The following is a 115,343-nucleotide window of genomic DNA, read 5'->3' on the forward strand; positions in this document are numbered from 1 at the left end:
CCGATCCGGCCGCCGAACCGCCCCACCAGCAGGCGGGCCCGCCCGCCGATGCGCTGAGCCTGGCGCAGACGATCGCGCTGGCCATGACCGACGTCCTGGTGTCACCGGCCACCCCGGCCGCCGTCACCGACAACCTGTTCGCACTCGGCGCCGACGAGGAGCACGCGGCGAAGCTGCTCCAGCTGATCGAGCAACGCCTGGGCACCCGGATCACGGCCCGGGACCTCTACACGCCCGTCGTCCTCGCCGCAGCGGTGCAGGCGCGACGGGCCGCCGACCAGCAGGCCGACACCTGGTCACCGCTGGTGACCCTGGCCGCCGCACCCAACGACGGCACGTACCCGCCGCTGTTCTGCGTCCCCGGCGCGTCCGGCTCCCCGTCCATCTTCGCCGGAGTCGCCCGCCGGCTGAGCCCGGAACGGACGATCATCGGTCTCGAAGCGCCGGGGCTGGAGCCGGGTCAGCACGCGCTGCCCGACGTGGTGGCGTTGGCCGGCCGTTTCGTAGCGGCGATCCGGGAACGGCAGCCGACGGGCCCCTACCATCTGCTCGGCTGGTCGATGGGTGGGTTGGTCGCGTTCGAGATGGCGCGGCAGCTCACGGAGGCCGGTGCGCCGGTGCCGTTCCTGACCGTCGTCGACACCCCGCTGCCGGACCCGTCCCGGACGCCCGACGACCGGCGCACCGTCGAACAGTTCGTCGCCGACATCGCGGCCGAGGCCGGTCGGGACGCCCCCGAACTTCCCCCGGGCTACCAGGGCCTTCCCGATCAGTTCGACGCGCTGTACGCGTTCCTGCGGGACACGGTGCTACCGGCGGAGATCGGGCCGGATCAACTCGGTTGCCGCCTGTCCGTCTACCGGGCCAGCGTGCGGGCCACCTTCCGCTACCGGCCCACCTGGACCTACCCCGGCCGGCTTTCCGTGCTCAGGACCCCGGGGGCGGTACCGGCCGGGCAGTGGGCCCCGCTGGCGGCCACGGTACGCGAGTACCGCGCCCCCGGCGCGCACCATTCGATGTGGTCCGGCGAGCACCGCCCCGTCCTCGCGGCGGTCATCGACACCCTCCTCGCCGCAGCGGGAGAGTGAGGGTGTTCCAGCGACTGCCAGTGCGTGAGCGGCGGAGCAGAACGGGCCTGTGGTGGCAGAACCGGGACTTCCGCCTGTTCTGGATAGGCGAGACGGTGTCGATGTTCGGGACCCAGGTCACCGCACTCGCGTTGCCGCTGACGGCGATTCTCGTGCTCGACAGCAGCACCGAGCAGGTGGGTCTGCTGCGGATGGCCCAGCTCCTGCCGTACCTGCTGCTCTCGTTGCTCTTCGGTGCCCTCGCCGACCGGATGCCGCGACGGCCGCTCATGGTCGGGGCGAATGCGGTCCGGCTGGTGCTGGTCGGCCTCGTGCCGATCCTCGCCGTCACCGGTCAGTTGAGTCTCGGCTGGCTCTACGTCGTCACCGCAGGGGTGGGTGTCGCCGCGGTGATGTTCGACGTGTGCTGGGTGTCCTACGTGCCCACCATCGTCGCCGACCACACCCGACTCATCGAGGCGAACAGCCGCATCGGCGCGGCGGACGCCGCCGCCCACATCGGTGGGCCCGGCCTTGCCGGTGTACTGGTGAACATCCTCACCGCCCCCATCGCGCTCGTCGTGAACGCCGCGTCGTACGCGGTCTCGATCGCCATGCTGCTGCAGATCAGGGCCCGCGAGGTGAAGCCGGAACGGAGCGACACGCCCCGCAACCTGCGGACCGAACTGGGCGAGGGACTGCGCTGGGTGTTCGGTAACCCGCTGCTGCGCATCCTCGCGATCCTGGGTGCCTGCTACAACTTCTTCCTGATGTTCATCCAGACGGTGTTCCTGGTGTATGCCGTCCGGGAGCTTTCCCTGAGCACCGCCGTCATCGGCGGCATCCTCTCGTCGGGTGCCGTCGGTGGCCTGATCGGCGCCGCGTCGGCGCAGGCCGCAGCGCGGCGGTTCGGCGTCGGTCGGGTGTACGTGGCCTGCGCGAGCGTGTCCTTCTCCAGCTGGATCGTGGTCCCGGCAGCCGGCGGACCGACGGTGGTGCTCACCGCCGTGCTGGTGGCGGTGTTCCTGGCCTCCGCGGTGGCGATGGGGGCGACGAACGTCATCGTCGTCAGCCTTCGGCAGACCTTGACCCCCGACACGCTGATGGCCCGGATGAACGCGGTCATGCGCATGCTGATGCTCGGCGTCGCCGCGCTCGGTGGCCCCGTCGGAGGCGGACTGGCCACCGTCATCGGTCTACGCCCCGCCCTGTGGGTGGCGGCGGGGGCGTCGATCCTGGCGTTCGTCGTGTTCTTCCCGCGCCGGATCCTGCACCTGACGGAACTCCCCGAACCGGCCGCGACCCGGTGACCGGGGCCGGCGGACGACCACCGCTGCGCCGGGCACGTCGGCACCCACCCGGCAACCGGGCGGCCACCCCGAGACCGCAGCGTGGCGGCCTCCGGGCCGACAGGGTCCTCCCAATCCGCTAGACCTCGACCACCGCAAATCCCCCCGATGGTCAAAACACGAGTCCGGCGGCCCGACCGGGTCGGGCCGCCGGATACCGTTCAGAGGGTTGGTGATCCGTAGAGCAGGCGGTTGGGTGAGCCGCTGCCGGGATTGGTCACCACCCCTGGGGTTGCGCTGTTGACCAGGTAGGAGTGCACCTGCGCCGGGGTCCAGGTCGGATTCTTGCCCAGTACCCGGGCGGCCATTCCGGCCACGTGCGCGGAGGCCTGGAGGGTGAGATCGAGGGACGTGACGGCGGGGTCGAGCGATATCGGGTACGGCCCGCCCGCGAAGACCGGACGTCCCGCGCACCGCGCCGATCGACGCCGCGCGACTCGGTCGACGCCGCCCGGTTCGGTCAGCGTCCGCCGCGGATCAGGTCGAGGGGGGCGGTGCGGATGCCGAAGTGCTGCCGCAGGGCGCGGCCGGCGGCGTGCAGCCCGGACATGCCGTGCACGGCCGGGCCGGGTGGGGTGGAGGCCGAGCAGAGGTAGACGCCGGGCAGCGGGGTCCGGTACGGGTCCCAGCGGGCCGCCGGCCGCATCACCAGCTGCCAGGGTGTGACCGCGCCGCCGGAGATGTCCCCGCCGACGTAGTTCGGGTTGTGGCTGCCGGCCTGCGCCGCCGGCACCACGTGGGTGGCCAGGATCAGGTCGCGGAAGCCGGGCGCGAAGCGTTCCACCTGGGCGACGATCTGGTCGCTGACGTCGCGCGGGGAGCCGTTCGGCACGTGCGCGTACGTCCAGAGCACCTGCTTGCCGGCGGGTGCGCGGGTCGGGTCGACCACGCCGGGCTGCACCGCGAGCACGTACGGGCGTTGCGGGTGCCGGCCGCGTACCACCGCGGTTTCGGCGATCCGGGCCTCGGTGGCCGAGCCGACCAGGTGCAGGGTGCCGGCGCGGGCGCATTCCGGATCCGCCCACGGCACCGGCCCGGAGAGCGCGAAGTCGACCTTGCAGGCGGCCCCGCCGTACCGGAAGGAACGCAGACTGCGCACGTAGCCGGCAGGTAGCCGGTCGCCGGCGATGCGCAGCAGGCCGGCGGGGGAGACGTCGAGCAGGACCGTGCGGGCCGGCGGCAGTTGGGCCAGGTCGTCGATCCGGCTGCCGGTGACCACCCGGCCGCCGAGTTGCCGTAGCCGGTTCACCATCGCGTCGGTGATCGCCCGGCTGCCACCTGCGGGGACCGGCCAGCCGACCGCGTGTCCGAGGGTGGCCAGCAGCAGGCCGGCCCCGGCCGGGGCGAGCCGGCGCGGTGGGGCGATCGCGTGCGCCGCGACCCCGGCCAGCAGTGCGGCGGCCTCCCCGGTGCGGAACCGGGCCGCCGCGGCCGGGGTGCCCTGTTCCAGGGTGCGGAGCCCGAGCAGCAGTGCGGCGAGCGGGTCGCGGGGCACCCGGCGCAGGTCGGACATGGCCGTGTCGACCACTCCCGACCAGCGTCGGACCAGCGGCCCGAGCAGGGACCGCCAGGCCGCCCCATCGGGACCCAGCCCCTCGGCGGTGCGGTCCAGGTCCCGCCAGGCCAGCGCCGCCCGCCCCCCGTCGAGCGGGTGGGCGTACGGGATCTCCGGCTGCAACAGCCGTACGCCGTGCGCGGCCAGGTCGAAGGCGCGGAAGAAGGGCGAGGCGAGGGCCATCGGGTGCACCGCGGAGCAGACGTCGTGGTGGAATCCGGGCAGGGTCAGTTCCTCGGTCCGGGTGCCACCGCCGGTGGTCCCGGCGGCCTCGTGCACCTGGACGCTCAGCCCTGCCGAGGCGAGCACCAGTGCGGCGGCCAGCCCGTTCGGGCCGGAGCCGACCACCACCGCGTCGAATCCGCCGGCTGCCTTCTGCGCTCCCATGGTGTGCCCTCCCGCCTCAGACCAACGCCTGTTCCGCAGCCAGACTGGCGTAGAGCGCATCCGTGCGGACCAGCTCCGGATGCGAACCCACGGAACGGGCCGTGCCATTCTCCAGCACGACGATCTTCTCGGCGGCGAGGACCGTGGAGAGCCGGTGCGCGACCACGACCACGGTGGTCCGGCGGGAGATCTCCTGGATCACCTCGCGCAGGGCGGCCTCGTTGGCGGCGTCCAGTTGCGAGGTCACCTCGTCGAGCAGCAGCAGCCGGGGACGGCGCAGCAGCGCGCGGGCCACCGCGATCCGTTGCCGCTCGCCGCCGGACAGGGAGAGCCCCCGGTGCCGGATCGGGGCGTCCAGGTCGCCGCCGAGCCGGTCCAGCAGGGTGCTGAGCCGGGTGGTCCGCAGCACCGCGTGGATCTCCTCGTCGGTCGCGCCGGGGGTGGCGTACGCGACGTTCTCCCGCAGCGTCCCGGCGAGCACCGCGACGTCCTGCTCGACGTACCCGATGGCGGCGCGCAGCTCGGCCAGCGGCCAGTCGGCCAGCGGCCGGCCGTCGACGAGGATCCGGCCCTGTTGTGGTTCGGTGAAGCGTTCGATCAGGGCGAGCACCGTGGTCTTGCCGGAGCCGGAGGGCCCGACCAGTGCGGTCAGCCCGCCCGCCGGCACGGTCAGGGTGAGGTCGCGCAGGGCCGGTTCGTCCCGGTCCGGGTACCGGAAGCAGACCTGTTCGAACACCACCTCCGCCGGTCCGCGGGCCGACCCCGCCCCGGTCGTGGTGGTCGGCCCGCCGGCTCCCGCCGACCCGGCCAGGACACCGGTTGCGGTGGTCGCCGCGGTGGCGGCCCTGACCGGCGGCGCGGGGGGCAGGTCGATCGGCTCGGTGGGCAGTGCGTCGATCTCGGCGATCCGGGTCAGCGCCGCCCGCCCGATCTGCAGGTAGGTGCCGGCGCCGACGAGCTGCATCACCGGGTGGCTCAGGTAGGCCACGTAGAGCAGGAAGGCCACCAGTGCCGAGACCGGCATCGCGCCGCTGGCCACCCGTGCGCCGCCGACCCCGAGCACGACCAGGAACGCGACCTGGATGGCCAGGCCGGCGCTGGTGCCGGCGACCGAGCCCCAACGGGCCAGGCTCACCCCCTGCCGGTACGCGGTCAGCGCCGCCGCGTCGATCCGGGCCGCCTCGGTGGCCTCGGTGCCAGAGGCCTTCATCGTGGTGAACGCGCCCAGCGCCCGTTCCAGGGCGGCGCCCATGTCGCCCACCGACTCCTGGGAGCGCAGCGCGGCGGCGCGGATGCGGGGCATCAACAACCCCATGATGACCACCAGCAGCACCACCACGACCGCGGTCACCCCGAGCAGGGCCAGGTCGACCACCGCCATCAGTGCTACGGCGCCGAGCAGCATGACGCCGCCGGTGAAGATGTCGATCAGGGACTGGCTGGCGATCTGCCGCAGCAGCATGGTGTCCCCGGCGACCCGGGCCAGCAGGTCGCCGGGGGCCTGCCGCTGCAACGCCGGCACGGTGAGCCGCAGCAGGTGCCGGACCAGGCCGCGCCGTCCGTCCAGGGCGACCGCCTCGGCGGTGCGCAGGATCAGGTAGTTGCCGACTCCGAGCAGTACGGCGGCGATGATCACCAGCCCGGTCAGCACGACCAGCGCCCGGCCCACCCCCTGACCGGCGGTGAGGCCGTCGATCAGCGCCTTGGCGGCCAGCGGCTGGGCCAGCCCGAGCAGGCTGGAGGCGAGCAGCAGCACGGCGGCGGCCACGAACGGCCCCCGGTGTGGCCGGACGTATCCGGCGATCATGCGCAGCCAGTGCCGCTCACCGGCGGCCGGGGTGGTCACCGGTCACCCGGGGCGCGGTAGACGGTGACGTACATCGGTTCCGCGCCGGTGAACTCGTTGCCGGCCCAGTCGCTGTGCCGGGCCACCCGGACCAGTCCGGCCTGTTCGGCGTACCCGTCGACCTCGTCGGGGGTGGTGAGCCGGCTCAGCTCCGAGGCGATCCGGGACCGGCCCTCGGAGATCCAGATGTGCGCCAGGTGCCAGATCCCGTTCGCCACGTCGATGGTGGAGTACGACAGCAGCCCGGTGTCCTGGCCGGGGTAGGGCACGAAGAAGGAGTCGCGGGCCCGGCCCTGGTTGAGCACGGCCAGCGCGAACTGCGGGTTGTGGGTCTCCACCACGAGGAGCCCGCCGGGGGCCAGCCGGGCGGCGGCGGCCTTCACGACCCGTTGCTGTTCCTGCGGGTCCAGCAGCATCGACAGGGTGCCGCAGATGCAGTAGACCAGGCCGTACCGGCGGTCGTCGGACCAGTCGCGGATGTCGCCGTGCACCGGCGTGACCGGGCGGGGTCGCTCGGTGAGGGCGGCCCGCAGCGCGTCGAGCATCTCCGGCGACGAGTCCACCCCGACGATCTCGCCGACCCGGTCGGCCAGCGGCAGGGCGATCCGGCCGGTGCCGACGCCAAGCTCCAGGGTGGGTGCTCCGCCGCCCGGGTGCAGGCCGGCGAGGTACGCGACGGCCGGCTCCGCCGCCGTCCCGCCGGGGAAGAGTTGGTCGTAGAAGTCGACGAACTGGCGTCCGTAGCCGCTGTCGGCGATCTCAGTCATCTCGGGGTGCCCTCCGGCAACGGTTCGAACGGGGAGACCAGCAGGTAGTCCGGCTGGTGGGATTCGTCGTAGCCGGCGCTGCGGGCGATCACGAACTGGAATCCCCGGGGTACGTCCGCCCCGGCGTACTGCCGGTGTACGGCGTGCGCGACGAAGTCCCGCAGCACCTCGTACGGCGCGGTGGCGGTGATCTCGACGCCGGGGGTGCCCAGGTGCACGATCAGGTCGGCGCAGATGTCGAAGATCGCCTTGTCCTGCCGGCGTTCCGGGAACCAGACCACCTGCCGCCAGTGCCGGCGTGGGATGTGGGTGGTCTCCACCCAGCGGGTCTGCGCGCCGTCGGCGGTGAGCACCCGGTGCAGGACGTGGAAGTCGTGCTGCGCCGGTTCGGGGGCGAAGAAGCGCCAGTTGCCGATGAGCAACCCGGGTACGTCGTAGCGGCGGAACCGGTCGAAGACCTGTTGCGGGTGCTGGCTGAGCACGGTCACCCCGAACCAGCCGACCAGGCCGGCGGTGATCGCCGTGGTCAGTGGGCGCAGGTCGGAGCCGACCCGGCGGCTCATCGCCGGACCTCCGGGCCCGGCCCGGTGACGTCGTCGACGAACGCGGTGAGGATCGTGACGACCTCCGCGGACCGGTCGGCGTCGGTGAGGATCTCGTCGTGGTCGGCGTCGGCGATCAGGTGCCGCTGCGCCCGGGGGGCCGCGGCGGCGAACTCGTCGTGCAGGTCGGCCTGGACGGCGTCGGCACGTGCGGTCCGCCCGGCCGTCACCACCACCAGCGGTACGTCGATCCGGGGCAGCCCGGTGCTCTCGTCTTCGAAGCGTTCCTGCACCACCCGCCACTCCCGCCGGGCGGCGGCCCACAGTTGCGGGTCGCGGTACTGGGCCAGGGCCAGCGGGCGGACGGGCTCGGGCAGCCGGTCGATCCAGGGGGCCCGGGGCAGCAGTGAACCGAACCCGGCCCGCAGGGAACCGGGCATGATGGCCAGGGTGCTGGTCAGCGCCCGGCCACCCTCGGCCTGCCGTAGGGAACGGCGGAGTTCGGCGGGGTGGCTGGAGTCGACCAGGGCCACCCCGCGTACCTGTCCGCCGAGTTGTGCGGCGGCGAGCAGGGCCAGGTAGCCGCCGAGTGAGTGGCCGACCAGGACCACCGGGCGGTCGCCGGCCACGTGCCGGGTCAACTCGACCAGGTCGTCGACCATCGTCTCGAACCGGTACTCCCCGGTGTCCCGGTAGCGGCTGGCACCGTAGCCGGCCCGCTGGTAGGTGACCGTGGTGAACCGCTCACCGAGCGGACCGGCGATCCGCTCCCAGTGCTCGGCGGTGGCGGCCATCCCGCTCTCCAACACCACCACCGGCCCGTCACCGGCAGCCCCGCCGGACCGTGCCTCGGCCCCGCCGGACCGCGCCCCGGCACCGGTGGACCGGTCGGGTGGCGGGTTGCCGGCGTACCGGTAGGACAGGACATTGCCGGCGGCGGTGGTGACGGTGCGCTCGTCGCCGCGCCCCCGCTCGATCAGCCGACGCCGCCGGACCCGGGCGACCTGGCCGGCGGCGAAGAGCACCAGCCCGGCGGCCGCCGCCACGGCGGGCAGGGTGTCGTCGCGCCGGATGCCGGCCGCGTCGCCGGTGCGTTCCCGGGGCCGGGTGGTGTAGGCGACCGCCGGATAGGTGGAGGTGAACGCCCAGAAAAACCGACCGAGCCCCATCACCCGTGCGTTGACCAGGTGGAACGCCCCGGCGGTGGCGAGCAGGTACGGGGCGGGGCGGCCCTTAGCGGCGTAGGCCAGCGGAAACGCGCACTCCATCGCCAGCACCCCGTGGGCGGCGAGTTTCGTCAGCCGGGGGTAGCGGCGCATCAGCTGCCAGACCTGCGGGTCGCCGTAGGTGAGGGTCCGGGTGATGCCGGGCAGGGCGCGTCCGCTGCGCCAGGTCTCGCTGGGCAGCTTGGCCCAGCCGGAGACCGTGTACGACAGCACCGACTGCAGGGCGACGAACCAGAGGCAGGCGTCGACCACGGCGGGCCGGCGCTGGCCGGCGCGGGCGGCGGTGGTGAGCGCCTGGACCAGGAAGGAGACCTGGTCGGCGCCGTCGCTGCCGTAGAGGTGCTGGGCGTGCAGCGCGGCCTGGCTGCCGGAGAGCACCGCGTTCGCGGCGACCCGTTGCCGGCGGCCCAGCGGCAGCCAGAGCGCGGCCGCCGCGACGGCCCGGCTGACATGCAGCGCGGTGGCCACCCGGTCGTTGGCGGCCAGGTCCAGCGCCCGGGTCAGGCGGGGGGCGTGCTCGTGGAAGGTACGCCGGTTGACCGCCCAGTTGTTCGCCCCGCCCCGCTGCCGGTCCCGGCTGCGGGTGAGGTATTCCAGGCTGGCGAAGAGGTGGGTCACCGAGCTGATCCGCTCGGTCCAGTTCAGCACGGCGGAGCGGTCGAACGTGGCGGGCGGCCGGAGCCGGCGGTGCCAGGGTGCTCTCTTCATGGGTCAGCGCTTCCTGATGGTGCGGGGAGGACCGGGGCGGGACGGGTGGGCCGGTGGACCGCCGCGGCGGTCCACCGGCCCCGGGTGCTGCTACCGCGATCGGGTCATCACTTCGGGACCGGCCTGGTCCCGCCGAGGTTGCGCCCGGCGACGTAGCCGGCGCCGAAGAGCGCCGCCACCGAGCCGACCAGGCCGACTCCGGCCGCCACGGTGACGATGGTCGCCGGAGTGGCAAGCACCGGCATCCCGCCGACGTGGTTGCGCGCCTCGTCGCTGTGGATCGGGATGGTGGCGAGGGCGGGGTCCGCGTTCACCCTGTTGGCGAGAACGGACATGGATCACCTCCTGACTGGGGGTACGGGTTGTCGGGCGACTACTTCGGCTGTGGCCTGGTGCCCTCGGCCATGTTGCGGGCGATGCCCACCATGTAGCCGGCGTGGAACGCCACGGCGCCGACGGCGACGCCGAGCGCCACCGCCGTCGGGGTGGCGAGCACCGGGGTGAGTCCGGCCAGCCCGTGGGCGTTCCGGTCGGCCTCGGTGAGCTCACCGAACATCTCCAGGGAGATGTCGTTGGTGTGGTCGACAAGTGCGGTCATCTGGTTCACCTCCTCCGGAAGCTCTCAGCCAGTGTGAAAGGCGGCGCGCGCGCCGTTCATCTCAGCTAAAAATCGTGAATCGCTAGGATGTCCGAGGGGGTCGCCGCCGTCAACCACGGGAAACGGGGTCCACCCGATCCGACGAGGGGAGGGCACCACATGGACCACCCGACCACGGGCACCCTCGCCGAGAAGATCAACAGACTCTTCGAGGTGGTCCGCCGCCCCGACCGGGAGCAGTACCGCAACGAGGAGGTGGCCACCGCCTGCCGCGCGGCCACCGGGGAGAGCTTCTCCACCACGTACCTCTGGCAGTTGCGCAACGGCCGGCGGACCAACCCCACCAAGCGGCACCTGGAGGCCCTCGCCCAGTTCTTCCAGGTGCCGGCGGCGTACTTCTTCGACGACGAGCAGGGCGCGCGGATCGTCGAGGAGCTGGAGCTGCTCGGCGCGCTGCGCGACAGTGCCGTGCGGCAGATCGCGCTGCGTGCGGTCACCCTCTCCCCGGAGGGGCTGGACACCATCAGCGACATGATCGAAGCCATCGGGCGGCGGGAGGCACGCCGCGCCGGCCCGGCCGGCGTGGAGCTGCCCGGGCCCGGTACGGGCGGGCCGGTGGGGCGCGATGGCGGTTGATCGGGGCATGTGGCGTCGGTGCCAGCGGATCGTCGACGCGCTGTCGATCCCGACGCCGTTCGAGCCGACCCGGTTCGTCGACGCGCTGGCCCACCAGCGGGGCCGACCGGTCGAGCTGGTGCCGATGCCCGGTGGGGCCAGCCAGTGCGGCGCACTGGTCGCCACCGACCAGGCCGACTACCTCTTCTATGCCACCAGCACCACCCGGCTGCACCAGGAGCACATCCTGCTGCACGAGGTTGGGCACCTGCTCTGCGGCCACGTCGACGACCGCTCGCTGGCCGCCCTGCCCGCCCTGCTGCTGCCGAACCTCTCCACCGACCTGGTCCGCCGGGTGCTCGGCCGTTCCGACTACTCGGCCGCCCAGGAGCAGGAGGCCGAACTGGTCGCCTCGATGATCGCCCAACGCGCCCGCCGGGGCCCGACCGGCGGCGTCGGCCCGGTCACCCCCGAGGTCGCCGACGGGCTGGCCCGACTCGGCTCGATCTTCGACACCGGCTGACCAGGGCCGGGCACCATGCTGACCTGGCTCAACTTCACCGCCCTGGCGCTCGCCGTCGTGGTCGCCGCCTACAAACTCATCCCGGTACCCGGCCGTCGGCGAGCCGCCGGCACCCGGTACCTCTCCGCCTTCTTCCTCTGTATCGGCCTCGGTCTGGCGGTGATGGCCCACCCGGTCCTGATCGCGATCAGCCACGTCGAGCCGGTGCCGAACCTCGGCCGGCTGCTCGGCAACGGCCTGGAGATGCTCGCCGCGTATTTCCTCGGCGCGCTCGGCCAGAGCATCGCCTGCCCGGCCGGCACCCGGCGTTGGCTGCGCCGGCACGGTGTCCTGCTGGTCGGCGCGGTCCTGGTGATGGCGGTGCTGCTGGCGAACGCCGACACCACCTTCACCTTGAACTTCGTCAACGCGTACTCGCGGGATCCGGTCGTCGTCGGCTACCTCGTGGTCTTCTTCAGCTACATCGCGGTCTGCCTGGTCACCTTCATCACCAGCGTGGGCGGCTACCTGCGGCACGTGCCGGCTGGCGTACTGCGGACCGGACTCAGCTTCGTGGTCACCGGCACCGCGCTGGGCATCGTCTGGGCGGCCTGGTCCGGGGTCCGGCCGGTGGTCACCCTCCTCACCGGCCGGTCCCTGGCCACCACGCTGCCGATCGGCGCCACCCTGGGCTCGATCTGCATGCTGCTCTGGCTGATCGGGGCGACCCTGACCGCCTGGGGCGACCGGATCACCGCGCCACTGCGGTGGCTACGTGCGCTACACCGGCTGCGCCGCATCGACCCACTCTGGCGGGCGCTGCGGACCGCGCTGCCGCAGATCGCCCTCAACACCAGCGGCGGCTGGCCGTTGCCCGGCGCGGAGTTCGCGCTCTACCGGCGGGTGATCGAAATCCGCGACGCGCAGTTGACGCTGCGCCCCTACGCCCATCCCGACGTGCCCCGCTGGGTCGACCCGGCGGCGGACCCGGCCACCGTGGAAGCGGCGGTGATCGCCGCCGCCCTCGTCGGTCACGCGCACGGCCGGGACTACCGTGCCGAACACCCCTTCCAGGACGTGGACGCCTCGCTGGCCTCGGAGAGCGCCTGGCTGGCCCGGGTGGCCCGACAGTTCGCCAGCTCGGCGGAGGTGGCCCGGGTCCGCCAACGCGCTGCCGCCGAAGCCACCAAACCCCAGAACGCCGACCAGGCGTAGGCCTCTCGCAACTGGGTTTCGGCTGGCCGCTGAAGCTGCGGGTGTCCTTCGCCCGCGTCAACCCCGGTGATCCCCCCGGGCACACCGGCAGAACCGACGGTCCGGTTTGCCGGAATGGCACGCAGGGATGTCAGCGTGGCTTCCTGATCACAAGCTGCATCGCCAACGGTGAATGCCCGTATTGACCGAGCACTGTCCCGGCCTGATCGCCGCGACGGACTCGCTGATCTGCTGCCGTGCTGCCATCGGCCGCCGGGCACGCCCGTGTGGTGAAGCGCGATGGTGGGGTCGCTCGCAGAGACAGCACCGTACTCTCGGAAGCGAACAGCCTGGCAGGAAACGACTTCGCCCGGCTACCACCCTCAATGGCCTTCATGCGGTTGGCGGCTGCGCGCCAGGAGGCAGCCGGCAAAGGCCGGTCAGCGCCACGGCTGCCAACGTCGCGGACGGACCGACGAGTGCGCGGGAGCCCATCACGGCTCCGAAGGACTGGTCAGCCATCAATGACCAGCGAGACCGCCACGACAGGGCCGACCCGATCGAGAGCGCGACTCCGATGGACAGGACCGATCCGGCGGAGCCGATGCTGCCGACGGAGGCAATCGAGCCGACGCTGCCGATGCCTGCTGTGGAGATGTCGTGACCCGGGATGGGCCATGAGTCGTAGGAAGGGTCCGCGCGCGGACGGGCCGCGAAGCCGGCCCGGCACCGGCAGCCGGGATGTCGGAGATGCCTGATCGACAAGCTGTTTCTGGAGGATCGATCTGCGGGATCGGAGTTCGGTTCCCTGACGGTTCACCAGCAAGGTAAAGCCCTGAACTGGTGATTCCACTGGGTCCGAGCTTCTAGACCTACTGTATCGGCCGAGGTTCCTACGTTGCGCACCGATCACGTTCGAGCCGAGATAGGCGGCGGGTCTTGTCAGGACTACCCTCCGTGGGCTGGAATCATCAGCGATGACCACCTTCCTGCAGAAGCGCGACCGTATGCGGCGGATCTTCCGCGGCGAGGACACCTTCGGCGAGGGGACCGCCGCCGAGCAGGCGACCCGGTTCCGGCTCGCGGAGATGTATCCGGAAGTGATCGAGATAGCCCGACGGAATTCGCGGGACGTGGACTGCCCACAAGTAGATCTGCTGGTGAGCCTGGCCGGGTTTTCACCGGAGACGACCGTGCTGGCCTTCGAGCTACTGCGACCAGCCCGGTTGCTGGTGATCTCCTCGGACAACTCCCGGTCCAAGGTGAACGTCATCTCCGAGATGTTGAGCGGACGGATCACCTTCTCCGACTTCCAGCACCAGTACGTCGATCCTGTCGATGTGAGTGAGATCTACGACATCGTGAAGAAGGCGGTCTTTCCTCGTCCCGGGGCGAGGCCGATCTCCGCGATCATCGACATCACCGGCGGGAAGAAGGTGATGAGCGCGGGTGCCGCGCTCGCCGCCGCCCAGTTGGACCTCAGGATGTGCTACATCGACAGTGAGTTCGACCCGGAGATGCGGCAGGCCGTGCCCGGTACCGAGCGGTTGTGTGTGCTGCAGAATCCGACTGTCATCTTTGGCGACAAGGGCATGGACGCGGCCCGGGAAATGTTCCGCTCCGGCGTGTACGCGGGTGCTGCGGCCCGTTTCGGTGAGCTCAGTCTCTCCATGTCGGAGCCGGCGCAGGCCCGGTTCCTGTGCGACCTGTCAGCGCTGTACCAGGCATGGTGTGACCTGGATACGCCGGCACTGCCGGACCTGGTGGCGCGGGTCCGGACCCGGCTGGTCGACCAGCGATCCGGGCTGAAGCCGGAAGTCGGGCAGCGGTTGCTGCAGCAACTCGACTTCGTCCACCGGCTCGTCGAGCGCGACCGCTCTGCCCTGCTGCTCAACTACTTCCTCCTTGGTGAGCACTACCAGCAGTTCCATCGGTACGACTTCGCCGCGCTGCTGTACTACCGGACCATCGAGGAGAGCCTCTCCGAGCGGATGCGCCGGGCATACGGTGGATTCGAAGGTGGGCATCCCGACTACCGACTGCTTGACGCGGACGTCGACGGTTTGACCGCCCGCTACCAGGCGGCCAGCCGGGAGCTCTTCGGCGGCCGGAGGGGGACCGCTGCCCTGCCGTGGAAGGTCGGGCTGATCGACGCCCTGCTGTTACTGCACTGTGTGGATGATGCGCTGCTGCCTGCGGCCAAAGTTGCTGACCTGGGTGGTGTGGGGCACATCCGAAGCCTGGTGGAGGTGCGTAACCGTTCGGTTCTTGCGCACGGTGACATGTCGGTGACGGTAGACCAGTCCCGGATCCTGCGAGCTCGGGCCCTGCAGAACCTGCGTGCCTTCTGGGCCTTGCACCACCCGGAAGAGCGGATCGACCAGTCGATCGGCATCCTCCGCTTCCTCGACGAGGCATGAGGCGTGTCCGACACCCTGTTGGCATGCCCCGGTAGCTGGACGGAGCAGAGGCAGCGCGTCTTGATCGGCGAGATGACGATCAGTCGGCCACCGCATCTGTCACCGCCGCCCGACCGCTCCTGGGACGGCGTGGCCCGAGACCTGCTTGCCGGCTTCTGGTTGGCCCGGCGTCCATCCCGACATGGCAACGAGCTCTTCCAACTCGGCGGCACCGAGTTCGAGCTGCGACTGCGGCGACGGCAGGGCAAGAATTCGGGAGTCTGGCTGGCCGAGGCAGTATCGATCACGACCGCCACTACGGTGCCGCGGACCTTCCGGGCAGTACCCGAGCAGGTGACCTTCGGGATGGTCTGGGACGAGCCGGAATGCGACCTGGTCGAGATCGAAACCGCCCTGCTCGACCGGAAGCGGCAGGTCCGCAGTTCGCGACAACGCCCGTCCAGGCAGGGCAACGGCGACCTCCACGCCCAGGTGCGCCTGCAGTACGGCGAGCTGGGCACGCTGATCGACCTGCTCAAGCAGCGTGCTGAAGAGCCCGAGGAGACGATCGGAGGGCTGGCCCGTCCGACGCACCCGAAGCCGGGCCGACAGGCGGCGATCTTGGTCGACTCGACCGATGACGGTGTGGACGGCTTCCGCGGTAAGCGGGTCCGGCTGACCCGGGCAGATGGCGGGGCGTACAACACCGAGGTTCTGTCGGTGCGGCGCGGCCAGGTCCAGGTGGCCCAGCCGTCCGACTGTGTGTTCGAGCGGGATGAGGCAGTCACCCTGTCGGTCGTCCGCCCCTTCGGCATGCGGCAGAACGCCGAGGCGCTGGCCCGGTTCCGAGATGAGAACGTGGAAGGCGCCTGGGACGACCTGGCCCGGCTGCTCTGTAAGCCACAGGCGTTGTCCCTCCCAGAGCTGGCCCCGCCCCCTGTCTACTTCTGCGACGACGATCCGGATGTGCCGGCACTCAACGACGAACAGCGTCGGGCAGTGGTCGGTGCGATCGGCAGCCCGCACGCCTTCCTCGTCCAGGGGCCACCGGGCACCGGCAAGACCGAGGTGATCGGCGAGGTGATCCGGCAACTGGTAGCCTGCGGTGAACGGGTGCTGTTGCTGGCGCCGACCCACGTCGCGGTCGACGAGGCCCTGCGCCGGATCGGGCGGAAGCCAGGCATCCGGCCGCTCCGGGTTACCTGGAGCGACGACCGGGTGGACGAGGATCTGCACGCTTTTCTGCCGAGCCGGGTCGGTGCCGAGCAGGCTCGGCGGATCATGCGCCCCGGCGACCACGGGCAGCGGGGGCGGTGGGAGCGCGAACTGTCCAGAGTGCGGGAACGGTTGACCGAGGTCGCGACAGCCAGCGCGGCGGTGCACCGGTTGACGGCGGCCCTGGCCAACCTGACGGCGGCCAGCCAACTGGCCAGCGAGGCCGACGAGCGGCTCACCGTCGGGCGGGACCGGCTCCAGCCGGAACTCGACCGCTTGCGGGTGGCACAGGAGCGGCAGGAGGCCACGTTGTCGGCCGCCGCTGACGCGTTCAACCAGGCGGCGGAGTGGGAGGCCAAGGAGCGGGCCGAGATCGAACCGACCCTGAGGATCCTGCGTAAGGCGGCTACCGACCTCGTCGCCGTGAGCGGTGCTCTCCCTCACCTGGCACAGGCGTACCGGTACGCCGACGGGGCGTGGCGAGCGTCGATCTCGCGGCACGAGAATGCAGTGGCCCGGTCGACTGCCGCGATCGTGCAAACGGAGCGTGCCGTCGCCCATGCCGAGGAGGCGCTGTTGTCCGCCCGGGAGGTGGCGATGCAGGCACGGATGCACTTCGACGTGGCGAAGCAGTGGGCGACTCCGTTCGACCGGATGGCGGACCGGCTGGGCCGCGGCCGGATCGCCCGGACACGGCGAGAGGACGCCAGGGCCGAGCGGGACGTCGCCAGATGGCAGGAGGCAGTGGTCCACCAGCAGGCGAAACGGCGATGGCTGGTGGAGACGCACGAACGGCTGCTGCGCGACGGCCGTGCCGAACGGACCCGGCTGGGAGAACAGAACGTGGTCGCTCGGGACAGGCTGCAGACCGCAAACTCCCGGTGCACCGCTGCGGTGGATGCCGTCGAAAGTGTGGTCGCGGCGCTCGGTGGCCAGCTGCCTCGACCCCCTCTCGGCGATGCCGTGGCCGTCCGGCGGATCGGCGATGCGTTGAACGCGCTCCTGGCCGTCGACGGCCGGCTGGCGTACGGGTCGGACCGTCAATCACAGGTCGGTCTGGCACCGGTCGTCGACATGGTGGGGCGACTCCGGCTGGCGGCAGCGCAGCGGCAGGCACACGATGACAGCCTCCACGCGGTCCGTCAGGCGTTCGACGAGTCGGTGACGGCACTGCGTTCGAGGGCGGAGGCGCTGCACGCGGAACTCGTCGACCTGGGTTGGCAGGCGGACATGGCCGTCCAGGGAGTGGCGGCGGCCCGGGCCGTGGTGGAGACGGCCACCCGGGAACGTGATCGGCTGGTGGCGGCCGGCGAGGATCCGGTCGAGCTCGAACGGCAGCTACAGCGCCGCCAGCATGTGCTGGAGCGGCTGCCGGCCCTGGACGCGCGCTGGCGCGAGTTGGTTGCCGAGCGCACCGACGAGCAGTTCGTGGACGATGTCACACAGTCCCTGATCCGAGCCACCAATCTGGTCTGCGCGACCACCAAGGGCATCGTGGGCCGTGGCAGCGACATCGTTCGGCACACCGACTACGACACGCTGATCGTCGACGAGGCCAGCCGGGTGACCGAGAGTGAATTCCTGATCGGCGCCGTTCGCAGCCGCCGCTGGGTGCTGGTCGGCGACGAACACCAACTTCCGCCGTACGTCGAGCAGCGGGACGAGCACTTCCTGCACGCGCTCACCGCGCTGCACCGCCTCGCCCGCACGGCGGCACCGACCCTCGACCGGGCGGTTGAAGACCTCGCCGAGCTGTGGCAGGAGGACGAACGGGAACGCGCCTTCCGGACGGATTCGGTGGGTCGGGAGGCCGCCGCGTTGGAGGCGTCGGGGCAGTGGGCCACCGTCTTCCGGCACCGTTTCGCCGAGGTCCACAAGCGGTTCAGCCGGAACGGGGACGAAACGGAGATCGACCGGCGCCTCCTCCTGTCGATGCGCCGCTACCTGGCGCAGAGCCTGTTCCAACGCGTGGTGGGGGTGTGCAGCCCGCGACTGCGACAGCCTCTGGTACTGCAACGTCGGATGATCGCCCCACTGGCCCGGATCGTGGACGGACCCGTCTACGGTGGCCGTTATCGCTCGCCGTCCGACGCCGAACTCGCCGCCGCCGGGGTCACCCCGCTGGTGCTCCCGCGTCGGTTCGAAAGACCCGCCCTGTTTTTGGACACCAGCCACTACCAGGATGCCGCCGACGAGCAGGTACGCCATGGGTTCGTCAACGTCCGCGAGCAGGAGATGATCGTTCGGGCGTGCCAGATCTACAACGCGGAGCTGCGGGCCCCGATCAGTGTCAGCGTCCTGTCGTTCTACCGCGCGCAGGCCCGGGCACTGGAGAACCGGTTGCTCGGCCTGCGGCTTCCGATGCTCGACTGGGAGGTGATCGACGTCGTCGACCGCATCCAGGGCCAGCAGAGCGACCTGGTGCTGCTGAGCTTCACCCGGGCCAGCCTGTCCCGGGTGGGACCCGGGTACGGCAAGTGGTTGCAGGACATACATCGGCTGAACGTGGCCTGCACCCGGGCCCGCCGCGCGCTGGTGCTGGTCGGCCACGGCCGGACACTGCGGCAGTTGCGTACTGACGACCGCGCCCGTCGGTTCTATGCCCACCTGCTCGACCTGTTCGACACCGACGACAACTTCCAGCGGATCGAGCAGTTGGGATGATCACCTTCAAGTGGACGCCCCCGATCCAGGTGCCCGAGAATGCGACGGTGGTGGTGCGAGAAGCCTTGGTGCCGATGCTGTTCTGGACCTCGGTGCCGGTCGTCCGCCTCGTCTACGAGGAGTTGACGGTCGTCGATCGCCTAGTCGTCGAGTCGGCGATCATGCTGGCACCGATGCGGCCCGAGGACGTCGCGGAGGTGACCGGGATACCGGCCGAGGTGGTCACCCGGATCGCCGAGCGGCTGACCGGACTGGGCCTGCTCGACGTGGACGGCGGCGGGTACCGGGCGGTCGCCGAGGTGGCCGGCGCGGCGCTGGCGCGGCTGACCGTCCCCGAGTACCGGACCGTCACCATGACTTTCCTGTTTCTGCCGCACACCGGTGACCTGGTCGCCTACTCGCCGGGATCGCGCGGCACCACGCCACCGCCGTTGCACCGGGGCGCCCCGGCCGAACATGCACCGATGCCGGGAGGGGTGTCCGACTTCACTGATCTGCTGCGATCACGCATCCGGGCCAGGGACGTCATCGGACTGCCGGACGACATCGTCGACGCTGTCGAGCCGGCCGAGCCCATGAGGATCGAGGCCGACTGCCCGGCGTACCGTTGCTCCGGCTGGATCAGCGGTGCCGGTGTCGCGCGGAAGCTGGTCCTCAAGGTGCGGGAGTCTGGCGGGAAGGCACCCGTGTCGCTGCCGCTGGACGGGGCGACCCGGCAGGCGGCCGAGTGGACGGCGCTCGCGGACCAGGCAGCTCACGCGGGCTCTGCCTGGGTCGACTCCGGGGGTACGGTGACCGTCGAACGGGAAGGCCCGCTCGACTGGGTGTACCGCCTCGACGCCGCCGCAGCCGAGGCCGCGGGGTCGGAGCTGCCGCTCACACCCACCGTTGGGCTTGAGATTCGGACGGAAACCTGCGTTCTGGGGGTCAACGTCCGGCTGATCGCGGCCGAACCGGCCGCCCGGCGGGTCTTCGCGAGACACGACGCCGTCCGCCGGCTTCGCAACCCCGGACCCGGCTCACTCGACCCCGACGCCCTGCGCGGCGCTATCGAGCAGGCTCGCGCCGCATACGAGTTGGCGGCGGACGACGTCACCGAGGACGACGTGGTTGACCTGCTGTGGACAAGCGGACACTGGCCGCAGGTCTACGCGCTGCGCCGTGACCGGGACTTCTGCTATGACTGAGGCGGCTACCGACCGGCAGGTGGTCACGCTCGCAGACCGGGTGGTGACCGGTGGTTTCTTCGTCCACCGATCGTCCGCGCCGCGACGGACCCCGTTCGACGGCGCAGTTGCCGACCCGGCGGAGCCGTACCGCCACTGCTGGACGTACCAAGGTGGGGGTTCGACGATCCGCGGAGAGCTGCTGTCGATGCTCGACGGCGCTCGCGAGAAGATCTTCGTTGGCACCCTGTTCCTCGGCGACCGCGCGGTCGCCGAGGCGCTGGTTCGCGCCGCGACAAGGCTGCGAGGCGGCGTGTACGTGCTGTCCGCCCTCGACGACAAGGGCCTGGACAAGGCGATCAACGAGGTCGACGACGGTATGTCGATCGACGACCAGACCGAGTACCGGAACTTCAAGGAACTGACCCGCCAAGGCATCTACGTGCGCGGCCGGCCCGGTGTGCACGCGAAGTTCGTCGTGGTTGACGACCGTGTCGCGCTGGTCTCCAGCGCCAATCTGGTGACCCGGTCCTTCGACGTTGTGGGCGAAAACGGCGTGGTCGTCACCGACCCCGCCCACGCCGGATACCTGGCCCGACTCTTCGCTCGGTTGTGGGCGGAGAGCCCATGGGAGATGCCCCCCGACCGCGATCACTACCTGGTCCAGTCCCGGGCGGTGGACCGGCACGGCACGATCGCTGAGCCAGCTGGCAACGGCCCTATCTGGACGTACGGCAAGCAGTTCGCGATCCTCCAAGCGATCCGGGAGACCGTCGACAACGCCCGCAGCGACTTGCTGCTGGCCACCTTCAGCGTGGCGAACATGACGTACCCGCTGCCGCGGATGACGGCACGACCGGAGATCCTGTTCGAGCCGATTCGTCGGGCAGTCGAGCGCGGGGTGCGGGTCCGGTTGCTGATGCGCGGTCGAAACCACATCCGCGCGGCGCGTGCGGAGGCCACCGCCTTCGCCGCCGCTGGCGTTGAGATCCATGCCGACCGGCTCACGCACGCCAAAGCGGTGATCGCCGACGGCCGCGACGGTGCTCTGTTCTCGGCGAACTTCCTCACCGACTATGGCCTGCTCGGTGGGGCAGAGGTGGGCATGCGGCTAGACGGCACGGCGGCGTTGGCCGACGCGGACCGCTACTTCCGCCACGTGATCGCCGAGGCAGACCTGGAGTTCGTCCGCGATCCGACCCTCGGTCGACTCGCGGAGTCGATCTACGCCGAGGCGCTCAACACTAAGTGGCGGTCGTCGGTGGTCGAGGTGCAGCGCGGTCCGGGGTTGGCGGTGTTGGCTGCCGGCGACGGGCCGGTGCTGTTCGAGCAGCAGCCGGACAGCGCGGAGATCCTTCTGTACAGCGGTCGTGATCAGCTGATCCTGACGCCCTCACGGGAACCCGGCGGCTATCAGCTCGATCTGCTGCCGGGAGGTGCGCGCTCCTCGGCGGAGCAGCTGGAGTTGTGGCTGACTGCCGCCCGCCCGGCCCGGGGTGCGGGACCCAGCCCTCGTCGAGGCCTCTGCGCCTCCCCGTTCAGGGTGCGAACGCCCTGATCGGTTGACGTCTTGCCCAACCGACTTACCAACTTCGTCATTGCCAGTTCGCAGTTCAGGCAGTCCTGCAGGGGTACGTCGCTCCACGGGGCGAGCCGGGGTGCATTGGTGGATGCTCCACCGGTGCTCGGTTGCAGGCGGACTCCGGCGATCAGCCGGCGCGGCGGTAATGCAGGGCCACTACACCATTGCGCATCGGCTTCGCCGAGAGCAGTTCGAGTCGGCGTGTGCTGGGCAGCCCGCCCTGGTACAGCCTCGGGCCGTGACCGGCGATCCGGGGGTGCAGGAGCATCCTGTACTCGTCGATCAGGTCCAGCCGGTCCAGCTCGGTCGCGAGGTTGCCACTGCCGAGGAGGACCCCGTCCGGGGTCGCGTCCTTGAGCTTCTGCACGCCCTCGCGCAGATCGCCGACGATGTGGTGGCTGTTGGTCCACGGGAAGTCCGTGCGCGTCGACGACACCACGTACTTGGCTTTGGCCTCCAACTTGGCCGCCCACTCCTGCATCGCCGGCGGCGCCTCCTGGTCACCGCGGGCGACGGCCGGCCAGGCGCTCTCCATCATCTCGTAGGTGACCCGACCCCACAGCATCGCCCCGGCCTCGTCCATGAGCCGGGTGAAGAAGGCGTGCGTCTCGTCGTCGACGACCCCCTCCTGATGGTCGGCGCAACCGTCCAGGGTGATGTTGAGGCCAAAGGTGAGCAGTCCCATGGCCGGCGAGTCTAACGCCCCCGGTGTCGCAGTTCGGGCGCGACATGCAGCCGAGAACAGCACTGAAGGACGATGCACATAGTCGTGCGTTGCCGGAGCCCGTGAATCACACATCCGCGAAGGCGGGTACCGCCTTCCGTCGGGCCCGGGCAATGCCCTCATGCGCGTTTTCCTGCTCGTCGTGGTCACCGGTCGCGGTGGCGATCGACAACGCAACGGCGTACCGGGCTACCGCCTCGGTGGTACGCCCCGCGGCCGTCAGGACGTCACCCAGGATGTTGAGTGCGCTCGCCTCCCCGTAACGGTGCCCGATCGAATGCAGAATGCGGATCGCCACGGTCAGGTCACCGATCGCCCGCGCGTGGTCGCCGCGAGTGCCGTGCACCGGCCCAGGTTCGTCAGCGCGACTGCTTCGCCGTAGACGTGGCCGGCCGACCGGAAGATGTCACGTGCCGCCGACAAATGCCCGGCTGCCTCGTCGTGCCGCCGGAGGCTGGTGCACACGTCGCCGAGGTTCGTCAGGGCCGCGGCCGCTCCGACTACGGCGCCAGTCTCGCGGAACAGAGCGGCGGCGCGGAGCAACTGGTCGTACGCCTCGTCGAAGTGGCCCGGGCGGGTGTTGGCGTTGCCGAGGTTCACCAGCGTGGACGCTTCGCCGTATCGGTCGCCGACGCGGCGATAGGCGGGGAGCGTTGTCGAGAAGGATGAGCAGCCTGCGGCCTGCGGTCTCGGCCCGGTACCTGGCGGCCCGGCGGTCGAGGTCGGTCGGGATGCTGGTGGCGGGAACGCCGAGGGACTCCAGGAGGTGTCCGAGCGCGGCCCGCCGACGGCGGCCGGCGTACGCCGATCCCGGGCAAGGGCATCCTCCGACCGCTGTGGGATGTCGGCAGGCGCACGGCCGCGGGCGATCCCGATCTGCTCGTGGCACGCCTCTGGGTGGAGCCGGCAGCGACGCTGCCACCAGGCGCCACCGGGTCGGTCCGCCTTGGCCCGCTGTCCCCGCCCCTCTGGAGACACCTGCAGCCGGGCATGACCATCACCATGCACGAGGGTCGGCCTGCGGTAGGAACGGCCACCGTCATTGGGGCGTCGAATACGTTTTGACCTTGGCCACGACACCGAGGCGGGAACGATCGGGTTCGGCGACACGCGTAGCGGGCGTTGTCCGGCAGGCGTACACGTAGGTGATGAGCTCGCCCCGTGGAGCTGCGGATGAGTGGATGTTTGCCCGGTCCGGACGGGATGCGACGCTGAAGGCATGGTCTCCCGATCGACGTGCACGTGGGTGGCTTCGGGCTGCCCGGCGACTTCCCGGGCCGTGGATGCGTCGATGTCTCTGACGACCGTGACAGCGTGGTGGAGGGCCAGGGGACCGAGTCCACCCTGCGGCAGGTCGATGACACCCACGCCCGAGCGGAGATCGGGCTTCTCGGCTCGTCCGCCCCGAACACTCGCCGGTCACTGGATCAGCGCGACGTCCGCCCGCCGGTGACACCCGGATGAGCCTGGTGTCGGCGTTCGTGCCGATCTGGATTCTCACCGTGGTCGGCTATGCGGCCTGTCGGTGGGGTCTGTTGGGCGAGGCGGGGGCGGCGGTACTCGGCCGGTTCGTGTTCCAGCTGGCGATGCCGGCCGCACTGTTCCTGGCACTGTCCCGGATGCCGCTGTCCGGGTTCGCCGGCCGCCCGCTGCTCGCCTTCGCGGCGAGCACCGCTGTGGTGGTCGGGTTCGGGTGGTTCGGTGCGAGCCGGCTGTTCGGTCGCGAGCCCGGCGAGCGGCCGATCTGGGGTATGGCCGCCGGGTACGTCAACTCGGCGAACCTCGGCATCCCCATCGCCACCCAGGTACTCGGCGACGTGGCGTTCCTGGCGCAGGTGGTGCTGCTACAGGTACTGGTGGTGGCACCCGTGATCCTGGTCGCCCTGGACCGGCACAGCGACCCCGCCGGGCGGATACGGGTCCGGCGGATCGCCTCCCTGCCGGTACGTAACCCGGTGATCCTGGCGTCGCTGCTCGGTGTCGCCTGCTCGGCTGCCGGCCTGCGGCTGCCGTCGGCGGCCGACGCGACACTCACCCTGCTGTCGGGCGCCGCAGCTCCGGCCGCCCTGGTCGCGCTCGGCGCGTCGCTGCACCACACGACGCCGTCGCGCAGCGATCGGGCCGCGCCGGCCGAGCTGGCCGTGATCACCGCGCTGAAGCTCGTCGCGCAGCCGGCCGTCGCGTACGCGGCAGGGCTGGCCCTGCACCTGCCCGCGCCGCAGCTGCTCGCCGTGGTGGTGTGCGCGGGCCTGCCGACAGCGCAGAACACGTTCATCTTCGGCCAGGAGTACGACGTCGGCGAGGCGGTGACCAGCCGCGCGGTGCTGCTGACCACGACACTGTCGCTGGCCACCCTGGCCGCGGCAGCGGCCCTGCTCAGGTAGGTCCGTCGGCGGAGACGTCCGGTAACGATGCTGAGCGATACCGACCGTGGCGCTGGCGGCCAGACCTGCCGATCATCGCCCGGCGAGCTGGTCCGGAGAATCTGGCCGGGGGAGCCTAGCCCAGGATCGCCTCGATCAGGCGCATGGTGCCGTCGCGCTCCCAGGTCGACTGGTAGTTGGCGACGGTCGGGCCGGGTGGATAGTGCGCGGGCATGTTCGCCCAGGTGCACCCGGTGCGTCTGCGGTGGTAGATCGCTTCCACGATCAGCCGGCGGTCGTGCAGCCGGCCCCGATGCGAGTCGCCGCCCGGCAGGATCGCCGCGACCTGCCGCCACTGCTCGTCGGTGATGCCGGCCAGAGTCGACGGCCCGTGCTGCTCGACCCGCTCGGGCCGGCGGGACGGTGGTCGCGGCGCCTCGACGGCTCGCGGCGTCTCGACGGCTCTCGGCGTCTCGACCGGTTCCGGCGGTCCCGCACCACCCTGCCGGCTCTCCCTGGCCGACAGCCGGGCCCGCGCCGCCGCCGCGATCTGTTCCCGGACCGGCAACGGCTGGGCCGGCGGATATCCGGTGAAGCCGGGTTCGAGGGCGGCGGTGAGGAGCCCGCAGGCCTGGCGGAGCTGCTCCCACTGCGGGGCGAGGGCCAGCAGGTGGGCGGTCGCCGGATCGTCGGGCTGCCCCTGCGGCCCGCCGAACGCCTGGAGGCGACCCAGGATCACCGGTTGACGGTGGGCGTACCAGGCCAGGACGCGGGCGATGGCGTCGTGCACCGATGACCGGTACTCCTCCTGGTACGGCCCGGCCAGGCTGAACGCGTACGCCTGCGTGTTGTAGTCGGCCATGTCGGCGGCGAGGTCCGGGCAGTCCGCCAGCACCTGCGGGAACTGGTCGGGGTCCAGGTAGTCCAGCCACCGGGTCGCCGGCTGGTCGCCGCCGTCAGGTGCCGGGTCCCCGGGCTGACCGGGCAGGTCCGGTTGCGCGACGGTGGCGGTCAGGTACCACTGCCGCAGGTGCTCGTCGCAGGTTGCGGCGAAGTACGGCAGGTACGCCCCGGCGATCTCGCCGGCGAGGGCCTCGGCGGCCACCGACCAGAGGGCGAACGTGAACCCGGTGTCCACCTCGAACACCTGCGCCAACCGGGCGACCAGCGCGAACATGTCGTCGATCTGGGCGACCTCCGCGACGAGCGTCGGATCGACCTCCCCGAACGCCACCGCCAGGGGGTGGTCGACCCACGGCGGCCGGACGGTGTCCACCAGCGCGACGATGAGCTGGTCCCGGTCCAGCTGCCCACTGGCGTGCTGCTGGAGCAGCGTGATCGTGGCCAGGCTACGGCGCAGCTGGTCGACGCCGGTGTGGGCGGCCTGCTCGTCGGCCCAGGCATGGAACATCGCCAGGCAGGTGCTGTTCTGCTGGGTGTCGGCCCAGGTGAGGCGCTGGAAGAACGCCGGCTGGTGCTCGGCGATCCAGGCGAAGGTCGTGGCGAACGTGTGTTGCCATGGTGCCGGCTGGACGTCCTGATGCGGATGCACGCCTGTCTCCCGGTCGGTGGGCGGGTCCGCACCAGCGTGCGCCGGATCTACCGGCCCGTTCCCCGGTCGCCGGCCGGTCCTGCGGGCAGTCCGGGTTGCCCCTGCGGGCAGCGCGGCCACGGTCGGTGCGGGCGCGGCGACGTCGAGACACGGTACCCACCGCCGAAGGCCAGCTGGACAGATCCGTCGAGACGAGTAGGTCCGAAGTCGGGCCAGTGGTCGTAGGCGATCCGGACCTGGTCACGGGCTGGCCGTGGCCCGGTTGTGTCAGATCGCGGCGGTCATCGCGAGGAACTGAGGCCGGATGCGTACGCCGAGCGGATGGGCACGCGATGATGGTGGCGTGAAGGCGATCTACCCTGACGACGGCGGTGGCGACCGAAAGGCGGATCCCGGGGCCGTGCCCGGCCTGCGCCCCGCGCCCGAAGTTTCGGCCGACGCCGCGTCCCGCATGCCTGAGGTCGATGGGTAGACGTTTGTGCTCCGCTCGAACGGGCTGGGCGGCACCGACTACGCCTGGGTCAGCGGGATCGTGAAGGATGGGGCAATGAGGGTCGCGATCTCGGGGACGCACGGAATCGGAAAGACCACCCTTGTCGAAGCGTTGTGTGCGTGTCTGCCGGGACATGTCATGCGCGACGAGCCGTACTACCTCCTGGAAGAGCAGGGGTACGAGTTCGATTTCCCGCCGTCGCGGGAGGACTACCGGGCGATGCTGGCCTGCTCGGTGCGGAGCATGCGGTCGCTGTCACCTTCCAAGGTCGTGTTCGACCGCACACCGCTCGACTATCTCGCCTACCTGGCCGCGACCGGAGCGGACCCGGTGGAGGAGGCTGACGCCTCCGCGGTGCGTTCCGCGTTCGCGACGCTCGATCTACTGGTCATCGTGGTGATCACGCTGGAGAGCGAGCGGGTTCTGCCCGCTGCGGAGCTGCCCGGCCTCCGCTCGCGAATGAACGACGCGCTTCGGGAACTCGTCTACGACGACCCCCTCGATGCCTGGAACGACACTCCTGTCCTGGAGTTGGGTGGACCGCTCGACAACCGGCTGAAGGCGGTCCTTGACGTCCTCGAACCACTAGCGGCGGGTCCAGGTCCGGGGACGACCGAAGGCGGGGCAGGAAGGCCCTGGCCAGGGTTTTCACCATCAGCCGCGCCTGTCCCACCCGGTGACCGTCAGCGCGGCGGACCAGCCTAGGGATCATCAGCGACAGCCACGAGTCGTCCCGGAAGCGGTCGGACCTCTCTCGCCGGTGCCCGCAGCCGTTGCCCGGGGTTGGGCATCTTGAGCGGTTGTCATCGAGCTCAAGGGTTCCTGAGCAGGTGCTCAGCGGCGCGTCATTGCTTCAGACAGGACGGAACCCCGGTAGGGCAGCGGTTGGCCAAGACGCGCTGCCGGGCACGGGGGCTTCGGTGCTGACTGTTCCTGCGAGCATTCCGCTGTCCACGTGCAGCCTGACCTGCCTGATCGAGCTCATCCGCGATCGACGTCGCACATTCGGCGGCCGCCGGCGCTAGCTACCGGGGCGGCAGCGCGTACTGATGGTCCTGAGCACCTGCGCGACGGCGACATCCCCACCGCCTCGCGGTCGGCTTCGCAGTCTCGGTGACTACCGGGTGGCGCTACCTGCTCCAGGCCGTCGACGCGTTCCCCGCCTGCGCCGACGACCTCACCGCCACCATGCGCCGGGCCGCACGGTTGGCCTACGCGGTCCTCGACCGCATGCCGATCACGATCGACCGGGTCGCCGACCAGCGGCCCTGCCGGTCAGCGCACGTGCCACGGGGTGCGCCACCCCGACCGCGCAGACCGTCATCGTCCTCCCCGCCGCCGGGGACGGCCGTCGCCCACGATGAACATGGCTCATTCTTCGGTGCGATGGCGGGCGGCAGGAGCGCGGGTGGCCAGCGCGGTGATGAACGCGACGATCTCGTCGGGGTTCTCCTCGGCCATGAAATGCCCGCTGCCGGTGGCCCGGTAGGTAAGGTCCGGGGCCCATGCGCGCCAGAGCGCGGAGGCGTCGAAGCCGAGCTGGGAGCCCCAGTCCTGGGAGATGACACCGACGGGCATCGTGAGTTGCGCGCCGCGTTCACGGTCGGCGATGTCCATGTCGAGGTCGATGCTGGCCGTCGCGCGGTAGTCGGCCACGATCGAGTCGATCGCGGCGACGGAGCTGTCGACGTAGTAGTCGCGCTCTTCGCGGGTGAAGGTGGTGCCGGTGGGGTCCCAGGCGTCGAGGAAGGAGCCGAAGAACTCGGGACCGACGGCGGCGATCATCTTCTCGGGCAGGCCGGCTGGCTGGGCCATGAGGTAGAGGTGCCAGGCGACCTTGGCATTGACACCGTGCAGGACGGCCCAGGTGTCCAGGGTCGGCAGGACGTCGAGGATACCGAGGTAGCGCACTGCTTCGGGGTGGTCGAGCCCGGTGCGGACGGCGACGAGCGCACCGCGGTCATGGCCGATGAGCCCGAAGTGGTCAAAGCCGAGCTGACGGGTGATGGCGATGACGTCGTTGCCCATCGTGCGCTTGGAGTAGGTGCCCGGGTCGTCGGCGGCGGGCTTGCCGCTGGCTCCGTAACCGCGAAGGTCGGGGATGATGACGGTGTGGTCGGTCGCGAGTTTCCCGGCGACGTGGCGCCACATGTAGTGGGTCTGCGGGAAGCCGTGGAGCAGCACGACGGCCGGCCCCTGGCCGCCGACGGCGACGTTGAGGTCCACGCCGGTGTCGCCGGTGATCGTGCGGTAGGTGACGTTGTCGATCACGAATGGTGTGGTCACGAATCCTCCTGGGGTCGGTTGGTGGCGCGGGTTTCGGGATGGCCGGAGAAGAGGCCGGCAGGCAACGTGGTGGCGCTGGTGGAGGAGGCGACGAGCGCAGGGATGATCACGGTGTCCAGGAGCGCGGACAGGTAGGCGTCGTCGACCGCAAGGCCGTTCGCGTGACGGAGCAGCAGCACCGACCCGACGACCTCGTCGAAGGCGAACGGGCTCGCACCGGTGGGCAGCTCGCCACGAGCAACCGCGGCGTCGATGACCGCCTGCGGCAACCTGGCCCCCGTGGGACCCGCGGAACTCTCGATGGCGTCGCACAGCTCAGGGTCTTTCAGCCCCGCTTGAAGCAGCATCAATGCGGTGCCGATGTCGGCGGCAGCCATCGTGCGTTCCAGCCGCCGCACCAGGCTCAGGAGGTCCTCGCGCAGGGTTGCCTCCTGCGGTAGCGGGGACGTCGAGTGCTGGGCGGGCCCTGCCTTCACTGCGGCGATGACCATGTCCCGCTTGGATCCCCATCGCCGGTACAGACTGGCCTTCGACGTCTGGCAGCGTCGAGCTACCGCCTCGAAGGACAGGTCCTCGTACCCGTGCTCAGCGAGGACCTCGAGTACGGCCGCGGTGATCCGACGCTCAAGCTCGGCATCGCGCGGTCGGCCGCGGGCCCCTGACGACTCTTCATTCCGATACGCCACGTGTCGTATCGTATACCAGGATGTGGGGACCGTCGACCGACACCCCCGCCGGTACCTCGCCCAGAAGCGTTGATCGTGCAGCTCACCGCATCAGAGGGTGTGGCCGGGCGGCCTGTCTCCCGGCATCCGTGCTGGGAGGTGACGTCTGTCGGGTAGACGACGGCCGTTTCACCACCCAGCAATCCAGGGCGGACGCTGAGAGCGAGACGAAGCCCTTGATCGGAGGCACGAAGCCGCGGCAGCGGCGCGCCGGGGCGGAGGGTGGCACCGCTCGGTCACGCTGGGTGTTGGCTGACACGGCAGGTGGCAGCCCCGGACCTGAGCGCGGGCAGACCCGTGCAACGAGGAAGGCGGTTGCCATGCTCAACTCGTTTCTCCAGGCCCTTGCGACCAAACTGGTCGAGGAGATCCTCAAGCGGCTCGTCGAGTGGCTTTCGCCGAAGGTCCTGCACGCCGTGCCGCACCGTGCGTCGCCCAACTGCCCTCGCTGCGGCGGGTACGGCGTCCGCCGATGGGCCACCGGCGGCATGTGGGTGTTCCTGCCGTCGGTGCTGGCCTTCGCGTTGGGCTTCGGGTTCACCCTGCTCGGTGTGCCGCTGGCCGTGTTCACGGTCGTCGCCGCATTGGTAACGGACGGGGCCGGCGGGATCGTGCCCGCCCTGCTCGCGCCGCTCGGTCTTCTGGTCCCTGCCACCCTGATGATCGCAGGCGCGTTCGGTCTTGCCCACTACAACAGCTACCCACCGAAGTGGTGCGCCCGCTGCCACGCCCGGTGGCCGCGCCGTGAGCGAAACGAATACCTGCGGGCGTCAGCCCCGGTGTTGACCTGCGATTGCGGTCAGCGACTGCGGGTGCCCCGCACGGCTGCCGGAACGCGACTGCGCTGCCCCCGCTGCCGAACCGAACACGCCACCCCAGCCCCGGCCCGCCCCTGACACAGGGTCAGCGGTGCCACCGTACCGTTTGGCCCCTGGACCTGGCGGTGTGGGCGCACTCCGCACTCGGCCGGTCCGCCAGGAGGGGATCATCCCGTTCGCTGGGCTGGCCCCCGACCAGTTCCGCAAGCTGATCCGTCTCGTCGCCGAGCGTGACGGGGACGGGATCGCTGACGGTCGGCCGGGCCGGCAGTGGCCCTCGATCTGCCCGGCCGGGTGCTGCTGGTGGCCGTCTACTGGCGTAGGAACCTGGCGATGCGGCAGGTCGGGCCGTTGTTCGTAGTGTCGCATCCCGCCGCGCGCCGAGTCATCGACACGGGTGAAGATCTGCGCCGGCATTCGACGTCGAGCGGCCGGGGTCGGGCGCGCGGTGGTTCGACGCGAGAAGGACACGCGACCGTTCGCGAGCATCTAACTCATTCGACTCGGCTATTTATCTCCACGTTGTACGGGTCTATATTCTGGGTCACGAATCCCTGTTGCCTGAGCCGCCTGCCAGGGAGGTGATATCTACTCAAATTCTCGTGTTATCCCTGCCGCCCCTCACCCCTATCCCCGTTCTGGTCTTGCCTGTGCGGCCTGCCGGATTCGGGGCCCGTGCAGCTGTGCGCCTGATCCGCCGCCAAGGTCCGGGCAGTCAGGTGGCCAGGAATTGAATTTGTCTCGGTCAGGAGAGGGAGATGGGTAAATTCTGTTTTCCCGAAGACATGTCCGCCGTGATGATCGGCAGTGCCCGACGCGCTGCCGTCACCAGCGTGCTGGCGGTGCTGACTCTGGTCGTGGTGGTCGGTGACGCCTCGGTCGGTGGGGCGAACGGGAAGCCGGTCGGTCGAACCGCCGCGCCTGCGGTGGCCCAGCGACTGGTGGCCCAGCAGGCTCCGGCCGAACTCGGCGCAGTGACCGCCATCGCCGCCGGTTACGGACACAGTCTTGCCCTGCGCTCGGACGGCACCGTCCTCGCCTGGGGCCGAAACAGTGAAGGTCAGCTGGGTGACGGCAACCTCGACCCGAGTGTCACTCCGGTGCGGGTGTGCGCCGTCGGTCAGGCCGCCCCCTGCACCCGGTTCCTCACCGGTGTGATCGCCATCGCCGCCGGGTTCGTGCACAGCGTGGCCCTGCTCCGGGACCGCACGGTCGTCGCCTGGGGGCAGAACGTGACAGGTCAGCTTGGTGACGGCACCTTCACGAGTCGTTCGGTTCCGGTGCGGGTGTGTGCGGTGGGGGAGGTCGCACCGTGTAGCCAGTTTCTCAGCGGGGTCAGGGCCATCGCCAGCGGCGACTCAGACCACAACCTCGCTCTGCTGGGCAACGGTGCTGTCGTCGCCTGGGGTTTCAACGCCTTCGGTCAGCTCGGTGACGGCGGGTACGCCGGGAGTCCGGTTCCGGTGCGGGTGTGCGCGGTGGGGGAGTCCGCCCCCTGCGGCCGGTTCCTGACCGGGGCCAGGTCCATCGCGGTAGGTGAAGGGCACAGTCTGGCCGTCGTGGGGACCGGCCACGCCGTCGCCTGGGGCTTCAACGGCGCCGGTGAAGTCGGCGATGGCACCAGCGACAATTTCCGTACCATTCCGGTGCGGGTGTGCGCGGTGGGGGAGACCGCCCCCTGCGACCGGTTCCTGAACGGGGTGAGCGCCGTGGCGGCTGGCGCTTTCCACAGCATGGCGTTGCTGGGCAGCGGCAGTGTCGTTTCCTGGGGCTACAACGTCGAGGGTCAGGTCGGTGACGGCACACGCGATAACCACCGGCTCGTTCCGGTGCGGGTGTGCGCGCAGGGGCAGGTCGCACCCTGTGACCGGTTCCTGTACGGGGTGCGGCACATCGCCGCCAACGGTTTTCACAGTATGGCGCAGCTGAGTAGCGGTGGCGTTCTGGCGTGGGGCTACAACGGCTATGGACAGCTCGGCGACGGCACTCGCGTGAATCGTCTGACGCCGGTGCGGGTGTGTGCGGTGGGGGAAGTCGCGCCCTGCGGTCGATTTCTGTACTTGATTCGGGCGATCGCCGCCGGCATCGATCACAATCTCGCGCTACAGCCGAACTACACCGTCGTCGCCTGGGGCTTGAACAACCACGGCCAGCTGGGCGACGGCACTACTAGTGACCGTCCCGTTCCGGTGCAGGTCCTGGCACCCCAGGGCCCGGCTGTCGTCAGGTGATGCCGGGTAGTGCCAGCGGGCGGATGCCGTCTCGGGCGTGATGTCGGGTGGTGGCGGCGATGTTGGTGACGCTGGTTGAGTTCCCCCCGTTTTGATGGAGCAGAGGAACGGTTCGGCGGAATCGACGTGCTCGTCAACAGCGCGGGCCGTGGCTGGTACGGCTCGATCGAGGGGGCCCCGACGAGACCATCCGCCGCACGTTCGACCTCAACCTGTTCGCCGTCGTCGAGGTGATCCGCGCGGTCCTCCCCGGCATGCGGGCACGCGGCGACGGCTGGATCGTGAACATGTCGTCGGTGGCCGGCCTCGTCGGCGCACTGGGGTTCGGCTACTACGCGGCGGCGAAGTTCGCGATCGAAGGACTCACCGCGACACTGCGCGAGGAAGTCGAGCCGTTCGGGGTGCGCGTGCTCGCCGTAGCGCCGGCAGCCTTCCGCACCAGTGCCTTCTCCTACTTCCAGAACGAGACCGTCGACGCCTACGTGCCGATGGTCGAGGCCGTCAAGGCGGCGTTCGTGGACGCTCACGCAAGCAGGCAGGTGACCCCGTTCGTGGCGTGCAGGCAGTGATCAGCGCGATGAACGCACCCGTTCCACCGCACCGGATCGTGTTCGGCAACTCCGGCTACGACGCCGTAGTCGCGATGCACGAGAACGCACTCGCGGAGCTGCGCGCGAACGAAAGCTCTCACGCAGTGCGGACTTCTGAGCCTGTCGCCACAGCGGTGTCGGCGACCCGCGAGGGTTGCCATGCCGCGACCAGGAGGAGGGATCGAGTCACCTACACAGCCGACCCGATGAAATGCCCCGCATGTCTGTGCCGACCTGACCCCTGGTCGGCGCCTCAAGCCAGTCCCGTGCTGCGCGGTCCGCATCGTGCCGCTGAGGTACCGCAGGGACACACCAGCACGCCCTCGCGTCCTGGCACCGAGAAACCGGAGAGTGGAAATGAATGACATCACGCTGCCCAACGTGGTCGAGAACTTCATGGCAGCCACCAACGCGCACGACGCGAACGCGCTGGCCGCGGTCTTCAGCGACGGGACCACCGTGCGCGATGACGGGAAAACCTGGACCGGCGGGACCGAGATCCGCGAGTGGATCCAGGGACACCTGATCACCCCAAGATCGTGCTCACACCGACCTCGTTCGCGGACGACCGGCTGGTGGCCTCCGGGGACGGCGACTTCCCCGGCGGGCCACTGTCCTTTTCGTTCGAGTTCGGCATCACGGACGACCAGGTTACCGACCTCGCGATCGCCCCCGCCGGCAAAGGTCGGCCGACACCCCCGCCGTCAGCTGTCGGAGCGGGTGGACGCTGAGGTGCAGCCACTACGCCGCGCTGGCCTGCGCAACACCACGTCCCGGCGCGGGAGCGCTCGACCAACTCGCCCACGCCGTAGGCGGCGACTGCGGCAGCAGTCGGCCGAGGCAGGCGCGGGGCTGCCGACGCACCAGCATCCCGGAGTGTCTCGGTGACACAGTGCGCGCCGTACGCCGCCGGGTCCGGCGCAAGGGGAACGGCGGTGTGGGGCAGGTTGACCGCCACAACGATCATCGCGGCACCCTCCGGCACCCTCGAACCCTGCCGGCTGCGGAGGAAGGAGGGCGGCTGGGTCTTCATCCGTCCGCCCTGGCCCGGTCCGCTGTCCTGCCCGGTCAGACGATGCGGACGGGGCCCGCCGCCTGCGTTCGTTCCACACGTTCACGGCGAGGGGCGGGGGAGTGGTCGGTGGCCGTTACCGAAGGTGGGTGAAGATTCACTCAGGGCTATCGGATTCGACGGGCAGCGTTGTAGCATCGAACTCGACCTTGGGAGAGCAAGCCCCTTTTCGAAGTGGCGATTGGTGTGCTGATTCGGTGACCTCGCCGGAATCGACGTGAAGGCGGGTGGGAATTCGGGAATTCCTCGCGATGACGATGTGAATTCACCTCGCCCGTCTCGCGTCCTCCGGGTGCGGCGTAGGGCTGCTCGGTGGTACGGCACCGCCCGTGCGCCGACCCGGCGTCGGCCGACCATCACAAATTAACCTGACCGAAACGTATTGTGTGATCCGGCAACTGCCCTGTTGGTTCGCCGGGAGGCGACTCCCTGCGGACTCGACGAGCTTCCCTTGATTTTTCGACTAATTCCTATCAGGATGGCTCATCGTAGGGTGTCGGAACGAATGATCTCAGGCATTTCGTTGATCTGGTGGAGGTCGATCAAGGCCGCCTGCCAGCGTATTGCGGGCCCGGTGCGGCGGCCACCATAGAGTTGATTTCCCGGTCGACACGGTGTGACGGTAGTCGGCTCGGCCGGGAAAAGGATATCCGTCGTCGGGGAGATTCCCGGCGGCAATTCACCTTCGATGGGAATGCTGAGAATAGGCCCGGAGTCCGGGTCCGAGGTATGGGTCGGGCGAGCGCGTGAGCGGAACCTCACGCAGACAGCGCTGACCCGGCTGGCGCGGGGAACCGGCGCGGCGCTCCGGCTGGTGGGTGAGCCGGGCATCGGCAAGACCTCACTGCTCACCATCACCGCCCGGGCCGCAGCCGACCGCGGCTACCAGGTGTTCCACGCCGTCGCCGACCAACTTTCCCAGCAGTCACCACTGAGCGTCCTGCTCGCCTGCCTCGGAGTCCGCCAGCGGCCGGACGACCCGTCCCGGGCGGAGATCACCCAGACCCTGGTCGGCCAACCGCCAGCCTTCCCCGCCAACGGGTCGGCCCTGGCTGCCGTGGCCGAGATGCTGGCCTCCCTCGTCGACGACCTGTGTGCGACGGGCCCCACCGTCCTCATCGTCGACGACGCGCACTGGATGGACGAGGCGTCGACCGTGGTCTGGCGACGCCTTGCCGCCAGCGTCGAACACCTGCCCCTACTCCTGATCGCCGCGCACCATCAGGACCCGTCCCGTCCGACCCGTACCCCGGCCAACACCCTCCGGGGCCACGAACACCTGCTGAGCCTCATGCCGCTGGACGAAGCGGAGGTCTCGCAGCTACTGACCGGGCTGCTCGGAGCGCCACCCGGCCCGACCCTCAGCCGGTGGTCGGGCGCGGCGGTGGGTAATCCGCTCTACCTGCGTGAGTTGGCCGACGTCCTGGTGCGGGAGGACCTGGTCCAAGTCGTGGCGGGACACGCGGACCTACGTGACGACGACGACCGGATACCTCCCGCCCTCACCGCCGCGTTGACCAGCCGGCTCGGTCTGGTGCCGGACGCCGGGGACGTGTTGCGGACCGCCGCACTACTCGGCACCGAGTTCACCGTCACCGACCTGAGTGTCGTGCTGGGCCGGCCGGTGCGGGTCCTCGCCGACGTGCTGCAGCGGGCGGTCGCGGCCCGGATCCTCGCCGGCTCCGGGGAACGAATGACCTTCTGCCATCCGCTGATCCGCCAAGCCCTGTACGACGCCGTCGCGCTGCCGTTGCGTCGGGCGCTGCACCTCGACCTGGCCCGGGAGTTGGCCGCCGCAGCCGCCGAGCCGCTCACCGTGGCACACCAACTGGTGGCGGCGGGCGGCGTCGAGAACCGGTGGGTGCCCGACTGGCTCCACAGGTCCGTCCCCGCGTTGGCGGACACCGACCCGGGACTCACGGTCCGGCTGCTGCGCGCACAGCTCGGACAGCTTCCGGCAAAGGACCCGCACCAGCCTTCGCTGAGCGTCGCGCTGGCCCGCTCACTACAGATGCTGGGCCGGTGGGAGGAGGCCGCCGACCGGGCCCGCGAGGCCCTCGCGTCGTCGACCGGGCTGGACGCGCACGGCGAGCTGCACTGGCTGCTGATCCGCGCGCTCACCAACAGCGGGAAGACCGACGAGGCCGAGCTGATCCTGCGGCAGGTGCTCACCCGACAGGCGATACCCGAACCGTGGCGCGGACGCCTCCTGGGCACCCTGGCCCTGATCAGCCGGGCCGGCACCGGCGGGTCGGACGAAGCCGAGGCACTGGCCGGTGAGGCCCTCGACGCCGGTCGCCGCTCCGGCGACGACTGTGCGATCGCGGGCGCCAGCGTCGTGCTGTCCCTCACCCGCTCCGACCGGCGTGACCACCCGGCCGCACTGCGGCACGCCGAACAGGCACTCACCGCCCTCGTCGGTCACCCCGACCACCCGGAACTGGAAATGTTCGCCCTGCACTGCCGGGTGGTGAGCCTGCAGAACATGGCCCGGTGGAGGGAAGCCGACAGGGTGCTGCGGCTGTCCCATGAGATCCGCCGCCGGGCACACGACGTCGCCGCCGGGTCCATCGGCGTCACCGAGGCGATGCTGCACTACTGGCTCGGCCGCTGGGACGAGGCGTTGACGGCGCTGACCCCGGTCGCGGACGATCCCTGCGGGCCCTTCTATCCGGGTCTGCACCGGGGTGGACCTGCGCTACTGCGGCGGGGCGTCACCGCGCTGATCGCCGTCCGCCGTGACGACCGCGCGCTCGCCGAGGCGCACCTGCACCCCGCCACGCACGTGTCGGCCGACCGCAGCACCGACGAGGACAGCGAGGGTTTCCTCCTCGCCGCCCGGGCCGTACACGCCGAACAGCAGGGCGAACCGGAACGGGGCGCCGCCCTGCTCGCCACGATGCTGCAACACCGCCCCGACTCCGGCACGGGCCCCCACCACCCGTGGTTCGCCGACCTCATCCGGATGGCGGCGGCCTGCACGGACTCCTCGACCGTGACCGCTGCCCTCGAACTGACGCGGGTCTGGACCGAGGCCGAGCCAGTGCCGGGGCGGGCCGCGACCATGCGTCAGCGCTGCGTGGGCCTCGCCACCGAGAACCCCGAGCCGCTGCGTACGGCCGTGCAGCACTACCGGTCGGCCGGCCCCCGCACCGAGCTGGCGGCGACCCTTGAGGACCTCGCGGTGGTGCTGGCCGGCCACGGTGCGACCGACGAGTGCCGGGCGGCCGCCACCGAGGCGATCGACCTGTACACCCGGGTGGGCGCGACCTGGGACGTCCGACGCACCGAGGCGCGGCTGCGGGGCAGGGGCGTACGCCGAGGGGTCAGCGGCCCCCGCGCAGCCCGGCCGGTCTCGGGCTGGGCGGCGCTCACCGCCACGGAACGACGCGTCGCCGTGCTCGTCGCCGAGGGCCGTTCGACGCCCGAGATCGCCGCCGCGATGCTCCTGACCCGCCGGACGGTCCAGACGCACATCTCCCGCGCCCTGCACAAGCTCGGGCTGCGCAGCCGTAACCAGATCGCCCAGGAGGTGCTCCGCAACGCGGGTCCCGATGACGGATGACTCGACGAACCCGGGCCGGTTTTGTGGGTCAGCTGACGCATGTCTCGTTCGTCCTCCCCGGGGAAGCTATCCGCATGACCGTGTCCCCCCAGCCGGACGACACCACAAACCCCTGCACCACCGTCCTGATCGCACTCGAAGGCGGCCCGGCGAGCCTCCCGCCCGAGCTTCGCACCCAACGGGTCTCGCCGGACGCACCGAAGGTGAAAGTCCCGCACAACGGTGGTTACGAGCACTTCGAACGCCCCGACGACGGCGACGGTGAGCCGCTCGTCTTCCGCTGGGCGTACCGGTCGCGGATCGCGGAATAGCCGGCCGGAACCTGCCCGGCCGGGCGGCCCGGGCCGGGGGTGACGGCAGGGCACACCGGACCCGCAGGTCGCACGTCGTCGATTGTCCCTGCGCCGTCACGGCGCGCCAGAGCCCGTTCACCGGGACGGAAACGAGGGTGACGCACATGGTGGATTCTGTCTTCGTCATGCCCGGCACAGTGGCTGCTCCCCGTACGGGCATCCTGCGTGACCTGCACAGCCGCTACGAGACGGTACGGGAGGCACTGACCCGCATCGACAAGGCGGCCCGGGAACTGGGGTTGCCCGACATCAGCACCCGCCTGATCGAGGACGTGGCCGGCGAACGCCCCTACAGCCCCGAGGTGCAGTACCTGGAGATCTTCGCGGTCAGCCTCGCCACGTACCACCTGCTCCTCGCCGAGGGCGTCGAACCGGTGGCGATCGTCGGACAGAGCATCGGGGAACTCTGGGCCCTGGCCGCCGCCGGACACGTGTCGGTCGGCGACGCCGCGCGCCTGGCGGTGGCCAGGTCCCGGGCACTGACCCGGCAGGCGTGGCCGGGCACGATGCTCGCCGTCGGGGTGGACGGCCGCCGCGCGGAGTCACTCGCCGGGCTGATCGGCCACCCACACCTGGTGCTGGCCTGCGAGAACACACCCCGGCAGAGCGTCCTCAGCGGTCCGCGGCGGCAGATCGACGAGGCGGAGCGGGTGGCCGAGGCGCTCGGCTGGCCGAGTGTCCGCCTCGACGTTCCGCATCCCACCCACACCCCGGCGGTCGCGCAGGCCGCCCGGGACCTGCTGGCCACCGCCCCCCGGGTGTCCTACGGCGGTGGACGGTGGCGGGTGTCCTCACCGTGGCTGGGCCGGGACATCGGCGACGAGGACCCGGTCGAGCTGGTCGCCGGCGCGCTCACCGCCCAGGTGAGGATGTTGCACACGGTGCGTGCCCTGCACGCCGCCGGTGCGGACACGTTCATCGAATGCGGGGAGTGGCCGGTAGTCACCCGGTTCGTCGAGGCGTCGGTCCCGGGCATCCATTCGGTGGTGCCGCTGAGCGAACACGACCCGGTCGCGGCGGTCCGGGCGCTGGTCGCCGGCCGCACCGAGACGATGTCACCGCAGGTACGGACGCCAGCGTCGCCGCCTGTCCTGGCGGCCCCTCCACCCGTCACGTCCGCGCCACCGACGCCGCCGCGACCGGCTCCCCCCGTCGTGGTGCCGCCACCCGTGGCGACCGCACCCGCCCCAGCCGTCCCGGCGGTGCCGGTCGTCCCGGCGGCCCCAAGCGCCCCGGCCGCACCCCCTATCCCGTCCGTCCTGGCACCGCCGACCCCGCAGTCACCGGTCGCACCGGCCTCCCCAGCCACGGTGGCCCCCTCAGTCTCCACATCGGACACCGAGGGGCGGTACGCGGTGGTGCTGAACGAGATCCGGGCCCTGTACGGCGACTACCTGGGCTATCCGCCGGAGCTGCTCGGCGACGACGACGGCCTGGAATCCGACCTGGGCGTGGAGTCACTCAAGCAGGTCGCCCTCCTCGGCCGGGTCGCCGACCGGTACGGCCTGCCGGACCTGCGGGCCAACACCTCCCTGCTGACCGTCGGCACCCTGGGGCGGATCGCGCAGGCCGTCGTCCAGGCCCGGGGGGAGGCGACCGCCCGATGACCGACACACCAAGCCTGCACGGTCGGATCGCGTTGGTGACCGGCGCGGCCAAGAGCCTCGGCGCGGACATCGTCCGTCGACTGGCCACCTGCGGCGCACACGTCATCGTCAACTACTTCCACTCCGTCGAGCAGGCCGAACTGCTGCGCGCCGAGCTGGCGCAGGCCGGCCTCAGCGCGGAGTTCATCCGGGCCTCGGTGGCCAAACGCACCGAGATCGACAAGATGTTCGACCTGGTCCGGCAGCGGCACGGCGGCCTCGACTTCCTCGTCAACAACGCGGCCGGAGGGGCGTTCCTGCCCCTGTTCGACGTCGACGACACGTACTGGCAGCGGGCCTGGTCCACCAACGTCATGGGCGCCTACCACTGCTCCCGCCGGGCGGCCGAGCTGATGGTGGGCCGCCCGGGAGCAGGCATCCTCTGCCTGTCCAGCGTCGGCGCCCACCAGCCGGTCCCCGGGTACGGCCCCGGCGGCGTCACCAAGGCCGCCCTGGAATCCATGGTCCGGTACCTGGCACTGGAACTGGCCGACCAGGACATCCGGGTCAACACCGTGCTGCTGGGCTCCGTGGCCAGCGAGATCGTCGTCAACCTCGACGACCCGGCCGCCGCGCTCGGAGACTCGCCGCGCACCAGCGACCTGATGCGCCGCACCATCTCTACCCCCGAAGCGGCCCGGCTGCTCGTCCACCTCCTGCACCCGGACACCGGATTCATCACCGGGCAGACCCTCGTCGCCGACGGCGGCATCAGCATCGGCGGCATGCAGAGCCTGCGACTGCACAGCAAACTCGCCGCGCAGGTCGGTGTGCCCACCCGCACCCCACCGGTCCGCCCCACCGCAGCAGCCACGGCACCCGAGACGCACCCCGCGACCACCGAGGCCGCCGCCGTACCCGAGGCCGCCGCCGTACCCGAGGCCGCCGCCGTACCCGAGGCCGCCGCCGTACCCGAGGCCGTCGCCGTGCCCGAACCGGCCCCGGCCGCGACACCACGTCCGGTGCGCGACCCGCAGCCGCGCCGACCGGAGGTCGGCCCCGGCCCCGGCGGGCACGACCCGGACGCCATCGCGGTGGTCGGCCTCGGGGTGGTCCTGCCCGGCACCAACAACCCCGCCGACCTCTACGACCGGCTCCGGGAGGGCGCCCTGCTGGCCAGCGAACCGTCCGCGTTCGACCTGCGGCACTTCTGGTCGGCCAGCGCGGCGGAGACCGACAGCTTCTACATCCGGGAAGCCGGCTACGTGCAGGGCTTCGTCCCCGACCCCGCCTCGATCACCGAACCCGACGGGTTCCTGGAACACCCCGGCTGGCCACGCACCACCCGATGGCTCCGACACTGCACCGTCCAGGCCCTGGCCGGAGTACACCGCCGGTCCGGCGACCGGTGGCTGGCGGCGACCACCGGCATCCACGACCAGACCGGGCTCGGCACCCAGGGCGTCGTCCTCGGCGACGAGTACCAACGCCTGATCCGCGACGCCATCCAGAGCAGCGGCGGCGACGACTGGCTGGCCGAACTCGCCGACCACGCCATCAGCGCCCACTACGGCGGCGACGGCGGCAACCCGCTGGCCTACCTGCCCGCCTCAGTCTCCCGCAACGCGCTACGCGGCCTGATCCCGGACGACGCCCAACACCTGACCCTCGACGCGGCCTGCGCCACCGGCCTGTTCTGTCTCGACGCCGCCGTCAAGGCCCTCCGCGAGGGAAGCTGTGACGTGGCGCTGGTCGGCGGCACGTCGGTGATCGAACCGATCGGCTTCACGCTGTTCTGCCGGGCCCAGGGAATCACCGTCAGCGGCCGGATCCGCCCCTTCGACCAGGCGGCCGACGGGACCCTGATCGGTGAGGGCGCCGTCATGCTCGCGCTGAAACCGTACGCCCGCGCGGTGGCCGACGGCGACCACATCCACGGCGTCGTCCTCGGCACCGGACTGGCCGCCGACGGCCGCGGCAAGGGCATCCACGCCCCGGCCACCCGGGGACAGGAACTCGCGATCGGCCGGGCCTGGGCCGACGCCCGCGTCGACGCCTCCGACGTGGACTGGGTGGTGGCCCACGGCACCGGCACCCCCGTCGGCGACGAGGTGGAACTACGCTCCCTGCTGTCACGACTCGGCGAGCGGGACCGACCGTGCCTGTTGACGTCGAACAAACAGGTCTTCGGCCACACCGGTGTCCTGGCCGGGCTGGTGTCGGTGGCGCACGCACTGGTCGCCCTCGCCCACCGCACGATTCCCGGCCACACCGTGGTCACCGATCCCCACCCGCTGCTGGGCGACGGCACCCGCCTGACGGTGCCCGTCACCGATGCGCCCTGGCCCGTCGACGAGGCCCGCCCCCGGATGGTCGGGGTGTCCTCGTTCGGCCTCGGGGGAGCCGACGCCCACGTGGTGCTCGCCGACCGGGTGCCGTCGACCCGACCCGCGCCCCGACCGTCGGTGCCCGACCGCACCCCGGACACCGAGGACCTGGTCGTGGTGGGCTGGAGCACCCACCTGCCCGGCCTGGACCGCGACCGGGTGCCCGGCTGGCTCGCCGGCGACGGCCCGGCCCCGCAGCTCAGCTTCGGCAGCCCGTACCCGCTGCCGTCCCCCCTCGACGTGCGGATCCCACCCCGGACGATGCGGCACATGGACCCCGCCCACCTGATGATGCTCCAAGCCCTCGGGCCGCTCCTGGCCGACCTCGGCGAACCGGGAACCACACTGCGACCCACCACCGCGATCCTGGTGGGGGCGAGCCTGCCGACCACGCACAACGCCCGCGCCGCCCTACGGGTGCACGCACAGGAGTGCGCCTCGACGTTCGACCTGCTACCCGACCCCGGGCAGGCCCAGACCCTGCGGGAGTACCTCGCCAAGGCACTCGCCGACGCCGGCGACGTCATACCCGACGAGCTCAACGAGGACGACTTCACCGGCGCCGTCTCCTGCATCCTGTCCGGCCGGGCCGCCAACTACTACGACCTGCGGGGCTTCGGCACCAGCGTCTACGCCCACCGCGACTCCGCCCACAGCGCCCTCGACCTGGCCCTGCGTCAACTCCGCCACCGGGCCTGCGACCTGGCCCTCGTCGGCGCGGTCAGCCTGCGACCGATCAGCGGATGGGACCGGCACCTGGACAGCCTCGTACCGGCAGGCCGGTCGGTCGCCGAGGGCGCCGCCGTCGTCGCCGTCGCCCGCCGCTCCACCGCCCGGGAACACGGCCTGCCCATCCTGGGCACCCTCGGCACCGCACCCGGGGGCACCGCCGACGACCCGGCGCACACCCTGCCCGCACCGGCCGGCACCGACCGCACCTACCTGGCCCTCGACGCCCTGATGGCGGTGCTCCGGGCCGTCGTCACCGGCACCGACACCGTCGTGTCCCCGGCCGCCCCCGGATCACCCACGATCCGGTTCACCAGGCCGGCCGGTCCCGACCCGGACCCGAGCAGGCCCGTCCCGGAACCGGCCGAACAGCCGATCGGCCGCCGGCAGACCCTCCACCTACGCCCCCTGACCCCACCCGACCCGGACGGGCCGGCGATCCCCGCCGGGAGCATCGTGCTCACCGACGCCGCAGACCTCGCCGCCGCGGTCACCGGACCGGACATCGCCGTCTGGTCACCGCAGCCAGGAGTCGACGCCGCCACCCACGTACCACCCGACGCCGCCGCCGACGCGCTGGCCGACCTGCCGTTCGTCCCACGCCACATCCGGATCCTCACCCGGCTCGAAACCCCCGACGACGGCGCCGACGACACCCAGGCCGCCCGGTCGGAGGACCTCCAGGACCTGGCGTTCACCACCATCCAGGCCGCACTGCCCGCGCTGCGCGCCGGCGGGTCGCTCGCCGCGTTGCTGCTCGCCGCCCTGCCGCAGGGAACGACCCACCCGCTCGCCGGTCTGTTCAGCGGACTCGTCCGCTCGGTACGGGCCGAGGTCCCGCAGTGCAGCGGGAACACCCTGATCACCGACGCGTCGCAAGCCCCGACCGCGCTGGCACAGCTGGCCCGGGCGGCGACCGCCCGGGTGCCGACGCACACCCTGGCCTGCCACGGGCAGACCTGGTCCGAACTGGCCGTCGGCGACGACGAGACCCGACCACACCACACGGCAGAACCCGCCCTGCCACCCGGAGCGATCGTGGTCGCCTTCGGTGGCGCCCGCGGCATCACCCCCGAACTCCTCGACGCCGTGGCCCGCACCACCGACCGGCCCCACCTGTACCTCGTCGGCCGCACCCCGCTACCCGAGACCGACGACGAACTGCCACCCCAGGCCGAGTTCATCGCCGCCGGACGCCGGGAACACCCCGACGCGTCGGTGCGGGAACTCAAGACCAGCTACGAACGCGCCCAGGCCCGCCTGGAGGTACGCCGCACCGTGAACCGGCTCGCCGAACTCTGCGGCCCGGACCGGGTCCACCACCGGGTGTGCGACGTCCTCGACGCGGACCGCACCCAAGCCGTCCTCGACGAAGTCATCGACCGGCACGGACGCATCGACCTGCTCGTCAACACCGTCCTCGACCTGCGCTCCCGGGCACTGCACGCGAAGACCCTTGCCGACTTCCGGGCGGTACGGGCCACCAAAGCCACCGGCTACCGCAACCTCAAACGCGCCCTGGCCGGCCGGCCGCCCCGGACCTGGTGCAACTTCAGCACCCTGGCCACCCTCGCCCCCGCCCCCGGAGACGTCGACTACTGCGCCGTCAACGAATACCTGGCGTACGCGAGCGCCTGGGCCGACCGACACGCACCCGAGGGACACCGCGAACTCGCCATCCTCTGGAGCGGCTGGCGGGAGGTCGGCGTCGCCAGCAGCACCGCCATGCAGGAAACCCTGCGCCGCAACCGGATGGACGCCTACATCAGCAGCCGGCAGGGCGCCGCCCAGTTCCTCGATGCGGTGACCCGGCCCGGCAGCGGGGCGGCGGTCTTCTACCTCCGGCAGGAGGAACGCGTACTGCTGGGGCAGCGGGGAATCAGCACCGACACCACCAGCGGCCGGCTGCCACTGCCCGTACCCGACGCACCACCACCGACCCCACCGGACCCCTCCCTGGCCACGCCGCTGCTCGACGGCGTACTGCTGCGCGGCCGCCGCTGGGCGGTGTTCACCAAAACCTGGGAACCACACACCCTCGCCGAACAGGACGGCCGGTGGATGCGCCACCACCGGGTCAACGGGGAGTACGTCCTCCCCGGCACCTTCGCCCTCGAGGCCGCCGCCGGCGCCGCCGGACACCTCTGCCCCGACCTCGTCGTCACCGGATTCCGGGACCTGGTCTGCCGGACGTCGGTGACGGTCAGGTCCGCCGGACCACCCCGCACCATCACCGTGGAGGCCCAACTCACCGACCGGTCCCCGGACCGGGCCGTGGTGGCAGTCCGCATCACCACCAACCGGGTCGGCCGCAACGGCAAGATCCTGCGCTTCAACGACCTGCTCTGCGAGACGACCGTCATGCTGGCCGACCGGCACCCCACACTGCCCGCGCCGACCGACCAGGTGACACACCGCCCCGAACCGGACTTCACCATGCCGGTCTACTCCGCCGACCTGCCGATCACCCTCAGCGGCCCGTTCGCCGGAACCGGCGAGTACGCCCGTGGACCGGACGGCACGAGCGCCACGTTCCGCCTGGACCACGAGGCGTGGAACCCGGCCCTGGCCGGGATGACCGTACCGGCGATCCTGCTGGACGCGATGGTGCACCTGCTGCTCCTGCCGCCACCCGGCGACCGGCCACCACTGGTCGGCCCGATGGCCGGCATCGAGGCGGTGGACCTCGGCGGACCGGGCAACGACTGCCAGCTCAGCGCCGCGCACCCGACGATCCGGCTGCACTGCCGGTTCGCCGACGGCGCGTTGACCGCGTCGACCACGGACGGCCACGTCCTGGCCCGCATCACCGGGGTCAGCGCGCACGCCACCGACCACAGCGGGAGGTTGATCCGGCCGCACGCCGACATCCCCCAGCCGGCTCTTCCCTGACAGTCGAGGAGACAGCGGTGTTGTGGCACGACATCACGATCGCCGGAACCGGTTCCTGGATACCCCCGATCCGACCTGAGCACGACCCGTGGGGCGGCACCCAGGCCGGTCCGTCGTCCATGGCGGCGGCCAACGGGTTCACCTCGGCGGCAGTCTCGACCGGGGAGACCGCCACCCAGATGGCGGCCCGGGCCGCCCTGCTGGCCCTGCGCCACGCCGAGGTCCCCAGCGCCGATGTGAGCCTGCTGGCCCACGCCACCTTCCAGGACGAGGACCACTACACGCCCGCGCCGTACCTGCTGCGGGTCCTCGGAGCCACCCGTACCACCGGCATCGAGGTCGGCGCGGCCAGTGACGGCGGCGCGGCCGCCCTGGTGACCGCCGCCGAACACCTCACCGCCCAACCCACCGCCCCGGCGGCCCTGGTCACCGCCGGAGCCCGCTTCCCCCACCAGCGGTGGGGCCACGTCCGCGACATCGGCTACGTCGCCGGTGACGCCGGCGCCGCCGCGGTACTCACCCGGGGCACCGGCTTCGCCCGGCTGCTGGCCACCGCGCAGGCCACCGAACCGGAGCTGGAGGTGCTGACCCGCGCCGGTGAGCGGGGCACCGCCGCCGGCGACGGCCGACGGTTCCTCGCCGAACAGACCGGACTCCTGCCGCACATCGGGGCGCTGCAACGCCGCACCCGCCACTGTGTCGACACCGTCCTCGACGAGACCGGCCTGGCCGCGGCCGACATCTCGCACGTGGTGGCCATCGCGATCGGGTCAGCCGTGCTCGACCTGGTGCTCTCCGGACCCCCGCTGCACCGCCGCGCCACCGACAGCAGCTGGACCTTCGGCCGCCACCTCGGCCACGCCGGCCCCTGCGACGTGCTGCTCGCCCTGGACCGGATGTTCCGCACCGGCGCGCTGCGGGTCGGGGACCACGTCCTCGTCGTGAGCTTCGGCCTCGGCTTCCGCTGGACCACCGCCCTGCTCGAGATCACCCGCCCACCGCCCGGTGCGACGACGTCGGACCGGAGAACGAGGTAACCCATGACCGAGACGACCACGACGACCACCGCGTCGATTCCCCTGGCACCAGGCGCACTACCGCTCCTCGGACACGCGTTGCCCCTGTTGCGGGATCCACTGGCCTTCATCCGTTCCCTGGCCGGCTACCCCAGGATGGTGCGGGTCCGGTTGGGCCCGACCTCCGCGGTGCTGATCTGCGACCCGACCCTGACCCGGCACATCTTCGTCAACGACCGGACCTTCGACAAGGGCGGCCCGATCTACGACCGGATTCGGGAGGTCATCGGCGACGGGCTGTCCACCTGCCCGTACCCGCTGCACCGGCGACAACGGCGACTGTGCCAACCGTCGTTCCACCCACAGCGCCTACACGGGTACGCGGCGGTGTTCGGCCGGGCCTCCCACGCCACCGCCGGCTCCTGGCACGACGGTCAGGTGCTCGACGTCACCCGGGAAATGATGACGCTGACCACCCAGGCCACCATGGAGACGATGTTCAGCGGGTCCCTCCCCGCGGACACCCTCCGCCGCGCCCTGGCCGACACCAACACCGTGGTCAGCGCCTTCTTCCGCCGGATGATGACCCCGGCCCTGCTACGCCGGCTGCCGACCCCCGCCAAACGACGCTACGACCAGGCCCGCAGCCGGCTCTTCGCCACCATCACCGAGATCGTCGCCGCCCGCCGGGCCGACCCCACCGACCACGCCGACCTGCTCTCCGCACTGGTCGCGGCCGTCGACGTGGAAAGCCGTGACCACGAGCAGCGGCTCAGCGACTCCGAACTGGCCGACCAGGCCCTCACCTTCTTCCTCGGCGGCATGGAGACCACCGCCATCACCCTGGCCTGGGCACTGCACCTGTTGGCCACCCATCCGGAAATCCAACACGCACTACAGGCCGAAACCGACACCGTCCTGGCAGGCACGCTCCCCGGCCCCGAACACCTGCCCCGGCTCGACCTGGCGACCCGGGTGGTCACCGAAACCCTCCGGCTCTACCCGCCGGCCTGGATGATGACCCGCACCGTCGCCCAGGAGACCGAACTCGACGGGGTACGGCTACGCCGCGGCGACACCCTCGTGCTCAGCCCGTACCTGATTCACCGGCGGCCCGACCTGTACGCCGACCCGGACCACTTCGACCCGGACCGCTGGCGCGGCACCTCACCCGACCGGACCGGCTACGTCCCGTTCGGCGCCGGCGCCCGCAAGTGCATCGGGGACCAGTTCGCGCTCACCGAGGCGATCCTGGCCCTGACCGCGGTGGCGGCCCGCTGGGAGTTGTCCCCCGTCGGCGAGGAACCCTTCCGACCCAAGGTGGAAACCAGCCTCAGCTCCCGAGGGCTGCGCCTGCGGCTGCGGCGTCGCCTGACGGAGCCCTCCGGGACCGACGCGCCGCCGGTCGCCACGTCGCAGCCCCTACCCGTGCCGTCGCCCCCCGGACCGGGCCCTGACGCCTGCCCGGTCGCCCACTAGGAGAACAACCATGAGATCACTGGTCAAACAGCTGCTCCGCAACCGTGAGATCCGCCGGCACACCGCCGCACCCGCCGACCGGCTCCACCCGCCCACGCGTCCCGACCCGAACGGGTGGTTCTGCGTGGCCTTCTCCGACGAGGTCCGCCCCGGGGCCATCACCACCCGCCCGCTCATGGGGGGCGAGGTGGTCGTCTACCGGACCCCCCGCGGGTTGCTGCGGGCGGTCCGCCCACGCTGCCCCCACCTCGGGGCACACCTGGGCGTCGGTGGAACACTCGACGGTGAGGAGATCGTCTGTCCCTTCCACCGGTTCGCCTTCGACCCCTCCGGGGCCTGCGTACGGACCGGGTACGACCTGCCACCGCCCAAGGCGACCCTCACCCAGTTCCCCGTCTGCGAGGCCAACGGGTCGATCTACGTGTGGCGGCACGCGCTCGGCCTCGCACCGCAGTGGCAGGTGCCGATCTTCGGCCTGGACGAGCGGCAACCCTTCAGCCACAACACCTTCGACATCGCCGGTCACCCGCAGGACGTCATCGAGAACGCCTTCGACTGGGGGCACCTCCCGGCGCTGCACGGGCTGCGGGACCTGGTCATCGAGGGCACGCCGGTGATGGGGGAGCCGATCAGCACGGTCACCGCGACCGCCCGGGGAACGGTCATGCGCCAGAGCCGCCAGTCCTACACCCTCACCGTGATCGGACTGGCCACCATCGCGGCCCGCACCCGGTTGCCCAACGGCGCGGGCGATCTCCACGTCATGCTGCACGCGACCCCCACCACCGCCGGTCGGATCCAACTGCGGTTCGGCACCAAGCTGGAGCTTGCCGGTCTGCCGTTCCTGCCCGAGCGGGCCGCCCGCGCGACGGCGATGCCCGTCGCGCGGCTGCTCGGCGCGATCGCCCAACGGGTGGCCTCGGTCGACACCGGCGCGGACCTGCTGATGTGGCACCACCAGGAGCACGTCGAACAGCCGAAGCTCGCCCGGGGCGACGGCCCGATCGGGCGGTACCGGCAGTGGGCGCGGCAGTTCTACACCGACCCCACCCCGTCCGGTGATTCCACCGACGCCGCCGCCTCCAGGACGTCCACCACCAACGGTTCGCCGGCTGTCAACGGATCGTCGGCTGTCAACGGTTGGCCGGTCGCCAACGGATCGTCCCTCGACGAACGGAAGGCCGGCCGCTCCGAGGTGTGACCGTGGCCGCCGTGGCCTGCGAACCGTGCCGGTGCCGTCGCGGCAACGAAGGGAGACCCTCTTGACGGGGCAGAACACAACGCCGGGTGCCGCGCAACGACTGGTGGTGCTGGGCGCGGGAGTGATGGGGACGGGCATCGCCGCACTGGCGGTCGGGCACGGGATCGCCGTGTCCATGATCGACGTGGACCGCCGTCGCCTGGCCGAGGCCACCGACCGGGTCGACCGGCAGGTCCGGACGGCCCGGCTGATGGGTGCCCTACCGGAGGACACCCGACCCGGTCCGCTGGACGTCGGACTGTCCCTCGCGGACGTCCCGACCGGGCGGACCGGCACCTTCACCGCGGTGGTCGAGGCGGTCACCGAGGACCCCAACGCCAAGGCGAAGGTACTGGCGGACGTCTCCGCCCTGGTGGCACCCGGCATCCCGGTGGTGTCGAACACCTCCTCGATCCCCATCGGCGAACTGGCCCGGTCGGTGGCACGACCGGAAGACCTGATCGGCAGCCACTTCATGAACCCGCCCTACCTGATCCGGACCGTCGAGGTGATCCGCGGCCCGCGTACCGGTCCGCACACCCTGGACGCGGTACGCGGGCTGCTCACCACCCTGGGCCGGGAGTCGGTGGTGGTCGAGGACGCCCCGGGCTTCGTCACCAGCCGGATCCTGCACCCGATGATCAACAGTGCGGTCCGGGTGGTGGCCGCCGGCACGGCGAGCGTCGAATCCGTCGACAGACTCCTGCAGGGATGTCTGGGGCATCCGACCGGTCCGCTGCGTACCGCCGACCTGATCGGCCTGGACAACCTGGTCGACTCCCTGTGGGTGCTGCACGAACGCACCGGCGACGAGAACTGCCGCCCCTGTGAGCTGCTGCTGACCAAGGTCCAGGCCGGCCACCTCGGCCGCAAGAGCGGACGGGGTTTCTACCACTACGAGGGAGACCTGTGATGACTGTGCCATCCGACCAGGAGGTGTCGGACACCGGCGACCGGGTCGACACCGCCGCGCCGGAACTGGTGCGCTTCCTGACGGCGCGTACCGGGCGGACCTGGCCGCCGGACACGGACCTCTTCGCCACCGGTGGGCTGTCGTCGCTGTTCGCGATGGAGTTGGTCGTACACCTGGAGCAGACGTACGGGGTCTCCGTACGCGGCACCGACCTGCGGTTGGACAACTTCCGCACGGTGCGCCGGATGGTGGCCCTGGTCGACCGGCTCCGCACGAGCGAACCCGGCGACCACGGTGCCTGAGACCATCGCCGCCACCACGCCCACCGTCACGCCCGCCCAGGCCGCCACGCTCGTCGCCCGCCTGGTCGGCGACCGGGCGGGCGACTGGGACCGGGCGGGCCGGCTACCCGTGGACGTGGTGCGCGCACTCCACACCGCCGGCCTGCTCGCCCCCCAGATCCCGACCGGGTACGGCGGACCGGGCTGGAGCAGCCTGGACAGCGGCGAGTTCACCGCCCGGGTGGGCAGCCTGTGCAGCTCCCTGCGCAGCGTCATGACCTCCCAGGCGATGGCGGCCTGGACCATCGAACGGGTGGCCGACCAGACCCAGGCCAGGTCGCTGCTGCCCCGCCTGGCCGCCACGGACACGGCCGCCGTGGCCTTCAGCGAACCGCAGGCGGGCAGCGACCTGTCGGCGATGACCACCACCGTCACCATGACGGGCGACACCCTGCGCCTCGACGGCCACAAGGTGTGGGTGACCGCCGCCGACCACGCCGACCTGCTCCTGGTCTTCGCCCGCCTCGGCGACCAGGGAGCCGTCGTGGTGGTGCCCCGGGCCACCCCGGGGGTACGGGTGCACCGGCGGGCGGATCCGCTGGGCTGCCGGGCCGCCGGCCACGCCGACGTGTGGTTCGACGCGGTACGGCTACCCGCCAGCAGCCTGCTCGGTGCCGGCGGGCAGTCGCTGTCCCTGCTGGTGACCACGGCGTTGAGCTACGGCCGGATGTCGGTCGCCTGGGGGTGCGTGGGGATCCTGCGGGCCTGTGTGGCGGCAGCCGTCGCACACGCCCGTTCCCGCCACCAGTTCGGCCGCCCGCTGGCCCGACACCAGCTCGTCGCCCGGCACCTGGCCGACCTGTGGGCTGCCGAGCAGGTGGCCACCCGGGTCTGTGAGCACGCCAGCCGCTGCTGGGACACCGGCTCACCCGACGTGGTCACCGCCACCGTCCTGGCCAAGTACGTCAGCGCCGGGCACGCCACCCGGGCCGCCGCCGACGCGGTCCAGATCCTGGCGTCGGCCGGTGCGGTCGACGGGCACCCCGTCGCCCGGGCGTACCGCGACGCCAAGCTCATGGAGATCATCGAAGGCAGCACCGAGATGTGTCAGCTGATGCTGGCCGACCACGCGGTGAACCGCCGGTGACCCCACCGCCGCGCCGCCCGCCCGCCCACTCATCCCATACTGCCCAAGATCGGCAGTCCACGAAGGAGTCGAGGTGACCGACACCGTCCCGACGGTCCCGCCCGTGACCGTGAAGTGCCTGGTCTGGGATCTGGACGACACCCTCTGGCAGGGTGTCCTGCTGGAGGACGAACAGGTCGTGCTCCCCGACCCGATCCGGGCGGTGATCACCGGGCTGGACGCCCGGGGCATCCTCCAGTCGGTCTGCAGCCGCAACGACCACGAGCCGGCCTGGGCCCGGCTGCGCGCGCTCGGTGTCGCCGAGTACTTCGTGGCACCGCAGATCGGATGGGGACGCAAGTCCGACGCGGTCCAGCGGATCGCCGACCGGCTGGGCTTCGCGCTCGGCACCGTCGCCTTCATCGACGACCAGCCGGCCGAACGGGCCGAGGTCGCCTTCCACCTCCCGCAGGTACGCTGCTACGACGCCGACGCCGCCACAACCCTGTTGGACCGGCCCGAGTTCACTCCGACGTCGGTGACCGTGGACGCCCGGCGACGCCGGCAGATGTACCAGGCCGGTCAACGGCGGGCAGACGAGCAGGCCCGGTTCACCGGCCCGGCGGAGGACTTCCTGCGCTCGCTGGAACTGGTGATGCGCATCCGGCGCGCCGACGCCGCGGACCTGTCGCGGGTCGAGGAGTTGACCCTGCGGACCAGCCAGATGAACGCGACCGGAGTGCACTACCCGGACCAGGCGTTGCGGGCCCTGTTGGCCGACCCCCGGTACGAGGTCCTGGTCACGACGTTGACCGACCGGTTCGGGCCGCACGGCGCGGTCGGTGTGCTGGTCCTGGAGAAACACCCCGGAGTGTGGCACCTGCGGCTGCTCGCCACCTCGTGCCGGGTGGTGTCCTTCGGCACCGGCACCGTCCTACTGACCTGGCTGGTGGACCAGGCCGCCCGAGCCCACGTGCACCTGATCGCCGACTTCCGCCCCAACGACCGGAACCGGATGATGGAGATCGCCTACCGGTTCGCCGGCTTCGACGAGGAGCCCTGCGCATGCCGGGACCGCATCGCCGTCGACGGCGACCGGGCCGTCCAGCGACTGCACCTGGCGGCACGCCGGCAACCGGCACCGTCGACGTTCCAGCTGACCGCCCCCGACCTGGCCGGCCCGGCGACCGTCGGCGCGGGTTGACCGCCCGCGCCCGGCCCCCACCGGCCGGGCGGCGGTGTGGAGGTCAGCCGGCCCGCCGGCGGGCCAACGTGATGCCGTCGGCCATCGGAAGCAGACACACGTCCACCCGTTGGTCGTCGCGGATCATGGCGTTGACCCGCCGTACCCCGGCGGTGTCCGGATCACCGGCGGTCGGGTCGACCACCCGGCCGAAGAACAGCGTGTTGTCCACCACCACCAGTCCACCGGGGCGTACGAGTTGCACCGCCAATTCGTAGTACTGCGGATAGTTCGCTTTGTCGGCGTCGATGAAAACGAGATCGAAGCTGCCACCGGTGCCTTCGTCGAGCATTTTTTCCAGGGTTTTGACGGCCGCGCCGATGCGTACCTCGATGCGGTCGGAAACCCCCGCGCGGTGCCAGTACTCGGCACCGATCTCCGGCCACCGTGCACTGATGTCACAGGTCACCACCCGGCCGTGCGGTGGCAACGCCCGGGCCATGCACAGGGTGCTGTAACCGGTGAAGGTGCCCACCTCCAGCACCCTCGTGGCCCCGACCAGGGACACCAGCAGCGCAAGGAGTTGTCCCTCCTCGGCCATCACCTGCAGGGACTGACCGCCGGGCAGCTCACCGGTGTGCGTGCGTAACGCCCGAAGGACGTCGTCCTCCCTGAGCGAGAATTCCCGGACATAGGCCAGAAGCTCCGGGCCGACCCCGATCTGATTAGCCATGCCAGCAATTTTAGAGACAATTTGCCGCCGTACTCAAGGTGTGGCACAAGCCATTTTGGTGGCTCCCGAGAATGCGGCGGGGACGGTGGGTAGCTCAGGGTAGAGCGGCGTGGGCCTCGGTGAGGAAGTTGTCGCGGTCGTCCCCGTGGGCGATCGCCGCATCGCGGACGGTATCGATCGTGGCGGCCAGCGGGTCGTGGTTGGCCAGCGCGACCAGGGCGGGGAATGCGACAGCCTGCCGAAGCACCTCGGTGACACCGAACGCGCTGAACACCGGGTCCGGCGAGAGGGAAATCGTGGTGTGGGGCACCTCGGGGTCCGACGTCAGCCGACGGTACGCGGCGGCAGCACTCTGCTCGGTGAGGGCGCGCGGCAGTGGGCGGCCGGCCTCAGCGGCGGCGAGAGCGTCGGCGATCCAGCCGAGCTGCTCCAGCCCGGCCACCCGCATCGCACGGCGGGCCGACCAGCAGGCCACCTCCCGCTGCCGATCGGCGGGCAGCGCGTCGATGCGGTCGAGTAGCCGGCGGTCGATCCGCGCCAGGGACTGCGCGTGTCCGAAGAGTCTGCGGACCCGATCCGACGGGGGAGGACCACCCCACCGCGCGGCTTTCTGTTCGGCCCGGAGCCGGCGGACCTTCTCGGCCCGAGCGGTCGCCTCGGCGGCCTGCCCCCGCAGGGTCTCGACCCACGGGAGTGTCCCGGAGCCGTCGAGCAGATGGTCCCAGATCAGGCCGAGGGCGACGGCGTGCCGGCCCCGTACTCCCTCATGCCGCAGCGTGACGCCGTCGGGACCGGTCGTCAGCCGTACCGTGGTGGGCTCGTCGTCCGGCAGGGCGGTCAGCGGGGCAGGGAAGAGCGGATCTGGTATTCAGCCCCCGCGCTCTCCTCGACGCCCGGTCACCCTCAGCCCTCAAACCCGGAACTCTGCCGACAGAGGAGTGAACCAAGGTGTTCCCCGGCTCGTCAGGCGCGATGGCGGCGGGTCTTCTCGATGACGTCGCGGCCGTCGGCGTCCTGCTGGCGGGGTGCGTAGCCGGCCTTACGTAGGGTGGCCATCGTGTCGGCCGTGGTGGCTTGGCTGGCGAGCACGGTCGGGGCGAGCAGCCGCAGGTTGAGCTTGTCCAGCCGCTTGTCGGCGACGATCTGGGCCAGCAGCGCGGTGTCGTCGCTGACCAGGGTGCTGGCCACGGGCGTGACCCGTACCGACCCGTGTCGGCGGGCGACATCGGCGAGCAGGTAGACCAGTGGTTGTGGCAGTCCGCCGTCGGCGATTTTCCTCAGGGCTCTGACCAGGCGCTGCTCGGTCCAGCCCGCGTCGTATGCGCCGCGTACCGTCGCTGGGCTGAAGCGCCAGGTCGTCGCTGTGCCCCGGGACTCGACGACGGCGGTCGCGCCGAGGAGTTCAGCCAGCTCCGGGCTCGGTGTTCCCGCCACGACAGCGGTCAGGTCCGCCTGCAGCCGGGCCGTACGGGCGACCTCACCCAGGTCGCCCACCGCCTTGGCGATGTCCGTGCCGGCCAGCAGCGCCTGCCCGGCCGGGCTCACGGCCCCCGCGCCGAGCGCCCCCAACGTCGCGGCCTCGTCCAGCAGGCCACGTACGGTCGTGGTACCGCCGAAGGCCAGCGGCTGCCACCACCATATCCACTGCGCCGCGTGCTCCAGATCTGTCGTCGCCCGGTCGCCCAACGCCTGCAGTACTGCCATCCGGGCGCGGGCCGACCAGTTCTGGTGGTGCTCCGCAACCCACGGCCCGGTCTGCGACGACGGCAGATAGTCCAGGTCGCGCCACGCCTTCAGCATCACCGCGAGCCGCTGCTGCAGGCCGAGCTTGAGCCAGCGGTCGTACGCGGCCGTCGGGACCACGCGTTCATCGAGGTCGGCCAGCCCGGCCTCATGGGCCACCGCCAGTAGCAGCCGGGCGGTCGGAACCGTCACGCCCAGCGTCTTCGCCGTCCGGGTCAACTCGCGCACGCCCACGCCGCCAGCCTTGACCGTAGCGAGGGGCTCCCGTCCCGCCCCGTCCAGCAGCGCCGACAACAGGCCGACCACAGCGATACCCTGGGCCTGTGCGTCGCGGCGCACTGACGCAGGCTGCGGCGTATGCCAGGCAACCAGCGGCTCCTGTGGCTGGAACGGAGCGCGGTAGTCCGCTTCTCGCACAGCGAGTGCGACCTGACCTGCCAGCTGATAGTCCTCCCAGGTCACGCGGTAGACCAGCCCGTGCTCCTCGGCCCAGTCCAGCGGATGCACCCGCCGGTAGCGGTCCGTGAACCGACTCCGGTGTGCCATGCTGCTGCCCCCGTAGCGACGGACCTGTCCACCGTCGCGGTCAGCCTCCTCCACCGCCGCCCGGGTCGCGGCCGGCATCCGCTTCACCAGAGCGTGCACGTTGTCCATGTCGTGGAAGAACTCCTCCACCTCCGCCAGCAGTTCCGCCTTACGGCCCTTCGCGGCCAGCCCCAGGTTGCGCGCCACCACCTTCAGGTCATCGGCGCTCAACGCGGCGGCGAGCTGACCAGCGGCCGGGCCGACACCCAGCGGCCGGGAGAAGACCTCTCGCACGACGCCGCTCACCGTGAGTCGGCCCCGCAGTCGCCTGACGAGCCCCGCATCGGTGGCGCGCTGCAGGTACGGCGTCGCGTCGGCGCCGACCAACGCCGACACCTCCGCCTCGGTGACCAGGCCACCCAGCGCCAGAGCTGTCTCCAACGCCTGAAGGGTCGGCAGGTCAAGGCCAGCAAGCTGATCAAATGGACTCACGACTGCACTCCCAGAACATCCGGCGACCCCTGGATCCAACCGCGCGAACCCGTTGCGCGTGACGGGACCCGCCCGGCAAGGACACCACGCGGCCAGGGGCGACCTGGGCCGGGTCCGGCTGCTGGTCGTAGGCCAGCGGCACGGTCGACGCGAACAGGTGCTCGGTCGCCAGGCGTGGGTTGCCGATTTTCCGGAGGCCGACCTCCACGAATTGGTGATCCGTTCGACCGCGACCGGACGGGTCCAACCGCACCGGAGCCGTCTGCCGCGCCCGGATCAACCCACGGTCTGCCCGGTGCGCGAGGAGGGATCGTCCATCAGGTCCTGGACCACGGTCCACAGGTGGCCGGCACCGGAGAACAACGCGGGGTCGAGCACCTCGTCGCCGAAGTCGACACCGAACTCCTTCTCCAACTCCGCCAGGAGCGCTGTCGCCCGCAACGAGTCCAGGCCGAGGTCGACGAGAGGCTCCGCCGGGATGTCCTGAGCCGAGGAGAGCGCCGCCAGGTAACGGCGCAGGATCGCCTCGAACGGCGCCGGCCAGGTGGTGGGTGACGACATCTAGGTCTCCGTCCTGGGCGGGGCCGCATCGGCATGGTCGAGGAACCGTCGGGTCAGCGCCGGATAGTCGATCTTGCCGTTGCTGTTCGTGTCGATCGCACCCACTGCGAGCCATCGCGTCGGCAACATGTAGGGGGGCAACGTCCGGGCCAGTGCGGACCGTACCGCCGCGTGGTCCGGCGGCCGGTCGCCGGCGGCCACGTAGGCGATGCCGATCTCGCGCCCGGCGGCCTCGGGTGAATCCACCGCCACGATCGCCACGTCGGCGAACTCCGGCAGTTGCCGCGCCACCCGGGCGATCTCGTCCAGTTCGACCCGGTAACCGCGGGACTTGATCTGCCGGTCACCACGACCGTGGAAGTGGGCGAGTCCCTCCTCGTCGAGGCTGGCCCGGTCCCCGGTGCGGTACCAGCGGGTGGAGTCGTCACCCTCGACGGTGCCGAACACCGCCGCCGTCTCCGCCGGGCTTCGCCAGTACCCCGGACTGAGTCCGACCCCGGCGATGTGGAGGTCACCGACCACGCCGGTCGGCACCGGCCGCCGGTGTTCGTCGAACACTCCCAGGCGTTCACCGGGCAGCGCGGTGCCGATCGGCACGTCGGCACCCGGCGCCGGCATCGACCCGACGTCGTAGTAACTGCTCGCGACGGTGGTCTCGGTGGGCCCGTAGAGGTTGGTGAACCGGACGTGCGGCAGGTTCGCCATCCAGTGGCGCAGGCCGTCGACCGGAAAGGCGTCCCCGCACCAGATCAACCGGCGAAGCTCCGGCATGTCCCGCACCACCCCACGGTTGGCCATCGCCATGAGAACCGACGGCACGGACGACCACTGGGTCAGCCGCGACTCACGGATGAACCGCGCCAGCAGATCAGGTACGAGGTTGTAGTGCGCCGGGACAAGGTGCAGCGACGCGCCGGCCGCCACGGCCGAGTAGATGTCGAGCACGGAGAAGTCGAACGACAGGGCCGAGTGGCAGGAGAGCCGGTCCACGCTGGTCAGTTGGAAGTGTTCCCGCGCCCAGGAGGCCAGCCACAGCACGCTCTCGTGCGTGATCGGCACTCCCTTCGGCACCCCTGTCGAACCTGAGGTGAAGAGCAGGTACGCGAGGTCGGTGGGGGTCGGTTCGGTGGCCGGTGGCGTGGCCGGTGCGGCAGCGATCTCGGCCGCCACGACGTCCTGCGGTCGCCGGGCCTCCGGCGGCGGGTCGGTGAGCCAGACCGTCACGGCCGACGGACCGTCCCAGCACTGCCGGAGCAGGCGGTGGGTGGAGGCATCACCGATGGTCAACCGTGGCTCGGCCGCGACGATCCGGGGCCGCAGCCGGGCCGGCGGACCGGCGGTGTCCAGCGGAACGTAGACGCCACGGCACTTCAACACAGCGAAGATGGCGCAGATCGCCGCGGCGGACCGGGGGAGCAGGAGGACGACCCGGTCACCCGGCCGGAGTCCACGGGCCGCCAGGACGTGGGCGAGGCGGCTGCTCTCCCGCTCCAGGTCGCCGTAGGTCAGCACATCGCCCTCGTCGGCCACCGCCACACTCGACGCGTCACGCTCGGCCTGTTCGCGGACCAGATCGACGAGGCTGCCACGCGCCACGGCCGGTATCCCCATGGCGGGCCTCCCCTCCGGACCTCGTAGTCGGTGACGCCGACGAAAATTCCTGCCTTTCTACCACACGAACATGTCCACAGAGGACGCGGAGAAGCACGGCCAGAGCACAGCGAACTCGCTGCCCGAGCAGTGCCCGAGACCCTGCTTGACACCCGGCACCCACTCGCCGATTCTCTAGGTGACCACTGGTCGATGCCGTTCCTCGGGCCGGTCCAACTGCCGGCTGCCACCGGTGCGGCCCCGTGACGCAGGGCGGCCACGGGAAAGGAGTCCCACGGTGACGGCCGTTCTCGACGAACAGCTCATCGACGACCGGGAGACCACTCCCGAGAGCCTGTACCTGCGCTGGGAGCGGCAGAACTGGTCCACCCAGGACCTGGCGATGGCCGCCGACCGACCGGCGTGGCAGGCGCTGCGGCCCTTCCTCCACCAGGAACTCAGGGCCGCTCTCGTCGAACTCGCCGTCGGTGAGGTCGCCGTCGCCCGACTACTGACCCCCCTGGTGTACGCGGCCCCCACCCAGGCCGCCCAGTTCTACCTCTCCAGCCAGCTCGTGGACGAGAGCCGGCACAGCATCTTCTTCCTCGGCTACCTCCAGGCGGTGGAGGGATCCACCGAGCCAACCCACGCGTACGCGCGACGGTGCCGGGCGGACGCCTCCGCCGCCACCGTGGAGCTGTTCGACGCGTACCTGCTGGAACAGACCGAACGGGTACGCCGCGACCCGGACGACCTCGACGCCTGGTACGCCGCGGTGACCACTTACCACGTGGTGGCCGAGGGGGCCCTCGCGTTGGTCGTGCTCCGCTCGGTGGCCGAAGCGGTCCGCCGTTGCGGGCAGTTGCCCGTGCTGGCCGAGGGACTGCGCAACGTGATCCGCGACGAGTCCCGGCACGTCGGTTTCGGCGTCTGGGCGATGCGCCACGGGGTGGTCGACGGCCGCCGCCGGCTCGTCGGCGACCAGGTCCTCGACGCCGTCCCGTACGTGGTCCACGTGCTGGTCGGACCGGAGCGGCGCAACCCGTCGGCGCTGCCGATGGTGGTGCGGGCCCGGGGCCGGCAACTGCGTGACCAGTGGGACACCGCCCGGGACGCGCTGCTGCGCCGCGTGCGCGCCGCCGGTCTCGACGACGTCGACGCACAGGTCACCGAGGTGTGGCATGCCGCCGAGGAGCGGGCCGTCGCCGACTACGAGAACCGTCACGGCGTGCCACATCCGATCCGGAGCCTGAGCTGAGGAAAAAGGAGAAAGTCCGATGGCAGAGCCCGTCGAGGTGACGGTCCGCCAACTGGTGGCCAGCATGGCACCCCACCCGGCCGGGGACGTCACCGACGGCCAGCGGCTCGTCGACGACCTGCACTTCGACTCGCTCGCACTGATCGAACTGGCGGTCGCGTTGGAGAGAAGGTTCGACCTGGCACCGATCTCCGACGACGAGGCGATGGACGTCGTCACGGTCGCCGACGTGGTGGCGCTGGTCAGCCAGGCGACCGGATGACGACACCATGAGCCTGACCGGCTGGCTCACCGAGCCGCGCACCGGCCACGGGCTGCGGGTGGCCACCGACGACGCCGGTTGGGCCCGGCACGACTTCCCCTCGCTCGCCGCCGCCGCACTGACCGTGGCCGGACTGCTGCGCGACACGGGACTGCGCCGGGGTGAGGTGGTCTCGCTCCTGCTGGTGTCACCGGAGACGTTCCTGGCCGGCTTCTTCGGGGTGCTGGCAGCCGGTGGTGTGGTCAACCCGATGCCACCGCCCGCCGGCCTCGGCGCGGGTGCGGCGTACCCGGAGCAACTGACCCACCTGATGCGGGTCGCCGGCACCCACACCGTGCTCGTCGACCCGCACCTGGCCGGGACCGCCCGCAGCGCCGCAGCCGCCGCCGGACTGGCGGTGACCGTGCTGACCGTCGCGGGTCCCGACCAGCCGGGCGACGTGCGGCCGGGCCGTCCCGCCACGCCTGCCGTCGACGACCCGACGCCACCGGCCGGGGACGAGGTGGCACTGGTCCAGTTCACCTCCGGATCGTCCGGCCACCCCCGGGCGGTGGCGATCCGCGCCGACAACCTCCTGGCCAACATCACCGCGATCCGCCGCTGGCTCGACATGGGCGCTGCGGACGTGACGGCCACCTGGCTGCCGACCTACCACGACATGGGGCTGATCGGCTGCACGTTGGCCCCGGTGCTCAATCAGAGCGACATCCTGGCCATGCGACCGGACCAGTTCATCCGTTCGCCCCGACGCTGGCTGTCCTGCTTCGGCGAGTGGGGGGCGACGCTGACCGCCGCACCCACCTTCGGCTACGCCTACGCCGCCCGGCGGATCGGCCCCGACGACCTGGCCGGAATGGACTTCAGTCACTGGCGGGCCGCGATCGTCGGAGCCGAACGGGTCAGCCGACGCACCCTGGAGTCGTTCGCGGCGCTGCTCGGCCCGCACGGGTTCCGCACCCGGGCCTTCCTACCCGCGTACGGGCTGGCCGAGAACACCCTCGTCGCGACCGGCCTGCACCTGGCGCCACCACCGGTGGCGCTCCGGGTCGCCGGCGAGCTGAGCCCCGGCGAGCCGGTCGAGGTGACCGCCGTCGAGGAGGTCGGGACCGACCCGTCGGCCGACGACGACTGGCTGATCGGCTGCGGCGATGCCCGCGACGGTGTCGCGGTGACCATCGTCGACGACGAGGGCCGACCGCTGCCGCCCGCCGTCGTCGGGGAGATCGCTCTGACCGGCCGGTCGATGGCCGCCGGATACCACGGGGCCGATGCCACTGACGCCGCCTTCGTCAGCGGCCGGCTGCGCACCGGCGACCACGGCTTCCTCCACGACGGCCAACTGTTCGTCCTCGGCCGGGCCGGCGACAGCCTCAAGGTACGCGGACGCAACCTTTACGCGGAGGACCTGGAGGCCCGCCTCGCCGGCGTCGACGGCCTCTCCCCGGAACGCGTCGTGGTCCTGGCCGGTTCCGCCGGCCACACACCCGTACTGCATGCGCTGATCCGGCAGCGGCCAGGTCCGTGGGCCGCGGAGGTCGCGCGGATACTCGGCCGGGAGGGCGGCCCCGGCGTACGGGTCCGGGTGCTCAGCGTGCCCGCGCCCGCGGTGGCGCGTACCACCAGCGGTAAACCACGACGGCGGCCCATGTTCCGGGCCGCCACGGACGGCTCCCTTCCCGGCGAGGTGCTCTACGACTCCGCCGACCCCGGGGCGTGGCCGCGGTGAGCGCGGTCACCGTGGCGGAGACCGACAGGTGGCTCGCCGCGCTGCGCCGCATCACCCTCGTCCCGCCGGCCCACCGCAAGGTCACCGTCGACCAGGCGGGCGCGCTGGGGCTGCTGCGTTGCTCCGCCGAGACGCTGGAGCTGCTGGTCGAAGCCGGGCTACCGGTCACCGGCGCGGGCGACGAACGGCGATTCTGCCACTACGACCTCATCAATCTGGGCCTCTACTCGGGCACCGGGAACAGCCTCCCGGAGATCGGCTGGGAGTTCGCGTTCCGGTTCTCCCTGAAGCCCGCCGCCACCTGGACGGAACCGAGGTCCTGGCGGATGACCGCGACGATGAGGTGTCCGGACGGCGGATGCGGCACGGGCCCCGGCTGGCTGCTGCACCGACCGGTGCCGGAGCGTAGCGGTGGCACGGCCTCCGGCTGGACCAGCGCCGCCGGGCCCGTGACCCTGACCGACGACGAGGTACGGCTCCCGGCCGTGCCCGACCTGGTCGCCGTCGAACTGGACCTGGTCACCGCCGGCCGGGCGGACCGGATCGTCTCCCCCCGGTTGGCCCGGCTCTTCGCCGGTATCCGCCATGGCGGGCCGCGTTTCCAGATGCTGCCGTCCAGTTGGCAGGTCGACCCGGACGACACGCTCGCCAACGGGGTGGTCAACTGCGTCTCCGCCAGCCTGTATCTCGAACGGGAGTGCCGGGCCATGGGCTACGAGGCGTACGCCCGGCGGGGTTGGCTGATCGGGATGATGGACCTCGACCACGCCTGGCTGGAGGTGCGCGACGACGACGGCCGGATCAAGGCGGTGGACCCGGTGATGGCGCTGCTGGCCCGCCTGCTTCCCGGCGACCGGACCGCCTACGAGGATTTCTGCATCGGCTCCAGCCTCAACCGGGTGTTGCCCTGCGCCTGCCGGGCGGAGGGCCCGATGGCGGTACACCACTGCGGGGGCCGGACCCGTCCGGTCGCGGTGAGCACCACCATCAAACCGCGGCGGCCCGGCCGACCGCAGGGGCAGCTGCCGTGACCGTCGGGTCCAGGGTGTACCGCGCGGGCACCGAGGCGCGCTATCCGGCCATCACCCAGCGGGGCACCCTGAAACCGACCCAGCTGGTGCACCTCCTCGACGAGGTCTCCGCCGGCTGGTGGCAGGAGATGGCCGGCCTCGACCGCTGGTCCTACTTCGAACGGCACCGGGTCCGTGCCGTGGTGCGGTACGTGGAGGCGTACACCCCGCCGGTGCGGGTGCTCCCCGGAGCGCCGCTCGACGCCGAACTGGCCGTCACCCTCGGTCCTGACCGGCGTGGCTGGTACGGCGGGCACGACGAGCTGACCCTGCGCGCCGCCGACGGCACCGTGGTAGCGGTGTGGACCAGCAGGTGGACCTGGCTGGACAGCGGCACCAGCGCACGACCCACACCGCGCACCGAGGCACCCCCGGGCTTCGGCGGCGACTCGCCGCTGCTGCCGGAGTCGCCGCGACGACCCCGCAGCGGCGGAGCCGAGACGGCGGGCTTCACCTTCAGCGACCGCGAGACGGATCTGAACGACCACGTCTTCTTCGCGTGCTACCTGGAGCGCGGCGAGAACGCGCTGGCCGACGCGGGGGTGCCGCCCGGCCGTACCGACACCAGCCGGTGCTGGTACCTGCGACCGGCGCGGGCCGGTCAGTCGATCACACCAGCGGTCACCAGGACCGAACGCGGGCACGTCGTCGAGCTGCGCTTCGGCCCGGGCGGTTTTCCGGCGGCGGTTTGTGAGTACACCAGCATCGAGCCGTGACCGACCCGGAGCCGTGGCGGGCCGGACAGGATCACGCCGAAGGCGACGCGATCCTGCGGAGGCGGGCCGGTCGGGGAGGCGCGGAGGTCGCCGCGCCTCCCCGACGGGTCAGCCCGTCAGTGCGGGCACCGGTTCGCGACGCAGAGCGGCAGGACGTTGGTCTGCCGGGATCCGTTGTCGTTGGGGGGAGCGGGGGTCGGGTCGCCCGGCATCACCGGGGGGTTACCCGGCGCCGGGCCACCGGCAGCCTCGTTGTTGAACCAGGCCCGTACTCCGCCCTGGTCGTCCAGGACCAGGTAGTCGGCACGGCGGTCGCCGTTGATCTCCGCCAGCTCGACCTGGCTTCGCGGGTACCCCACGCCCGAGGCGATCTCGCCCCGGGAGAGCCAGGCGCTGCCCGGCCCGCCCCGGTTGTTGATCCACGCCCGGACCTGGCCGTACTCACCCAGCACCAGGTAGTCGTCCCGGCGGTCGCCGTTGAGGTCGGCGAAGGTGACCGTTGCCCCGGCCGCACCGAAGCCCGAGGTGACCTCGCCCTGGGACGCCCAACTGACGGTGTTGCCGGTGCCGGCGTTGAGCCAGGCCTTGACCTGGCCCTGGTCGCCGACCACCAGGTAGTCGTCCCGGTTGTCGCCGTTCACATCGGCGAACCGGATCTGGTCGCGCGGGCCGGAGCCGGCAGCCACCTGCCCGATCGACGACCAGGCGACCGCATTGCCGGTGCCGGCGTTGAGCCAGGCCTTGACCTGGCCCTGGTCGCCGACCACCAGGTAGTCGTCGCGGCCGTCGCCGTTGAGGTCGGCGAACCGGATCTGCTCACGCGGACCCGAACCGGAGGCCACCTCGCCCCGCCAGTCCCAGCCGACACCACCGCTGTCCCGGACGTTGAACCAGGCGCTGACCTGCCCCTGGCCGCCGACCACGAGGTAGTCGTCGCGGCCGTCGCCGTTCAGGTCCGCCCACCGCACCTGCTGACGTGGAGCGCCGCTGCTGGCGATCAGCCCCTGCCAGGCCCACGGGTCCGGGCGGCCGTACCGGTCGTTGAGCCAGGCGGTGACCTGGCCGCTCGCGCCGACCTTGAGGTAGTCGTCGCGGCCGTCGCCGTTCAGATCGGCCAGGTCCAACTCGGCACTGGTTACGCCGGCCCCACCGGCGACGGTGCCCTCGTAGCCCCACGGTCGACCGCCGGTGCCGATGTTGTTGAGCCAGGCGCGGATCCCGGCCTGCTCGTCGACCACCAGGTAGTCGTCCCGGCCATCACCGTTGAGGTCGGCGAAGCGGACCTGGTTGCCGTTGGCGCCGACGCCCGAGGCGATCTCACCGAGCCCACCCCACGGGGAGCCGGCACCACCGATGTTGTTCTGCCAGGCCCTGACCCGACCCACGCTGTCCACGACCAGGTAGTCGTCGCGGCCGTCGACGTCGATGTCGGCGAACCGGATCTGGTCGCGGGTCGCACCCACGCCCGAGGCGATCTCACCCTGGGCGGCCCAGGCCACCCCGTCGCCGACGCCGACGTTGAACCACGCCTTGACCTGACCCTGGTCGCCGACCACCAGGTAGTCGTCGCGGCCGTCGCCGTTGAGGTCGGCGAACCGGATCTGCTCGCGGGGCCCGGATCCGGAGGCGACCTGCCCCCGGCTCTGCCAGCTGACGCCGTTGCCGACACCGGCGTTGAGCCAGGCCCTGACCTGGCCCTGGTCGCCGACGAGCAGGTAGTCGTCGCGGCCGTCGCCGTTGAGGTCGGCGAACCGGACCTGCTCACGCGGGCCGGCCCCGGCGGCGACCTCGCCGACGTAGTTCCAGCCCTCCGGTCGAGGACCGGTCGGCGGCGGGGTCGTGCTGGGCGGCACACCACACGCCCCGGGATCGCCCGTACGCGGCGGCCGGATCAGTCCTTCGGTCAGCGCGCTGTCGATCGCGCCGTCGAAGGCGTCGGCCATCTTGCGGTACCCGGTGTTGTTCGGGTGCAGCCCGTCGGTCATGTCGGCGGCAGTCACCGCGCTCATGCTGACCAGCCGCACCGGCCGTCCGACGGCGCGCAGTTCGCCGACCAGGCTCACCACCTGCGCGTTGTACTGCTGCACCCGCGCGTTGATGTCCGGCGACAGCGACGGCACCAGGGTGGCCACGAAGACGGTGGACTCCGGGCCACGCCGGAGAGTGGTGTTGATCAACGTGCGCAGCTGCCCCACGGTGGCCGGGATGTCGACGGCGCTGCGCAGGTCGTTCGTCCCGATGTGCAGGGTGACTACGTTGGGGCGGTAGCGGGCCACCGGGCAGTCACGCACCAGGCTGTTGATCTGGTTGATCTTCCAGCCTGGGTGACCTTCGTGGTTGGTGTCCGGCAGCTCACCGGTGTCCACCGAGCCGACGAAGTCCAGTGCGCCCGGCTGGTCCGACAGCAGGTCCCACAGCCGGGCCCGGTAGCCGGTCCCGGCCGGGCTTCCGCCGACACCCTGCGTGATCGAGTCACCCAATGGCATGACGCGCAGCGACAGCGGTGGCGGTGGCGGCGTGGGTGCCGGAGGCCGCTGTACCGCCGCCCATATGTCGCCCCAACGGGCTGCCACCCAGTCGGCGGTCGCGGAGATGGTGTCGGCGAGGGCGGGCCACCACGAGTTCCTCCACTTCGCCGCGATCGCCTTCATTTGCTTCAAGACCCACTCTCGCCCCTCGCCGGACCTGATCCAATCACCGAATCGGGACTCCCAGAACGCCTGGAACGTGCCGGCGGCGGCCCCGGCCAGGCCGGCGGCGAACGCGTAGAGATACTGGTGCCAGTCGTCCAGCCGGTTCTCCCAGTGGGCCTTGATGATCCAGGTGGTGAACCCGGCGAGGAACCCTCCCACCGCCCCGCAGGTCAGCACGAAGGCCGGAACAATGAGCCCGCAGATCGCCGTCAGGGCCCACTGCAGGCCCCACCCGATCGCGGCCAGAATCAGGTCCTGATACCAGGTTAGATCGGGATGGTCGTCGTCCGCCTCCAGGGTGAACACCAGGCTGGTGCTTGTCAGCGTGACCTGACCGTCGACATCGACCCAGTGTAGAGCCCCACCTCCCGGCGGTAGATCCGGCTGGTAACGCTCGATCTCCTCCCGGATCGTGTCGCTGAACAGCGGATTGCGGTTGTTGAGTTCGTTGACCCTGGCCGCCAACACGGCGCGGTCGACCTCGGCATCCAACGGGATCTCGACCGTTATGGTGTCGGGCACCGCATCGGCCAGCCGCGCCCCGAATGTCGCCAGTTTCGCCTGGAAAGCCGCCTTCGCCGCGGCTCTGGCCGGTTCTCCCACCCCCGCCCGGCCCGGCCCGGCCAGGCCGGCCACCAGTGCTGATACCAGAATTGTTGCCAGGAAGAGGAATGTCCTTCGATGTCTACGGAGCATGGCACGGAGAATAATTTCGATCGACATCGAAGTCCACTGTGCTGTGTGGCGCGTCCACTCGGGCCGGATTAATTGTTTTTCCGAGCGACTGTCGAGGATATTTAACGGGCATTTTACCGCCCAGCCACCAATTATCGGCGCTTTCAGGCTGGCTGAGGGAGCTGAGAGTTGGCCGCAGTGGCTGTCAGCGGCCGGTGGACCCGTCGATCCTCTCGCGGATGATGTCCGCGTGCCCCGCGTGGCGTCCGATCTCCTCGATCATGTGGACCAGCACCCATCGCTGCGACGGCGGCAGGGCGCCACGGCCGGGCGGCCGGGGTGCCGGCTGGGTCAGCTCGGTCCAGGTCTCGATGACCCGGTTCGCCTGCACGATCGTTGCCCGATAGCCGGCGAGCAGGCCGTCGACGGTGTCGTCACGAGTGGGCTGGAAAGTGCGGCGCATGTTGGTGATCGGTTCTTCGAGGAAGTAGAACCGCTCGACGGCGGTCATGTGTTTGATCAACCCGAGGAGGTTGGTGCCGGAGGGCACGCCGGCGGTGCGGACCTCGGGCTCCGGTACGCCGGCGACCTTGTCCATGATCGCATTGCGGAGGTAGTCGATGAAGCCGACCAGAGTGTCCTTCTCCCCGGGGGCGGTCCATCCGGGCCCGGTGTCCTTGCGTTTCCTGGTTCGGGTGGTCGGCGGCATCAGCTTCTCCGATCATGTCGTTGGATGAGCAGAACGTTGTCGGTGACGGTGGCGCTCCGGCCTCCCGGTCCGGTGGCCCGGCGGCGCGGCATGTCGGCGCGTACGACGGACCACCGGGCCGGGTCGAGGGCCAGCTCGGCTGCGGTCTCGCCGGGTGAGGGGTAATGCGTGTCGGGATCTCTGTTCCACGACCAGGGCGCGGTCGAGCCGTGGTCGACGATCAGGAGATGACCGCCGGGGCGCAGCGCGTGCGCCGCGGTACGCAGTACTCGCCCGCGGTCCAGCGCGAAGGGAGTGTGCAGATACTGCGCGGAGATCAGGTCGAACTGCCCGTCGGGGAAGCTCCGGGCCAGATCGTGCTGTTCGCCGGTCACCCGGCCGTCGACGCCGAGTTGCCGGGCGCGTGCCCACACCCGTTCCACGGCGGCGGTTGAGATGTCCACAGCGGTGACCTGCCAGCCGTGCCGGGCAAGCCAGATGGTGTCGCCGCCGGCGCCACATCCCAGGTCGAGGGCATCGCCGGGAGGCAGTGTCCCGGCTGTCTCCTCCAGCACCGGGTTGGGGTTCCCAGCGGAGCCGCCGCGCCGGGCGCGGTGGTGCTGTTCCCAGAACGACTCGGCATCGAGTGCACCGGTCACCGGTCCGCCCCCCTCGCGAAGAACGTCACCAGTTCGGTGGTGACGAATTCCGGGTTCTCCTGGATCAGCCAGTGCCCGGCCCTGGGCACCTCCACGGCGCGGGTGATGGTGGGCATGAGGGGCCGGACCGTCGAGCGGGTGAAGTCGATTGTGCCTTCGGCCGTCAGCAGCATCGTCGGCATGGTGATCGGCTTCGCGGCCTTGTTGTCCCGTTCGTCCTGGTCCAGGGTGCGGTAGAGCTCAAACCCGCCGGTCAGGACTTGCGGGCGCTGGTACGTGCGGGCGTACTCGTCAATCTGTTGTGCGGTGAAGGGAGCCTTCGCGCCCGGCCCGCCGAAGCTGACCCCACCGTAGGCAACATACCCGTAGAAAAGAGACAGGTAGTCACGGACGTCGTCGTCGACCAACAACTCGGGGAACCCGTCCTGGTGGTGGAACGACATGTGCCAGCTCGCCTGCCGGTAGGCGCTCGCGCTGAGGGCGGGGCCGGGCATCGGATAGTCGAGGTGGGCGTACTTGACGACCTCGTCCGGGAACTGTGTGGCGTACTGGAACGCCACTCCGGCACCGAGATCGTGGCCGGCCAGGTTGATCTTCTTCAGCCCGAGCTTGTCGACGAGCAGCCGGTGGACGTAGCGGGCCAGGGTCGCCTTGTCGTAACTGGACGGCGCACCCTCGCTGTCGCCGAGTCCCGGCAGATCAAGCGCATACACGGTGTACTTCTCGGCGAGCGCCGGCATGATCTCGCGCCACGAGTACCACGACTGGGGCCAGCCGTGCAGGAGGACGAGCGGCTCGCCGGTGCCGCCGGTGACGTAGTGCATCGTCACGCCATCGACGTCGGCTGTCTCGTGGGTGAATTGACGGTTGAACGGGGCATCATCCCGGGTGGCCGCGTCGTGACCTGCCGCGATGGTGGCGCTCGCCTGCTGTGCCGTCGTGTTCTGCGTCCTGCCGCCGGTGGTGGTGCACGCTGTCGCCAGGACGAGCGCGGCCGTGGCGGCCGCGACGGTGCGCGACCACCGTGTTGCCGGTGGCGAAGTTGCTGCTGATGTGAGCATCGGTTACCTACCTCCGCCATCAGCATGACCAGCAGCGTTGCCTATTTGCGAGAAACGTTGCGGATCCGCATCATGGGTCCATGAACGTCACGTCGCACGACGTCCTCGCGGGCGTCGGCCCGCGCCTGCACGCACTACGCAAGGCCCGGAACATCTCCCTGGCCGCCCTGGCGGCAGAGACCGGCCTGACCGCAAGCACGCTGTCGCGTCTCGAGAACGGGAAACTGCGCCCGACGCTGGAGCAACTCCTACCGCTGGCGCGGGCGCACGGCGTCCCGCTCGACGAACTGGTCGCGGCCCCGCCCACCGGCGATCCACGCATCCACCTGCGGCCGGTACGGCGGTCCGGCTTCACCGTCGTGCCGCTGACCAGACGTCCCGGAGGCATCCAGGCCTACAAGGTGATCTATCCACCGGCCGGCAGATCGGCTACGACGACACTGCAGACCCACGATGGGTACGAATGGTTCTACGTACTCAACGGACATGTCAGGCTCGTCCTCGGTGACCAGGAATACCAGCTGGGCCCCGGCGAAGCCGCAGAGTTCGACACCCGCATCCCGCACCAGATCGGCAGCGCCGACGCTCAGGCCGCAGAGCTGCTCACCCTCTTCAGCGCCCAGGGCGAACGCGCCCACCTGTCGCCCTCCCTGACATCGCCCACCTGAACGACCCGGCTCAGGAGCAGACACCTCACCCGAGCCAGGCCGAGGGTGGCGCGACCAGCCACGGCATCCTTCGCAGAAACGCCCAGGAGCTCGGCTACCCCGCCTACCTGCCGTCCGGCACGCCGGGACCGCCCCGCAGCGACCTGCCCGACCGGGCATCGGCGAACATGAGCCCCATCAGAACGACGAACGCCGCCTGATGGAACTCCGGCGGGAAGATCCCCGGCGGGATCGTTCCCGGGTGAAGGTTGCCGAGCCACCGCTGCACCAGCGCGACGCTCTCGTGTTCGTCGACGCCGGCAAACACCTCGACCGCCCGTTCATAGTGGCGTCGAACCTCGTCGGCCGGCCCCGTGTCGAGCAGGGCCAGGCAGAGGCCGAGCAGCGCTTTGCCTTCGCGGTACCGGTCGCCGACCGTCCGGAAGATGCCCGCGGCCCGGGAGTGGGCGACGGCCGCGTCCCCGCACCGCCCCGCCGCCCGCAGATTGTTGCCGAGGTTGTACGAGGCGACACCCTCGCCCGGCCGGTCACCAGTCTCGCGACACGCCTCCACTGCCTGTTCGTAGGCCTCGGTGGCATCGTCGAACCGTTCCGCGTCCTGCAGGGCCACACCGAGGTTGCTCAGCGCGATGCCCTCGCTGCGCCGGTCGCCGGCCTCGCGGTACGCCTGCGCCGCCCGGGTGTGGGCGGCCGCCGCCTCGGCACACCGTCCACCTCTGCGCAGAGTCAGGCCGAGGCCGGTCAACGCCAAGCCTTCGTCGTCCCGGTCACCGCTGTCCCGGAAGAGCTCGACGGCCCGGGTGTGTGCGACGACCGCCTCGTCGAACCGCCGCACCGCCCGCAGCGCCGAGCCCAGATGGTGCCGTGCCTCAGCTTCGTGGTGCCGGTCGTCGAGCTCGCTGAAGAGGTCAGCGGCTCGGGTGTGCACGGCGATGGCCCGCTCGTGCTGCTGCATCCCCTGTAGGTCCGCGCCGAGGTTGTTCAGGGCGAGAGCCTCACCCTGCCGATCCCCGGTCTCGCGACAGATCCCGGCGGCCCGGGTGTGGGCGATGACCGCCTCGTCGAACCGCCCCACCGCCCGCAGCGCCTGGCCGATATTGTTCAACGCCGTGCCCTCGCTGTGCCGGGCGTCGATCTCACGATAGATGTCCAACGCCCGGGTGTGGGCGGCGATCGCCTCGTCGAACCGCTCCACCGCCCGCAGTGCCAGGCCGAGATTGTTCAGCGCCACGCCGACGTCGTGCCGGTCACCGGTCTCCCCGATGAGCTCGACCGCCCGGATGTGGGCGGTGACGGCCTCGTCGGACCGGCCCGCCTCGTTGAGGGCCGCGCCGAGGTGGCTCAGCGCCATGCCTTCGCCGTGCCGGTCCCCGGCCTCCCGGCAGAGGGCACGGAAGCTGTCGGTGACCGTGATCAGCTCCGACAGATACCGACGGAACGACAGGAACGTGTACAGGAGCGACGCCAGTCCGATGCTGGCCGTGCGGTGCCCGTGCGTCGCCGCGGTCGTACAGACGGCAATCAGATTGGGCCGTTCGATCTCCAACCAGGCCAACGCCTGTGCCCGCGTGGAAAAGGTGACCGTGACCGGGGGCGGCTGCATCTGCCCGGCCGCGGCGTAGGTGGTCTCGATCCGGGCCAGGGCGTCCGCCGGGACGGAGCGCGCGGCGAGCGCGGCGGCGACCGACGGAGGCTCCAGTTGGACACTGGCGGCGGCGGTGGTCGCGACGTAGTAGGTGAACAGCCGGGCACGGGCGGCATCCGGAGCATCGGCTCCGGCAGCCGAGTCCGACTGCTCCTCGGCGTAGAGGCGGACCAGGTCGTGCATCCGCCACCGCCCCCAGCTGGGGCCGGCCGCGACGAGGTGGGCCCGGGCCAGGTCCGCCAGCAGCGTCTCGGCCCGCTGCGCATCGGTGTCGACCAGGCATGCGGCGGCCTCCGTGCCGACCTCGGGGCCGGGGTTGACCGGCAGCAGTCGGAACAGGCGGGCCTGGGTGGGGTTCAGCTGCCGGTAGGAGAGGTCGAACGCGGCGCGCACCGCACGGTCCTCCCGGGTCAGCCGGTCCAGCCGGGTGTGTGCGGCGCGCAACGCCCCCGCGAGGGAGGCCAGCGTACGGGTGCCGGGATCGGCCAGCAGACCGGCGGCGATGTGCAGCGCCAGGGGCAGGCCCGCGCACAGTTCGGCTATCTCGGCAGCGGCCTGCGGCTCGTCGTGCCCCCTGCTGTCGGCCGGGCCGCGCAGCTGTCCCAACTGGTCGACCAGGAGCCGAACGGACGTCTCGACGTCCAACACGTCGAGGTCGTGCAGTCGGGCCCCGACCGCCAGGGTGTGTCGGGAGGTGATCAATGTGGCGGTGCTGTCGTCGCTCGGCAGCAGCGGGGTCACCTGGGCGGCGGTTGCCGCATTGTCGATCACCAGCAGCAGCCGCCGGTCCTGTGCGGCATAGGCGGCCAGCACGCTGCGGAACAACGCACTGCGGTCCTGCTCGCCCGCGGGGATGTACTCACCGGGCAGCCCCAGTGCCTGCAGCAGGCCGAGCAGCGCCGCGCCGGGCGACAGGCTCCGTTGCGGGTCGTAGCCGGACAGGTCCACGAACAGCACTCCGCCCGGGAACCACCCCGGCTGTCGTCGGGCCCGGGTGGCGGCCTGCACGACCAGCTCGGTCTTGCCGACCCCGGCCAGACCGGCCACCGCCGAGACCGGTCCCGCTCCGGTGCTCCCGCCGGGAGCCAGCTCCCTGAGCAGCAGCTCGACCTCGGTTTCCCGACCGGTGAAGGACTTCGTGGCCCGGGGGAGCCCGGCGGGGGTGACCTGCGGCGGCAGGGTCACGTTGATGGTGTGACCCTGAATCACCACGTTGAGGAACACCCCACCCGTGATCGTGTTCGAGGTCGCTCCGTCCGTCCGCCGGCCGAAGAGCCGGCGTCCGAACCCGTCGCCCTTCACGTCACCCCGCCCGGGACGGGTCGGCACCGTCGTCGGCAGCCGGCGGGTCGGCTGGCTGCCGGACGACGTCACGGGCCTGGATGACCGGGCCGCGGTACGTGCCGGCCGTGATCGTGTTGGTCACCGCACCGTCGGCGGCCGCCCGGGATGCCGGGGCGGGTGGGACCCCGAGCGTCAGGTCACGGGCCTGGATGACCGACTGGGCGAACTCGCCACCCTGGATCGTGTTGTCGACCCGACCGGCCGGCCCGGCCCCGGCCTGCGGCGTGGCCCTGCGGGTCGCCGCCGAGGTGTAGGCCGTCAGCGCCAACCCCAGCACGGTGGCGAAGATCCCCAGCGTGCTGGCCCACTTGTCGGCCTCCGTCACGCCGACCCGGACGAACGCCACGCCGAGGCCGACCAGGCCCAGCGAGCAGAGTGTGCCGGCCGCCCACCCGGCGATCTTCGTGTTACGACGGGTCATCGTTGCATTGTCTAGGGTCACCGCCACTGGTGGAACACAGCCGGGGCGGCGGGCGACGTTCGGCCGGCGGCCGGTGGTCGCCGCTTCGGCGACGAGACCGCGGAGGATGAGGGCGAGCCCCGCCTCGAAGGCGGTTTCGTGGCCGATGGGCGGCAGGCCCGCGCTGTGTCGGCCACGGCGCATTCCCGCAGGGGGCGGACTTCACCGGGCCGGTGCCAACCCGTTCTCGACGGCGATGCGTTCGATCTCGGCGGGTGTGCCCGTCATCAGGGCGCGGCAGTGCCGGTTGACCAGGTCGGCGGGCCAGTCCCACCACGCGGCCCGTCGCAGCCGGTGGATGTCGTCGTCGTCGAAGCGCTGCCGGATCGGCCGCGCCGGGTTACCGCCGACGATCGTGTAGGCCGGCACGTCGGTGGTGACCACCGCACCGGCGGCGATGATCGCCCCGTCGCCGATCCGTACGCCCGGCATGACCGTCGCCCGGTAGCCGAACCACACGTCGTTGCCGATGACGGTGTCACCCCGGCTGGGCATGGCGGTCACGACGTCGAGGGTCCGCTCGGCCCATTCGCCGCCGAAGAGGGTGAACGGGAAGGTCGACGGACCCGTGACCGGGTGGTCGCCCCCGGCCATCAGGAACCGGGTGCCTGCCGCTATCGCGCAGAACCTGCCGATGACCAGCTGTTCCGGTCCGAAGTGGTAGAGCACGTTGCGCTGCTCGAAGCCGGCAGCGTCGTCGGGATCGTCGTAGTACGTGTAGTCCCCGACGGTGATCTTGGGGGAGGTGACCAGCGGCTTGAGGAACACCACCCGGGGATGCATCGCCACCGGGTGGAGGGTCGTCGGGTCGGGCGGCATGGCGGACCTCGCTCGTTAAGGCTACGGCTGTAGCGATAGCATCGTGGCATGGCGTCGCCACGACCGACAAGCGATCACCCCGACGAGGCGGTGACCGACCGCGCGCGCCGACCCGGCGGACGCAGCGCAGCGGTCCGCCGCCGCGTACTCGACGCCGCGCTCGCCCAGCTGGTGCAGCACGGCTACGACTCCCTGAGCATCGACGTGGTGGCCGAGCGCTCGGGTGTCCACCGCACGACGGTCTACCGACGCTGGCGGGATGTCGGTGGCCTGCTGGCCGACGTCCTGAACGAGGCGAGCGTCGACGCCTGGCGCCCACCCGACACCGGCTCACTCGAAGGTGACCTCGTCGCGGCCAACCACGAGGTGTACGCGGCACTGACCACCGACCCGGTGACCGTCGCGCTCATCGGCGCGTCCTTCCGGTCCGACCAGGCCGCCGAGGCCCTACGCGCCTTCTGGGTCGACCGCTACGACCGTTGCGCCGACATCACCCGGCGTGCCGTCGAACGCGGTGAGATCCCGGCGGGCACCGACAGCCGTCAACTGCTCGTCGCCGCAACCGCCCCGCTGTACCACGAACTCCTCCTCCTGCGGGCGGCCAGCGACGCCGACCTTCCCGAACGCGTCGCCCGCAGCGTCGCCACCGCCGCCCGCGCGGGCGCCTACGCCCACCGGTAGCACACCAGCGAACCGGGCCGGGCCCGCAGCGATCACGCGGGTCAGTCGGGACGACGCTCACCCCCGGCGTCGGCCAGACCGTCGACGAGCAGCTGCGCCTCGTCGGTCGAGATGGCCATCGTGGTGCTGAGCAGGTCGACGGCCTGCTCGCGGTGCCCGGCCTCCACGAGTGCCGCGATCCGCAGCCAGGCGAACGCGTCGACCATCGCGTCGGGTGTCGGGGATCGCCCCTCCAACGGGGCGGTGGGGTCCTGAGCCGACCGGTCCGCCGCCGGACGATCCGCGGTGGCGGGGGAGGCCGTGTCCGCGGCGGACGCCGCAGCAGTCGGCGGGTCGGACGGGACGTCGTCAGCGGCGGGGGCCCGGGCGGCGGCTTCGTGTCTGCGGGCGTCGGCGATCCGGGTGGCCGCGTCCCACTGGCGGGTGTCCGCGCTCGGGGACGCGGCGGCGGCCCGGGCCCGCAGCTCGCGTACCTGGGAGCCCAGCAGGTCCCGGCTGCCGCCACGGCGACGCAGGATCATCGTGATCACCGTGATGAGCACGACCGCGACGACGAACCCCAGCACCAGCTCCAGCAGGCTCACGTCGGTACCACCGGGACTCATCAGGTCACACGGTCCCGGCCCGGATCACCGCAGCGCGCAGGTGCTCGTCGGAGGCGGCGCTGGCCGGCCGGTGGGGGACACGTCCGACGACAGGCTCCGGGCTGCCCGGGCCACCGTGGCCCATTGCAGGTCCCGGTGGAACGCGGCGGTGCGCGGTCCGGCCGAGGGACGCGGCCGGCAACGCCACCGTCGGCACCGCTGCGGTCTTCCACCACATGCGGGGCATGGTAGTGCCGCAGCGGCACCTGCCCGACCGTGCGTCCCGGCCAGGGTCCGGTCGGACCCTGGCCGGGAGCATCCGGTCAGCCGATCCGGCCGGCGCGCTGCCGGCGGCGGGTCAGCAGGAGGAGGACGATGCCCAGGAGCGCGAGCATCACCCCGATGGTCAGCGGCGCGACGATGGCGTCACCGGTCACCGGCAAGGATCCGCGCCACGTAACGGAAGGTAAACCCGTTGGACGTGCCCCGCCGGTGCTTACCACGACAGTGGTGTCACCGGCCGCGCAGGGCGGCGTACGGAAGGTCGACGAGCGACCGTCCGGTGCCACCGTGACCTGCTGGCCGGGATGGTCGTGGCGCGGATGGTGACCGTGGTGCCGCCCGGCACGAACCCGGAACCACTGACCGTCACCGTGGTGCCGCCACCGGTCGGCCCCTGCCCGGGGCTGACGGTGTCGATGCGCGGCGGGACGGGTTCGTAGGTGAACCCGTCAGGCGCGGTGACGTCGTCGCCGGGCAGCAGGACGGTGACGTCCACCGCGCCGGGCGAACCGGGTGGGGTGACCACGGTCAGCGAGGTGCCGTTCGGGTTCACCACGAGGTTGGTGCCGGCCGGGTTGACGGTGAACCCGGTGCCGGGCACCCCGTCGAAGGTCACCCCGGTCGCTGCGGTGAACCCGGTCCCGGTGATGGTGACCGTGGTGCCACCCGAGGTCGGCCCGCTCGTCGGGGTCAGCCCGGTCACGGTCGCTCCACTGCCGTCGGGGAGATAGGTGTAGCCCAGCGGCGCTGCCGTACCGCCGCCGGTGGTCACCACCACGACGGCCGGTCCGACCGTGTGGGCGGGGTGACCGCCGTCAGCGCGGTGCCGCCGGGACTGACCGTGACATCGGTGGCGGGCACCCCGTCGAAGGTGACTGTCGTGTCACCGGGGACGAAGCCGGTGCCGGTGATCGTCACCGTCTGGCCGCCCGACTGCGGGCCCTCGTCGGGAGTGATCGTCGCGGTGGTCGGTGCCGCCGCCGGACGCCCGCAGATGGCCTCGGCCACGATCACGATGCCGACCGGGATGGTGACCGGGACGACGAGGACGGTGCCCGACAGGGTGAGGACGGCCCGCACGGTGATCGCGGTGGCGCCGGTGGCGGTGGTCGTCTCGACGCGGGTCAACGAGGCGTTCAGACTCGCGCCCAGCAGCCCCGGCACCACCACTGCCGCGCTGCCCACGACGGCGGGAGTGTTCGCCGTCAGCGTCACCGTCGTGCCGAACAGTTCCAGCCCGACGAGCGTGGTGTCGGCACTGGTCGCGCCGATCTGCGGGCAGACGGCGGTGGCGGTGACCTCGGCGGCGTCCAGCACGTCGATGCCGAGCACGGTCAGGTTGAGACCGTTGACGCTGGCGGACGCCGACGAGCCGTCCGCCGCCCGGGTGGCGGTGACCTCCTCGACGGTGCCGCTGGCGGTCACGCCGAGCGCACCCGGTATCGAGATCGCCAGTAGCGTCTCGGTGTCGGTGCCCCCGGCGGCCGGCGCGGTGGCGGTGCCGATGGTGGCGCCGGCGGTGATCACTGCTATCCCGGCCACCTCGGCGGACAGGTCGACTGAGCACGGTGCGTCCGCCCCGGTCATGCCCCGGTCGACCTGGGCGGGATCGCGTCCCCACCCGATGGCGCGTCCCCGTCGACCGCGGCAGGCGGCAGTTTGTTCACAGCATTGGAATACCGGAGTTAACCCGGTTCTCGGTTTATCGCGGAATCAAGACGATCGTCGATACCTTCATGTACGATCGTCTATCGGTGACGTGCGAGGACGGGGTCTTCTGTGCTGCATGGCCGGTACCACCCCTGATGTCGGCTGCGGCCCTGGTCGCACCAAATGGAAGCGCTCCGCCGGTGTCCGCCCGGGCCAGCTGTCGCGGCTGGCTGAGCCGCAGTTCGACTCCCGGAGAAAGACGTCGTCGTCGCATCGTCGGCGACCCCATACACGGCCAGAACGGCGAGGTGGCAGTGACATGAAGGTTCTCGTAATCGGCGGTGGCCCGGCTGGTAGCACCGCAGCGACAGCGATGGCCCAGTCCGGACTCGACGTGCAGCTCATCGAGAGCTCCCACTTTCCGCGATACCACGTGGGTGAGTCGCTCACGCCGTCGTGCCGGGTGGTGCTGGACGTCATCGGCATGTCGAAAGTCATCGACGACTATGGTTTCGTGAAGAAGAACGGCGGCGTCATCCACTGGGATGACGACCAGTGGGCGTTCGACTGGCAAGAACAGTCCGGAGTGCAGTCGTGGCAGGTGGATCGCAGCGAGTTCGACACGCTGCTGCTGGAGCACGCCCGCCAGAACGGGGTTGCCGTCACCACCGGCGTCACCGGTCGTTCAGTTCGGTTCGCCGACGGCCGGCCCGTGGCCGTGGAGTGCTCCTCGGAGCACGGTGAATCGTTCACCGTGGATGATTTCGACTTTCTGGTCGACGCCACCGGCCGTAACGGGCTGCTCAGCACCCGTCACTTCGGCAACCGTGAGCCGCTGAGCAACCTGCGGAACGTCGGCATCTGGGGCTACTGGACCGGCGCCAGGCTGCTGCCCGAAACGCCGACCGGAGGAATCAACATCATTTCCTCGCCAGAGGGTTGGTACTGGGTGATCCCCATGGCGGGCGGACGGATGAGTATCGGTTACGTCACCACCAAGGACGCCTTCGCCCGTGACCGTTCCGAGCATCCGTCGTCGGACGACCTGTACCGGCACCTGATCACCGCCTCGCCGACCGTGGCGGACCTGACCGCCGGGGCGGCGTTCCTGGGCACTACCAGGGTCGAGACCGACTACTCGTACATCGCGGATCAGTTCTGCGGGCCGGGTTACGCGATCGTGGGCGACGCCGCATGCTTCCTGGACCCGCTCCTGTCCACCGGCGTGCATCTGGCGCTCTACAGCGCTCTGACCGCGGCGGCGTGCGTCGCTTCGATGGACCGTGGCGAGGTCAGTGAAGCGGAGGCCCTCAGGTTCTTCGAATTTGCCTACCGTCGTGCGTACATGCGTCTCTTCGCGCTGGTGAGCATCATGTACGAGCGCTATCTCGGTAAGGACGGCTTCTTCCTCACGTCCGACCGGTTGATCGGAGACGAGCAGGCCGTGCAGGCGGATGAAGGCGTCTCGTCCCGTTCCTTCGCGGAGATCATCGGTGGCCTGTCCGACCTGCGTGAGGCGGCCAACTCGTCCACCCGCGTCATCACCGATCAACTGCGTGACGAAGCGGTGCGGGTGCAGATGCGGGCCGTGCGCGCACCGGACTCCGTCGGGCCCGACTTCACCCCGGTCCGTGGCAACCCGCTCTCCGATGCGGAGTCGGCTGACTACCGCCTCGTCACCAGCCCGCACCTCGGCCTTGAGCGGGTCCGTGAGACGCCTGCCTGAAGGCGCTCACGGTCGCTCCCACCCTGTCCCGACGGTCCGCGCCTGACCCGGGCTCGGCAGTCTGCGCGTGACCCGGGCTCGGCAGGCTGCGCCTGACCCGGGCTCGGCAGGCTGCGCCTGTCGTACGGGTCGTGACGTGCCGACTGTGCGCGCCCGGGTCATGGGGGCGTGGCTGACCGTGGTTGCCCTGGTCGTGCGGCCAGGGCAACCTGGGGGCTGTGCGGCCAGGGCGACCCGGGGCCGTGCGGGAGGGGGACGCCGGGTTGGGCCGGCGTTGCGGACTCGTGCGGTCTTCCTCCCTGTTTGACAGCCGATGGACGTACTGCTAGTTGTTAATAGAGTTTCCTAATTCTTGCGGTGCCCGCCTGGGCGAACGTCGCGTCCGGGCACCGACCGGCCGGCGGCCTGCCGCCCTTCCCCCGAGGAACGCCATGGTGCGCAGAAGAACAGTCGCCTACGCGGTGGGCACCCTGCTGACCGGCATCGCGGCGGTCGGCTACGGCCTGCCGTCGGCCAGCGCCGCAGCCGCCGGCCCGATCACCGGTCTGGCCGGCAGGTGCGTCGACGTGGCCGGTGCCAACCCGGCCAACGGCACGGCCGTGCAGCTCTACGACTGCAACGGCACGGCGGCCCAGACGTGGACGGTGGGCAACAGCGACAGCTCGATCCGTGCGCTCGGCAAGTGCCTCGACGTCACCGCCGCGTCGACCACCAACGGCACCAAGATCCAGCTGTACGACTGCAACGGCACCGGCGCCCAGAAATGGACCGCCGCCGCTGGCGGCGCCCTGGTCAACCCCGCCTCGGGCAAGTGTCTCGACGTGACCGACCACAGCACCGCGAACGGCGCCCGACTACAGATCTGGACCTGCGGTGGCACCGCCAACCAGCAGTGGACCCTCCCCGGCGGCGGCACCCCGACCCCGACCGCCACCGCCCCGGCCGGCACCAACCTCGACGACCCGGCGAAGAAGGACGTCGCCATGCAGCTCGTCTCGGCGGCCGAGAACTCCTCGCTCGACTGGCGTGCCCAGTTCTCCTACATCGAGGACATCGGCGACGGTCGTGGCTACACCGCCGGCATCATCGGCTTCTGCTCCGGCACCGGCGACATGCTCGAACTGGTCCAGGCGTACACGAACACCAAGCCCGGCAACGTGCTGGCCGGCTACCTGCCGGCGCTGCGCGCCGTCAACGGCACCGCGTCGCACGCGGGCCTCGACCCGAACTACCCCCGCGACTGGCGCACCGCCGCCAACGACCCGGTGTTCCGCGCCGCCCAGGAGGCCGAACGGGACCGGGTCTACTTCACCCCGTCGGTCCGCGACGGGAAGAACGACGGGGTCCGGGCACTCGGCCAGTTCGCCTACTACGACGCGGCCGTCATGCACGGGTACGAGGGCATGCGGCAGATCCGCAGCCGCGCCCTCACCCGGGCGAAGCCCCCGGCGCAGGGCGGCAACGAGCGGACCTGGCTCAACGCGTTCCTCGACGAGCGGGTCGTCGAGATGAAGAAGGAGGAGGCCCACTCGGACACCTCCCGCGTCGACACGGCCCAGCGGGTGTTCCTCGACAACGGCAACTTCGACCTGAACACGCCACTGGTCTTCGCCGTCTACGGCGACCAGTACCGCATCGGCTGAAACGTGTCGTGCCACGGTGTGGTCCAGGGCGTCGGCGCGGTGCCGACGCCCTGGACCGTTCCCTCAGGGTGCCCAGGGTGTCGCGATGTTCCAGGTGCTGTCCGCGGCCCACAGCACGGGTGTGTTCCACGCCGAGCCGCCCGTGCCGTCACTCAGCCAGACCTCCGAGTTGAAATGCCGCAGGTACCTGCCCCGGAAGTTGTAGGACTCCAACGAGACCCCACCCCCGCCGACCCCGACCCGGGCACACCAGGTGGCATCCGCGCGCAGCAGCGCCGAGCCGTCGTCCGGCGAGTTGCGTACGCGCGACTCCTGGTGCCGGAGGAACTGCCCGGGGAAGTTGACCGACTCGAACGAATAGCACGCCGCGTCGGCCAGACCCGCCCGGACCGTGTACGTCGCGTCGTTCCTGAGCACCGCCGAGCTGTTGGCGTCCACGACCTCGGTGTAGGCGAGGCTGTCCCGGTGCCGCAGGAACCGGTTGGTGTACCCGGGAGTCGTCACCTGTAGGGAACGGCGGGTGTTCAGCGGCAGCGCCACCGGTGCCGAGCTGCCGACCGTCCTCGACGCGGCGATGAGGGCCAGGTTCGCGGCCCGCACCCGGGCCTGGTCCATCTTGACCACCTGCCGGTCGTAGGTGAGGAATCCGTTCAGCTCACCCTCCTGGTCGGTGATCTCGGTGTAGACCGAGGCGCTGAGCCCCTTGCCGATCATGAGGTTCTGCGTGCCCTGCACCAGGCCGACGTAGCGGTCGGTCAGCACGGTCGCGTTCGGCTGCCACTCGTAGGCGAAGAAGCTGCCGTTCGGGCTCCACTCGTGCCCGGGCGCGCGCAGGCCGAGGCCGCCGAACTCACCGAGCACGGCGATCCGGCTCCCCGACGGCACCGGTGAGCCCGGCCCCAGATAGACGTGCCAGTCGTCGATGTCGCCGTTGCCGGGATCGCCCAACGACTGGCAGCAGTTGTGGCCGCTGTGCGCGTTGACCAGCCGGGTCGGGTCCTGGGTCTTGACGGCCTGGGCGACCCGGCGGGTGTCGGCCAGCGCCCGCTCACCCCACCCCTCGTTGTAGACGGTGTAGGTGACGACGGCCGGCGAGCTGCGATGCTCGTTCACGATCTCGCGGGCCTCGGCTTCGAGCTGCGCCTGCTGCGCGTCGGTCGCGTTGATGTCCTGCGCGGTCAGGGACGGGACGTCCTGCCACACCAGCAGACCGAGCCGGTCGGCGTGGTAGAACCAGCGCTGCGGTTCGACCTTGATGTGCTTGCGCACCATGTTGAAGCCCAGGTCCTTGTGTTTTTGCAGGTCGAAGGCGAGCGCGGCGTCGGTGGGCGCGGTGTAGAGCCCGTCCGGCCAGAAGCCCTGGTCCAGCGTGCCGGCCTGGAAGACAAACTGGCCGTTGAGCTTGGGCCGTAGGACACCGTTGACCACGCCGGTGCTGATCTCGCGCATCCCGAAGTAGTGGGTGGTCCGGTCGACCTCACCGCCCGCGGCATTACGCAGGGTGATGCGCAGGTGGTAGAGGAACGGGTCGTCGGGCGACCAGCGGCGGGCGTTCGGCACGGGCACCGCGAACTCGGTGAAACCGCCGGTGGCGGAGCCGACCACGGTGGTGCCGTCGAGCGCTTCGGCCAGGACACGGTGACCACTGACGTCCCCCCGGGTGGCGACCCGGACGCGCAGGGTGTCGTCGGCCAGCCTCGGTGTGAGGTCGACGCTGCTGATCGAGGCCGTCGGCACCGGTTCCAGCCACACGGTCTGCCAGATGCCCGAGCTGGGCGTGTAGAAGATCCCGCCGGGCTGCTTGGTCTGCTTGCCGATCGGCGGCAGACTGCCGTTCTGCCGGCTGTCCGTCGGGTCCCACACCTTCACCACGATCTCGTTCGCGCCGCCCCGCAACGGCGCGGTGACGTCGAGGGTGAAGGCGTCGTAGCCACCGGTGTGACCACCGACGGCCACCCCGTTGACCCAGACGGTGGTCTGCCAGTCCACCGCGCCGAAGTGGAGCAGCACCCGGCGTCCGTTCCAGCTCTCGGGCACCGTCACCACCCGCCGGTAGAACAGGTAGTTGCGGTTGTCGCCGGCGGCGCGCTGCACCCCGGACAGGGCGCTCTCCACCGGGAACGGCACGTTGATCCGCTCGGGCAGCTCGGTGCCGAACGCCGGGGCGTCGTCGGTGGCGGACTGGCGTAGCTGCCATTCGCCGTTGAGGTTGAGCCAGTCGGACCGGGTCATCTGCGGTCGCGGGTACTCCGGCAGTGGCGTGCCGACGAGTGCCTGGGCGGTCCAGGGGGTGGTCAGCGGTGGGTTCTTGGCCGGCACGGCGCGCGCCGGGCTGGCCGGCGCGGCGAGCAGGCCGGCGATCAGGGTGAGAACGAGTAGCAGGGGGGCGGCGAGGCGGACGGGATCGGGACGTGTCATGCCGTCTCCATCGGACGGGCCGTCAGGGCCGAACTGCGCCGCCGGCGGCTGGCAGTGGGTGTCGGGCGGCCGGTCAGGTCACGTCCGGTCCCCAGGCCGGGCGCGGACGTCGGGGGAAGTCCCGGGCGGCAGGTGGCAGTCGGCAGAACTTCCGGGCGGTGTGTATAACGTTATAGATCCCCGCCGGACAACACGTCAATCCCCATCCGTCGATGCGTTGCCGCCCGCGCGTCCGCCACCCGGATCGGTAGCCTCATCTCCGCACCGCCGCGCTGTGCCCGGTGGACGTCGGCGTCGCTGCGGCGGCTGCGTGGCGGCGGTGCCGGCAACCGGTCGACGGCGCAGGAGGCGGGGACGGCAGATGGGTGTCAGCCTGAAGGACATCGCCGAGCGGGCGGGAGTCTCCCTCGCCACCGTCTCCAACGTGGTCAACGGCTACCGGCCGGTGGGGGAGGGCACCCGGCAACGGGTGCAGCGGGCCATCGACGAACTGGGCTACACCCCCAACCTGAGCGCCCGGCACCTGCGCCGTGGCCGTACCGGGTTGATCGCGCTTGCCGTTCCCGAGCTGACCAATCCGTACTTCGCCGAACTGGCGGACGTGGCCATCCGCGAGGCCGCCGGACTCGGGTACACGCTGCTGATGGAGAACACCGCCGCCGAGCGCGGTGCCGAGCTGGCCCTCCTGGAGGGGGCGCAGCGGCACCTCATCGACGGTCTCATCCTCAGTCCGGTGGCGATCGGTCGGGAGGAGGTGCTGGCCCGGCGGGCCCGGATGCCGTTGGTCCTGATCGGGGAGGGGGTCTACGACGTGCCGTACGACCACGTCGCGATCGACAACGTCGCGGCGAGCCGGACGGCGACCGCGCACCTGGTCGCGCTGGGCCGTCGGCGGATCGCGTTCGTCGGCGCACCGCCGGGGGGCGACCGGCAGTCCGCGCACCTGCGCATCCGTGGCTACCGGGAGGCGCTCGACGCGGCCGGGATCCCGTTCGACCCCGGTCTCGTCGTACCCACGGAGCAGTTCGGCCGGGCGGACGGCGAGCACGCGATGCGCCACCTGCTGAGCCTGGACCATCCTCCCGATGCCGTGCTCGCCTACAACGACCTGACCGCCATCGGCGCCCTGCGAACGCTCACCCGGTCCGGGGCGGGAGTGCCCGACGACGTGGCGGTGGCCGGCATCGACGACATCGAGGAGGGACGCTTCAGCAATCCCACCCTGACCACCGTCGCCCCGGACAAACGCGCGATCGGCCGGTCGGCGGTGCGCCGGTTGGTGTCCCGCATCGAGGGGGAGGGGGGTCCGCCGATGCACGTGCAGCCCTCCTTCCACCTCGTCGCCCGGGAGAGCACCGGGCCGGTGCGCTGACCGGTCGTCCCTTCCGGGGTGCGCCACGTCGACCCCGGAGCCCTACCCCGAGGCCGAGTTCGAGCGGACCTACCGGTGGCTGGTGAAGTGGGGCCTGATCACCCCCGAGTCGACGTTCACCTCCCTCGTGGACAACCGGGTCGTCACGGTCCGACCCCCGCGCGGGGGTCAGCCCCCGTCCGACGCCGAGACCGCCGGGCGGGAGCCGCGCCGGCCACCACCGCCTCCGACCGACGCACCCCCGCCGGGACGTGCACCGACAGCCCCGGGTGACCGGGGCGGGGCGACGACCAGGAAGGTGAAATCCTCGCGGGCCCTGGCTCCGACGGGCAGGGGCAGGCGGATGCGCCCGGAGTCCACCATGCCCCGCAGGGCGGGACGACTCAGGCCGAACCCGGCGGTGAGCAGCTTCTCGATCCGGACGGGCGCCGGCAGCTCGAACCTGACGACGACCTCCAGTGGCGCGGCGTCCGCATCCTGGAGGTCGTAGAACGGCAGGTCGGTGTCCAGCTGCCAGGTGCCGGTCCAGTCGAGCTGGTGGCCGGCCCGATGGGCGAGTGTCGCGTCCATGGTCAACTGTCGCACCACGGCCGGATCGTTGTTCTCGAACAGCCGCAGCCGATCGTTGTCCAGCGCCCGCACGTTGACGCGTTCGTGGACGGGAATCTTCGACGTGCGACCGCACCGGTCGCAGCAGATCAACAACCACACGTCGAGCAGCTTGTGGTTGGCGTTGACCCGGACCTTGCCGGTGGGGTGGTGCCGGGTGGACCTGCACGACACGCAGGACCTGACGATGGTGGGTAGTCCGAGCTCGCTGACCACCCACAGCGCTTTGCGGTCGATGCCGGGCCCATGGCCGTGGGCCGGCACGCGGAGATGGCGGGAACTGTTCATGACTTCGGCGATTCCAGGGTCTAGGCAGGAGACGCCCGGGGGTGCGATGGCACGCCGGGGGTGCATCCCGGATCCGGTGGCGGGCAGCCGGCATCTCGGCGGGGAGCATGCCGGCTGGCGCGACGTCGCAGATCACGTCGCGTGAAGGAAGCCCGCACCGGTCACCCGGTGCGGGCTTCGAGTGGCACGACGAATGAGACGGGGAGCTGACTCGAACCCGTCGTCATCGCGCACGTGCGCCACTGGTCACCGACCCATGCGCGTCAGCATGGTCAACCCGCGCGACGAGGGACAACCGGTTTTCCGTGCGACCCCGCCGCCCGGAAGACGAAATCCCCTGTCGGTTGTGGCCGGGAGCTAGTAGAAAGCTGCCGTGGAAGAGACTCTGGAGTTCGCTGACCTGTTGCGCCTGATGGACGAACGATCATGCGCGTTCCGGGCGGCGGTCGCGACGGCACCCAGCCTCGACGTGCGGGTACCGACCTGCCCGGAGTGGACGCTGTTCGACCTGGTGCAGCACCTGGGCGAAGGGCGACGCAGGTGGGCCGCCATCGTGGCCGCCGGCCCCGCCGACGCTCCACCGGCGATGTCCGCCCCGGTGGTTCCCCGGGAGCGCGACGCTCTGCTGGACTGGTTCGCCGCGTCGACGGAGCAACTGCTCGACGCGCTGCGCGATGCCGGCCCGGACCGCGGTTGCTGGACGTGGTGGGGTCCGTCGCAGTCGCCGCAGACGACCGGTGCCGTCGCCCGGCACCAACTCCAGCAGGTCGCCGTGCACACCTACGACGCCCAGGCCGCCGTGGGCACCCCGCAGCCGCTGCCGGACGAGGTGGCCCTCGACGGTGTCGACGAGTTCCTGACCACCTGCGTCGCGACGACCATCGCCTGGCCGCACCAGCCCGCGGTCGTCGACTACCACGCCACCGAGGGCCGGTCATGGCGAACCTGGTTCTCCGCCGACGGCGCCCGGACCGCCCGCCTCCCCACGCCGGTCGCCGTCGAGGACCCGCAGATGGCCTACGTCTCCGCCCGGGGCACGGCCCATGAGCTGGTCATGTTCTGCTACGGCCGGATTACGATGGATTCGCTGCGGGTCGACGGCGACCGGCGTGTCTTCGACCAGTTGATCGCCTGGGAGCCGGAGGAGTAGCACGCGACGACGGACCCACCCGCCGTGCGCCGGCCTCGGCGCACGGCGGTGGACCCTGCCGGCCCTGCCCGGACAGCGGACGGGGCCGCGCCGCGACGACCTCCCCGACGGGGGCCGCCGCCCACGCAGCACCGGCGCCGGGTCAGGCCCGGTCCCCGGCCCAGGCCGCCTCCAGGATCGCGGTCAGGCTCGCGGTGTCGGTCGGGCCCGGGTGGTTCTGGATCAGGCGGGTGACGCCACCTGCCATCTCCGCGAAGCGGGGAAGATCGGCGCGGGCCACCCCGATGTCGGCCAGGGTGGGCGGGATGCCGATGTCGGCAAGGAGCCCGTCGAGCCAGCTGAGGAACGTGTCTGCGGCCTCGGCATCCGAGGCGTCGGCGACGTCGAGCCCGCACACCCCGGCGAGGACGGCCAACCGGTCGCCGACAGCGTTTCTGGCCGCACGCAGCGCGTAGGGCAGCAACAGTCCGACACCCAGACCGTGCGGCGTGTGCGTGGCCGCGCCGATGGGGTACTGGAGCGCGTGCGGGGCCGCGTTGCCCGCGTGGGAGAAGGCGAGCCCGGCGAGCACCGACCCGTAGGACATGTCCGCCCGCGCGTCGGTGTCGCCGCCGTCCCTGACGGCACGACGCAGGCTCCGGGCGATCCGCTCGGCGGCCCGGAGCGCGTAGTGGTCGGTGACCGGGTTGCGACCGAGGAACACCTGCTCCACCGGATCGCGCGGTCCGTGGGCCCGGGGCCGCGCCGTGTAGCTCTCCACCGCGTGGCAGAACGCGTCGATGCCCGAGTGTGCGGTGACGGTCGCCGGGCAGGTGTAGGTGAGTTCGGGGTCGACGATGGCGAAGTCGGGCACGATGTGGACGCTGGAGACCCCCACCTTCAGCGCACGGTCCGGGTCGGTCAGCACCGAGACGGGGGTCAGCTCGGAGCCGGTCCCCGACGTCGTGGGGACCGCGACCAGCGGAATCGTCGGCCCCGGCACCCGCGCCTCGCCGTAGAAGTCGCGCGGCGTCCCACCGTGCCGCCGGATGACCCCGACGATCTTGGCGAGGTCGATCACCGTGCCACCCCCGACGGCGAGGATCACGTCGGCGTCCACCGCGGCGGCGGCCGAGACCGCCAGGTCGACATCGGTGAGTGGTACGTCCGGGGTCGCGTCGGAGAACACCTCGACGACCTCGACCCGCTCCCGTACGGCGGCCACGATCCCGGCCACCCCCGGCTGCCCCAGCAGGATCCGGTCGGTCACGATGAGGACCCGCGAGCCACTCTCGGCCACCACCCGGGGGATGTTCTGCGCGACCCCTTCGCCGACTATCAACTGGCGCGGTCCGCGGACGGTCTCAAGCATGTCGGTGCCTCTCCGGAACATCGGCGGCGATGTGCTGGGCGGACTGCCAGGTCACCTGCGGGACCCCGACGGCGTCGGTGAGGTCGGCCGCCCGGGCGGCCTGAGCGGCCCGGACGCCTCCCGGGCGGGGACCGGGCAGGGCGGACGGGCACCGGACGCGACGATCTCCGGTGGATGCCCGGGGCGGGAGGCCGGTCACGGGAGGTCGATCGCCGCGTAGGTGAGGTCGAGGTACTCCAGGATGCCCTCGTGCGACCCCTCCTTGCCGATCCCGGACTGCTTCACGCCACCGAACGGGGCCGACGGGTCCGAGATCAGGCCACGGTTGATGCCGACCATCCCGGTTTCCAGCCCCTCGGCGAACCGGAGCGCCCGCCGCAGGTCACGGGTGAAGACGTACCCGACGAGGCCGTGCTCGGTGTCGTTGGCCCTCGCCAGCACCTCGTCGTCGGACGTGAACGAGATGATCGGCGCCACCGGGCCGAAGATCTCCTCCCCCAGCATCCGCGCCTCCCCCGGCACGTCGACGAGGACCGTGGGCGGATAGAAGTGCCCCGGCCCGGCCGGACGCTCACCACCCACCAGGACCCGGGCGCCGCGATCGACCGCGTCGGTGACCAGCTCGTCGATCCGGGTGACCGAGGCATCGTCGATCAACGCACCGACGTCCACACCGTCGTCGAGACCGGGGCCCACCGACAGCGCACCCATCCGCTCGACGAAACGCGCCGTGAACTCCTCGCGTACCGGCTCCTCGACGTAGATCCGGTTGGCCGCGACGCACGACTCCCCGATGTTGCGCATCTTGGCCACCATGGCACCGTCCAGCGCGACGTCCAGGTCGGCGTCGGCACACACGATCAGGGCCGCGTTGCCGCCCAGTTCCATCGAGGTACGCAGCACGTTGTCCGCGGCCTGCCGGAGCAGCACCCGCCCGACCTCGGTCGAGCCGGTGAACGACAGCTTGCGGGTCCGGGCGTCGGCCAGCAGCGCGGAGACCACCGCGCCGGAACGCCTGGTGGTGACCACGTTGACGACCCCCGGGGGTACGCCGACCTCCGCCATGATGCGGGCCAGCAACAGCATGGTCAGCGGTGTCTGGGCGGCCGGCTTGGTGATCGTCGTGCAGCCTGCGGCCAACGCAGGGGCGATCTTGCGGGCACCCATGGCCAGCGGAAAGTTCCACGGCGTCACGAAGACGCACGGTCCGACCGGCTTCGGCACGGTGAGGATGCGGTATCCACCAGCAGGGGCGGTGCTGTAACGCCCCTCGACCCGTACCGCCTCCTCGGCGAACCACCGGAAGAACCCGGCGCCGTAGGCCACCTCCGCCCGGGCCTCGGCGAGCGGCTTGCCCATCTCCAGCGTGATCAGCCGGGCCACCTCCTCGGACCGTTCGGTCAGCACCCGGTACGTCGCGGTCAACAACTCCGACCGTTTCCGTGGCGGGGTCGCCGCCCACTGCGCCGCCGCCCCGCTCGCCGCGTCCAGGGCGGCCAGCCCGTCGGCGACGTCGGCGTCCGCCACCTCGGCGATGGTCCTGCCGGTGGCCGGGTCCTCGACGGCGAAGGTGACGCCGCCCGCGGCGTCGCGCCAGGCGTCGCCGATCCGCAGCCGCCGGTGCTCGGGGGCCAGGACGTCCATCGGGTCACTCATTGCGTCGCCTCCTGTGCTCGTCGTGGTGCTGTCCGGGTTGCCCGGCGATCGCGCCGCGCGCAGTCGGACGGGTCACCCGCCCCCGGCGGGGCGCGGTTCGAAGATGGCTTCGTCTGCGGTGCCGCCCGCACCACCGACCGCCCTCGCGGGCGCTGGTCGTCAGGTCGTGCTCACCGGTGACGCGCCGCGGGGTACGTGGCGGTGCCTGGTGCCGGTGCCCCCCGACGTGGCTACCGCCCGGCCTCGGACAGCGACAGCCCGGTTCCCGCGTCGAACAGGTGCGCCCGGTCCAGGTCGACCGCGACGAGCACCTGTTCGCCAGGCGTACCGGTGATGGTGGGTCGGGACTTGACCTTGAGGATCTGCGCACCGACCCGGACGTCGACCACCGTCCGGTCGCCGAGCGGCTCCAGCCCGTAGAGCTCTCCCGGCAACGTGGCGCTTGCGCGCCGCTCGACGGACAGGTCCTCCGCACGCAGACCCAGCAGCAGCGGGCGGCCGTCCTGCGCGGCGGCCCAGCGGGGCCGCGGCAGCGTCCAGCCTGCCGCACCGACCAGGCGGTCCCCCTCGGCGTGGCAGGGGAGCAGGCTGATCGGCGGGCTCCCGACGAATCCCGCGACCCACTGGTTGGCGGGACGCTCGTACACCTCGGTCGGGGTGCCTACCTGTTGCACCTTCCCCTCCTTGAGGACCGCGACCTGATCGGCCATGGACAGCGCCTCGACCTGGTCGTTGGTCACGTAGACGAAGGTCGCCCCGAGGCTGCGGTGGATGCGGGTGAGCTCGGTACGCATCTCGACGCGGAGCTTGAGGTCGAGATTGGTCAGCGGCTCGTCCATGAGGAACGCACGGGGGCTGCGCACCAGCGCCCGGGCCAACGCGACCCGCTGCATCTCACCGCCGGACAACTGCGCGGGACGACGGTTCAGCAGACGCCCGATGTGCAGCAGGTCCGACATCCGCTCGACGGCGGCGGAGATCTCGCCCGACGGACGGCGCCGGGCCCGCAACGGTGATGCGATGTTCTCGTACACCGTGTGTCGCGGGTAGAGGGCGTAGTTCTGGAAGACCATCGCGAGATCACGGGCGGCCGGGGCGTCGGTGGTCGCGTCCCTGCCGTCCAGGTGCACCGTCCCGGCGTCGAGCCGGTCGAGGCCGGCGATCGCCCGCAGGGTCGTCGTCTTGCCCGCCCCGGAGGGCCCGAGCACCACGAAGAACGCGCCGTCCGGCACGTCCAGCGTCACCCCGTCCAGGGCCTGGACCTTACCGAAGGACTTGCACAGCCCCTGTACCGCAACGGTTCCCATCAGGCCACCAGCTCTTCCGTGCGTACGTCGTAGACCGCCGGTGTCCCGCCGGTGTGCCGCAGCCCGACCTGGGCGTCGGCGGCGAACCGGACCGTCGGTGGCATCCGGACCCGGACGTCGCGTCCGCCGCTGTGGTCGACCACGTAGATGATCTCGTCGCCCAGCCACTCCGCCGACACCACGCGGGCCGGAACCGACCGGTCCGCCCCCGGCGCGGTGACCTCCAGCGCCTCCGGCCGGACCCCGGCGACCAGTGGGCGGTCGCGGGGCAGGCCGGGCGGTGGCGTGAGGACCAGTCCGCCCTGACCGCGCAGCTTCCCGTCGGCCACCTCCACCTCGATGAGGTTCATCGGTGGGGAGCCGATGAACGCCGCGCAGAACAGGCTCGCCGGCCGGTCGTACACCTCGAGCGGGGTGCCTATCTGCTCGACACGGCCCTTGTTGAGGATGGCGATGCGGTGACCGAGCGACATCGCCTCGACCTGGTCGTGGGTGACGTAGACCATCGTCGCCCCCAGCTCCCCCTGCAGGTGCTTGATCTCGGTGCGCATGTCCGCCCGCAACTCGGCGTCCAGGTTGGTGAGGGGTTCGTCCATCAGGAAGGCGCGCGGCCGGCGTACCAGGGCGCGGGCGAGCGCGACCCGCTGCTGCTCTCCGCCGGAGAGCTGACGGGGCCGCCGGTCCAGCAGCGGACCGAGCCGCATCAGCCGGGCCGCCTCCTCGACCCGCGCCTGCACCTCGTGCTTGGGCAGTCCCTCGGCCCGCAGCGGGAACGCCAGGTTGTCGCGGGTCTTCAGGTGCGGGTACAGCGCGTAGAACTGGAACACCATGGCGATGTCGCGTTCGGCCGGCGGCAGGTCGTTGACCAGCGTGTCGCCGATGCGGATGTCGCCGCTGGTCTGCCGCTCCAAACCGGCGACGGCCCGCAGCGTGGTGGTCTTGCCGCACCCCGACGGGCCGAGCATCACGAACAGCTCGCCGTCGCCGATGGACAGATCGACGTGCTCGACGGCGACCGTGCCGTCCGGGTAGCGCTTGTGCAGGGCGCTCACCTCGATGCCCGCCATCAGCGTCGCACCGCCCCGAGGGTCACACCGGCGACGAGGTGCCGGCGGACCAGGTAGGCGAAGACGAGCACCGGCAGGGCGAACACCACCGAGGCGGCGGCCACCAGACCCCAGTCCACGGTGGTGCCGCCGATCAGGCCGGCGATGGCCGGTGGTGCCGTCCGTACGTCGTCGCTGGAGGTGAGGAAGATGGCGAACACGAACTCGTTCCACGAGAAGATGAGCGCAAAGACCGCCGTCGCGGCGATGCCGGGCACGAGCAGGGGCAGGGTGAACTTCCCGAACGCCTGCAGGCGGCTGTAGCCGTCGAGCATGGCGGCGTCCTCGTACTCGGCGGGCACCTCGTCGACGAATCCCTTCATCATCCAGATCGTGAACGGGACGTTGAAGGCGGCGTAGATGAGGATCAGACCGAGCTTGCTGTCGATGAGTCCGACCTGGCGGTACATGAGGAAGATCGGCACCACGACCACCACCGGCGGCATGAAGCGGGTGGACAGGATGAAGAACAGCTGGTCCTTCTTGGCCTTCAGGGTGAAGCGGGAGTAGGCCCAGGCCGCCGGCACCCCCAGCACGGTGGCCAGCACCGTGGACACCCCGGCGACCACCACGGAATTGAGGAACGCCACGGACAGTGCCGAGCGTCCACCGTCGGCGCCGACGAAGACGTCCCGGAAGTGGTCGAGGGTGACCGTGAAGCCGAAGAACTCGGCCGGCACGGCGTAGACGTCCCGGTTCTCCTTGATGGACGTCTCGATCATCCAGAGCACCGGGAAGAGCATCACGACGGCCAGCACGGTCAGCAGCACGACCTCCAGCACCGACCGGCCACGGCCCCGACGGCGTACCCGGCGTGCGGGGGGCGGGCGGTCCGGGGTCGGGCCCGCGGACACGGCCTCGTCGACGGAGACGGCCATCAGCCCTCCTTGAGCTTGTTCAGGTAGCGCAGGTAGAGCTGCGTCAGGACGATGACGACGAGGACCATGAGGATGCCGTACGCCGAGGCGGTGCCGGTGTTGAAGCCCAGGAACGCGACCTTGTAGACGTGGAACGACAGCGTCTCGGTGGAGACCCCCGGTCCTCCGCTGGTGAGGATGTAGACGAGGTCGAACAGCCGGAACGCCTCGATGGCCCGGAACAGCACGGCGATGAGCAGCAGTGGCCAGACCAGCGGAAGGGTGATGGTGCGGAACCGGAACCACTCGGACGCCCGGTCGATCGAGGCGGCCTCGTACAGGTACTTCGGGACGGCGGTGAGGCCGGCGAGCGCGATGAGCATGATGAACGGCGTCCACTGCCAGGTGTCGACGACGATCAGGGAGACCAGTGCGGTGCGCTGCCGGGTGAGCCACTCCACCTGCCCCAGACCCAGTGAGCCGAGCATGCTGTTGACCACGCCGAACTGCGCGTCGAGCATGAACCGCCAGAACAGCCCGACCACGACCGGCGACAACATCATCGGCACCAGGAACAGGGTGGTCAGCACTCCGCGCCCGTGCGTACGGCGGGAGATCAGGTAGGCGATGGAGAAGCCGAGCACGGTCTGCAGGGTGACCGCGCCGACCACGTAGATCAGCGTGGTCAGGGCCCGCTGGTGGACCTGCGCCGAGGTCAGGATGGCGGTGTAGTTGCCGAACCCGACGAACCGGGCGGGCCCGCCCCGGGTGGCCGAGTAGTCGGTGAACGACAGGTACAACGCCCACAGCAGCGGGAACACCGACATGCCGAGCAACAGCAGCAGCGCGGGGGAGACGAAGACCACGGCGAGGCCACGGTCGCTGAGCCGGCGGCGGGACCGGCCCGGTGCAGGTGGCGTCGCGGACACCACCTGCCCGGGGCGGTCGGTCGTCAGCGGGACGGGGTCTTTCACAGCCCGCCGCCGCCCTTGCGGTTGCTGGAGTCGAGCACGCCCTGCTGCTCCCGGGCGATGTCGTCGAGCGCGGCCTTCGGGTTCTTCGCACCGTTGAGGGCCGCGTTGACGCCGGTGTTCTCGATGTCGACCAGCCGCGCGTACTCGGGCACGTTCCACATGTCCCGCATCCGCGGCACCGAGTCGGCGTACACCTGGTTGAACGGCCCGGCGTTGAGGAACTCGGGTGACTGCAGGGCATCCGTACGCGCGGGCACGCCACCGGCCGCGGCCCACTTCTTCTGCACGTCGGCCTGCTCGAACCACCGCATGAAGTTCAGCGCCTCGGCCTGCTGCGCCGAGGGGGAGTAGGCCGACACGTGCATCCCCATCCCGCCGAGCGGGACCAGGTTCGTCTTCTGGGTGGGCAGGGTGGCGAACCCCAGCTTGCCGAGGATCTGCTCCCGGCTGGTGCCGAGCGTCGACTGCTTCGGGTCGAGCAGGCCGCCGCTGGCGGCGATCCAGTTGAACGCGATGCACGCCTTGCCCTGGGCGACCGCGGCGTTAACCTCGTCGATGAACCAGTTGCCGGAGCCCTTGGCGGTCAGCGGCTTCATCTTGTTGACCAGGACGTCCATCGCCTCGTGGCCCGCCGTGTCGTTGAGGACGCCGTCGATCTTGCGGTCCTTGGCGTTCCAGAGGTTGCCGCCGTAGACGCCGTTGACCGTGTTGTAGGTGACGGCTGCCGCGTCGGAGCCGTTGGCCTGGTGGAAGGCCAGCCCGCTGACGCCCGGGTTGTCCGCCTGGCACTTCGCGGCGACCGAGATCATCTCGTCCCAGGTCTGCGGGGGCTTGTCGCCGATCAGGTCCTTGCGGTAGATCATCGTCCAGGTGTCGCCGAGCAGCGGCAGCCCGTACAGGCTGGCGTTCTCGTCGCGCTTGCCGGTCTCGGCCTGCGGGAACTGGCCGTACGCCGCGAGCAGGTACGGGTTGTAGGCGTCGACGTCGATGTTCTTCTTGACGAAGTCGGTGAGGTCGAGGATGTTGCCGTTCGTCACGGCCTCGCCGATGTGCTGCGAGTCCAGGATCGCGATGTCGAAGTCGGTCTTGCGCGCGGCGAACTGGGTGAACATCGCGTCGTGCCAGTTCGCGTTCGGCACGGTGTTGACCTTGATGGTGGCGTTCGGCCGTTCCTTCTTGTACTCCGCGTTGGCGAAGTCCTCCAGGGCGTGGGCGGGGGGCCAGTCGAACCAGATGAAGCTGAGGGTCAGCGGGTCCTTGGTGAGTTCCGGGATGGTCGCCGGTGCCTTCGGGGCGCTCGTCTTCGTACCGTCGTCCTGGCCGTCGCCGCAGGCGGCCAGGGTCGTGGCCAGCAGGAGCATGGCCGCCGTCGCCAGCCGCACCTTTCGGCCGGAAACGGATGTTCGTCCAACTCGCTTCGGATGCCGCATGAGGGTTCCTGCTTTCTGGGGTGGTGGGGACTTCTAGAGCCTCGCTAGGTGCCTCGCCGAGCAGGTGCCGGGTCGTTCAGGCGTGGTGCCGGGCCGGCGCGATGGTCGACCCGTGGACGGTGGTCACGGACCGCCGCGACGTGCCGGTCGTCAGCTGTCGAGAAGGGGTACGTCGGCCCATCGGTGGCCCGGTGACGAAGCGGGCAGGACGTCGAGCATGCTCATGGGAGCTCCAGATGATCGAGTGGAGCGATGGCAGGCGTTACGGCGACGGTGCAGGATGACGGGCGTCCGTCACGTTTCCTATACGATCGGGTGGGGGGCGTCAGCATGTCGCAGCGTCGTGACTGATGTCAACAGGTTCCCGCAGGCGCAAGAGAGGACCCCACGTCACGATGGACGACGAAGCGACGGCCGCGCGGGGCCGTAGGGTCGTGCCGGGCGCAACGTCGCCGGGACGAGCTGGCGGCCGCCTTGCCGACGAGGTGTACGACACGCTGCTCGGACAGCTGATGTCGCTCCGGATCGAGCCCGGCTCCCGCGTCACGATCGACGTCCTGGCGCGCGAGTTGGGGGTCTCGCAGACGCCGATCCGGGACGCGCTGAACCGGATGGAGGCCGAGGGGCTGGTCGTGCGGGTGCCCCACGCCGGCTACCGCATCCCGCCCCAGATCACCCGGCACCGCTTCGAGGACATGCTCGAGGTCCGCCTGCTGCTCGAACCGGCGGCGGCGCGCAGATCCGCCGAACGTGCCACCCTGGCGCAGGTCGCCGGCCTGCGGCGGATGCTGGAGGAGATGGCGGAGCTGGAGGGTGGCAGCGGACCCACCGCCTACGGCGCGTTCGGGCTGCGCGACGCCGCCTTCCACGATCTCGTCGCGCAGAGCGCGGAGAACCAGGTCATCCGGGAGTCGCTCGCCCGGCTGCACAGCCACGTTCACCTGTTCCGGCTGCACCACGACACGCAGGTCACCCACCTGGCCATGGCCGAGCACGAGGACGTGGTGGCGGCGATCGCCGCGCGGGACCCCGACGCCGCCGCCTATGCGATGCGTCGGCACATCCTGCGCTCCGGCGAGCGTTTCCGGCGGCTGTTCGACGAGATCGAGGGCGCGGAGGCGATGGCCGTGCAGGCTTGACGGGCGGGCGGGGCGGAGGAATGCTAGCTCAATCGGATTGGATCGGATTGGATCGCGTCCACCTCACCGCCACCACATTGCGAGGAGAAGCAGATGCCCAGAGCGCTGCTCCTGACCGGCGACGCCGCCGAGGAACTCGACACCATGTATCCCTACTACCGCGTGCAGGAGGGCGGCTGGGACGTCGACGTCGCGTCACGCACGCTACGTGACGTGCAACTGGTCATCCACGAGTTCGACCCCAACTCCGACGCCTACGTGGAGAAGAACGGCAGGAAACTGCCGGTCGACGTGCCCTGGGCCGAGGTCGACGTCGAACGCTACGACGCCCTCATCATCCCCGGCGGACGGGCACCCGAGTGGATCCGGGTCGACGCCGACGTCCGGCGCATCACCGAACACTTCTTCGCCCGCAACCTCCCCGTCGCGCTGGTCTGCCACGGCGCGCAGGTCCCCGCGGTGTACGGGCTGCTCAAGGGTCGCAAGACGGCCTGCTTCCCGCCCATCACCGGTGACATGGAGAACGCGGGCGCGACCGTCATCGACGCGCCCGACGTCGTCGACGGCAACCTCGTCTCCTGCCGGGGATGGCCCGACATGCCGCAGTTCGGCCGGGCGATGATGGAACTCTTCGCGAAGTCCGTCGACTCGCCCGCGGCGTGAGCGCACCCGGCCCGTCCCGATGACGACACCGCGGACGGTCACCGTCGACGGCTCTCCCGTCCACGTCTTCGACAGTGGCGTCGGGCCGGCGGTGCTGATGCTGCACGGCTCCGGACCCGGCACGACCGGGTCCGGAGCCTGGGCGGCGACGGCCCAGGCCCTGGGCCCGTCCTGGCGCGTGCTCGCCCCTGACCAGGCCGGGTTCGGCGGCACCCCCGTCCCGGCGGGCTCCCGGGGTGGACTCCGGCTGTGGACCCGGCAGGCCGCTGGACTGATGGCTGCTCTCGGTATCGAGCACTACGCCGTGGTGGGCCACTCCATGGGCGGGGCCGTGGCGCTGGCCCTGGCGGCCGCGTACCCCCGGCAGGTCACCCGGGTCGTGGCGGTCTCGACGATGGGTGCCCCCGGGGCACCGCTGTCGGCCGACCTCGACGCGCTCTGGGCCGCCCCCGCCGGCCCGGTCGGGGCACGGGACATGCTCAGTCGACTCTTCCTCGACCAGACGCTGGTGACCGACGCGGCCGTCGCCGCCCGCGCGGACGCGATGCGGGCGGGAGCCGCCGCGTACGCGTCGTTGTTCCCGCCGCCCCGCGCGCGCTGGGTCGACGACCTCACCCTCGGGGTGCGGACGCTGGCCGCGATCCGCGCGCCCGTCCTGCTCGTCCACGGTGCCGATGACCGGGTCACCCCGCTCGCGACGGCGACCCGACCCCTGCTCGACCACCTGGCCGACGTGCGTCTGCACGTGTTCGGCCGCTGCGGACACGTGCCGGCGATCGAGCACCCGCACGAGTTCCGGCACCTGCTGTCGTGCTTCCTCAGCCCGGACCGGACGTAACGCGCCGGCCGCCGCGGCAGGTCCCCCGCCCCGGCGGGCAGGTGACGCGGCCCCTGTCGGGTGCCGCCGCGCACAGCCTGAGGTGCCACCGGGATCACCGATGTCGCATCGTCGTGCGCGAACGACCGGCCTCCGGACGCGGCAACAGGGTGCCGGTGTGCCGGTCAGGACGGGCGGCGGGTGAAGGTGTCGAGCCCTTCGAACCGGGTCGGACGCCGCCACTCGGTGCCCCGGTCGTCGACGACACAACCAGCCCGGCGAAGCCGCTCCACGAGTTTCGCCCGGGACGGCTCGCGGCCGTCGAAGTCGATGTAGTTGATCCCGCCGAGATCGGCGATCGGCCGGATCGACCCGGCCCGGACGATGACCGTCCGGTCGGCGAAACCGTACAAGGCGCCTTCGACCCGGCTCGCCGGCCGTCGGCAGCGGACACCGGTGCGGCGGAGTCTCTGTCGGCATCTAGACACCGTCGCCGCCGCACCGGCCGGAAACCACCGTGACCTCGGCCGACACGTCCACCCCCCGTCGCGGCGGGCGCGCGGCCCCGGCCGCGATCGTGGGACAGTTCTCGTCGCTCGGCCGGAACGCTCGGCCGACGACCGAATACCGCAAACGTTCATCGAAATCTGGGGAATCAGAGCATGAGTGCCGACTCGGACTGGGGCGACTTCCTGACCACCGACACGCCGATCGGGGACACCACCCCGACCGAGGCGGTGGTGGCGCTACCGGAACCCTCGGCGTCCATCGTGGAAAGCGAGATCAGCGGCGCGGTCGGCGACCAGGACTGGTCGAACTGGCACGCGGACAGCGGTGACGACTGGGCCGACTCCGCCCAGGACTGGGCCGACTACGCCGTGGAGAACGCCGCCGCCGGCAACATCGACGTCGCTGAGAGCGCCATGGCGCGGGCGGCCGACCACGCCGACATCGCCGAGAACAACTACACGGTCTCCGCCGACTACTCCGACGCCGTCGTGGACCACGTGGAGACCGCAGCCGCCGAGGTCGACTGGGCCACCAGCGGCACCGACACCAGCACCTCCTACGACGCCAGCACGTACGACGCGACCTCCTACGACGCCAGCACGTACGACGCGACCTCCTACGACGCCAGCACGTCGTACGACACCTCCTACGCCGCCGGGGGCTACGACGCCGCCGGGTCCAGTTTCGACACCAGCGTCTCCTACGACGTAGCGGAATGAGCTGGGCTGACACCGGTGGACCCGGAGCCGTGCCGCCGGTCGTCGCGGCCGGGCTGGAGCCCGGCCGGCTGGCGGCCGGCGCGCAACGACGGCTCGGTGCCCCGCCGAGCGTGGCCCGCCAGCAACTGCTGCGCAGTCTCCGTGAACTCGCCTTCGAGCTGAAGACCGAGCAGCTCAGCCTGCTGGAGGCGGTACGCGGCTCCCGCCTCGGTGGCGTCACCCTCTCGCCGACCCAGGTGCCGGTACAGCTGCGCATCACCCTGGAGGCCGACGGCCCAGGGGCACTGGTGGGCGTGCTGCTGGTCGACCGATGGCCGGGCCGGCTGGGGCGGAACTGGGGCGTGACCTCGGTGTACGTCGGTCTCTTCGAGTCCGTGCTGAGCGCCTTCGACGCCGTACTCGGTCGGCTCGACCCGGTGGCGGCCACCTCGTTCAGCCCATGGTGGCGGCAGACGGGCCCGGGTGACGTGGCGATGATGCAGCACGCCGCCGGCCTGGCCAACCGCGCGCAGGCGGCACTGTCCCGGCACGCGGGTCGGCTGCTCGACGGCGACGGGCAGGCGCACCGGCAGGCGGTCGTCACCCGTACCGGCGGCGCGACCTTCACCTTCGAGACGGCCGACGCCGTTGCCGAGGTCCCTGCCAACCTGGCCGACGGCATGCTGATGGTCGGCACGCTGATCGTCAGCCGGCCGGGCGGTATGCCGCCGAAGCTCGTCGGGCAGGTGCAGTCGCTGGTGTTCCGGGTCGAGGAACGCCTCGCGGCGGGCGGGGCCGACCGGATCACCGTCGAGCCGGCGGACGTGCCGGCGGTGACCTTCCTGCACCAGCAGGCCCGGCTACGTGGACTGCTGCCGGTGCGGACCCTGCGCACCTGCACCACCTGCCGGCTGGAGAAGGTCGCCAACCCCGAGATGGAACGCATGCAGGAGCGCACTCGGCGGACCCGGGACCTGGCCAGCAGCATCGGCGGGCTGGTCACGCCCTACGTGCTCGCCGGCCGGCTGGTGCAGCTCAACAACAAGGGTCCCAAGTTCGCCTGCCCCCGCTGCCAGGGGATGGACGCCGACGAGACGGTGGTGACCTACTGCCAGAAGTGCGGTGACCGCCGCGCCGAGACCGCACTGCGCACCTGCCCGAAGTGTCAGTTCGACTTCCGCAGCCTGATCGGCGGGGAGCAGGTCTGGCGGCCCCGGGTTGCCGTACCGGCGCTCCCGGGGCCGCAGCCCACCAGCCACCAGCCACCGGCCGCGCGGCCTGCCACCCCACCGATGGACGCGCCGGGTGTCCCGGCCGAGCCCGGCGTGGCCCGGCCCGTGGTCGGCGTCGCGGCTGCGCCCCCACCGGGCGGCGGCCCTCCACCCGTGGCCGGGGTCACCGTTGCACCCGCCGCCGGGGCGCACGGTCCGGGCCCGTCCGCCGCGCCGCCGTCCTCGGTACGCCCACCCGCCGGGCAGCCGCCACCGGGCTACCGGCCCGACCCGGAGGCGGAGCAGTGGCCCCGGCCGCCGGGTTTTCCGCCCTGAGCCGGACGTGACGCCTGGCGCCCGTCGGCGGCGGTCCGGGCCCGCGGTGTAGCACCGGGCGCCCCGGGCCAGGGGAGCACGGCGCGGCGGCGGCCGAAGCCGCCGGAACGTCGGCGGGCAGGTGATCTGCTGCGGCCAGGCCGCAGGGCGTCAGTTGCCCCTGCCGGTGCCGTCGAGCGGGACTCCCGGCGCAGCGGCGACATCGGGGCTGGCCGCGAGGCCGACGGCGATCCGGTCCGGGAGCGGATAGCCGCGCTCGGCGGGCAGGCGTGCTGCCGCTGCCTGCTCGTCACCCCGGCGCAGCAGGTCCCGGATCTGCTCGACGGCGGGGGTGACGTCCTCGACGGCGACGATCCAGTCGTCGACGTACCGGTGGACGGCCTCGCCGGACAGCCCGACCTGTAGCGACCGGTACGGCAACGCGGTCAGACGCAGCGACCGCTCCGGGTCCCACTGCACCCGGACCGGGCTGGTCTTCACCTGCTGCGCCCAGGTCGCCGCGTCGCCGTGCAGGTCACGGTCGTAGTGGCTCAGGCAGGCGTGTGCCAACGCCCACTCGAAACCCGCCCGGGTGATCTCGATGGACAGCACGCGTTCCTGCCCGGGCTTGGTGGCCCAGCCGCAGCGGTACATCATCCACAGGAACGACGGTTTGATCCACGTCATCCGGTCCCGTTTGAAGGGGGCCACGAAACGTCCGGCGGACACCGCCGGCAGCGCGATCTGCGGCGGGTACGCCTGGTACACGGTGATCGTCGTGGTCGAGTAGCGAGCACGGATCTGACGTACGGGTACGGACATCCGCCGATCCTCGACGATCAGGAACCGACAGGTCCACCGGATTCGCCCCTGCACCGAGCCGCACGATCCACCACGGACCGGGCTGTCGCGTCGACCACCTCCCCGATGGACAGTGTCTGTTGCTCGCACCCGGTGTACTGAAAGTCCGCGTCGGCTGATCGAGGAGGGTACGGATGCGGCGATGGTGGCGAACGCTGAGGTCTGCCGAGCAGGTGGCTGCGCTCGGCGTGCTGGTGACGGCGCTCGGCGCGCTGGTCACGCTGATCGTGGGGGTCGTGGCGGCCATGCCGACCTACCGCACACCCGGCAAGGAGAGCCAGTCGGGTTCCGAGTCGTCGATCGGCCAGACTTCACCGCCGGCTCCGACGCCGTCTCCACCAGGGACGCCGACCCCTGACGCATCGGCCGGACCGGAGACGCCGACTCCACCGCCGACACGGAGCAGTCCACCCCCCACCCGGAAGCCCCCCACGACGGCTCCGACACCGTCCAGGACCCCGTCGGTGCGCTTCGCGATCACGAGTGCGACGGTCGTGCCGAACTGCTCGGACGTCTCCGGCACGGGGGACGAGCCGGCAGCGGGACGAACCGCCGTGATCTTCGTGCGCCCGGCCGGTGTCCAGGGCTACTTCTACGAACAACCGCTCCACTTCCCCACCCCGCACACCTGGCAGGCGAACCGCGTCGTGGTCGGCGACGACAGGTCACCGGGACAGAGCTTCGAACTGCACGTCTACGCCGTCAGCGACGCGTACGCGAAGACGCTCAAGCAGTCCGACGGCAGCCCCTACCTGGTCACGGTGGTGCCCGGCCAGCTGCTCACCTGGACCGCCGTGACACGCAACGACAAGCCCGGCAACTGCTGAGCGCGCCGTGCGCCACCTTCCCCGGCACCCCTGCCGCGTCCGCCCTCAACGACCCTCACCCGGATGGCGGCTGCGCGTCAGGAGGTAGCCGGCGTAGGCGGCCAACGCCACGGCCGCCACCGTCGCCGTCGGACCGACCAGCGTGCGGGCGCTCTCGCGGGAACCCATCGCGGCCCCCGAGGAACGGTCGGCCAGCAGCGACCAGCGGGACCGCCACGCCAGGGCCGACCCGACCGAGAGTGCCGACCCGATGGACAGGACCGATCCGGCGGAGCCGACGCTGCCGACGGAGGCGATCGAGCCGACGCTGCCGATGGACAGCACCGAGCCCCGCGACCCGATCGACAGCACCGAGTCGGTGGACCACAACGACAGCCGCGACGATCCGGTAGAGGTCATGGGAGTATTGTCCCGCACCCCGGTCGCACCCGAGGACCGTTCGGGCCCGTCCCCGGTCGGCACGCGGGGAGACCGCGTGCTGCTAGGCGTCCGGTCGCGGCACCCACCAGTCACCCAGTGACTGATGCAGGACCAACAGCACGGCACCGATCAGAACCGACGCGAGGGCGCCGACGCCGAAGCCGAGCACGCCCCGGTCCCGTGGGTACGTCGGGCTCCGCGTGGTCACCGCCGCCGCGGACCTCGACCACGGGTGGTCCCGGGCCATCCAGAACAGCAGTCCGAGGCCGTACGGGGCGAGGCAGATCAGCCAGAACCAGAACCACCGGGTGCCCCGGACCGGAGCCGGGCCGGCGGCGACGACGACGAGCGCGACGACTGCGACGAGGAGGCCGGTCCCGCTGACGACGGTCATCGATGAGTGGACGCCACCGGCGCGGTGTTCGAGCCCGGCGACCCGCAGCTGCTGCGCGATACCGACGGCACCGGGTCCCGAGTAGCTCTCCTGCTCGACGGTCCCGGTGGTGCTCACCTGTCCGAACCGGTCGGTGTTCGTCCAGTGCACCCGCCCGTCGGGTGTTCTCCACGCGAACAGCGGCCCGGAGGTGCCGGAGCCCCACAGGGTGGCGGAGCCGAACCAGGGTGGCGAACGGTCCACCTGCCACCGGTCACCCCACTGGTACGCGACCACCCGGCCCGCGACCGCGTCCGCCCTGGCCCGGTCGTAGCCCTGCTGGCGCGGAGCGGTCCACCACGTCGTCGCCGCCCCGAGCAGCCACAGCAGGACCAGGGCGATCCGTAACGCTCCCCACCACCGGCCGGACGACACGCCGGGCACACCCTGACTCATGGGCGCAGTGTCCCAGCCCCGCGCCAGTTGCGGGAGTCGATGCGTGGTGCGGTCAGCGGGTGATGCGTAGGGTGGCGATCAGGTCCTCGTGGAGCTCGAACCAGACGTGGTGCACGAGTCGACCTGCACGCCGGTGATCCACGCCGGATCGTCGCCGGCCCGGGTGAGCGCCCGGGTGACCCGGTCGTGGTAGCCGGCGAAGCAGGCCAGGCACGCGGTCAGGTGTCGTTCGAGGTCGCGGAGTTCGTCGGCGAGGCCGGCGAGGTGACGTAGCGTCCCGGTGGCCTCGCCCGGTCGCAGCTGCCAGGCGGTGAAGACCTGGGTCGCCCGGCCGTTGAGGGTCAGGAAGAGTTCGTGGGTGTCGGCGACGGTGCCGTGGGCGCGGACACGGTCGAGTTCGGCGCGCAGTTGCGCCTCGTTGCGCCGGCGTCCCGCCGTGGTGAGCGACCATCCGGCCTGCTCGGCGAAGGACGATCTGCCGACCCAGCCGTACGGGCCGCACCCGGCGGAAATCCTCCACCGAGCTCCGGTTCAGCTACCCCGAGATCGCCGGCATCGTCGGCCGCACCCCGGCCGCGTGTCGGCAACTCGCCTCCTCGGCCCGGCGTCGCGTCCGTGAGCAACGCCGTACGCCGGTGCGCCCGGCCGAGCACGCCGCGGCCGTGCGGGCGTTCCGGACCGCCTGGCAGACCGGCGACCTCGCCGCTCTGGTCGGCGTGCTCGACCCGGACGCCACCGCGATCACCGACGGTGGTGGCCTCGTCTCCGCATCTCTGGTGCCGCTGCACGGGCCGCAGGCCATCGCCGGCTTCCTGCTGAGCGTGTGGAACCGGCAACCCGACCTGGTCGTCGACGAGGAACTCGTCAACGGCGAGCCGGGCCTGGTCGCCACCGACCGGCAGGGCCACATCCTGGCCGTGCTTGCCCTCCCCGCGACCGGCCCGGGCCGGATCAGTCACGTGTGGGTGGTCCGTAACCCTGGGAAGCTCGAAGGGTGGCGGCGCGGTCCCACCGGTCGGAGCCGCTGACCGCCGCCCCCGTCGGCGCGGCGGCGGGGGGCGTCGACATCACGTCTGCGGCCCCCGACCGTCGCCCGCGCCGACCGGGACGTGAGCAAAGGCGACCGGGACGTGACCGAAGGTGGCCGGGGCGTGCCCGGCGGCGGCCGGTGGAGGCCCGCACGAGCGGCCGGCCCGTCCGCGTTCGCCGTCAGGGTTCGCCGTCAGGCCGGCTCGGGCACGCCGCCCGGCTCGCCGTCGTCGGGCATCGGCTCGACCGGTGCCTCCGGCAGCTCACCGGGCGTATCGGGGAGAAGCTCGCCGGCGTCGTCCGGCACCGGCTCACCGGGGTCCAGGGGTGGGTAGACGTCGGGGTCGAGGTCTGGATTTGTCATCGGGCAATTATCCGCCATGGTCGCATCGGGCACCCACTTGCCTCGGCCCACCCTTCATGGTCGCCCCGGTCCGCCTTCGGCGGGGACGACGGCGGCGCGGGCGGACGGCCGGTGACCGGAGGAGATCCCGGGCCAGCTCAGCCGATGCCGTCGACCGCGGCCCGGAGCGCGTTGATCGACGGATCCCAGCTGAAGTTCAGCACCGGAAGGCCGGCGGCGGCGGCGTTGCTGTCGCCACCCAGGACCACCGCCCGCGGCTTACCGGTCCCCTGGGGGACTATGAGGTACCAGCTACCTTTCACGTTCGCGATGAACACCTCGTCTACCTCCTGGTCCGGCGGGTTCGGGTTGGCGACGTCTCCGACGTGGTTCTCGAAGTCCACCGTCGCGGAGAAGTTCGTCGGGCTTGCGGTGTTCAGCCAGAGACTCGTGTGCACGTGCGGTCCGACACCATGGTCACTGCCGTTCGCCGAGGAGCCGGAGTACGCGATCGGCTGGCCTCGTGACACACGTTGACCGACGGAGACGGTGATCGTCGACAGGTGCAGGTGCCGGCTGTAGTTGCCGTCGTCGTGGGCCATTCCCACGACGCGCCCGGTCCCGGTGGCGGTGTCGGTCTTCACGAAGCGGATCGTGCCGTTCGCCGCGGCCATGACGGGAGTGCCGGTGCCGACCGCGTAGTCGGTGCCCGGCTCACCCGAGGGCGGCGTCCGGTTGCGGTGGTCCTGCCAGGAGCTGGAAATCCGGACGTTTCCGCACGGTCGCAGGTAGCCGCCAGCAGCCCGGGCGGAGTCGGGCAGCAGTGCGAAGGCGGCCGACAGCCCGGATGCCGCCAACGCGGCCCCCGTGATGAAGCCCCGCCTCGACAGCCCCCGCAGATAGGCGACGCCACCGAGATCCTCGGGCCGCGGAGCGCCGGCCCCGGCGCTCCGCGGCGGGTCAGGGTGCGGCTCACCACTGAGGATCATCAATGTAACCTAAGGTCATCTCCGTTGCGGGGCAAGGGATTCACCCCGATCGTTTCGGAGCGTCGATGACCTTCCGGCGAGCACACCCGGCGTCTTCGGGCCTGCGTGACGGCACTCAACCGGGACGGGTCGCCGTGATACCTCCGTCGACGGCGATCTCCGCGCCGTGGATGTAGCCGGCCTGCTCCGAGAGCAGCCACGCCACCGCGTCGGCGGTCTCGTCGGGGGTCCCGGGTCGTCCGGCGGGGGTGCCGGCGGTCATCCGGGTGATCACGTCGCCGTCGCCGGCGTTGATCGGGGTACGCGTCGCCCCGGGGGAGACGGCGTTGACCCGTACCCCGTGGGGACCGAACTCCGCGGCCCAACTGCGGGCGAGTTGGATCTCCGCGGCCTTGGTCGCCGAGTACAGCCCGACGAAGGGGTGCCCGACGTGGGCCATCCACGAGCCGATGACCACGATCGCGCCATGGCCGCGTGCCGCCATCGCCGGAGCCAGGGCGGCGGTCAGGACGTGCGGGGCGCGGACGTTGACCGCGAGCGTGGCCTCCAGGTCGGTGTCGGTGAGGCGTACGGTGTCGACGGCCGGGCACAGCGCGGCGTTGTGGACCAGCGCGTCCAGGTGCCCACCGGCGGCCTCGGTGGCGGCGCGGGCGAAGTCCCGCAGCGCTCCGGGCGGGCCGGTCAGGTCGGAGGCGACGAACACGGCGTGTCCGCCGGTGCCCTCGATGTCGGCGACGACGGCGGCACCGCGGGTCCGATCGCGGCCGGTGACGACGACGCGCCATCCCCGCGCCGCCAGTATCCGGGCGGTGGCGGCACCGATGCCGCTGGTGGAGCCGGTGATCAGGACGGTGCGGATCCGCCCGGCAGGGGTCTCGGGGTGTGTCATGGTCACCATCCCAGGGCAGGCACGCGGCCCGCACCAGGGCGCGTGCTGCCTGGTCACCGCATGACCAGGCGCGCGCCGAGGTCCGCTCCTACACTGGGTGGGTGCCTGCCGACCGCACTGCCCTGGGGGCGTTCCTACGGTCTCGGCGGGACCGCCTGACCCCCGCCCAGGCCGGCATCGAGGCATTCCCCGGCCCACGGCGGGTGCCGGGTCTACGCAAGGAGGAACTCGCCGTGCTCGCCGGGCTGAGCCCGGACCACTACAGCCGCCTGGAACAGGGACGCCAGCACGTCGTCACCGACGAGGTGGTGCAGGCGCTGTCGCGGGCGCTGCAGCTCGACGAGATCGAACGTGCCCACCTGCGGGATCTGGCCGCGCCGACCTCGCGGCGGCGGTGGGCGGGGCCGGAGGTCGCGCAGCGACCCGACCCGGGGATGCTGCGCCTGATGGGAGCACTGAGCCACGTCCCGGTGCTGCTGCTGGGACGCCGTACGCAGGTGCTGGCGCGCAACGGGCTGTTGAGCGCGGTGCTGGGGTCCGCCGCCGAACCGGGGTCGTCGTTCGCGCGGTGGCTGTTCCTGGACCCCGACGCGCGGGTGCGGATCGTCAACTGGGCCGACTTCGCCGCCGCCGCGGTCGGAGCGCTGCGCTACGAGGTGGGACGCCACCCCGACGACCGGCGACTCGTCGAGCTGGTGCAGGAGCTGCGGGACGGCGATCCCGACGTGGCGCAGTGGTGGGACGACCAGCGGGTCACCTTCCGTACCTCGCTGACCAAGCAACTGGTCCACCCGACGGCCGGACCGCTCAGCTTCGGCATCGAATCCGTCGTCGGGCCGCACGATCCCGAGCAACGGCTGGTCGTCTACACCGTCGAACCCGACTCACCCACGGCGCGGGTGCTGCCCCTGCTGGCCAGCTGGACAACCGAGCCGCAGGCGGCACCCGGTGCGGGCCGATCCACCACCTGAACGAGCCGCCGGCTGATCGGCACAGGCGTCGCAACCGGACCAGCTCCCGCGCGGAGATGCGCTCCGGCAGGCCGGCCAGCGGCCACTGGTCGATCGCCCTGCCGGTCGCCGTCTCGTCCCGAACCGTCACCGTGGCCATTGCGCCGTGCTCCTTGCCTTGGGTGAGCGGCATCATGGCACGACGGTCCGACGGGACCGTCCGGTCAGCCCGCCGGGCAGCGCTGTCGCCGCGCGCAGCAGCGTGCCGGCAGCCGGGTACCGCGGCGTACGCCCGGGGGGGGCGATCTCGACGCGTGACACGACCAGCGCCACCACCGACACTCACCCTGCTCGGCGCGAGGACGGCCCGTTCGGGGCGGTCACGCAGGCCGGCGGTAGGTGGAACCAGCGCAGCGCCTCCACGCCGGCCGGCAGGCCGGTGGGTCCCTCGTCGACGTGGTCCCCACGCCCGGCCAGGATCTCGCGTGCCTCGTGCAGGTGACCGGCCAGGGCGTCCTCACCGGCCCACCGCCGCGGCGGGACCGGCTGGTCGTCGCCGGTGAACAGGCCGCCCAGCTCGGCCAGGCGCAGCGACTGCCCCGGGCCCCGGTGGTGGTGCCACAGACCGCTGCGGGCATCGAAGTGGTAGTCGGGCAGCAGGCGGTGCCCCAGGCGGGCGACCAGGTCGACCGCGTCGATCAGATGGTCGGCGACCAGGTCGGAGACGAAGTAGCCGAAGCTGATCCGGGTCCACCCGGGCTTGATCCCCTCCCAGCCCAGGGCGATCTGCTCCCGGAACGCCCGGGAGCGCTCCTCGTCGATGCCCAGCAGGCGGTGCCCGTAGGGGCCCGCGCAGGAGCACCCCCCACGGGCCTGGATGCCGAACAGGTCGTTGAGCAGCGCGACGACGAAGTTGTGGTGCAGATGGCGGCTGCCGTGGCGGATCTGCACCGACACGATGGGCAGCCGCCGCGCCCGGGGATTGCCCAGGACCACGATCCCCGGATTGGCCGACCAGCGGCCCAGCGCCCGCGACCACAGCCGCTCCTCGCGGGCCTGGATGACGTCGGCGCCGACGGACTGCTTGAGGGCGAACACCAGGCCCGCCCGGATCGACTCGACGATCGCCGGAGTGCCGCCCTCCTCGCGGGCCACCGGATCGTCGAGGTACCGGTGCCCGGCGGGGTCGACGAACGCCACGGTGCCCCCACCGGGGACCACCGGGACCCGGTTGCGCATCAGATCCCGCCGCACCACCAGGAACACCGGGGGTCTGCGGGCCGCCGACGAACTTGTGCGGGGACAGGAAGACCGCGTCCTTGCCGTCCGCCGCGCCCGGCGTCGACTCACCCATCCGGATCGGCATGTACGGGCCGGCGGCGGCGTAGTCCCAGCACGACAGTGCCCCGTGGGCGTGCAGCAGGGCCGCGATCGCGTCGGCGTCGGACAGGATGCCGGTGACGTTGGAGGCGGCGGAGAAGCTGCCGACCCGCAGCGGTCGGTCCGCGTACCGGACCAGCCGGTCGGCCAGTTCGACGCGGTCGATGTGCCCGTCGGCGTCCGCGCCGATGACGACCACGTCGGCGTACGTCTCCCGCCACGGCAGCTCGTTGGAGTGGTGCTCGTAGGGGCCCACGAAGACCACCGGGCGCTGCGCCACGGGGATGCCGTCCAGCAGCTTGTGCCGGTGCGCCGGGCCGGCGGGCAGCCGCAGTTCGAGGAGCCCGACCAGCTTGTCGACCGCCGCCGTGGCCCCGGAACCGCAGAAGAGCACCGCATGCTCGTCGGTGCCGCCGACGGCGTCGAGGATGGTCCGTCGGGCGTCCTCGCGCAACCGCCCCGTCGCCCGACCGGTCGCGGAACTCTCGGTGTGGGTGTTGGCGTAGCGGGGCAACACCCGGTCGCGGATGGTGTCCTCCACGAAGTCCAACGCCCGGCCGGAGGCGGTGTAGTCGGCGTAGGTGATCCGGCGTGGCCCGTAGGGCCCGTCGAGCAGCTCACCCTCGCCGATGACCCCGTCGCGGATCCGCGCCAGCAACCGGTCCACCCTGGACGTGTCCACCGTACCCATGTCGCGCTGCCTCCCCACGGCGATGGCGACGGGGCGGGTCGACGGCGCGTCGGCGGGCGTCGGTGTCCCGACCGCTGTCCACAGTGTGCCCGACCGGCCGCCCCCGTCGCTCGCCGCCCGGGATGCCGACCCGCACGCCCCGGGGCCACGCCGGGCGGCGACCGGGAGCCGGCCGGTCGGGCAACCGGCGTCCGTGCCCGCGCCGGGATGCTGGCGCCCGCGCCCGTACGGGTGCGACGATTTCGACCGGCCCTGCCGACGACCCGAGGAGAACGCGATGGCCACCGGTGCCGAGCTGGACGACTGCCGGCGGGTCGCCGAGGAGGCGGCTCGCCTCGGTGGCCGGGAGCTGCTACGGCGCTTCGGCGACCACGGCCGCGTCGACTACAAGACCGCCTCCACCGACCTGGTCAGCGAGGCGGACCGGGCCAGCGAGGCGCGCATCGTCGAGCTGCTGCGCACCCGCCGGCCCCGCGACGGCATCCTCGCCGAGGAGGGCAGCGACCACCTCGGCGACTCCGGGCTGCGCTGGGTGCTCGACCCCCTCGACGGCACCGTCAACTACGTCGCCGGAATGCCGTTCTGGTGCGTCAGCGTCGCCTGCGAACAGCAGACACCGGACGGCTGGCAGCCCGTCGTCGGGGTGGTCCACGACCCGGTGCACGACGAGACGTTCCGTGGCGTCCGGGGCCGGGGCGCGTTCCTCGACGACACGCCGCTGAGCCGGCCCGCCGGGATCACGCTCGGCGAGGTCGTCCTCGCCGCCGGGTACGCCTACGACGTCGCCCACCGCCGGGTGCAGGCGGCCGTGGTCACCGACCTGGCCGGTGACGTACGCGGGGTGCGGATGCTGGGCTCGACGGCCCTGGCTCTGGCCTGGATCGCGGCGGGCCGCTGCGACGCCTACGTCGAGGACCGCACGTTCCGCTGGGACTGGGCCGCCGGTCTGGTGATCGCCGTCGAAGCCGGTGTCGCCGTCGAGGTGAGCGGAAGTCGGGTGCTCGCCGCCCCACCGGAGCTGATCGACGGACTGCGTCCCCGGGTCGCCACGCTGGGCTGACACCGCGTCCGCCGGGCGGCTCGGCGCGGCCTCAGCCGGCACCGAGGCAGACGAACGCCGCCGCCGTGGCCCCGGCGGTGCCGTCGCCGGGCACGGCGAAGGCCTGCTGGGCGTCGGCGAGCGCCTGCGCCGGGCGGACCCCGCCCCGCATCCGTCGGTGCAGGTCCAGCATCAGCGCGGTGGTGGGTTCGGCCGGCACCGGCAGCACGGTGGCGATCAGGCACCGTGCGCCCAGGGCGAGCAGCACGGCGGTGAAGCCCATCACCTCGTCGCCGGGCCGCACCCCGGTCAGCCCCGAGTCGCAGGCGGAGAGCACCACGCAGCCGGGCGGCCGGGCGACCCGTTCCCACTCGTAGGCGAACAGCGGTCCACCGGCCAGCTCCAACGTGGAGAACTGCGGGTTGTCGGCGCGGAAGGTGCCGTGGGCGGCGATGTGGACCAGGCCGGCGCCGTCCAGGGCCGTGGTCAACGCGTCGGCGGTGGCGTCCGCACCGGTGAGCAGGGTGGCGTCGGGCAGGACCTGCCCGAGGCGGCGTACCTCGGCCAGGCCGGCCGGCAGGCGCGGCCCGCAGGCCAGCACCGAGGGCCCGGCCGGCGGACACCGGCCGTCCGCCCGCAGCCAGGCGGTGGCCGACAGGGCGACGGTCACCGCGCGCCCGGCGCAGGTCGGCAGACCCGACCACGGCACCGCGTGCAGGGCCCCGACCGGCACGATCACCAGGGGCGGTCGCCGAGGTGCCGGCGCAGCGGCTCGAAGAGCTGCCGGTCCAGCGTGGCGGCGGCATGGCGGGCCCCGGCCTGCGCGGTGGGCGTGTCGCCGGTGGTGACCAGCCGGCGCAGGGCGAACCGGTGCCACCGGGTCAGGTGCACCGCCTCCGCCAGCGGGCCGAGGTCGTGCAGGCTGGCCCGGCCGTCGCGGACCAGCACCGCCCGCAGCCGCTCGCCGTGGGCGACCAGCTCGACCAGCACGCGGGAACCGAGCCGCCCGGCGAGCACCCCCACGCCGGGCGGGGTCACCACGCCACTCCCGCCGGGCACCCGGCGGGCCAGGTCCTGGATGCGCTGTTCCAACCGGGCCTGCCGGCTGCGTAGGGCATGGGCCGGCCGGCCGGCCAGCACCTCGTCCTCCAGCAGGCTGCTGACGAGCCGCAGCTCGGTGAGCGCCGCGAACAGGTCCGGGTCATCGGGAGGCAACGCCGGGCGCATCCGCAGCGTGTTGGCCCGCCAGCGTTCGGCCCAGGCCAGCGTCCGGGCCGGGGAGCCGGCGCGGACTGCGATGTCGAGGCCCTCGGCGGCCAGCTCCTGCCCGTACGTGCCGCTGTGGGCCCGCAACTCCGTGGCCCCGAGCGACGTGCGGTGCCGGTCGAGGACGGCCAGCCCCCGGCGCAGTGCCCGGGCCGCACCGGCGTCGTCTCCGGTGAGCCGCCGCGACCGGGCCAGGGCGTACCACCCCTGGGCGCGGCGGGGGCGGTGCCGCGCCGGCGGGCCAGGGCGGCCACGTCGAGCAGGGCCACGGCCCGGTCGACGCGACCCGCTGCGGCGGCCAGCAGACCGGCTTCGATGCGGGTGGTCAGCGCCGGACCCGACCACCCGGTGGCGTCGAGCTGGCCGGCGGTGCGCACCATCGCGGCGAGCAGGGCCGGCGTGCGGGTGCCCCGGCGGAACTCGGCGCGCAGTTCGACGTGCCTGGCGAAAACGGCCCAGGCCCGGGCCTGGGCGGCGGCGGCGGTCGCGGTGTCCAGGTCGTCGGCGAGCAGCGCGGCCCGGGCCTGGGCGAGCAGCGCCTCGGCGAGGTCCGAGGCCATCCCTCTGCGGTGCAGCTCGCGGACCGCGGCGGCGGCGACCTCGACCGCCTCGTCGAGCAGCGGCACCGACAGCAGCAGCTCGAACCGGTCCAGCAGCAGCGCCGGTCGGGGCACGGCGAGCCGCCGGTACTCCTCGTCGACGTCGGCGAAGCAGCGCAGGGCCATGGCGATCTCGCCGCGTTGCCCGGCGGCGATACCGCTGTTCCAGCGGGCGTCGGCCGCCGCGAGGTCGAGGCCGAGCCGGCGGAAGGCCGCCGCCGCCCGGGAGAGGTCGTCGTCGGTGCCGCCGGGGGAGCCCCGGTGGGCGTTGAGCAGACCACGGTTGTTGCGGGCACGGGCCTCCAGCAGCGGGTCGCCCTCGCGCTGGGCGATGTCGATGGCGATGCCGTAGTCGCGCACCGCCTCGGCGTAGCGTCCGCGGTAGTGCAGCACCACCCCCCGCTGCATCCGGGCCCGACCGGCGTCGGCACCGGTGAGCTGGGGCAGCGCGGCGGTCACCGCCCGCAACGCCGCAGCGGTACGGCCGGCGTTGGCCAGCACGTACCCGAGGCTCATCCGGGCCAACGCCTGGGTACGGGGGGTGCCGGCGGCCCGTACCGCCCGCCGGAGGTGGCGCAGTGCGCCGGTCAGGTCGTTCAACTCGCGCAGGGCCAGACCGATGGCCCGCTCGGCGGTGGAGCGTTCGTCGTCGTCGGCGGTCTGGCCGGCGAGCACCCGGTGGGCGATCGTGATCGCCTCGGGTGGGTATCGCTGGACGGCGTCGAGTGCCGCCTGGGCCGCCGTGGCACCGGAACCGGTGCTGTCGGACATGCCCTAGAGAGTCCACGACGGACAGCCGCGAGTCAACGTCGAGAATCCGTCGCGGGAATTTCGTCAATGGGTGTCCTGCTTGGTTTCACAATTGACAACCGGCGATGGTCCGGAATAATTGGCGGTCGGGGAATTCGCCGCGTCCACCATCGGTGGGCGCGCTTCTCTCACGAGCATGGAGGATCCGTGCCGCCGTCCGACCACCCCACCGTGCCGGGTCCGGCCGGCCGGCTGTCCCGACGGCGGGTCCTGGCGCTGTCCGCGCTGGCCGTGGCGGCACCGCTCGGCGTCGTGCCGCGCCCTGCCCCGGCGGTCGCTGGCGACGCGGACGCCAACGCCTACCAGAAGGCGTTCGAAGCGGCGCTGGCCGCCGACCAGAATGTGCGTCGGTACACCGTGCCGGGGCGGGAGATCCTCTACCGGCCCCGGCAACTGCTCGCCGCCGCCGCCGACGCCAAACGGGTCACCACCTGGCTGCGTGCCCACGACTATCCGGTGACCGTCGGCGCCGGCTTCGCCGGTGTCACCCGGCTGTTGTTCGACCGGGAGACCGACATCCCCGGCGTCGTGGGGAAACTACGCGACCCCCAGCAGTGGCCCGGTCAACCGGTGCCGGCGGTGCAGCCGCACCACGTGCTGCTCGGCCTGGGCAACATCATGGGCAACCCGGGCACGCCGCCCCGCCCGGCGGCGGCGCTGCCGCCGCCCGACCCGACCCGGCTCGGTGAGGGGGCAGGCGTCACCGTCGGGATCTGCGACACCGGGATCTGGCAGCAGGCCGGCGCGTGTCACCCGCAGTGGCTCGGCGGCACGTACCTGCCGCAGCCCGACGACGAGGACCCGCTCTACGTCCACACCGACGTGCTCGCCCCGCAGGGCGGGCACGGCACCTTCGTCGCGGGGGTGGTCCGGCAGGCCGCGCCGGGGGTACGCGTCGACCCGGAGCAGGCCCTGGACCCGACCGGGGTGGGGGACGAGGCGACCGTGGTGGCCGCCCTGAGCCGGCTCGCGCCGCAGGTGTCCGTGTTCAACCTCTCCCTGGGTGGCTACACCCTGGACGACCAGCCGTCGCTGCCACTGGCCAACGCGTTGGCCGCGCTGCCGACGACGAGCGCCGTGGTCGCGGCGGCCGGCAACGCGGGCACCAGTCGTCCGCTCTGGCCCGCCGCCCTGGACCGGGTGCTGGCGGTCGCGGCGGTCGCCCAGACGTCCGGCGGTCTGGTGCCGGCGGTCGACAGCTGCTTCGGCCCCTGGGTGGACGCCTGCGCCCTCGGCGAGCGCCACAGCACCTACGTCGAGGGGCAGCTGCCGCTACCCGGGCGGCCGGTACGCCAGTTCCACGGGTTCGCCGTCTGGGCCGGTACCTCGTTCGCCACCGCACACGTCTCCGGGCGGCTCGCCGCCCTGATGACCGCCGGGGGCCTCAGCGCGGACCAGGCGCGTACGACCCTGCTCGCCGCCCCCCGGTGGCACCCCGACTACGGGGTGCTCGTCGGATGAGCCGTGTGACGCCCCGGGCGGTGGCCCGGTGACCGGTGCCAGCACGACCAGCCTGTTGTCCGCCGCCGCCGGTGGGGACGAGTCGGCCTGGGCCGAACTGGTCCGCCGGTACACCCCGGTCGTCTACTCGGTCATCCGGGCGTACGACC

96 protein-coding genes and 4 pseudogenes (2 of these 100 only partly in view) are annotated in these 115,343 nt (G+C 71.5%); 48 read left to right on the forward strand and 52 right to left on the reverse strand.

Annotated features, from left to right (window positions below):
- Both ACQP2H_RS11555 and ACQP2H_RS11560 read left to right on the forward strand, forming a co-directional pair.
- On the forward strand, positions 1–1,088 hold the 3' end of the coding sequence (locus ACQP2H_RS11555; protein ID WP_433232648.1) for a non-ribosomal peptide synthetase. 3,196 nt of this gene lie to the left of the window's left edge; the window shows 1,088 of its 4,284 coding nt (coding positions 3,197–4,284); its start codon lies off the left edge, out of view; it ends in the stop codon at positions 1,086–1,088.
- A gap of 20 nt (positions 1,089–1,108) precedes the next feature.
- Positions 1,109–2,377 carry an MFS transporter gene (locus ACQP2H_RS11560; RefSeq protein WP_219460127.1) on the forward strand — a complete coding sequence of 423 codons (1,269 nt, stop codon included), beginning with the start codon at positions 1,109–1,111 and terminating at the stop codon, positions 2,375–2,377.
- Between the two features lie 200 nt (positions 2,378–2,577).
- On the opposite strand, the gene ACQP2H_RS11565 is transcribed toward ACQP2H_RS11560, so the two are convergent.
- From ACQP2H_RS11565 to ACQP2H_RS11600, 8 genes are all read right to left on the reverse strand, one after another.
- A complete protein-coding gene (locus tag ACQP2H_RS11565; protein ID WP_219460131.1) occupies positions 2,578–2,724 on the reverse strand; it encodes a hypothetical protein in 147 nt (48 codons plus the stop codon).
- 152 nt (positions 2,725–2,876) lie between these two features.
- Complete coding sequence (locus ACQP2H_RS11570) at positions 2,877–4,358, reverse strand: phytoene desaturase family protein (RefSeq protein WP_219460134.1); 1,482 nt, start codon at positions 4,356–4,358, stop codon at positions 2,877–2,879.
- A 16-nt stretch (positions 4,359–4,374) separates the two neighbouring features.
- Positions 4,375–6,204 (reverse strand): ABC transporter ATP-binding protein, encoded by a 1,830-nt coding sequence (locus ACQP2H_RS11575; protein WP_433232652.1) that lies wholly within the window; start codon positions 6,202–6,204, stop codon positions 4,375–4,377.
- The gene (locus ACQP2H_RS11580; RefSeq protein ID WP_363821550.1) at positions 6,201–6,971 is read right to left on the reverse strand and encodes a class I SAM-dependent methyltransferase; all 771 of its coding nucleotides are present in this window, start codon (positions 6,969–6,971) and stop codon (positions 6,201–6,203) included. Before ACQP2H_RS11580 ends, ACQP2H_RS11575 begins: the two co-directional genes overlap by 4 nt.
- On the reverse strand, positions 6,968–7,534 hold the full coding sequence (locus tag ACQP2H_RS11585; RefSeq protein ID WP_219460146.1) for a hypothetical protein: 567 nt from the start codon (positions 7,532–7,534) through the stop codon (positions 6,968–6,970). Before ACQP2H_RS11585 ends, ACQP2H_RS11580 begins: the two co-directional genes overlap by 4 nt.
- The gene (locus ACQP2H_RS11590) at positions 7,531–9,447 is read right to left on the reverse strand and encodes an alpha/beta fold hydrolase (protein WP_219460150.1); all 1,917 of its coding nucleotides are present in this window, start codon (positions 9,445–9,447) and stop codon (positions 7,531–7,533) included. The genes ACQP2H_RS11585 and ACQP2H_RS11590 overlap by 4 nt, the downstream gene beginning before the upstream one ends.
- A 107-nt stretch (positions 9,448–9,554) precedes the next feature.
- Positions 9,555–9,782, reverse strand: coding sequence for a hypothetical protein (locus ACQP2H_RS11595; RefSeq protein WP_219460154.1), 228 nt, complete (start codon positions 9,780–9,782; stop codon positions 9,555–9,557).
- A gap of 38 nt (positions 9,783–9,820) precedes the next feature.
- A complete protein-coding gene (locus ACQP2H_RS11600) occupies positions 9,821–10,045 on the reverse strand; it encodes a hypothetical protein (RefSeq protein WP_219460158.1) in 225 nt (74 codons plus the stop codon).
- A gap of 159 nt (positions 10,046–10,204) precedes the next feature.
- Between ACQP2H_RS11600 and ACQP2H_RS11605 the strand changes: the two genes are divergently transcribed.
- From ACQP2H_RS11605 to ACQP2H_RS11615, 3 genes are read left to right on the forward strand one after another with little or no spacing between them, the layout of a single operon-like run.
- Entirely contained in the window at positions 10,205–10,681 is a 477-nt protein-coding gene (locus ACQP2H_RS11605) for an XRE family transcriptional regulator (RefSeq protein ID WP_219460161.1), read from the forward strand.
- Entirely contained in the window at positions 10,671–11,183 is a 513-nt protein-coding gene (locus tag ACQP2H_RS11610) for a hypothetical protein (RefSeq protein ID WP_219460163.1), read from the forward strand. Before ACQP2H_RS11605 ends, ACQP2H_RS11610 begins: the two co-directional genes overlap by 11 nt.
- A 15-nt stretch (positions 11,184–11,198) precedes the next feature.
- Entirely contained in the window at positions 11,199–12,377 is a 1,179-nt protein-coding gene (locus tag ACQP2H_RS11615) for an MAB_1171c family putative transporter (RefSeq protein WP_219460167.1), read from the forward strand.
- A gap of 362 nt (positions 12,378–12,739) precedes the next feature.
- Here ACQP2H_RS11615 and ACQP2H_RS11620 read toward each other — a convergent pair.
- Positions 12,740–13,028, reverse strand: a pseudogene (locus ACQP2H_RS11620) (hypothetical protein).
- Positions 13,029–13,333: 305 nt separating this feature from the next.
- Here ACQP2H_RS11620 and ACQP2H_RS11625 point away from each other — a divergent pair.
- The 4 genes from ACQP2H_RS11625 (at position 13,334) to ACQP2H_RS11640 (ending at position 21,358) form a co-directional block, all read left to right on the forward strand.
- Positions 13,334–14,776 carry a hypothetical protein gene (locus ACQP2H_RS11625; protein WP_219460170.1) on the forward strand — a complete coding sequence of 481 codons (1,443 nt, stop codon included), beginning with the start codon at positions 13,334–13,336 and terminating at the stop codon, positions 14,774–14,776.
- A 72-nt stretch (positions 14,777–14,848) separates the two neighbouring features.
- Positions 14,849–18,634 (forward strand): AAA domain-containing protein, encoded by a 3,786-nt coding sequence (locus ACQP2H_RS11630; RefSeq protein ID WP_433232659.1) that lies wholly within the window; start codon positions 14,849–14,851, stop codon positions 18,632–18,634.
- Positions 18,631–19,821 carry a hypothetical protein gene (locus ACQP2H_RS11635; RefSeq protein ID WP_433232661.1) on the forward strand — a complete coding sequence of 397 codons (1,191 nt, stop codon included), beginning with the start codon at positions 18,631–18,633 and terminating at the stop codon, positions 19,819–19,821. The genes ACQP2H_RS11630 and ACQP2H_RS11635 overlap by 4 nt, the downstream gene beginning before the upstream one ends.
- Positions 19,814–21,358, forward strand: a complete 1,545-nt coding sequence (locus ACQP2H_RS11640) for a phospholipase D-like domain-containing protein (protein WP_433232664.1) — start codon at positions 19,814–19,816, stop codon at positions 21,356–21,358. Before ACQP2H_RS11635 ends, ACQP2H_RS11640 begins: the two co-directional genes overlap by 8 nt.
- 151 nt (positions 21,359–21,509) lie before the next feature.
- On the opposite strand, the gene ACQP2H_RS11645 is transcribed toward ACQP2H_RS11640, so the two are convergent.
- The 3 genes from ACQP2H_RS11645 to ACQP2H_RS11655 form a co-directional block, all read right to left on the reverse strand.
- Positions 21,510–22,067 carry a dihydrofolate reductase family protein gene (locus ACQP2H_RS11645; protein ID WP_219460185.1) on the reverse strand — a complete coding sequence of 186 codons (558 nt, stop codon included), beginning with the start codon at positions 22,065–22,067 and terminating at the stop codon, positions 21,510–21,512.
- Between the two features lie 106 nt (positions 22,068–22,173).
- Positions 22,174–22,404 carry a hypothetical protein gene (locus tag ACQP2H_RS11650; RefSeq protein ID WP_219460189.1) on the reverse strand — a complete coding sequence of 77 codons (231 nt, stop codon included), beginning with the start codon at positions 22,402–22,404 and terminating at the stop codon, positions 22,174–22,176.
- A 2-nt stretch (positions 22,405–22,406) separates the two neighbouring features.
- Complete coding sequence (locus ACQP2H_RS11655) at positions 22,407–22,706, reverse strand: tetratricopeptide repeat protein (protein WP_219460192.1); 300 nt, start codon at positions 22,704–22,706, stop codon at positions 22,407–22,409.
- Positions 22,707–23,566: 860 nt separating this feature from the next.
- Between ACQP2H_RS11655 and ACQP2H_RS11660 the strand changes: the two genes are divergently transcribed.
- The gene (locus tag ACQP2H_RS11660) at positions 23,567–24,490 is read left to right on the forward strand and encodes an AEC family transporter (RefSeq protein ID WP_363822291.1); all 924 of its coding nucleotides are present in this window, start codon (positions 23,567–23,569) and stop codon (positions 24,488–24,490) included.
- A 115-nt stretch (positions 24,491–24,605) separates the two neighbouring features.
- Here the strand turns inward: ACQP2H_RS11660 and ACQP2H_RS11665 are convergent, their stop codons facing one another.
- Positions 24,606–26,021 carry a transposase gene (locus ACQP2H_RS11665; RefSeq protein WP_219460198.1) on the reverse strand — a complete coding sequence of 472 codons (1,416 nt, stop codon included), beginning with the start codon at positions 26,019–26,021 and terminating at the stop codon, positions 24,606–24,608.
- Between the two features lie 547 nt (positions 26,022–26,568).
- Here ACQP2H_RS11665 and ACQP2H_RS11670 point away from each other — a divergent pair.
- A pseudogene (locus ACQP2H_RS11670) lies at positions 26,569–27,123 on the forward strand (AAA family ATPase); the annotation flags it as partial.
- 762 nt (positions 27,124–27,885) lie between these two features.
- On the opposite strand, the gene ACQP2H_RS11675 reads toward ACQP2H_RS11670, so the two are convergent.
- Positions 27,886–28,785, reverse strand: a complete 900-nt coding sequence (locus ACQP2H_RS11675) for an alpha/beta fold hydrolase (RefSeq protein WP_363822287.1) — start codon at positions 28,783–28,785, stop codon at positions 27,886–27,888.
- Positions 28,786–28,796: 11 nt separating this feature from the next.
- The gene (locus tag ACQP2H_RS11680; protein ID WP_433232670.1) at positions 28,797–29,486 is read right to left on the reverse strand and encodes a TetR/AcrR family transcriptional regulator; all 690 of its coding nucleotides are present in this window, start codon (positions 29,484–29,486) and stop codon (positions 28,797–28,799) included.
- Positions 29,487–29,770: 284 nt separating this feature from the next.
- Between ACQP2H_RS11680 and ACQP2H_RS11685 the strand changes: the two genes are divergently transcribed.
- The 15 genes and pseudogenes from ACQP2H_RS11685 to ACQP2H_RS11755 all read left to right on the forward strand — a co-directional run bounded on the left by ACQP2H_RS11685 (position 29,771) and on the right by ACQP2H_RS11755 (position 53,007).
- Positions 29,771–30,421: a hypothetical protein gene (locus tag ACQP2H_RS11685; RefSeq protein WP_357537338.1), complete on the forward strand. Its 651-nt coding sequence runs from the start codon at positions 29,771–29,773 to the stop codon at positions 30,419–30,421.
- 49 nt (positions 30,422–30,470) lie between these two features.
- Positions 30,471–30,739: pseudogene (locus tag ACQP2H_RS11690) on the forward strand (transposase family protein); the annotation flags it as partial.
- 362 nt (positions 30,740–31,101) lie between these two features.
- Positions 31,102–32,574 carry an RCC1 domain-containing protein gene (locus tag ACQP2H_RS11695; RefSeq protein ID WP_433232672.1) on the forward strand — a complete coding sequence of 491 codons (1,473 nt, stop codon included), beginning with the start codon at positions 31,102–31,104 and terminating at the stop codon, positions 32,572–32,574.
- Between the two features lie 230 nt (positions 32,575–32,804).
- Positions 32,805–33,143 (forward strand): SDR family NAD(P)-dependent oxidoreductase, encoded by a 339-nt coding sequence (locus ACQP2H_RS11700; protein ID WP_433232675.1) that lies wholly within the window; start codon positions 32,805–32,807, stop codon positions 33,141–33,143.
- 1,787 nt (positions 33,144–34,930) lie between these two features.
- Positions 34,931–37,801, forward strand: a complete 2,871-nt coding sequence (locus ACQP2H_RS11705; protein WP_219460222.1) for a helix-turn-helix transcriptional regulator — start codon at positions 34,931–34,933, stop codon at positions 37,799–37,801.
- Between the two features lie 74 nt (positions 37,802–37,875).
- On the forward strand, positions 37,876–38,112 hold the full coding sequence (locus ACQP2H_RS11710; protein WP_219460225.1) for a DUF5988 family protein: 237 nt from the start codon (positions 37,876–37,878) through the stop codon (positions 38,110–38,112).
- Positions 38,113–38,258: 146 nt separating this feature from the next.
- Positions 38,259–39,761 (forward strand): acyltransferase domain-containing protein, encoded by a 1,503-nt coding sequence (locus ACQP2H_RS11715; protein WP_357537330.1) that lies wholly within the window; start codon positions 38,259–38,261, stop codon positions 39,759–39,761.
- On the forward strand, positions 39,758–45,748 hold the full coding sequence (locus ACQP2H_RS11720; protein WP_433232679.1) for an SDR family oxidoreductase: 5,991 nt from the start codon (positions 39,758–39,760) through the stop codon (positions 45,746–45,748). Before ACQP2H_RS11715 ends, ACQP2H_RS11720 begins: the two co-directional genes overlap by 4 nt.
- A gap of 17 nt (positions 45,749–45,765) precedes the next feature.
- Positions 45,766–46,785, forward strand: a complete 1,020-nt coding sequence (locus tag ACQP2H_RS11725) for a 3-oxoacyl-[acyl-carrier-protein] synthase III C-terminal domain-containing protein (RefSeq protein WP_363822269.1) — start codon at positions 45,766–45,768, stop codon at positions 46,783–46,785.
- 3 nt (positions 46,786–46,788) lie between these two features.
- Entirely contained in the window at positions 46,789–48,243 is a 1,455-nt protein-coding gene (locus ACQP2H_RS11730; protein ID WP_433232682.1) for a cytochrome P450, read from the forward strand.
- Between the two features lie 10 nt (positions 48,244–48,253).
- On the forward strand, positions 48,254–49,444 hold the full coding sequence (locus ACQP2H_RS11735; protein WP_433232686.1) for a Rieske 2Fe-2S domain-containing protein: 1,191 nt from the start codon (positions 48,254–48,256) through the stop codon (positions 49,442–49,444).
- Positions 49,445–49,505: 61 nt separating this feature from the next.
- Positions 49,506–50,396 (forward strand): 3-hydroxyacyl-CoA dehydrogenase family protein, encoded by an 891-nt coding sequence (locus ACQP2H_RS11740; protein ID WP_255597531.1) that lies wholly within the window; start codon positions 49,506–49,508, stop codon positions 50,394–50,396.
- The gene (locus ACQP2H_RS11745; protein WP_219460244.1) at positions 50,396–50,698 is read left to right on the forward strand and encodes an acyl carrier protein; all 303 of its coding nucleotides are present in this window, start codon (positions 50,396–50,398) and stop codon (positions 50,696–50,698) included. The genes ACQP2H_RS11740 and ACQP2H_RS11745 overlap by 1 nt, the downstream gene beginning before the upstream one ends.
- The gene (locus ACQP2H_RS11750; RefSeq protein ID WP_357537321.1) at positions 50,691–51,824 is read left to right on the forward strand and encodes an acyl-CoA dehydrogenase family protein; all 1,134 of its coding nucleotides are present in this window, start codon (positions 50,691–50,693) and stop codon (positions 51,822–51,824) included. The genes ACQP2H_RS11745 and ACQP2H_RS11750 overlap by 8 nt, the downstream gene beginning before the upstream one ends.
- Positions 51,825–51,897: 73 nt before the next feature.
- Positions 51,898–53,007 carry an HAD-IIIC family phosphatase gene (locus ACQP2H_RS11755; protein ID WP_219460247.1) on the forward strand — a complete coding sequence of 370 codons (1,110 nt, stop codon included), beginning with the start codon at positions 51,898–51,900 and terminating at the stop codon, positions 53,005–53,007.
- 43 nt (positions 53,008–53,050) lie between these two features.
- Here the strand turns inward: ACQP2H_RS11755 and ACQP2H_RS11760 are convergent, their stop codons facing one another.
- The 5 genes from ACQP2H_RS11760 to ACQP2H_RS11780 all read right to left on the reverse strand — a co-directional run bounded on the left by ACQP2H_RS11760 (position 53,051) and on the right by ACQP2H_RS11780 (position 58,651).
- Positions 53,051–53,719 (reverse strand): O-methyltransferase, encoded by a 669-nt coding sequence (locus ACQP2H_RS11760; RefSeq protein ID WP_433232692.1) that lies wholly within the window; start codon positions 53,717–53,719, stop codon positions 53,051–53,053.
- Between the two features lie 94 nt (positions 53,720–53,813).
- Positions 53,814–54,194 (reverse strand): hypothetical protein, encoded by a 381-nt coding sequence (locus ACQP2H_RS11765; RefSeq protein WP_357537315.1) that lies wholly within the window; start codon positions 54,192–54,194, stop codon positions 53,814–53,816.
- A 488-nt stretch (positions 54,195–54,682) separates the two neighbouring features.
- On the reverse strand, positions 54,683–56,383 hold the full coding sequence (locus tag ACQP2H_RS11770; RefSeq protein ID WP_433232694.1) for a helicase-associated domain-containing protein: 1,701 nt from the start codon (positions 56,381–56,383) through the stop codon (positions 54,683–54,685).
- A gap of 372 nt (positions 56,384–56,755) precedes the next feature.
- Positions 56,756–57,040 (reverse strand): acyl carrier protein, encoded by a 285-nt coding sequence (locus tag ACQP2H_RS11775; protein WP_219460261.1) that lies wholly within the window; start codon positions 57,038–57,040, stop codon positions 56,756–56,758.
- Complete coding sequence (locus ACQP2H_RS11780) at positions 57,041–58,651, reverse strand: amino acid adenylation domain-containing protein (RefSeq protein ID WP_433232697.1); 1,611 nt, start codon at positions 58,649–58,651, stop codon at positions 57,041–57,043.
- A gap of 277 nt (positions 58,652–58,928) precedes the next feature.
- On the opposite strand from ACQP2H_RS11780, the gene ACQP2H_RS11785 reads away from it, so the two are divergent.
- From ACQP2H_RS11785 to ACQP2H_RS11805, 5 genes are read left to right on the forward strand one after another with little or no spacing between them, the layout of a single operon-like run.
- Complete coding sequence (locus ACQP2H_RS11785) at positions 58,929–59,888, forward strand: hypothetical protein (protein WP_357537307.1); 960 nt, start codon at positions 58,929–58,931, stop codon at positions 59,886–59,888.
- 19 nt (positions 59,889–59,907) lie between these two features.
- Positions 59,908–60,150 (forward strand): acyl carrier protein, encoded by a 243-nt coding sequence (locus ACQP2H_RS11790; RefSeq protein ID WP_219460270.1) that lies wholly within the window; start codon positions 59,908–59,910, stop codon positions 60,148–60,150.
- Positions 60,151–60,157: 7 nt separating this feature from the next.
- Positions 60,158–61,876, forward strand: coding sequence for an AMP-binding protein (locus tag ACQP2H_RS11795; protein ID WP_357537305.1), 1,719 nt, complete (start codon positions 60,158–60,160; stop codon positions 61,874–61,876).
- Positions 61,873–62,907, forward strand: coding sequence for a hypothetical protein (locus ACQP2H_RS11800; RefSeq protein ID WP_433232701.1), 1,035 nt, complete (start codon positions 61,873–61,875; stop codon positions 62,905–62,907). Before ACQP2H_RS11795 ends, ACQP2H_RS11800 begins: the two co-directional genes overlap by 4 nt.
- Complete coding sequence (locus ACQP2H_RS11805) at positions 62,904–63,662, forward strand: hypothetical protein (protein WP_219460282.1); 759 nt, start codon at positions 62,904–62,906, stop codon at positions 63,660–63,662. Before ACQP2H_RS11800 ends, ACQP2H_RS11805 begins: the two co-directional genes overlap by 4 nt.
- Before the next feature lie 116 nt (positions 63,663–63,778).
- On the opposite strand, the gene ACQP2H_RS11810 is transcribed toward ACQP2H_RS11805, so the two are convergent.
- The 4 genes from ACQP2H_RS11810 to ACQP2H_RS11825 form a co-directional block, all read right to left on the reverse strand.
- Positions 63,779–66,877, reverse strand: a complete 3,099-nt coding sequence (locus tag ACQP2H_RS11810; RefSeq protein WP_433232704.1) for an FG-GAP-like repeat-containing protein — start codon at positions 66,875–66,877, stop codon at positions 63,779–63,781.
- A 358-nt stretch (positions 66,878–67,235) separates the two neighbouring features.
- Complete coding sequence (locus tag ACQP2H_RS11815) at positions 67,236–67,739, reverse strand: DinB family protein (protein WP_433232706.1); 504 nt, start codon at positions 67,737–67,739, stop codon at positions 67,236–67,238.
- Positions 67,739–68,377: a class I SAM-dependent methyltransferase gene (locus tag ACQP2H_RS11820; RefSeq protein ID WP_433232708.1), complete on the reverse strand. Its 639-nt coding sequence runs from the start codon at positions 68,375–68,377 to the stop codon at positions 67,739–67,741. The genes ACQP2H_RS11815 and ACQP2H_RS11820 overlap by 1 nt, the downstream gene beginning before the upstream one ends.
- A complete protein-coding gene (locus tag ACQP2H_RS11825) occupies positions 68,374–69,438 on the reverse strand; it encodes an alpha/beta fold hydrolase (protein WP_433232711.1) in 1,065 nt (354 codons plus the stop codon). Before ACQP2H_RS11825 ends, ACQP2H_RS11820 begins: the two co-directional genes overlap by 4 nt.
- Before the next feature lie 80 nt (positions 69,439–69,518).
- Here ACQP2H_RS11825 and ACQP2H_RS11830 point away from each other — a divergent pair, with 80 nt between their 5' ends.
- Positions 69,519–70,106, forward strand: coding sequence for a helix-turn-helix domain-containing protein (locus tag ACQP2H_RS11830; protein ID WP_219460297.1), 588 nt, complete (start codon positions 69,519–69,521; stop codon positions 70,104–70,106).
- Between the two features lie 103 nt (positions 70,107–70,209).
- On the opposite strand, the gene ACQP2H_RS11835 is transcribed toward ACQP2H_RS11830, so the two are convergent.
- The 3 genes from ACQP2H_RS11835 to ACQP2H_RS11845 all read right to left on the reverse strand — a co-directional run bounded on the left by ACQP2H_RS11835 (position 70,210) and on the right by ACQP2H_RS11845 (position 74,338).
- A complete protein-coding gene (locus tag ACQP2H_RS11835) occupies positions 70,210–73,125 on the reverse strand; it encodes an ATP-binding protein (protein ID WP_357537301.1) in 2,916 nt (971 codons plus the stop codon).
- Complete coding sequence (locus tag ACQP2H_RS11840; protein ID WP_433232715.1) at positions 73,055–73,516, reverse strand: hypothetical protein; 462 nt, start codon at positions 73,514–73,516, stop codon at positions 73,055–73,057. The genes ACQP2H_RS11835 and ACQP2H_RS11840 overlap by 71 nt, the downstream gene beginning before the upstream one ends.
- Positions 73,517–73,717: 201 nt before the next feature.
- Positions 73,718–74,338, reverse strand: a complete 621-nt coding sequence (locus tag ACQP2H_RS11845; protein WP_255597984.1) for a CatB-related O-acetyltransferase — start codon at positions 74,336–74,338, stop codon at positions 73,718–73,720.
- 84 nt (positions 74,339–74,422) lie between these two features.
- On the opposite strand from ACQP2H_RS11845, the gene ACQP2H_RS11850 reads away from it, so the two are divergent.
- The gene (locus ACQP2H_RS11850; RefSeq protein ID WP_219460308.1) at positions 74,423–75,055 is read left to right on the forward strand and encodes a TetR/AcrR family transcriptional regulator; all 633 of its coding nucleotides are present in this window, start codon (positions 74,423–74,425) and stop codon (positions 75,053–75,055) included.
- A gap of 41 nt (positions 75,056–75,096) precedes the next feature.
- Here ACQP2H_RS11850 and ACQP2H_RS11855 read toward each other — a convergent pair whose 3' ends face one another.
- The 4 genes from ACQP2H_RS11855 to ACQP2H_RS11870 all read right to left on the reverse strand — a co-directional run bounded on the left by ACQP2H_RS11855 (position 75,097) and on the right by ACQP2H_RS11870 (position 77,508).
- Positions 75,097–75,660, reverse strand: a complete 564-nt coding sequence (locus ACQP2H_RS11855) for a hypothetical protein (protein ID WP_357537297.1) — start codon at positions 75,658–75,660, stop codon at positions 75,097–75,099.
- A 302-nt stretch (positions 75,661–75,962) separates the two neighbouring features.
- Positions 75,963–76,076 (reverse strand): LPXTG cell wall anchor domain-containing protein, encoded by a 114-nt coding sequence (locus ACQP2H_RS11860; RefSeq protein ID WP_433232718.1) that lies wholly within the window; start codon positions 76,074–76,076, stop codon positions 75,963–75,965.
- A 59-nt stretch (positions 76,077–76,135) separates the two neighbouring features.
- Positions 76,136–76,699: an IPT/TIG domain-containing protein gene (locus ACQP2H_RS11865; protein ID WP_219460318.1), complete on the reverse strand. Its 564-nt coding sequence runs from the start codon at positions 76,697–76,699 to the stop codon at positions 76,136–76,138.
- Positions 76,690–77,508: an IPT/TIG domain-containing protein gene (locus ACQP2H_RS11870; protein ID WP_433232721.1), complete on the reverse strand. Its 819-nt coding sequence runs from the start codon at positions 77,506–77,508 to the stop codon at positions 76,690–76,692. Before ACQP2H_RS11870 ends, ACQP2H_RS11865 begins: the two co-directional genes overlap by 10 nt.
- A gap of 382 nt (positions 77,509–77,890) precedes the next feature.
- Between ACQP2H_RS11870 and ACQP2H_RS11875 the strand changes: the two genes are divergently transcribed.
- Together ACQP2H_RS11875 and ACQP2H_RS11880 are read left to right on the forward strand one after the other, a co-directional pair.
- Positions 77,891–79,297 carry an NAD(P)/FAD-dependent oxidoreductase gene (locus ACQP2H_RS11875; protein WP_219460326.1) on the forward strand — a complete coding sequence of 469 codons (1,407 nt, stop codon included), beginning with the start codon at positions 77,891–77,893 and terminating at the stop codon, positions 79,295–79,297.
- A 431-nt stretch (positions 79,298–79,728) separates the two neighbouring features.
- Positions 79,729–80,940 carry a chitosanase gene (locus ACQP2H_RS11880; protein ID WP_433232724.1) on the forward strand — a complete coding sequence of 404 codons (1,212 nt, stop codon included), beginning with the start codon at positions 79,729–79,731 and terminating at the stop codon, positions 80,938–80,940.
- Positions 80,941–81,003: 63 nt separating this feature from the next.
- Here ACQP2H_RS11880 and ACQP2H_RS11885 read toward each other — a convergent pair whose 3' ends face one another.
- Positions 81,004–83,358 carry an AbfB domain-containing protein gene (locus ACQP2H_RS11885; RefSeq protein WP_357537292.1) on the reverse strand — a complete coding sequence of 785 codons (2,355 nt, stop codon included), beginning with the start codon at positions 83,356–83,358 and terminating at the stop codon, positions 81,004–81,006.
- Positions 83,359–83,719: 361 nt separating this feature from the next.
- On the opposite strand from ACQP2H_RS11885, the gene ACQP2H_RS11890 reads away from it, so the two are divergent.
- Complete coding sequence (locus tag ACQP2H_RS11890; RefSeq protein ID WP_433232727.1) at positions 83,720–84,730, forward strand: LacI family DNA-binding transcriptional regulator; 1,011 nt, start codon at positions 83,720–83,722, stop codon at positions 84,728–84,730.
- A 168-nt stretch (positions 84,731–84,898) separates the two neighbouring features.
- On the opposite strand, the gene ACQP2H_RS11895 is transcribed toward ACQP2H_RS11890, so the two are convergent.
- Positions 84,899–85,627 carry a DUF1062 domain-containing protein gene (locus tag ACQP2H_RS11895; protein WP_255597534.1) on the reverse strand — a complete coding sequence of 243 codons (729 nt, stop codon included), beginning with the start codon at positions 85,625–85,627 and terminating at the stop codon, positions 84,899–84,901.
- A 373-nt stretch (positions 85,628–86,000) separates the two neighbouring features.
- Between ACQP2H_RS11895 and ACQP2H_RS11900 the strand changes: the two genes are divergently transcribed.
- A complete protein-coding gene (locus ACQP2H_RS11900) occupies positions 86,001–86,777 on the forward strand; it encodes a maleylpyruvate isomerase family mycothiol-dependent enzyme (RefSeq protein WP_219460346.1) in 777 nt (258 codons plus the stop codon).
- Between the two features lie 142 nt (positions 86,778–86,919).
- On the opposite strand, the gene ACQP2H_RS11905 is transcribed toward ACQP2H_RS11900, so the two are convergent.
- From ACQP2H_RS11905 to ACQP2H_RS11935, 7 genes are all read right to left on the reverse strand, one after another.
- The gene (locus tag ACQP2H_RS11905) at positions 86,920–88,128 is read right to left on the reverse strand and encodes an iron-containing alcohol dehydrogenase (RefSeq protein WP_219460349.1); all 1,209 of its coding nucleotides are present in this window, start codon (positions 88,126–88,128) and stop codon (positions 86,920–86,922) included.
- Between the two features lie 195 nt (positions 88,129–88,323).
- Positions 88,324–89,784: an NAD-dependent succinate-semialdehyde dehydrogenase gene (locus tag ACQP2H_RS11910; RefSeq protein WP_357537287.1), complete on the reverse strand. Its 1,461-nt coding sequence runs from the start codon at positions 89,782–89,784 to the stop codon at positions 88,324–88,326.
- A gap of 230 nt (positions 89,785–90,014) precedes the next feature.
- Positions 90,015–91,091: an ABC transporter ATP-binding protein gene (locus tag ACQP2H_RS11915; RefSeq protein ID WP_208570269.1), complete on the reverse strand. Its 1,077-nt coding sequence runs from the start codon at positions 91,089–91,091 to the stop codon at positions 90,015–90,017.
- Positions 91,091–92,158, reverse strand: a complete 1,068-nt coding sequence (locus tag ACQP2H_RS11920) for an ABC transporter ATP-binding protein (protein WP_219460358.1) — start codon at positions 92,156–92,158, stop codon at positions 91,091–91,093. Before ACQP2H_RS11920 ends, ACQP2H_RS11915 begins: the two co-directional genes overlap by 1 nt.
- Complete coding sequence (locus ACQP2H_RS11925; protein ID WP_219460361.1) at positions 92,158–93,075, reverse strand: carbohydrate ABC transporter permease; 918 nt, start codon at positions 93,073–93,075, stop codon at positions 92,158–92,160. Before ACQP2H_RS11925 ends, ACQP2H_RS11920 begins: the two co-directional genes overlap by 1 nt.
- Positions 93,075–94,028: a carbohydrate ABC transporter permease gene (locus ACQP2H_RS11930; protein ID WP_219460363.1), complete on the reverse strand. Its 954-nt coding sequence runs from the start codon at positions 94,026–94,028 to the stop codon at positions 93,075–93,077. Before ACQP2H_RS11930 ends, ACQP2H_RS11925 begins: the two co-directional genes overlap by 1 nt.
- Positions 94,025–95,410, reverse strand: coding sequence for an extracellular solute-binding protein (locus tag ACQP2H_RS11935; protein WP_308290677.1), 1,386 nt, complete (start codon positions 95,408–95,410; stop codon positions 94,025–94,027). The genes ACQP2H_RS11930 and ACQP2H_RS11935 overlap by 4 nt, the downstream gene beginning before the upstream one ends.
- 443 nt (positions 95,411–95,853) lie before the next feature.
- Here ACQP2H_RS11935 and ACQP2H_RS11940 point away from each other — a divergent pair, with 443 nt between their 5' ends.
- The 3 genes from ACQP2H_RS11940 to ACQP2H_RS11950 all read left to right on the forward strand — a co-directional run bounded on the left by ACQP2H_RS11940 (position 95,854) and on the right by ACQP2H_RS11950 (position 98,098).
- A complete protein-coding gene (locus tag ACQP2H_RS11940) occupies positions 95,854–96,597 on the forward strand; it encodes a GntR family transcriptional regulator (RefSeq protein WP_219460370.1) in 744 nt (247 codons plus the stop codon).
- Positions 96,598–96,690: 93 nt separating this feature from the next.
- Complete coding sequence (locus ACQP2H_RS11945; protein ID WP_208570275.1) at positions 96,691–97,260, forward strand: DJ-1/PfpI family protein; 570 nt, start codon at positions 96,691–96,693, stop codon at positions 97,258–97,260.
- Positions 97,261–97,279: 19 nt separating this feature from the next.
- A complete protein-coding gene (locus tag ACQP2H_RS11950; protein ID WP_219460376.1) occupies positions 97,280–98,098 on the forward strand; it encodes an alpha/beta fold hydrolase in 819 nt (272 codons plus the stop codon).
- A gap of 164 nt (positions 98,099–98,262) precedes the next feature.
- Here ACQP2H_RS11950 and ACQP2H_RS11955 read toward each other — a convergent pair whose 3' ends face one another.
- Positions 98,263–98,490: a hypothetical protein gene (locus ACQP2H_RS11955; protein WP_433232736.1), complete on the reverse strand. Its 228-nt coding sequence runs from the start codon at positions 98,488–98,490 to the stop codon at positions 98,263–98,265.
- A gap of 249 nt (positions 98,491–98,739) precedes the next feature.
- On the opposite strand from ACQP2H_RS11955, the gene ACQP2H_RS11960 reads away from it, so the two are divergent.
- A complete protein-coding gene (locus ACQP2H_RS11960; protein ID WP_433232739.1) occupies positions 98,740–99,306 on the forward strand; it encodes a hypothetical protein in 567 nt (188 codons plus the stop codon).
- Positions 99,303–100,832 (forward strand): hypothetical protein, encoded by a 1,530-nt coding sequence (locus ACQP2H_RS11965; RefSeq protein ID WP_433232742.1) that lies wholly within the window; start codon positions 99,303–99,305, stop codon positions 100,830–100,832. Before ACQP2H_RS11960 ends, ACQP2H_RS11965 begins: the two co-directional genes overlap by 4 nt.
- A gap of 150 nt (positions 100,833–100,982) precedes the next feature.
- Here ACQP2H_RS11965 and ACQP2H_RS11970 read toward each other — a convergent pair whose 3' ends face one another.
- The gene (locus ACQP2H_RS11970; RefSeq protein WP_363822209.1) at positions 100,983–101,633 is read right to left on the reverse strand and encodes a DUF4291 domain-containing protein; all 651 of its coding nucleotides are present in this window, start codon (positions 101,631–101,633) and stop codon (positions 100,983–100,985) included.
- A gap of 503 nt (positions 101,634–102,136) precedes the next feature.
- On the opposite strand from ACQP2H_RS11970, the gene ACQP2H_RS11975 reads away from it, so the two are divergent.
- Entirely contained in the window at positions 102,137–102,499 is a 363-nt protein-coding gene (locus ACQP2H_RS11975; protein WP_357537273.1) for a hypothetical protein, read from the forward strand.
- Positions 102,500–102,544: 45 nt separating this feature from the next.
- On the opposite strand, the gene ACQP2H_RS11980 is transcribed toward ACQP2H_RS11975, so the two are convergent.
- Together ACQP2H_RS11980 and ACQP2H_RS11985 are read right to left on the reverse strand one after the other, a co-directional pair.
- A complete protein-coding gene (locus ACQP2H_RS11980; RefSeq protein ID WP_357537271.1) occupies positions 102,545–102,898 on the reverse strand; it encodes a hypothetical protein in 354 nt (117 codons plus the stop codon).
- 82 nt (positions 102,899–102,980) lie between these two features.
- Positions 102,981–103,748, reverse strand: a complete 768-nt coding sequence (locus ACQP2H_RS11985; RefSeq protein ID WP_433232745.1) for a hypothetical protein — start codon at positions 103,746–103,748, stop codon at positions 102,981–102,983.
- 662 nt (positions 103,749–104,410) lie between these two features.
- Between ACQP2H_RS11985 and ACQP2H_RS11990 the strand changes: the two genes are divergently transcribed.
- Positions 104,411–104,776, forward strand: a complete 366-nt coding sequence (locus tag ACQP2H_RS11990) for a nuclear transport factor 2 family protein (RefSeq protein ID WP_357537265.1) — start codon at positions 104,411–104,413, stop codon at positions 104,774–104,776.
- 194 nt (positions 104,777–104,970) lie between these two features.
- Here the strand turns inward: ACQP2H_RS11990 and ACQP2H_RS11995 are convergent, their stop codons facing one another.
- The 3 genes from ACQP2H_RS11995 to ACQP2H_RS12005 form a co-directional block, all read right to left on the reverse strand.
- Positions 104,971–105,141 carry a hypothetical protein gene (locus tag ACQP2H_RS11995; RefSeq protein ID WP_208570549.1) on the reverse strand — a complete coding sequence of 57 codons (171 nt, stop codon included), beginning with the start codon at positions 105,139–105,141 and terminating at the stop codon, positions 104,971–104,973.
- 137 nt (positions 105,142–105,278) lie between these two features.
- Positions 105,279–106,109, reverse strand: coding sequence for a M23 family metallopeptidase (locus tag ACQP2H_RS12000; protein WP_357537263.1), 831 nt, complete (start codon positions 106,107–106,109; stop codon positions 105,279–105,281).
- Between the two features lie 115 nt (positions 106,110–106,224).
- The gene (locus ACQP2H_RS12005) at positions 106,225–106,998 is read right to left on the reverse strand and encodes an SDR family NAD(P)-dependent oxidoreductase (protein WP_357537261.1); all 774 of its coding nucleotides are present in this window, start codon (positions 106,996–106,998) and stop codon (positions 106,225–106,227) included.
- Positions 106,999–107,099: 101 nt separating this feature from the next.
- Here ACQP2H_RS12005 and ACQP2H_RS12010 point away from each other — a divergent pair, with 101 nt between their 5' ends.
- Positions 107,100–107,969, forward strand: a complete 870-nt coding sequence (locus ACQP2H_RS12010) for a helix-turn-helix transcriptional regulator (RefSeq protein WP_433232750.1) — start codon at positions 107,100–107,102, stop codon at positions 107,967–107,969.
- 321 nt (positions 107,970–108,290) lie between these two features.
- On the opposite strand, the gene ACQP2H_RS12015 is transcribed toward ACQP2H_RS12010, so the two are convergent.
- Together ACQP2H_RS12015 and ACQP2H_RS12020 are read right to left on the reverse strand one after the other, a co-directional pair.
- Entirely contained in the window at positions 108,291–109,214 is a 924-nt protein-coding gene (locus tag ACQP2H_RS12015) for an aminotransferase class V-fold PLP-dependent enzyme (RefSeq protein WP_433232753.1), read from the reverse strand.
- Between the two features lie 76 nt (positions 109,215–109,290).
- Positions 109,291–110,019 (reverse strand): annotated as a pseudogene (locus tag ACQP2H_RS12020) (aminotransferase class V-fold PLP-dependent enzyme); the annotation flags it as partial.
- Between the two features lie 277 nt (positions 110,020–110,296).
- Between ACQP2H_RS12020 and ACQP2H_RS12025 the strand changes: the two are divergent.
- Complete coding sequence (locus ACQP2H_RS12025) at positions 110,297–111,079, forward strand: inositol monophosphatase family protein (RefSeq protein ID WP_433232756.1); 783 nt, start codon at positions 110,297–110,299, stop codon at positions 111,077–111,079.
- 31 nt (positions 111,080–111,110) lie between these two features.
- On the opposite strand, the gene ACQP2H_RS12030 is transcribed toward ACQP2H_RS12025, so the two are convergent.
- The 3 genes from ACQP2H_RS12030 to ACQP2H_RS12040 are packed head-to-tail and all read right to left on the reverse strand — an operon-like array spanning position 111,111 to position 113,694.
- Positions 111,111–111,791, reverse strand: coding sequence for a CHAT domain-containing protein (locus tag ACQP2H_RS12030; protein WP_433232759.1), 681 nt, complete (start codon positions 111,789–111,791; stop codon positions 111,111–111,113).
- Positions 111,792–111,793: 2 nt separating this feature from the next.
- Complete coding sequence (locus tag ACQP2H_RS12035; protein WP_433232762.1) at positions 111,794–112,150, reverse strand: hypothetical protein; 357 nt, start codon at positions 112,148–112,150, stop codon at positions 111,794–111,796.
- Positions 112,093–113,694, reverse strand: a complete 1,602-nt coding sequence (locus ACQP2H_RS12040) for a hypothetical protein (RefSeq protein WP_433232764.1) — start codon at positions 113,692–113,694, stop codon at positions 112,093–112,095. The genes ACQP2H_RS12035 and ACQP2H_RS12040 overlap by 58 nt, the downstream gene beginning before the upstream one ends.
- A gap of 186 nt (positions 113,695–113,880) precedes the next feature.
- Between ACQP2H_RS12040 and ACQP2H_RS12045 the strand changes: the two genes are divergently transcribed.
- Both ACQP2H_RS12045 and ACQP2H_RS12050 read left to right on the forward strand, forming a co-directional pair.
- Entirely contained in the window at positions 113,881–115,194 is a 1,314-nt protein-coding gene (locus ACQP2H_RS12045) for a S8 family serine peptidase (RefSeq protein WP_433232767.1), read from the forward strand.
- Between the two features lie 28 nt (positions 115,195–115,222).
- On the forward strand, positions 115,223–115,343 hold the beginning of the coding sequence (locus tag ACQP2H_RS12050; protein WP_219460421.1) for an RNA polymerase sigma factor. It continues 521 nt past the right edge of the window; only the first 121 of its 642 coding nucleotides appear in the window; its start codon is at positions 115,223–115,225; its stop codon lies off the right edge, out of view.

This window comes from Micromonospora sp. CA-248260 (genome assembly GCF_050942205.1).
Lineage (GTDB): Bacteria > Actinomycetota > Actinomycetes > Mycobacteriales > Micromonosporaceae > Micromonospora > Micromonospora antibiotica.

Coding starts and splice junctions, on each gene's coding strand:
- ACQP2H_RS11565 (WP_219460131.1), bottom strand. CDS start 2,724: ATGGCCGCCCGGGTACTGGGCAAGAATCCGACCTGGACCCCGGCGCAG.
- ACQP2H_RS11570 (WP_219460134.1), bottom strand. CDS start 4,358: ATGGGAGCGCAGAAGGCAGCCGGCGGATTCGACGCGGTGGTGGTCGGC.
- ACQP2H_RS11580 (WP_363821550.1), bottom strand. CDS start 6,971: ATGACTGAGATCGCCGACAGCGGCTACGGACGCCAGTTCGTCGACTTC.
- ACQP2H_RS11585 (WP_219460146.1), bottom strand. CDS start 7,534: ATGAGCCGCCGGGTCGGCTCCGACCTGCGCCCACTGACCACGGCGATC.
- ACQP2H_RS11590 (WP_219460150.1), bottom strand. CDS start 9,447: ATGAAGAGAGCACCCTGGCACCGCCGGCTCCGGCCGCCCGCCACGTTC.
- ACQP2H_RS11595 (WP_219460154.1), bottom strand. CDS start 9,782: ATGTCCGTTCTCGCCAACAGGGTGAACGCGGACCCCGCCCTCGCCACC.
- ACQP2H_RS11600 (WP_219460158.1), bottom strand. CDS start 10,045: ATGACCGCACTTGTCGACCACACCAACGACATCTCCCTGGAGATGTTC.
- ACQP2H_RS11605 (WP_219460161.1), top strand. CDS start 10,205: ATGGACCACCCGACCACGGGCACCCTCGCCGAGAAGATCAACAGACTC.
- ACQP2H_RS11610 (WP_219460163.1), top strand. CDS start 10,671: ATGGCGGTTGATCGGGGCATGTGGCGTCGGTGCCAGCGGATCGTCGAC.
- ACQP2H_RS11615 (WP_219460167.1), top strand. CDS start 11,199: ATGCTGACCTGGCTCAACTTCACCGCCCTGGCGCTCGCCGTCGTGGTC.
- ACQP2H_RS11625 (WP_219460170.1), top strand. CDS start 13,334: ATGACCACCTTCCTGCAGAAGCGCGACCGTATGCGGCGGATCTTCCGC.
- ACQP2H_RS11630 (WP_433232659.1), top strand. CDS start 14,849: ATGACGATCAGTCGGCCACCGCATCTGTCACCGCCGCCCGACCGCTCC.
- ACQP2H_RS11635 (WP_433232661.1), top strand. CDS start 18,631: ATGATCACCTTCAAGTGGACGCCCCCGATCCAGGTGCCCGAGAATGCG.
- ACQP2H_RS11640 (WP_433232664.1), top strand. CDS start 19,814: ATGACTGAGGCGGCTACCGACCGGCAGGTGGTCACGCTCGCAGACCGG.
- ACQP2H_RS11645 (WP_219460185.1), bottom strand. CDS start 22,067: ATGGGACTGCTCACCTTTGGCCTCAACATCACCCTGGACGGTTGCGCC.
- ACQP2H_RS11660 (WP_363822291.1), top strand. CDS start 23,567: ATGAGCCTGGTGTCGGCGTTCGTGCCGATCTGGATTCTCACCGTGGTC.
- ACQP2H_RS11695 (WP_433232672.1), top strand. CDS start 31,102: ATGGGTAAATTCTGTTTTCCCGAAGACATGTCCGCCGTGATGATCGGC.
- ACQP2H_RS11705 (WP_219460222.1), top strand. CDS start 34,931: ATGCTGAGAATAGGCCCGGAGTCCGGGTCCGAGGTATGGGTCGGGCGA.
- ACQP2H_RS11710 (WP_219460225.1), top strand. CDS start 37,876: ATGACCGTGTCCCCCCAGCCGGACGACACCACAAACCCCTGCACCACC.
- ACQP2H_RS11715 (WP_357537330.1), top strand. CDS start 38,259: ATGGTGGATTCTGTCTTCGTCATGCCCGGCACAGTGGCTGCTCCCCGT.
- ACQP2H_RS11720 (WP_433232679.1), top strand. CDS start 39,758: ATGACCGACACACCAAGCCTGCACGGTCGGATCGCGTTGGTGACCGGC.
- ACQP2H_RS11730 (WP_433232682.1), top strand. CDS start 46,789: ATGACCGAGACGACCACGACGACCACCGCGTCGATTCCCCTGGCACCA.
- ACQP2H_RS11735 (WP_433232686.1), top strand. CDS start 48,254: ATGAGATCACTGGTCAAACAGCTGCTCCGCAACCGTGAGATCCGCCGG.
- ACQP2H_RS11745 (WP_219460244.1), top strand. CDS start 50,396: ATGACTGTGCCATCCGACCAGGAGGTGTCGGACACCGGCGACCGGGTC.
- ACQP2H_RS11760 (WP_433232692.1), bottom strand. CDS start 53,719: ATGGCTAATCAGATCGGGGTCGGCCCGGAGCTTCTGGCCTATGTCCGG.
- ACQP2H_RS11775 (WP_219460261.1), bottom strand. CDS start 57,040: ATGTCGTCACCCACCACCTGGCCGGCGCCGTTCGAGGCGATCCTGCGC.
- ACQP2H_RS11780 (WP_433232697.1), bottom strand. CDS start 58,651: ATGGGGATACCGGCCGTGGCGCGTGGCAGCCTCGTCGATCTGGTCCGC.
- ACQP2H_RS11790 (WP_219460270.1), top strand. CDS start 59,908: ATGGCAGAGCCCGTCGAGGTGACGGTCCGCCAACTGGTGGCCAGCATG.
- ACQP2H_RS11795 (WP_357537305.1), top strand. CDS start 60,158: ATGAGCCTGACCGGCTGGCTCACCGAGCCGCGCACCGGCCACGGGCTG.
- ACQP2H_RS11815 (WP_433232706.1), bottom strand. CDS start 67,739: ATGCCGCCGACCACCCGAACCAGGAAACGCAAGGACACCGGGCCCGGA.
- ACQP2H_RS11825 (WP_433232711.1), bottom strand. CDS start 69,438: ATGCTCACATCAGCAGCAACTTCGCCACCGGCAACACGGTGGTCGCGC.
- ACQP2H_RS11830 (WP_219460297.1), top strand. CDS start 69,519: ATGAACGTCACGTCGCACGACGTCCTCGCGGGCGTCGGCCCGCGCCTG.
- ACQP2H_RS11840 (WP_433232715.1), bottom strand. CDS start 73,516: ATGACCCGTCGTAACACGAAGATCGCCGGGTGGGCGGCCGGCACACTC.
- ACQP2H_RS11845 (WP_255597984.1), bottom strand. CDS start 74,338: ATGCATCCCCGGGTGGTGTTCCTCAAGCCGCTGGTCACCTCCCCCAAG.
- ACQP2H_RS11850 (WP_219460308.1), top strand. CDS start 74,423: ATGGCGTCGCCACGACCGACAAGCGATCACCCCGACGAGGCGGTGACC.
- ACQP2H_RS11855 (WP_357537297.1), bottom strand. CDS start 75,660: ATGAGTCCCGGTGGTACCGACGTGAGCCTGCTGGAGCTGGTGCTGGGG.
- ACQP2H_RS11870 (WP_433232721.1), bottom strand. CDS start 77,508: ATGACCGGGGCGGACGCACCGTGCTCAGTCGACCTGTCCGCCGAGGTG.
- ACQP2H_RS11875 (WP_219460326.1), top strand. CDS start 77,891: ATGAAGGTTCTCGTAATCGGCGGTGGCCCGGCTGGTAGCACCGCAGCG.
- ACQP2H_RS11880 (WP_433232724.1), top strand. CDS start 79,729: ATGGTGCGCAGAAGAACAGTCGCCTACGCGGTGGGCACCCTGCTGACC.
- ACQP2H_RS11885 (WP_357537292.1), bottom strand. CDS start 83,358: ATGACACGTCCCGATCCCGTCCGCCTCGCCGCCCCCCTGCTACTCGTT.
- ACQP2H_RS11890 (WP_433232727.1), top strand. CDS start 83,720: ATGGGTGTCAGCCTGAAGGACATCGCCGAGCGGGCGGGAGTCTCCCTC.
- ACQP2H_RS11895 (WP_255597534.1), bottom strand. CDS start 85,627: ATGAACAGTTCCCGCCATCTCCGCGTGCCGGCCCACGGCCATGGGCCC.
- ACQP2H_RS11905 (WP_219460349.1), bottom strand. CDS start 88,128: ATGCTTGAGACCGTCCGCGGACCGCGCCAGTTGATAGTCGGCGAAGGG.
- ACQP2H_RS11910 (WP_357537287.1), bottom strand. CDS start 89,784: ATGAGTGACCCGATGGACGTCCTGGCCCCCGAGCACCGGCGGCTGCGG.
- ACQP2H_RS11915 (WP_208570269.1), bottom strand. CDS start 91,091: ATGGGAACCGTTGCGGTACAGGGGCTGTGCAAGTCCTTCGGTAAGGTC.
- ACQP2H_RS11920 (WP_219460358.1), bottom strand. CDS start 92,158: ATGGCGGGCATCGAGGTGAGCGCCCTGCACAAGCGCTACCCGGACGGC.
- ACQP2H_RS11925 (WP_219460361.1), bottom strand. CDS start 93,075: ATGGCCGTCTCCGTCGACGAGGCCGTGTCCGCGGGCCCGACCCCGGAC.
- ACQP2H_RS11940 (WP_219460370.1), top strand. CDS start 95,854: ATGGACGACGAAGCGACGGCCGCGCGGGGCCGTAGGGTCGTGCCGGGC.
- ACQP2H_RS11945 (WP_208570275.1), top strand. CDS start 96,691: ATGCCCAGAGCGCTGCTCCTGACCGGCGACGCCGCCGAGGAACTCGAC.
- ACQP2H_RS11950 (WP_219460376.1), top strand. CDS start 97,280: ATGACGACACCGCGGACGGTCACCGTCGACGGCTCTCCCGTCCACGTC.
- ACQP2H_RS11960 (WP_433232739.1), top strand. CDS start 98,740: ATGAGTGCCGACTCGGACTGGGGCGACTTCCTGACCACCGACACGCCG.
- ACQP2H_RS11965 (WP_433232742.1), top strand. CDS start 99,303: ATGAGCTGGGCTGACACCGGTGGACCCGGAGCCGTGCCGCCGGTCGTC.
- ACQP2H_RS11970 (WP_363822209.1), bottom strand. CDS start 101,633: ATGTCCGTACCCGTACGTCAGATCCGTGCTCGCTACTCGACCACGACG.
- ACQP2H_RS11980 (WP_357537271.1), bottom strand. CDS start 102,898: ATGACCTCTACCGGATCGTCGCGGCTGTCGTTGTGGTCCACCGACTCG.
- ACQP2H_RS11985 (WP_433232745.1), bottom strand. CDS start 103,748: ATGAGTCAGGGTGTGCCCGGCGTGTCGTCCGGCCGGTGGTGGGGAGCG.
- ACQP2H_RS11995 (WP_208570549.1), bottom strand. CDS start 105,141: ATGACAAATCCAGACCTCGACCCCGACGTCTACCCACCCCTGGACCCC.
- ACQP2H_RS12000 (WP_357537263.1), bottom strand. CDS start 106,109: ATGATCCTCAGTGGTGAGCCGCACCCTGACCCGCCGCGGAGCGCCGGG.
- ACQP2H_RS12005 (WP_357537261.1), bottom strand. CDS start 106,998: ATGACACACCCCGAGACCCCTGCCGGGCGGATCCGCACCGTCCTGATC.
- ACQP2H_RS12025 (WP_433232756.1), top strand. CDS start 110,297: ATGGCCACCGGTGCCGAGCTGGACGACTGCCGGCGGGTCGCCGAGGAG.
- ACQP2H_RS12040 (WP_433232764.1), bottom strand. CDS start 113,694: ATGTCCGACAGCACCGGTTCCGGTGCCACGGCGGCCCAGGCGGCACTC.